This is a genomic window from Castellaniella sp. MT123 (genome assembly GCF_039614765.1).
In the GTDB taxonomy this organism is placed as follows: domain Bacteria; phylum Pseudomonadota; class Gammaproteobacteria; order Burkholderiales; family Burkholderiaceae_B; genus Castellaniella.
The window spans coordinates 114599-226596 of the sequence record NZ_CP154879.1; the positions used below are offsets into that span (position 1 = coordinate 114599).

109 protein-coding genes and 1 other RNA gene (2 of these 110 running past the window's edge) are annotated in these 111998 nt (G+C 64.2%); 64 read left to right on the forward strand and 46 right to left on the reverse strand.

Going from position 1 to position 111998, the window contains the following annotated elements; all coding sequences use genetic code 11:
* Together modB and ABCV34_RS00530 are read left to right on the forward strand one after the other, a co-directional pair.
* Nucleotides 1-478: the 3' portion of a molybdate ABC transporter permease subunit gene (gene modB / locus ABCV34_RS00525; protein WP_345797298.1), read on the forward strand. It extends 209 nt beyond the left edge of the window; the window shows 478 of its 687 coding nt (coding positions 210-687); the start codon falls outside the window, past its left edge; its stop codon occupies nt 476-478.
* Nucleotides 475-1248 (forward strand): ATP-binding cassette domain-containing protein, encoded by a 774-nt coding sequence (locus ABCV34_RS00530; RefSeq protein WP_345797299.1) that lies wholly within the window; start codon nt 475-477, stop codon nt 1246-1248. The genes modB and ABCV34_RS00530 overlap by 4 nt, the downstream gene beginning before the upstream one ends.
* Nucleotides 1249-1252: 4 nt before the next feature.
* Here ABCV34_RS00530 and ABCV34_RS00535 read toward each other — a convergent pair whose 3' ends face one another.
* Entirely contained in the window at nt 1253-2122 is an 870-nt protein-coding gene (locus ABCV34_RS00535) for a TOBE domain-containing protein (protein WP_345797300.1), read from the reverse strand.
* A gap of 14 nt (nt 2123-2136) precedes the next feature.
* Nucleotides 2137-3024 carry a hypothetical protein gene (locus ABCV34_RS00540; RefSeq protein WP_345797301.1) on the reverse strand — a complete coding sequence of 296 codons (888 nt, stop codon included), beginning with the start codon at nt 3022-3024 and terminating at the stop codon, nt 2137-2139.
* Between the two features lie 44 nt (nt 3025-3068).
* On the opposite strand from ABCV34_RS00540, the gene mog reads away from it, so the two are divergent.
* The 6 genes from mog to ABCV34_RS00570 all read left to right on the forward strand — a co-directional run bounded on the left by mog (nt 3069) and on the right by ABCV34_RS00570 (nt 8610).
* The gene (gene mog / locus ABCV34_RS00545) at nt 3069-3695 is read left to right on the forward strand and encodes a molybdopterin adenylyltransferase (protein WP_345797302.1); all 627 of its coding nucleotides are present in this window, start codon (nt 3069-3071) and stop codon (nt 3693-3695) included.
* A 134-nt stretch (nt 3696-3829) separates the two neighbouring features.
* A complete protein-coding gene (fba, locus tag ABCV34_RS00550; RefSeq protein ID WP_345797303.1) occupies nt 3830-4894 on the forward strand; it encodes a class II fructose-bisphosphate aldolase in 1065 nt (354 codons plus the stop codon).
* Nucleotides 4895-4897: 3 nt separating this feature from the next.
* Nucleotides 4898-5788, forward strand: coding sequence for a phosphoribosylaminoimidazolesuccinocarboxamide synthase (locus ABCV34_RS00555; RefSeq protein ID WP_345798652.1), 891 nt, complete (start codon nt 4898-4900; stop codon nt 5786-5788).
* Nucleotides 5789-5883: 95 nt separating this feature from the next.
* On the forward strand, nt 5884-6354 hold the full coding sequence (gene purE, locus ABCV34_RS00560; RefSeq protein WP_345798653.1) for a 5-(carboxyamino)imidazole ribonucleotide mutase: 471 nt from the start codon (nt 5884-5886) through the stop codon (nt 6352-6354).
* Nucleotides 6351-7505 (forward strand): 5-(carboxyamino)imidazole ribonucleotide synthase, encoded by a 1155-nt coding sequence (locus ABCV34_RS00565; RefSeq protein ID WP_345797304.1) that lies wholly within the window; start codon nt 6351-6353, stop codon nt 7503-7505. Before purE ends, ABCV34_RS00565 begins: the two co-directional genes overlap by 4 nt.
* The gene (locus ABCV34_RS00570) at nt 7498-8610 is read left to right on the forward strand and encodes an L-threonylcarbamoyladenylate synthase (RefSeq protein WP_345797305.1); all 1113 of its coding nucleotides are present in this window, start codon (nt 7498-7500) and stop codon (nt 8608-8610) included. Before ABCV34_RS00565 ends, ABCV34_RS00570 begins: the two co-directional genes overlap by 8 nt.
* A gap of 22 nt (nt 8611-8632) precedes the next feature.
* Here the strand turns inward: ABCV34_RS00570 and ABCV34_RS00575 are convergent, their stop codons facing one another.
* The 9 genes from ABCV34_RS00575 to ABCV34_RS00615 form a co-directional block, all read right to left on the reverse strand.
* Complete coding sequence (locus tag ABCV34_RS00575; protein ID WP_345797306.1) at nt 8633-9343, reverse strand: ABC transporter ATP-binding protein; 711 nt, start codon at nt 9341-9343, stop codon at nt 8633-8635.
* Nucleotides 9340-10095, reverse strand: a complete 756-nt coding sequence (locus tag ABCV34_RS00580) for an ABC transporter ATP-binding protein (RefSeq protein ID WP_345797307.1) — start codon at nt 10093-10095, stop codon at nt 9340-9342. Before ABCV34_RS00580 ends, ABCV34_RS00575 begins: the two co-directional genes overlap by 4 nt.
* Entirely contained in the window at nt 10092-11000 is a 909-nt protein-coding gene (locus ABCV34_RS00585; RefSeq protein WP_345798654.1) for a branched-chain amino acid ABC transporter permease, read from the reverse strand. Before ABCV34_RS00585 ends, ABCV34_RS00580 begins: the two co-directional genes overlap by 4 nt.
* 108 nt (nt 11001-11108) lie before the next feature.
* Complete coding sequence (locus ABCV34_RS00590; protein ID WP_345797308.1) at nt 11109-11990, reverse strand: branched-chain amino acid ABC transporter permease; 882 nt, start codon at nt 11988-11990, stop codon at nt 11109-11111.
* Nucleotides 11991-12005: 15 nt separating this feature from the next.
* Complete coding sequence (locus ABCV34_RS00595; RefSeq protein ID WP_345797309.1) at nt 12006-13163, reverse strand: ABC transporter substrate-binding protein; 1158 nt, start codon at nt 13161-13163, stop codon at nt 12006-12008.
* Between the two features lie 62 nt (nt 13164-13225).
* A complete protein-coding gene (locus ABCV34_RS00600) occupies nt 13226-14062 on the reverse strand; it encodes an alpha/beta hydrolase (protein ID WP_345797310.1) in 837 nt (278 codons plus the stop codon).
* Nucleotides 14063-14073: 11 nt separating this feature from the next.
* Nucleotides 14074-15636, reverse strand: a complete 1563-nt coding sequence (locus ABCV34_RS00605) for a benzoate-CoA ligase family protein (RefSeq protein ID WP_345797311.1) — start codon at nt 15634-15636, stop codon at nt 14074-14076.
* A gap of 63 nt (nt 15637-15699) precedes the next feature.
* Nucleotides 15700-17247, reverse strand: coding sequence for a 3,4-dehydroadipyl-CoA semialdehyde dehydrogenase (locus ABCV34_RS00610; RefSeq protein ID WP_345797312.1), 1548 nt, complete (start codon nt 17245-17247; stop codon nt 15700-15702).
* A 67-nt stretch (nt 17248-17314) separates the two neighbouring features.
* Nucleotides 17315-17776 (reverse strand): DUF4863 family protein, encoded by a 462-nt coding sequence (locus tag ABCV34_RS00615; RefSeq protein ID WP_345797313.1) that lies wholly within the window; start codon nt 17774-17776, stop codon nt 17315-17317.
* A 327-nt stretch (nt 17777-18103) separates the two neighbouring features.
* On the opposite strand from ABCV34_RS00615, the gene boxC reads away from it, so the two are divergent.
* The 3 genes from boxC to boxA are packed head-to-tail and all read left to right on the forward strand — an operon-like array spanning nt 18104 to nt 22595.
* Nucleotides 18104-19765, forward strand: coding sequence for a 2,3-epoxybenzoyl-CoA dihydrolase (gene boxC, locus ABCV34_RS00620; protein ID WP_345797314.1), 1662 nt, complete (start codon nt 18104-18106; stop codon nt 19763-19765).
* Between the two features lie 42 nt (nt 19766-19807).
* Nucleotides 19808-21235, forward strand: coding sequence for a benzoyl-CoA 2,3-epoxidase subunit BoxB (gene boxB / locus ABCV34_RS00625; RefSeq protein WP_345797315.1), 1428 nt, complete (start codon nt 19808-19810; stop codon nt 21233-21235).
* 55 nt (nt 21236-21290) lie between these two features.
* Entirely contained in the window at nt 21291-22595 is a 1305-nt protein-coding gene (gene boxA / locus ABCV34_RS00630; RefSeq protein ID WP_345797316.1) for a benzoyl-CoA 2,3-epoxidase subunit BoxA, read from the forward strand.
* A 6-nt stretch (nt 22596-22601) separates the two neighbouring features.
* On the opposite strand, the gene ABCV34_RS00635 is transcribed toward boxA, so the two are convergent.
* Nucleotides 22602-23537, reverse strand: coding sequence for a helix-turn-helix transcriptional regulator (locus ABCV34_RS00635; protein ID WP_345797317.1), 936 nt, complete (start codon nt 23535-23537; stop codon nt 22602-22604).
* Between the two features lie 146 nt (nt 23538-23683).
* On the opposite strand from ABCV34_RS00635, the gene ABCV34_RS00640 reads away from it, so the two are divergent.
* Nucleotides 23684-24133: a MaoC family dehydratase gene (locus tag ABCV34_RS00640; RefSeq protein ID WP_345797318.1), complete on the forward strand. Its 450-nt coding sequence runs from the start codon at nt 23684-23686 to the stop codon at nt 24131-24133.
* A 42-nt stretch (nt 24134-24175) separates the two neighbouring features.
* Here the strand turns inward: ABCV34_RS00640 and purU are convergent, their stop codons facing one another.
* Genes purU through ABCV34_RS00660 form a run of 4 tightly spaced genes read right to left on the reverse strand, consistent with a single transcriptional unit; the run spans nt 24176 to nt 26798 of the window.
* Entirely contained in the window at nt 24176-25024 is an 849-nt protein-coding gene (purU, locus tag ABCV34_RS00645) for a formyltetrahydrofolate deformylase (RefSeq protein WP_345797319.1), read from the reverse strand.
* Nucleotides 25025-25053: 29 nt separating this feature from the next.
* Nucleotides 25054-25584, reverse strand: coding sequence for a flavin reductase family protein (locus ABCV34_RS00650; RefSeq protein WP_345797320.1), 531 nt, complete (start codon nt 25582-25584; stop codon nt 25054-25056).
* An 8-nt stretch (nt 25585-25592) separates the two neighbouring features.
* Nucleotides 25593-26225: a pyridoxamine 5'-phosphate oxidase gene (pdxH, locus tag ABCV34_RS00655; protein ID WP_345797321.1), complete on the reverse strand. Its 633-nt coding sequence runs from the start codon at nt 26223-26225 to the stop codon at nt 25593-25595.
* Between the two features lie 9 nt (nt 26226-26234).
* The gene (locus tag ABCV34_RS00660) at nt 26235-26798 is read right to left on the reverse strand and encodes a gamma-glutamylcyclotransferase (RefSeq protein WP_345798655.1); all 564 of its coding nucleotides are present in this window, start codon (nt 26796-26798) and stop codon (nt 26235-26237) included.
* 218 nt (nt 26799-27016) lie between these two features.
* Here ABCV34_RS00660 and ABCV34_RS00665 point away from each other — a divergent pair, with 218 nt between their 5' ends.
* From ABCV34_RS00665 to acs, 4 genes are all read left to right on the forward strand, one after another.
* Entirely contained in the window at nt 27017-27934 is a 918-nt protein-coding gene (locus ABCV34_RS00665; RefSeq protein WP_345797322.1) for a tRNA threonylcarbamoyladenosine dehydratase, read from the forward strand.
* A 117-nt stretch (nt 27935-28051) separates the two neighbouring features.
* Nucleotides 28052-29938, forward strand: a complete 1887-nt coding sequence (locus ABCV34_RS00670) for a propionate--CoA ligase (RefSeq protein WP_345797323.1) — start codon at nt 28052-28054, stop codon at nt 29936-29938.
* Nucleotides 29939-29985: 47 nt separating this feature from the next.
* Nucleotides 29986-31242 (forward strand): MFS transporter, encoded by a 1257-nt coding sequence (locus ABCV34_RS00675; RefSeq protein ID WP_345798656.1) that lies wholly within the window; start codon nt 29986-29988, stop codon nt 31240-31242.
* A gap of 75 nt (nt 31243-31317) precedes the next feature.
* On the forward strand, nt 31318-33297 hold the full coding sequence (gene acs / locus ABCV34_RS00680) for an acetate--CoA ligase (RefSeq protein WP_345797324.1): 1980 nt from the start codon (nt 31318-31320) through the stop codon (nt 33295-33297).
* 75 nt (nt 33298-33372) lie between these two features.
* Here acs and ABCV34_RS00685 read toward each other — a convergent pair whose 3' ends face one another.
* From ABCV34_RS00685 to ABCV34_RS00695, 3 genes are all read right to left on the reverse strand, one after another.
* On the reverse strand, nt 33373-34023 hold the full coding sequence (locus tag ABCV34_RS00685) for a MarC family protein (protein ID WP_345797325.1): 651 nt from the start codon (nt 34021-34023) through the stop codon (nt 33373-33375).
* Between the two features lie 76 nt (nt 34024-34099).
* Nucleotides 34100-35746: an electron transfer flavoprotein-ubiquinone oxidoreductase gene (locus ABCV34_RS00690; RefSeq protein ID WP_345797326.1), complete on the reverse strand. Its 1647-nt coding sequence runs from the start codon at nt 35744-35746 to the stop codon at nt 34100-34102.
* Nucleotides 35747-35909: 163 nt separating this feature from the next.
* The gene (locus tag ABCV34_RS00695) at nt 35910-36554 is read right to left on the reverse strand and encodes a helix-turn-helix domain-containing protein (RefSeq protein WP_345797327.1); all 645 of its coding nucleotides are present in this window, start codon (nt 36552-36554) and stop codon (nt 35910-35912) included.
* Nucleotides 36555-36929: 375 nt separating this feature from the next.
* Between ABCV34_RS00695 and ABCV34_RS00700 the strand changes: the two genes are divergently transcribed.
* The 13 genes from ABCV34_RS00700 (at nt 36930) to ABCV34_RS00760 (ending at nt 49669) form a co-directional block, all read left to right on the forward strand.
* A complete protein-coding gene (locus ABCV34_RS00700; protein WP_345797328.1) occupies nt 36930-37874 on the forward strand; it encodes an SDR family NAD(P)-dependent oxidoreductase in 945 nt (314 codons plus the stop codon).
* A gap of 19 nt (nt 37875-37893) precedes the next feature.
* The gene (locus tag ABCV34_RS00705; RefSeq protein ID WP_345797329.1) at nt 37894-39594 is read left to right on the forward strand and encodes a class I adenylate-forming enzyme family protein; all 1701 of its coding nucleotides are present in this window, start codon (nt 37894-37896) and stop codon (nt 39592-39594) included.
* A gap of 39 nt (nt 39595-39633) precedes the next feature.
* Nucleotides 39634-40080, forward strand: coding sequence for a VOC family protein (locus ABCV34_RS00710; protein WP_345797330.1), 447 nt, complete (start codon nt 39634-39636; stop codon nt 40078-40080).
* A gap of 43 nt (nt 40081-40123) precedes the next feature.
* A complete protein-coding gene (locus ABCV34_RS00715) occupies nt 40124-40924 on the forward strand; it encodes a MaoC/PaaZ C-terminal domain-containing protein (protein WP_345797331.1) in 801 nt (266 codons plus the stop codon).
* Nucleotides 40925-40937: 13 nt separating this feature from the next.
* Nucleotides 40938-41723, forward strand: coding sequence for an alpha/beta hydrolase (locus ABCV34_RS00720; RefSeq protein WP_345797332.1), 786 nt, complete (start codon nt 40938-40940; stop codon nt 41721-41723).
* 101 nt (nt 41724-41824) lie between these two features.
* Nucleotides 41825-42583 carry an SDR family NAD(P)-dependent oxidoreductase gene (locus ABCV34_RS00725; RefSeq protein ID WP_345797333.1) on the forward strand — a complete coding sequence of 253 codons (759 nt, stop codon included), beginning with the start codon at nt 41825-41827 and terminating at the stop codon, nt 42581-42583.
* Nucleotides 42576-43943 carry an amidase gene (locus tag ABCV34_RS00730; RefSeq protein WP_345797334.1) on the forward strand — a complete coding sequence of 456 codons (1368 nt, stop codon included), beginning with the start codon at nt 42576-42578 and terminating at the stop codon, nt 43941-43943. The genes ABCV34_RS00725 and ABCV34_RS00730 overlap by 8 nt, the downstream gene beginning before the upstream one ends.
* A 16-nt stretch (nt 43944-43959) precedes the next feature.
* On the forward strand, nt 43960-44724 hold the full coding sequence (locus tag ABCV34_RS00735; protein WP_345797335.1) for an enoyl-CoA hydratase/isomerase family protein: 765 nt from the start codon (nt 43960-43962) through the stop codon (nt 44722-44724).
* Between the two features lie 75 nt (nt 44725-44799).
* Nucleotides 44800-45798 carry a zinc-binding dehydrogenase gene (locus tag ABCV34_RS00740; RefSeq protein ID WP_345797336.1) on the forward strand — a complete coding sequence of 333 codons (999 nt, stop codon included), beginning with the start codon at nt 44800-44802 and terminating at the stop codon, nt 45796-45798.
* A gap of 76 nt (nt 45799-45874) precedes the next feature.
* Nucleotides 45875-46852: an ABC transporter substrate-binding protein gene (locus tag ABCV34_RS00745; RefSeq protein WP_345798657.1), complete on the forward strand. Its 978-nt coding sequence runs from the start codon at nt 45875-45877 to the stop codon at nt 46850-46852.
* 91 nt (nt 46853-46943) lie between these two features.
* On the forward strand, nt 46944-47792 hold the full coding sequence (locus tag ABCV34_RS00750) for an ABC transporter permease (protein ID WP_345798658.1): 849 nt from the start codon (nt 46944-46946) through the stop codon (nt 47790-47792).
* Between the two features lie 3 nt (nt 47793-47795).
* Nucleotides 47796-48596, forward strand: a complete 801-nt coding sequence (locus ABCV34_RS00755; protein WP_345797337.1) for an ABC transporter permease — start codon at nt 47796-47798, stop codon at nt 48594-48596.
* Nucleotides 48593-49669 carry an ABC transporter ATP-binding protein gene (locus ABCV34_RS00760; protein ID WP_345797338.1) on the forward strand — a complete coding sequence of 359 codons (1077 nt, stop codon included), beginning with the start codon at nt 48593-48595 and terminating at the stop codon, nt 49667-49669. Before ABCV34_RS00755 ends, ABCV34_RS00760 begins: the two co-directional genes overlap by 4 nt.
* 16 nt (nt 49670-49685) lie before the next feature.
* Here ABCV34_RS00760 and ABCV34_RS00765 read toward each other — a convergent pair whose 3' ends face one another.
* Nucleotides 49686-49820 (reverse strand): hypothetical protein, encoded by a 135-nt coding sequence (locus tag ABCV34_RS00765; protein WP_345797340.1) that lies wholly within the window; start codon nt 49818-49820, stop codon nt 49686-49688.
* A gap of 30 nt (nt 49821-49850) precedes the next feature.
* On the opposite strand from ABCV34_RS00765, the gene ABCV34_RS00770 reads away from it, so the two are divergent.
* The 6 genes from ABCV34_RS00770 (at nt 49851) to kdsA (ending at nt 58212) form a co-directional block, all read left to right on the forward strand.
* Nucleotides 49851-50546, forward strand: coding sequence for a CoA transferase subunit A (locus ABCV34_RS00770; RefSeq protein WP_345797341.1), 696 nt, complete (start codon nt 49851-49853; stop codon nt 50544-50546).
* Nucleotides 50547-50557: 11 nt separating this feature from the next.
* The gene (locus ABCV34_RS00775) at nt 50558-51211 is read left to right on the forward strand and encodes a 3-oxoacid CoA-transferase subunit B (protein ID WP_345797342.1); all 654 of its coding nucleotides are present in this window, start codon (nt 50558-50560) and stop codon (nt 51209-51211) included.
* Between the two features lie 49 nt (nt 51212-51260).
* Entirely contained in the window at nt 51261-53030 is a 1770-nt protein-coding gene (locus ABCV34_RS00780; protein ID WP_345798659.1) for an aminopeptidase P family protein, read from the forward strand.
* Between the two features lie 6 nt (nt 53031-53036).
* On the forward strand, nt 53037-55619 hold the full coding sequence (locus ABCV34_RS00785) for a cation-translocating P-type ATPase (RefSeq protein ID WP_345797343.1): 2583 nt from the start codon (nt 53037-53039) through the stop codon (nt 55617-55619).
* A gap of 80 nt (nt 55620-55699) precedes the next feature.
* The gene (locus ABCV34_RS00790; protein ID WP_345798660.1) at nt 55700-57352 is read left to right on the forward strand and encodes a CTP synthase; all 1653 of its coding nucleotides are present in this window, start codon (nt 55700-55702) and stop codon (nt 57350-57352) included.
* An 8-nt stretch (nt 57353-57360) separates the two neighbouring features.
* Complete coding sequence (gene kdsA, locus ABCV34_RS00795) at nt 57361-58212, forward strand: 3-deoxy-8-phosphooctulonate synthase (RefSeq protein ID WP_345797344.1); 852 nt, start codon at nt 57361-57363, stop codon at nt 58210-58212.
* Here the strand turns inward: kdsA and ABCV34_RS00800 are convergent.
* A complete protein-coding gene (locus ABCV34_RS00800) occupies nt 58178-59062 on the reverse strand; it encodes a M90 family metallopeptidase (RefSeq protein ID WP_345797345.1) in 885 nt (294 codons plus the stop codon). The two genes, kdsA and ABCV34_RS00800, sit on opposite strands and share 35 nt — an antisense overlap.
* A 209-nt stretch (nt 59063-59271) precedes the next feature.
* Here ABCV34_RS00800 and eno point away from each other — a divergent pair, with 209 nt between their 5' ends.
* Nucleotides 59272-60558: a phosphopyruvate hydratase gene (eno, locus tag ABCV34_RS00805; protein ID WP_345797346.1), complete on the forward strand. Its 1287-nt coding sequence runs from the start codon at nt 59272-59274 to the stop codon at nt 60556-60558.
* A 9-nt stretch (nt 60559-60567) separates the two neighbouring features.
* The gene (gene ftsB / locus ABCV34_RS00810; RefSeq protein ID WP_345797347.1) at nt 60568-60855 is read left to right on the forward strand and encodes a cell division protein FtsB; all 288 of its coding nucleotides are present in this window, start codon (nt 60568-60570) and stop codon (nt 60853-60855) included.
* Between the two features lie 10 nt (nt 60856-60865).
* On the opposite strand, the gene ABCV34_RS00815 is transcribed toward ftsB, so the two are convergent.
* The 12 genes from ABCV34_RS00815 to rpmB all read right to left on the reverse strand — a co-directional run bounded on the left by ABCV34_RS00815 (nt 60866) and on the right by rpmB (nt 72223).
* Nucleotides 60866-61864: a TadE/TadG family type IV pilus assembly protein gene (locus ABCV34_RS00815; protein ID WP_345797348.1), complete on the reverse strand. Its 999-nt coding sequence runs from the start codon at nt 61862-61864 to the stop codon at nt 60866-60868.
* Between the two features lie 175 nt (nt 61865-62039).
* Nucleotides 62040-62975 carry an Hsp33 family molecular chaperone HslO gene (locus ABCV34_RS00820; RefSeq protein ID WP_345797349.1) on the reverse strand — a complete coding sequence of 312 codons (936 nt, stop codon included), beginning with the start codon at nt 62973-62975 and terminating at the stop codon, nt 62040-62042.
* Nucleotides 62972-63505, reverse strand: a complete 534-nt coding sequence (locus ABCV34_RS00825; protein ID WP_345797350.1) for an RDD family protein — start codon at nt 63503-63505, stop codon at nt 62972-62974. The genes ABCV34_RS00820 and ABCV34_RS00825 overlap by 4 nt, the downstream gene beginning before the upstream one ends.
* 180 nt (nt 63506-63685) lie before the next feature.
* The gene (locus tag ABCV34_RS00830) at nt 63686-63874 is read right to left on the reverse strand and encodes a hypothetical protein (protein WP_345797351.1); all 189 of its coding nucleotides are present in this window, start codon (nt 63872-63874) and stop codon (nt 63686-63688) included.
* A 128-nt stretch (nt 63875-64002) separates the two neighbouring features.
* Nucleotides 64003-65505 (reverse strand): THUMP domain-containing protein, encoded by a 1503-nt coding sequence (locus ABCV34_RS00835; RefSeq protein WP_345797352.1) that lies wholly within the window; start codon nt 65503-65505, stop codon nt 64003-64005.
* A gap of 5 nt (nt 65506-65510) precedes the next feature.
* The gene (locus ABCV34_RS00840) at nt 65511-65927 is read right to left on the reverse strand and encodes a CopD family protein (RefSeq protein WP_345797353.1); all 417 of its coding nucleotides are present in this window, start codon (nt 65925-65927) and stop codon (nt 65511-65513) included.
* Nucleotides 65928-65929: 2 nt separating this feature from the next.
* Nucleotides 65930-67195, reverse strand: a complete 1266-nt coding sequence (locus tag ABCV34_RS00845; protein ID WP_345797354.1) for a glutamate-5-semialdehyde dehydrogenase — start codon at nt 67193-67195, stop codon at nt 65930-65932.
* A gap of 27 nt (nt 67196-67222) precedes the next feature.
* Nucleotides 67223-68275, reverse strand: a complete 1053-nt coding sequence (gene holA / locus ABCV34_RS00850; RefSeq protein ID WP_345797356.1) for a DNA polymerase III subunit delta — start codon at nt 68273-68275, stop codon at nt 67223-67225.
* Nucleotides 68275-68907, reverse strand: a complete 633-nt coding sequence (lptE, locus tag ABCV34_RS00855) for an LPS assembly lipoprotein LptE (RefSeq protein ID WP_345797358.1) — start codon at nt 68905-68907, stop codon at nt 68275-68277. The genes holA and lptE overlap by 1 nt, the downstream gene beginning before the upstream one ends.
* 5 nt (nt 68908-68912) lie before the next feature.
* Nucleotides 68913-71564 (reverse strand): leucine--tRNA ligase, encoded by a 2652-nt coding sequence (leuS, locus tag ABCV34_RS00860; protein WP_345797359.1) that lies wholly within the window; start codon nt 71562-71564, stop codon nt 68913-68915.
* A 235-nt stretch (nt 71565-71799) separates the two neighbouring features.
* The gene (gene rpmG / locus ABCV34_RS00865) at nt 71800-71967 is read right to left on the reverse strand and encodes a 50S ribosomal protein L33 (protein ID WP_345797360.1); all 168 of its coding nucleotides are present in this window, start codon (nt 71965-71967) and stop codon (nt 71800-71802) included.
* A 19-nt stretch (nt 71968-71986) separates the two neighbouring features.
* Nucleotides 71987-72223, reverse strand: a complete 237-nt coding sequence (gene rpmB, locus ABCV34_RS00870) for a 50S ribosomal protein L28 (RefSeq protein WP_345797362.1) — start codon at nt 72221-72223, stop codon at nt 71987-71989.
* 294 nt (nt 72224-72517) lie between these two features.
* On the opposite strand from rpmB, the gene ABCV34_RS00875 reads away from it, so the two are divergent.
* The 4 genes from ABCV34_RS00875 (at nt 72518) to ABCV34_RS00890 (ending at nt 77252) form a co-directional block, all read left to right on the forward strand.
* Nucleotides 72518-73777, forward strand: a complete 1260-nt coding sequence (locus tag ABCV34_RS00875) for a class I SAM-dependent methyltransferase (RefSeq protein WP_345797365.1) — start codon at nt 72518-72520, stop codon at nt 73775-73777.
* 315 nt (nt 73778-74092) lie between these two features.
* Nucleotides 74093-75148, forward strand: a complete 1056-nt coding sequence (locus ABCV34_RS00880; RefSeq protein ID WP_345797367.1) for an ABC transporter substrate-binding protein — start codon at nt 74093-74095, stop codon at nt 75146-75148.
* 9 nt (nt 75149-75157) lie between these two features.
* On the forward strand, nt 75158-76009 hold the full coding sequence (locus ABCV34_RS00885; RefSeq protein WP_345797368.1) for a proline/glycine betaine ABC transporter permease: 852 nt from the start codon (nt 75158-75160) through the stop codon (nt 76007-76009).
* Nucleotide 76010: 1 nt separating this feature from the next.
* Nucleotides 76011-77252, forward strand: a complete 1242-nt coding sequence (locus ABCV34_RS00890; protein WP_345797369.1) for a glycine betaine/L-proline ABC transporter ATP-binding protein — start codon at nt 76011-76013, stop codon at nt 77250-77252.
* Nucleotides 77253-77281: 29 nt separating this feature from the next.
* Here the strand turns inward: ABCV34_RS00890 and ABCV34_RS00895 are convergent, their stop codons facing one another.
* From ABCV34_RS00895 to radC, 4 genes are all read right to left on the reverse strand, one after another.
* A complete protein-coding gene (locus ABCV34_RS00895) occupies nt 77282-78688 on the reverse strand; it encodes an MATE family efflux transporter (RefSeq protein ID WP_345797370.1) in 1407 nt (468 codons plus the stop codon).
* Entirely contained in the window at nt 78685-80436 is a 1752-nt protein-coding gene (locus tag ABCV34_RS00900; RefSeq protein WP_345797371.1) for a glycosyltransferase, read from the reverse strand. The genes ABCV34_RS00895 and ABCV34_RS00900 overlap by 4 nt, the downstream gene beginning before the upstream one ends.
* 121 nt (nt 80437-80557) lie before the next feature.
* A complete protein-coding gene (locus ABCV34_RS00905; RefSeq protein ID WP_345797372.1) occupies nt 80558-80818 on the reverse strand; it encodes a type B 50S ribosomal protein L31 in 261 nt (86 codons plus the stop codon).
* A 180-nt stretch (nt 80819-80998) separates the two neighbouring features.
* Nucleotides 80999-81676: a DNA repair protein RadC gene (radC, locus tag ABCV34_RS00910; protein WP_345797373.1), complete on the reverse strand. Its 678-nt coding sequence runs from the start codon at nt 81674-81676 to the stop codon at nt 80999-81001.
* Between the two features lie 51 nt (nt 81677-81727).
* On the opposite strand from radC, the gene ABCV34_RS00915 reads away from it, so the two are divergent.
* From ABCV34_RS00915 to ABCV34_RS00960, 10 genes are all read left to right on the forward strand, one after another.
* Nucleotides 81728-82198, forward strand: coding sequence for an FKBP-type peptidyl-prolyl cis-trans isomerase (locus ABCV34_RS00915; RefSeq protein ID WP_345797374.1), 471 nt, complete (start codon nt 81728-81730; stop codon nt 82196-82198).
* Nucleotides 82198-83193 carry a 4-hydroxy-3-methylbut-2-enyl diphosphate reductase gene (gene ispH / locus ABCV34_RS00920; RefSeq protein WP_345797375.1) on the forward strand — a complete coding sequence of 332 codons (996 nt, stop codon included), beginning with the start codon at nt 82198-82200 and terminating at the stop codon, nt 83191-83193. The genes ABCV34_RS00915 and ispH overlap by 1 nt, the downstream gene beginning before the upstream one ends.
* Nucleotides 83194-83248: 55 nt before the next feature.
* The gene (locus ABCV34_RS00925; RefSeq protein ID WP_345797376.1) at nt 83249-84124 is read left to right on the forward strand and encodes an NAD(P)-dependent oxidoreductase; all 876 of its coding nucleotides are present in this window, start codon (nt 83249-83251) and stop codon (nt 84122-84124) included.
* Entirely contained in the window at nt 84121-85554 is a 1434-nt protein-coding gene (locus tag ABCV34_RS00930; RefSeq protein ID WP_345797377.1) for a YdgA family protein, read from the forward strand. Before ABCV34_RS00925 ends, ABCV34_RS00930 begins: the two co-directional genes overlap by 4 nt.
* Nucleotides 85555-85990: 436 nt before the next feature.
* Nucleotides 85991-87352, forward strand: a complete 1362-nt coding sequence (locus tag ABCV34_RS00935; RefSeq protein ID WP_345797378.1) for a substrate-binding protein — start codon at nt 85991-85993, stop codon at nt 87350-87352.
* Nucleotides 87353-87430: 78 nt separating this feature from the next.
* The gene (locus tag ABCV34_RS00940; RefSeq protein WP_345797379.1) at nt 87431-88306 is read left to right on the forward strand and encodes a branched-chain amino acid ABC transporter permease; all 876 of its coding nucleotides are present in this window, start codon (nt 87431-87433) and stop codon (nt 88304-88306) included.
* On the forward strand, nt 88303-90195 hold the full coding sequence (locus tag ABCV34_RS00945; protein ID WP_345797380.1) for a branched-chain amino acid ABC transporter ATP-binding protein/permease: 1893 nt from the start codon (nt 88303-88305) through the stop codon (nt 90193-90195). The genes ABCV34_RS00940 and ABCV34_RS00945 overlap by 4 nt, the downstream gene beginning before the upstream one ends.
* Nucleotides 90182-90886 (forward strand): ABC transporter ATP-binding protein, encoded by a 705-nt coding sequence (locus ABCV34_RS00950; RefSeq protein ID WP_345797381.1) that lies wholly within the window; start codon nt 90182-90184, stop codon nt 90884-90886. The genes ABCV34_RS00945 and ABCV34_RS00950 overlap by 14 nt, the downstream gene beginning before the upstream one ends.
* Before the next feature lie 132 nt (nt 90887-91018).
* Nucleotides 91019-91666, forward strand: coding sequence for a GTP cyclohydrolase II (ribA, locus tag ABCV34_RS00955; protein WP_345797383.1), 648 nt, complete (start codon nt 91019-91021; stop codon nt 91664-91666).
* A gap of 139 nt (nt 91667-91805) precedes the next feature.
* The gene (locus ABCV34_RS00960; protein WP_345797385.1) at nt 91806-93983 is read left to right on the forward strand and encodes an EAL domain-containing protein; all 2178 of its coding nucleotides are present in this window, start codon (nt 91806-91808) and stop codon (nt 93981-93983) included.
* 12 nt (nt 93984-93995) lie between these two features.
* On the opposite strand, the gene ABCV34_RS00965 is transcribed toward ABCV34_RS00960, so the two are convergent.
* Nucleotides 93996-95576 (reverse strand): glycosyltransferase family 39 protein, encoded by a 1581-nt coding sequence (locus ABCV34_RS00965; RefSeq protein ID WP_345797386.1) that lies wholly within the window; start codon nt 95574-95576, stop codon nt 93996-93998.
* 129 nt (nt 95577-95705) lie between these two features.
* Between ABCV34_RS00965 and lipA the strand changes: the two genes are divergently transcribed.
* Nucleotides 95706-96692, forward strand: a complete 987-nt coding sequence (lipA, locus tag ABCV34_RS00970) for a lipoyl synthase (RefSeq protein WP_345797387.1) — start codon at nt 95706-95708, stop codon at nt 96690-96692.
* A 2-nt stretch (nt 96693-96694) separates the two neighbouring features.
* On the opposite strand, the gene ABCV34_RS00975 is transcribed toward lipA, so the two are convergent.
* Complete coding sequence (locus ABCV34_RS00975) at nt 96695-97654, reverse strand: LysR family transcriptional regulator (RefSeq protein ID WP_345797388.1); 960 nt, start codon at nt 97652-97654, stop codon at nt 96695-96697.
* 92 nt (nt 97655-97746) lie between these two features.
* Between ABCV34_RS00975 and ABCV34_RS00980 the strand changes: the two genes are divergently transcribed.
* Nucleotides 97747-98616, forward strand: coding sequence for a pirin family protein (locus ABCV34_RS00980; protein ID WP_345797389.1), 870 nt, complete (start codon nt 97747-97749; stop codon nt 98614-98616).
* Between the two features lie 107 nt (nt 98617-98723).
* Nucleotides 98724-99299, forward strand: a complete 576-nt coding sequence (locus ABCV34_RS00985; protein ID WP_345797391.1) for an NAD(P)H-dependent oxidoreductase — start codon at nt 98724-98726, stop codon at nt 99297-99299.
* A 69-nt stretch (nt 99300-99368) separates the two neighbouring features.
* Here the strand turns inward: ABCV34_RS00985 and ABCV34_RS00990 are convergent, their stop codons facing one another.
* On the reverse strand, nt 99369-99692 hold the full coding sequence (locus ABCV34_RS00990; RefSeq protein ID WP_345797392.1) for a virulence factor: 324 nt from the start codon (nt 99690-99692) through the stop codon (nt 99369-99371).
* Between the two features lie 230 nt (nt 99693-99922).
* Nucleotides 99923-100591 (reverse strand): dienelactone hydrolase family protein, encoded by a 669-nt coding sequence (locus ABCV34_RS00995; protein ID WP_345797393.1) that lies wholly within the window; start codon nt 100589-100591, stop codon nt 99923-99925.
* Nucleotides 100592-100732: 141 nt separating this feature from the next.
* On the opposite strand from ABCV34_RS00995, the gene ssrA reads away from it, so the two are divergent.
* The 4 genes from ssrA to ABCV34_RS01015 all read left to right on the forward strand — a co-directional run bounded on the left by ssrA (nt 100733) and on the right by ABCV34_RS01015 (nt 102373).
* Nucleotides 100733-101097: a transfer-messenger RNA gene (gene ssrA, locus ABCV34_RS01000) on the forward strand.
* A gap of 94 nt (nt 101098-101191) precedes the next feature.
* A complete protein-coding gene (locus ABCV34_RS01005) occupies nt 101192-101458 on the forward strand; it encodes a hypothetical protein (protein WP_345797394.1) in 267 nt (88 codons plus the stop codon).
* 3 nt (nt 101459-101461) lie between these two features.
* Complete coding sequence (locus tag ABCV34_RS01010; RefSeq protein ID WP_345797395.1) at nt 101462-101956, forward strand: YaiI/YqxD family protein; 495 nt, start codon at nt 101462-101464, stop codon at nt 101954-101956.
* A gap of 99 nt (nt 101957-102055) precedes the next feature.
* Nucleotides 102056-102373, forward strand: a complete 318-nt coding sequence (locus tag ABCV34_RS01015) for a YnfA family protein (protein WP_345797396.1) — start codon at nt 102056-102058, stop codon at nt 102371-102373.
* Nucleotides 102374-102416: 43 nt separating this feature from the next.
* Here the strand turns inward: ABCV34_RS01015 and ABCV34_RS01020 are convergent, their stop codons facing one another.
* Entirely contained in the window at nt 102417-102794 is a 378-nt protein-coding gene (locus ABCV34_RS01020; protein WP_345797397.1) for a YkvA family protein, read from the reverse strand.
* A 201-nt stretch (nt 102795-102995) separates the two neighbouring features.
* The gene (locus tag ABCV34_RS01025) at nt 102996-103946 is read right to left on the reverse strand and encodes an IS481 family transposase (RefSeq protein WP_345797398.1); all 951 of its coding nucleotides are present in this window, start codon (nt 103944-103946) and stop codon (nt 102996-102998) included.
* Between the two features lie 110 nt (nt 103947-104056).
* Here ABCV34_RS01025 and ABCV34_RS01030 point away from each other — a divergent pair, with 110 nt between their 5' ends.
* The 3 genes from ABCV34_RS01030 (at nt 104057) to ABCV34_RS01040 (ending at nt 107733) form a co-directional block, all read left to right on the forward strand.
* Entirely contained in the window at nt 104057-105520 is a 1464-nt protein-coding gene (locus ABCV34_RS01030; RefSeq protein WP_345797399.1) for an MFS transporter, read from the forward strand.
* Nucleotides 105521-105628: 108 nt separating this feature from the next.
* Nucleotides 105629-106900: a M20 family metallopeptidase gene (locus ABCV34_RS01035; protein ID WP_345797400.1), complete on the forward strand. Its 1272-nt coding sequence runs from the start codon at nt 105629-105631 to the stop codon at nt 106898-106900.
* 71 nt (nt 106901-106971) lie between these two features.
* Nucleotides 106972-107733: an SDR family oxidoreductase gene (locus ABCV34_RS01040; protein WP_345797401.1), complete on the forward strand. Its 762-nt coding sequence runs from the start codon at nt 106972-106974 to the stop codon at nt 107731-107733.
* Nucleotides 107734-107753: 20 nt separating this feature from the next.
* Here the strand turns inward: ABCV34_RS01040 and ABCV34_RS01045 are convergent, their stop codons facing one another.
* Complete coding sequence (locus ABCV34_RS01045) at nt 107754-109310, reverse strand: phospholipase D family protein (protein WP_345797402.1); 1557 nt, start codon at nt 109308-109310, stop codon at nt 107754-107756.
* A 110-nt stretch (nt 109311-109420) separates the two neighbouring features.
* Nucleotides 109421-109627, reverse strand: a complete 207-nt coding sequence (locus tag ABCV34_RS01050; protein ID WP_345797403.1) for a hypothetical protein — start codon at nt 109625-109627, stop codon at nt 109421-109423.
* A gap of 263 nt (nt 109628-109890) precedes the next feature.
* On the opposite strand from ABCV34_RS01050, the gene ABCV34_RS01055 reads away from it, so the two are divergent.
* The 3 genes from ABCV34_RS01055 (at nt 109891) to ABCV34_RS01065 (ending at nt 111981) form a co-directional block, all read left to right on the forward strand.
* Complete coding sequence (locus ABCV34_RS01055; protein WP_345797404.1) at nt 109891-110280, forward strand: VOC family protein; 390 nt, start codon at nt 109891-109893, stop codon at nt 110278-110280.
* A gap of 161 nt (nt 110281-110441) precedes the next feature.
* Nucleotides 110442-111347: a bifunctional DNA-binding transcriptional regulator/O6-methylguanine-DNA methyltransferase Ada gene (ada, locus tag ABCV34_RS01060; protein WP_345798661.1), complete on the forward strand. Its 906-nt coding sequence runs from the start codon at nt 110442-110444 to the stop codon at nt 111345-111347.
* 64 nt (nt 111348-111411) lie between these two features.
* Complete coding sequence (locus ABCV34_RS01065) at nt 111412-111981, forward strand: peroxiredoxin (RefSeq protein ID WP_345797405.1); 570 nt, start codon at nt 111412-111414, stop codon at nt 111979-111981.
* On the opposite strand, the gene ABCV34_RS01070 is transcribed toward ABCV34_RS01065, so the two are convergent.
* Nucleotides 111912-111998, reverse strand: partial view of a GAF domain-containing protein gene (locus ABCV34_RS01070; RefSeq protein ID WP_345797406.1) — the end only. The gene runs 1980 nt beyond the window's last position; 87 of the gene's 2067 nt are visible here — the last part of the coding sequence; the start codon falls outside the window, past its right edge; the stop codon is at nt 111912-111914. The two genes, ABCV34_RS01065 and ABCV34_RS01070, sit on opposite strands and share 70 nt — an antisense overlap.

Below are 111998 nucleotides of genomic sequence, written 5' to 3' on the forward strand. Positions count from 1 at the left end.
CGGCTGGCTGGGGGCCTGGCTGCAGTCGCACGGCATCGAGCTGGTCTTCACCTGGCAGGGCGCCGTCGTGGCGGCGGCGATCGTGGCGCTGCCCATGGTGCTGAAGGCAGCCCGGGCGGCTTTCCTGGACGTGGACCATCGGCTGGAGCAGGCGGCCGCCGTGCTGGGGCTGTCCCCGGCGGCGGTGTTCTTTCGCGTCAGTCTGCCTCTGGCCGGGCGCGGCATCCTGGCCGGGGTGCTGCTGGCTTTCGCACGGGCCCTGGGGGAATTCGGCGCGACACTGATGGTGGCCGGCAATATCCCCGGGAAGACACAGACCCTGTCGATCGCCATCTACGAGGCGGTCCAGGCGGGTGATGACGGCACGGCCAATATCCTGGTGCTGGTGACCTCGGCGACGTGCGTCGTCGTGTTGTGTCTGGCGGCCTGGCTGATGCCGGGGGGGCGTGCCGCGCGCCGCGCCCGGAGCGCGACATGAGCCTCGACGTCGATATCCGGTGCCAGGTCGGTGGGCAGGACGGCTTCCTGCTGCGGCCGCGCTGGCGAACCGATGCCCGACGTGTGGCCCTGTTCGGGCCGTCCGGGGCTGGCAAGACGCTGACGATGCAGGCGATTGCCGGCCTGCTGCGGCCCACGCAGGGGCGGATCGTGGTGGACGGACGGGTGTTGTTCGACCATGCCGCAGGCATCGACGTCCCGCCGCGCGAGCGGTGTCTGGCCTATCTGTTCCAGGACTATGCCCTGTTCCCGTATCTTACCGTCCGCCAGAACATTGGCTTTGGTCTGCAGCGAGGCTGGCTGAACTGGCATGGCTGGACGTTTCCGGGGCACCGCGCCGACAGCGGTGACGTTCGCTGGTGGTTCGGCCGGCGCAGCCTGCCGGCGGCGGCGCAGCGCTGGGTGCGAGCCTTCCACCTGGGTGGGCTGCTGGGGCGTTACCCGGCCGAACTATCCGGTGGCCAGCGTCAGCGGGTGGCGCTGGCGCGGGCCTTGTCCACCGACCCGGGGCTGCTGCTGCTGGACGAACCGTTGTCGGCGCTGGATGCGGATCTGCGTGCCCGGATGCGGGCGGAACTGGCCCAGCTGCAGCGGGATATCGATATCCCGACCGTCCTGATCACGCATGACCCGGCCGACGTCGAGGCGCTGGCCGATCAGGTTTTCCATATTGCCCAGGGCGAGATCCGCGGACAGGAATCCGTGGCCGGGTCGCAGCGATTTCCGCAGGCTGCCACAGGCGGGCGCTGATGGGTCAGTCCAGTGTGCCGATCAGGACATCCCGGCTCTGAAAGCAGGCCTGGGCCGTCGAGCCCATATCCAGCCCGGGGTCGGCGAAGTCCCGGGCCGCCGTCAGGCCGGTGATCCGGATGTGCGGCGTGATGTCCAGGCTGATTTCCCCCAGGCCATCTCCATCGGTCCGATGGCTGACGCGCCCGCTCCAGCAGGCCATGTCAGCCGGCAATTCCCCGGCCGATGAATTTTCCGTGCCGTCTGGATGGTCGGCCGCCCCGATGGGCCGGATGTGGATGGCCTGCGCCTTGATGAAAGCCAGAGCCCGACGCCCCGGCGCCAGAGCCAGGCGCTCGGTGCTGGCGTGCGTCAGCGTCGCCGTCAGGGTGACCTGCTCATCCAGCTGAAGGTGCAGGCGGTCGTTGACCCGGCCGGATTCGATCCGGCGGATGATGCCTTCGAAGCGGTTGCGTGCCGAGGTCTGCAGGGCCATGCTGTGCAGCAGGTCCAGGTTGCGCGCGCCATCCGGGCCGAAGCGTGACAGGACATCCATGAATCGTCGGTGTTCAGCCTGCACGGCCTGATACCAGGCGACCAGTTCGCGGGCCCGCGTCGTCAATAACGCGCCGCCGCCGCGTTTGCCGCCGGTGATGCGCTCGACGAGCAGGCCGCCGGCCAGACTGTTCATCATGTCCACGGCATCCCAGGCCGCCTTGTAGCTGAGGCCGACCTTGCGCGCCGCCGCGCTGATCGAGCCTTCGGTGTCGATTGCCGCCAGCAGGGCCATGCGCCGTTCCGAGCCCCAGCGTTGCTCGCCGCTGCTCAGGCTGAGTGTGGTCGTGAGTTCGATGCCGGTGTGATCGGGCGCGGAGGGGAGCGAGGCGTCTGACATGGTCGGGGGGCTCGTTACTGGTTCAGGACGGCAGGTGTGGCCGTATCCGCCATCAGGGCGGCGTATCCGTCCCGCGCGTCGGGCCAGACGGGGTGCCAGCCGCTCGCCCGCAACCGGGCATTGGACAGGCGCTTGCCGTCGGCGGGGCGCGGCAGGGTGGCTGGCGGGGGGCCGCCGGCCAGCTGTGCCAGCGCGGCATAGAGCTGCGCCGTCGGCCAGGGATGGTCGTCCGTGCCGATGTAGCTGGAATGAGGGCTGGGAAGTGTCAGCAGGTGGGCGCAGGCCCGGGCGGCGTCGTCCACATGGATCCGGTTGGCCCAGTGACCGGGGCCGCCCGGAGCGGTGATCCGGCCGGCCCGCAGGCCGTCGATCAGACGCAGGCGCCCCGGGCCGTACAGGCCGGACAGACACAGGGTCACTCCGCGCCCGGGCAGTTGCTGCCGCAGCAGGGCTTCGGCGGCCAGCATCGGCGCCCCCCGGAAATCGCCCGGGTTGGGCGGCGTGTCCTCGGTGATCCAGGCCCCGTCGGCGCCCGGCCCCCAGATGGCCGAAGAGGCCACCATCACGCAGCGCTTTACCGCGTGCAGGTCCGGCAGCGCCGACAGCAGAGCCTCCAGCCCTCGAGGATAGGCCTGAGCATAGGCGTCGGGGGTCCGGGCGCCGGGGGCGGGGGCATACAGCAGATGCGTCGGGGCTGGACAGGCCGCCACGTCACGGCCCGCCGGCCCCCACAGCGCCAGGCTGTCGGGCCTGCCGAGGTCTGCCTGAATCCAGCGCATCAGCGAGCCCGGCGTGGCGGGCATGGCCCGGCGGCGCAGGCCGGTGCAGGCCCATTCGACGGGGTCCAGCAGGGCGGCGGTCCGCAGGCACAGATCGCCTCCGACCAGCAACAGGGTATTCATCTCATAGAATGGTGGGTATTTCCGAATGCGTACCAGTCTATCCTATGTCCGCTACCTTTCCCTTGCAGCGCAGCCACCCCGACCAGCTCATTGTGGGCCTGGTGTCCGTATCCGACAGGGCCTCGTCCGGCGCCTACCAGGATCAGGGCATTCCCGCCCTGTCCGACTGGCTGGGGCAGGCCCTGACACAGGCCCCGCTAATCGTGTCGCGGTTGATTCCCGACGAGCGCGAGGGCATCGCGGCCACCTTGCGCGAACTGGTCGATGAGGCGCGTTGCGATCTGGTGCTGACGACCGGCGGCACCGGCCCGTCCCGTCGGGACGTGACGCCGGAGGCCACTCTGGACGTGGCCACGCGCGAGATGCCTGGATTTGGCGAGCAGATGCGCCAGGTCAGCCTGAAGTTCGTGCCCACCGCGATCCTGTCGCGGCAGGTGGCCGTCCTGCGGGAACTGCCCGACCACGCCGCGCTGATCATCAATCTTCCCGGTCAGCCGAAGGCCATCCGTGAAACCCTGGAAGGTCTGCGAGGCGACGACGGCGTCGTTCAGGTGCCGGGTATCTTCGCCGCAGTGCCCTACTGCCTGGACCTGATCGGCGGCCCTTACGTGGAAACGCACGAGACCGTGGTCCGGGCCTTCCGGCCCAAGTCGGCCCGGCGCGGAGCCTGATCGGTCCCGGGCACTGGCGCATACCCGTCGTCGCGGTGAACGGCGTACCCGGGCACCGCAGCAGCGATTCCCATTCCGCCTTAAAATCCCGGAATCCGGTTTTTTCACTATTTCATCCTTCTGGAGGTCCAGCCATGGCCCTGGTTTCCATGCGTCAGCTCCTCGATCACGCCGCCGAACACGGCTACGGGATCCCCGCCTTCAACGTCAACAATCTGGAGCAGGTCCAGGCCATCATGGAGGCCGCCGCCCAGACCGACAGCCCCGTCATCATGCAGGCCTCGGCCGGCGCCCGAAAATATGCCGGCGAAGGCTTCCTGAAATACCTGATCCAGGCCGCCGTCGAGTCCTATCCGCACATCCCGGTCGTCATGCACCAGGACCACGGCCAGTCGCCCGACGTCTGCCGGGGCGCCATCGATCTGGGTTTTTCCAGTGTCATGATGGATGGCTCGCTGATGGCCGACGGCAAGACAATCTCTTCCTACGAATACAACCTGGACGTCACCCGACGGGTGGTGGGCATGGCGCATCCGCTGGGCATCACCGTCGAAGGCGAACTGGGCTGCCTGGGCTCGCTGGAAACCATGAAGGGCGACAAGGAAGACGGTCATGGCGCCGAGGGCACCATGACGCGTGAACAGCTGCTGACCGATCCGGAACAGGCCGCCGATTTCGTCAAGCAGACCCAGCTCGACGCCCTGGCGATCGCGGTCGGCACCAGCCACGGCGCCTATAAATTCACCCGCAAGCCCACTGGCGACATCCTGTCCGTGCAGCGGATCAAGGAAATCCACGCCCGTCTGCCGAACACCCATCTGGTGATGCACGGCAGCTCCAGCGTGCCCCAGGAACTGCTGGCCGAGATCCGCCAGTTCGGTGGCGACATGAAGGAAACCTACGGCGTGCCGGTGGAAGAGCTTCAGGAAGCCATCAAATTCGGCGTCCGGAAGGTCAATATCGACACCGACATCCGCCTGGCCATGACCGGCGCGATCCGTCGCTTCCTGGCGGAAAACCCCGGCAAGTTCGATCCGCGCGAATACCTGAAACCCGCGCGCGAAGCGGCAAAGAAAGTCTGCCTGGCCCGCTACGAGCAGTTCGGCACGGCGGGCCAAGCCTCGAAGATCAAGGCGATCCCCTTGTCCGACATGGCGGCGCGCTACGCGGCGGGCGAACTCAAGCAACTGGTGAAATAAATCCTGATGAAGGCCTTGCTCCAATCCACCATCCAGTCGCTGCCCTTGCTGGGGCGCGGCAAGGTCCGCGACATGTACGCCGTGGGCGAAGACAAACTGCTCATCGTCGCCACCGACCGGATCTCGGCCTTCGACGTGATTCTGGACGATCCGATTCCCGGCAAGGGCAAGGTCCTGACGGCCCTGACCGAATTCTGGCTGAAACGCCTGGGCCATCTGATTCCCACACACGCCACGGGGATCGCCCCGGAAGACGTGGTCGCGCCTGAAGAACGCGACCAGGTCGCCGGCCGGGCCATGGTCGTCAAGCGCCTGGAACCCATCCTGGTCGAGGCCGTCGCGCGCGGCTATCTGATCGGCTCGGGCTGGAAGGACTACCAGGCGACGGGCTCTGTGTGCGGGATCGCCCTGCCGCCCGGCCTGCGTCAGGCGGAAAAATTGCCTGAACCCATCTTCACCCCGGCGGCCAAGGCCGAATTCGGTCAGCACGACGAGAACGTCGACTTTGCTTACGTCGTGGCCCAGGTGGGTTCGGATCTGGCGAACGAACTGCGCCGTGTGACCTTGGCGCTCTATGCCGAGGCGGCCGATTTCGCGCGCGGCCAGGGCATCCTGATCGCCGACACGAAATTCGAATTCGGCCTGGATGTGCGCGGCACCCTGCACCTGATGGACGAGGTCCTGACGCCGGATTCCTCGCGTTTCTGGCCGGCCGACGGCTATGCAGTGGGCATCAGCCCGCCGTCCTTCGACAAGCAGTTCGTGCGCGACTGGCTGGAAACCCAGTCCTGGGACAAGACGCCGCCCGCACCGCGCCTGCCGGCCGACGTCATGGATCGCACCGCCGCCAAATACCAGGAAGCGCTCGATCGCCTGACGCGGGGGGCGGCATGACGGCGGCTCCCGCGTCGGAACGGCCGGGCGGTCTGGCGTCGCGGGGGACCGGCGGTACGGGATCCGCATCCGCCGCGCCGATCGTAGGCCTGGTCATGGGCTCTTCCAGCGATTGGGATGTGATGCGCCACGCGGCCGCCGTGTTCGACGAATTCGGTATCGCCTACGAGGCCCGGGTCGTGTCGGCCCACCGCATGCCGCTGGATATGGTCGAATACGGCGCCCAGGCGGTCGCGCGCGGTCTGCGCGCCATCGTGGCCGGGGCGGGCGGGGCAGCCCATCTGCCGGGCATGATGGCGGCGCTCACGCCGGTGCCCGTGTTCGGGGTGCCGGTCCCGTCGCGCTACCTGCGCGGCGAGGATTCCCTGTTGTCCATCGTGCAGATGCCGCGCGGTGTGCCGGTCGGCACGTTCGCCATCGGCGAATCGGGCGCGGCCAATGCGGCCCTGCATGTCGTGGCCAATCTGGCCATGACGGACGCCGACCTGCTGCAACGCCTGCAGGACTACCGCGCACGCCAGACCGAGGCGGCCCGCGCCATGCGGGTACCCCCGGAGGCATCATGACGCCGGCCGCTTCCGGCTCCTGGTTGGGAGTGCTGGGCGGTGGCCAGCTGGGACGCATGTTTTGTCAGTCGGCTCAGGCGCTGGGCTATCACGTCGTGGTGCTCGATCCGGCGCAATCCAGTCCCGCCGGCGGGGTGGCCGATCGGCACCTGCGCGCCGCGTATGACGATCCACGGGCCCTCGACGAGATCGGGCGGCTGTGCGTGGCCGTCACCACCGAATTCGAAAACGTGCCCGCCGACAGCCTGCGGCATCTGGCGCGACACTGCCTGACCACACCGTCGGGCGACGCCGTGGCGGTGGCGCAGGATCGTTTGGCGGAAAAGGCCTACCTGAGGGCATCGGGTGTGCCGGTGGCGGATCATGCCGCCGTGCATCAGGCGTCCGACCTGGATGCCTGCGCGCAGACGCTGTTTCCAGGCATCCTGAAGACGGCCCGCTTCGGTTATGACGGCAAAGGGCAGGCCAGGGTGGCCGACCGGGCTCAGGCGCTGCAGGCCTTCGAGGCCATGCGTGGTGTTCCCTGCATCCTCGAAGCCCTGCAGCCGCTGGATACCGAGATTTCCGTGGTCGTGGCTCGCGGTCTGGATGGACGGGCGGTCTCCTATCCACCGGCGCGCAACACCCACCGGGACGGTATCCTCGCGCTGTCCGTGGTGGACGGCACGATTCCCGCGCCGATTGCCGATCAGGCGCGTGACCATGCCCTGCGGATTGCCGACCACCTGGATTACCACGGAGTGCTGTGCGTGGAATTCTTCGTGCTGCGCGACGGGCGGGTGATCGCCAACGAGATGGCGCCGCGCCCGCACAACAGCGGCCATCATACGCAGGACAGCTGCCTGGTCAGCCAGTTCGAGCAGCAGGCCCGCGTCATGGCGCGTCTGCCGCTGGGGTCGGCCGACATGCTCTGTCCGGCGGCCATGCTCAATCTGCTGGGCGATCTGTGGTTCGATGCCCGGGGGGCGCACCGCGAGCCGGATTGGGCGGGTGTGCTGGCGGTGCCGGGCACGCGGCTGCATCTGTATGCCAAATCCGAGGCGCGCCGGGGCCGCAAGATGGGCCACGTGAATATCCTGGGACGCGACGCGGCGGAACTGCATGCGCGCATCGCCCGGGTGGCCGCTGTGCTGGGGTTGCCCGATGCCTAAGGTCGATCAGACCCGGATCATCGAGGCCGCCCACCGCCTGGCTCAGGGGCGCCTGGTCGCCTTTCCGACCGAAACGGTGTATGGCCTGGGGGCCGATGCGGAAAATCCCCAGGCGGTGGCCCTGATCTATGCCGCCAAAAAACGCCCGGCCAATCATCCGATCATCGTTCATCTGGCGCCGGATACGGATCCTGGCTACTGGGCGGCCTCGGTGCCGCCCCAGGCGCGTCAGCTGATGGCGGCGTTCTGGCCGGGTCCGCTGACGCTGATCCTGCCGCGCGCCGCGCGTATTCCGGATGCCGTCAGCGGCGGTCAGGCCAGCATCGGCTTGCGCTGCCCTTCGCACCCCATTGCGCAGACCCTGTTGCATGTCTTTGCCAGCCTCAAGCCGCACGGCTGCGGCGGGGTGGCGGCGCCATCGGCCAATCAGTTCGGCCAGGTGTCGCCCACCCACCCGGATCATGTCCGCCACGAATTTCCCGAACTCGATGCGCAGGCCCTGATGATTCTGGAAGGCGGGGAATCCCAGGTCGGTATCGAGTCGACCATTCTGGATCTGTCGCGCCTGGATCAGGGCGTGGGCCCCACGCTGCTGCGCCCCGGGCACATCAACATCCTGCAGCTGGCCGAAGTGCTGGGCGATCTGCCGGCGCAGCCCGACGCTGCTGCGCCCCGCGTTTCGGGGTCGCTCAAGGCGCACTATGCGCCGCATACCCCGGTGGCGCTGGTGGACTCGGCCGACCTGGCCGCCTGGCTGCGGTCGCCCGATCCGGCTGCCGCATTCGCCTCGGGCGTCGCGCGGGTCGAGACAATCGCGGCTGCCGGGCCGTCGGGCCTCGTCGTCCCATCCGGGCTTTGGCAGCCTCGCACGGCGGTCGTCATCCTGGAAGCACCCCCGGGTCCCGCACCCCGGGGGGTGGACTGGGTGGTGGTGCCCGCCGATCCGGTCGTCTATGCCCGTCGGCTGTACGCCTTGCTGCGGGAACTGGATGCCGCCGGCTATGACCGCATCCTGCTGCAGCGCCCGCCCCAAGACCCGGCCTGGCAGGGCGTCAATGACCGGATCGGGCGCGCCGCGGCGGCGTTTGGCGTGAGCAGGCCCTAAGCCTCCCCCGATACGGCAAGCATCAGACGCCCAGATAGCGGCTCAGCACGTCTTCCCGCGAGCCGAGCGCCGGGCTGCTGTCCTCGATTGCCACCACCCCCTTCTGAAGGATGATGCATCGGTCGGTGTGGGCCAGGATCTTGCGGTAGTTCCGGTCCACGATCAGGGTGGCGACGCCGGCTTCCCGGATGCTGTGAATGACGCGCCAGATTTCCTCGACGACCAGGGGAGCGAGGCCTTCGGTTGCCTCGTCCAGGATCAGCATGTCCGGATTGGTGAGCAGGGCCCGGCCGATGGCCAGCATCTGCTGTTCTCCGCCTGACAGTTGGTGCCCGCCGTGCCGCATCCGCTCGGTCAGTCGCGGGAATACCGTCAGGATCCTGTCCAGGGTCCAGGTGTTCTTCCCGGTATGGCCCGGCCCCGCAGCGACCAGCAGATTTTCCCGTACGCTCAGGTTGGGGAAGATGCCGCGCCCTTCCGGGACGTAGGCGATGCCAAGCCGCGCGACCTCGTGCGGTGGGCGCGGGCCTGGTGTCCGTTCGTGAAACCGGATCGTGCCCCTGGCCGGCCGGAGATGGCCCACCAGTGCGCGGATCAGGGTGGTTTTGCCCATGCCGTTGCGCCCCAGCAAGCCGACCGCCTCGCCTGCCTGGATCCGCAGGCTGACTCCCCGCAGGATATGGCTTTCGCCATAGAAGGTGTGCAGGTCCTGGGCTTCGACGATGGCCGTCATGATGCTTCCGTTCCCAGGTAGGCTGCCTGAACGTCCGTATTGCCGCGGATCGATTCCGGACTGCCATGCGCGATGACCGAGCCATTGACCATGACGGTGATGGTATCCGCAATCCGGAAGACGGCATCCATATCGTGCTCGATCAGCAAAATGGCATGTTCGTCCCGCAGCGACTCGAGCAGTTGCAGCATGCGCTCGGTTTCCTCCGGGCCCATGCCGGCCAGCGGCTCGTCGAGCAGCAGCACCTGCGGTTCGGTGGTCAGGCTCATGGCGATCTCCAGCTGACGCTTCTTGCCGTGAGACAGGGATCCGGCCGGCTGATGCCGCAGGGACTGCAGTCCGGTTTGTTCCAGGACGCGTTCGGCGGCCTCGTTGGACCGCCGACAGGCGGTGGCGGGTTGCAGCCAGCGCCAGAATCGCTGATAGCCGGCCTGAGCGGCCAGGCGGCAGTTTTCGTGCAGCGACAGGCTGGGAAATATGGTCGTTCGCTGGTAGCTGCGGCCGACACCGGCCCGGGCGCGCCGTGGCTGCACCCAGCGGGTGATGTCCCGGCCCTGCATCCGGATCTCGCCGCTGTCGGCTGACAGCTCGCCCGAGAGCACGTTGACCAGCGTGGACTTGCCGGCGCCGTTGGTGCCGATCACCGCGTGGATGTTGCCGAGCGGCAAGTCGATGCAGACTTTGTCCAGGGCTTGCAGGCCGCCGAAGCGGCGCGAGACATTGCGGGCCGAGAAAACAATGGAATCGTTCATGGCTGTGGCGTGTAGGATGAGGTGGGCTCGGGTAGAGCCGGGGTTTTCCGGCGTTTCCGGGGGCGATGCGACAGGCCTGCGAGCCCCTGGGGCAGCAGCGCGACCAGCACGATGATGGTCAGGCCGAATGTCAGGTGCCAGTGCCCTGCCAAGGCGCCGAAAAGGGCTTCGGATTGAAAGAGCTCTTCCAGCAGGATCAGGCACAGCGCGCCCAGCAATGCGCCCCATAGACGCCCGCTGCCGCCCATGATCACCATGAGCAATACCAGCCCGGATTGTTCCCAGTTGAGCAGTTCCGGATTGATGAAGCCGTCCTTGGTGGCATGGAGCATGCCGGCAATGCCGGCCAGTCCGGCGGCCAGAAGGTACGCCACGAATTTGTAGGCGAAAGTCGAGTACCCGGCGGCGCGCATGCGCTGCTCGTTGATGCGGATGCCGTTGAGTGCCGCGCCAAAGCGCGAGCCCCCCAGCACGGTCAGAAAGATCCAGACCAGGCCCAGGGTGGACAGCACGAACAGGTAAAAGGCGCGCGGCTCGTCGATATTCAGCAGTGTCCAGTCTCCCAGGCGCCATTCGGGGCGGAAATACAGATAGATCCCGTCGCTGCCGCCGCCGAATTGCGTATCGTGGAACACGTAGTAGGCCATTTGCGCGAAGGCCAGCGTGATCATGATGAAATAGATGCCGCGGGTGCGCAGGGACAGCGCTCCCGTGATCGCGGCATAGGCCATGGCGGCCGCCAGCACGCTGGGCACCAGGAAGAAGAAATTCCCCGCGCCGGATTCGGGCGCGAGCAGGGCGGTGGCATAGGCCCCCGCGCCAAAGAAAGCGGCGTGTCCCAGACTGATCAGGCCGGCGCCCCCCACAAGCAGTTGCAGGCTCATGGCGAACAGGCCATAGATCATGATCTTGACGGCCAGGCCCGCGTAGTATTCGTTGACTACCCACGGCAGGATGGCAAGAATGCCGAGCGTGATCAGGATCGGGGCGGCGGTTTTTGTGATGCGCATGATTCAGCCTCGAGTGAAAAGTCCTTGTGGCTTGAAGAGCAGAATCAAGGCCATCAGCAGGTAGGCCAGCATGCCGGCGATGCCAGGGAAGAACACCTGGCCGAAGGTATCGACGAAACCCACCAGCATGGCTGCCAGAAACGCGCCCCGGATCGACCCGATGCCGCCGATCACCACGATCACGAAGCTGATGATCAGGACCGAATGACCCATGCCGGGGTACACCGAGGTGACCGGCGCGGCGATGGCGCCGGCAAGCGCCGCCAGGGATACGCCGATGGCGAACACGATCCGGTACAGGCGCTGGATGTTGATGCCCAGCGAGCTGATCATTTCCCGGTTGCTGGCGCCGGCGCGGATCTTCATCCCCAGGCGGGTCCGGGTCAGCACCAGGTACATGGAGAGTGCGACCGCCATGCAGACGACCGAGATGAACAGCCGGTAGACCGGGTAAGTCATCACGCCGCCCAGCGTGATCGAGCCATCCAGCCATTCGGGGAGTGTCAGCCCGTGCACGTCGTTGCCGATCAGGATGCTGCGCAGTTCCTCGAAGACCAGGATCAGACCGTAGGTCATCAGGACCTGCTGCAGGTGATCCCGGGTATAGAGAAAGCTGAAGAAGGCCCATTCCAGCACGTAGCCCAACGCGGTGGCCAGCAGGACGCAGACCACCACGGTGGCGACGAATCCACCCCCCAGAAACTGCTGGACGACCGGCTGCAGCGCGAAGGCCATGTAGGCCCCGATCATGTAGAAGCTGCCGTGCGCCAGGTTGATGATGCCCATGATGCCGAAAATCAGCGTCAAGCCGCTGGCGATCAGGAACAGCAACAGTCCGTATTGCACGGCATTGAGGCACTGGATCAGGAATATGATCGGGTCCATGGAGGGCGCTCCGGCTTACAGCTTGCAGCCGCGGGCGGGATCGGCGAGCGCTTTTGACGCAATCCCGATGACCTGGTTGGCGGTCCCCCGGACTTCCCGCAGGTAGATATCCTGAATGGGGTTGCCCGCCTTGGACAGCTTGAATGTGCCGCGCGGGCTGTCGATCGTTGCGCCTTGCATGGCCTGGCGCATGGCACCCTTCTGGCTGGCATCGCCCTTGACGGCGTTCAGGCCGGTTGCCAGCAGTTGGGCTGCGTCATAGCCCTGGACCGCGTAGACATCGGGCGCGATGGCCGGGTAGGCCTTGGTGTAGCTGGCCCGGAAGACCTTGTCCTTCGGGTTGTCCAGCCCGTCGGCGTAATGCAGGGTCGTCAGCAACCCCTGGGCCGCGTCGCCTTGCGCTTCCAGGGTGCCGTCCGTCAGGAACCCGCTGGCCAGCAGCGGAACGCGCGTGCGCAGACCGGCATCCGCGTAGTCCTTGACAAACTTGACCGCCCCGCCACCGGCGAAGAACGTGAACACCGCATCCGGTTTTTCAGCGGCGATCTCGGTCAGCAGCGGCTGGAACTCGACCTTGGGAAATGGCAGCATCAAGCGTTTGGTGACCTTGCCGCCAGCCTTCTCGAAACCTTCCTTGAAGCCGTCGGTCGCCTCTTTGCCGGCGGCGTAGTTCCAGGTGATCGTGATGGCCGTCTTATAGCCTTTTTCGCGTGCGACCTGGCCCATGGCGTAACCTGGTTGCCAGTTGGTGAAGGATGTGCGGAAGACTTCCTTCGAGCATAGCGGACCCGTGATGGCGTCGGCACCCGCGTTCGGGATGATGAGCGTGGTGTCGGCCGCCTTCGCCGCCTTGGCCAGGGCCAGGGCCACGCCGGAGTGCACCGTGCCCACCAGAATGTCCACCTGGTCGCGCTTGATGAGACGGTTGGCGTTCTCCGTCGCCTTCGACGGGTCGGATTCGTCGTCCACCTTGAAGTATTGGATATCCTGGCCGGCCAGCTTGCCGCCTTGTTCGGCGACATAGAGTTTGAAGCCGTTCTCGATGGCCTCGCCGAGCTTCGCGTAGGTGCCGCTGTAAGGCAGCATGAAGCCCACCTTGACGGTCGCGCCGGCTTGGGTGCAAGCCAGGCTGACAGTGGCAGCCAGCAAGGCGCGGGTGATGGTTTTCTGCATGGTTCTCCTCCGGGGTGAACCGCGTTACCCGTTATGGGGCCGGGCTTGCGGTTTGGGTTGGCTTATTGACTGTGGATTGCTTGTTGGGGGACGGTCAGGTTTTCCATGAACCGGACCACCGCCTCGATGGTGGCCTGGGGTTGGTCGACATGGGGCGAGTGACGGCAGCCGCTCAGCACGCAGAGTTGCGTCTGAGGCGCCTGCCGCTGGATGCGCAGGATCTGTTCCAGGGATCCGTACTGGTCGTCCTCGCCCTGGATGGCCAGGATGGGGCAGCGGATCGACGGCAGGAAAGATTCGATGTTCCAGGCGCGGAATGCGGGATCCAGCCAGATGTCGTTCCAGCCCCAGAAGGCCGAGTCCGCATCGCGGTGGTAGCGGCTCAGCTTGTACTTGAGATCCGTTTTGAGATACGTCTCGCGCGCCTGTTCGATACTGGCGATGGTCTGGTCTTCCACGAAGACGTGCGGAGCCGCTACGGCAATGGCCTTGACGCGTTCAGGATACATGGCTGCGTAGAGCAGGGCGATCGAGCCGCCGTCGCTGTGGCCGAACAGAATGGGTCGCTCGCGATCCAGACCCAGGGCTTTGAAGAGGACCGGCAAGGCTTCGCGCGCCTGGTCATGCATGAAGTGCGTGGGCCAGCGCATCGCCTCCGGCCTTGGGGTGCTGGCCCCGTAGCCATCGCGCGAAAACACCAGTCCCCGGCAGCCGGTGGCCGCGCACAGCTCATCCGGCCAGCTTTTCCAGAGCGCCACGGATCCCAGGCCCTCGTGCAGGAAGACCAGCAGATCGGCATCGCGCCGTTCCGGGGCGATGAGGCGGTACTCGATCTCCAGCGCCCGGTCCTGAAGCCGGATGGGGACGGTGGTCGGGCTGCTGGCGGATGATGTCGGCATGTTCATGGTCTTTACGCGGGGACGCTCTCGTGTTGCTGCCGCAGGCGGAAGCGCTGGATCTTGCCGGTGGCGGTCTTGGGCAGATCGTCCAGGAAGATGATGATGCGCGGATACTTGTGCGGCGCCAGGTTGGATTTGACGAAGGTCTTGAGTTCGAGCTCGATGGCTTCGCTATGGGTCGTGCCGGGGCGCAGGACGACATACGCGATCGTCTTGATCAGACCTTCGTGGTCGGGCGCGCCGATGACGGCGGCCTCGAGCACGAGGGGGTGGCGGATCAGCGTGCCTTCCACCTCCGCGGGAGAGACATACTGCCCGCTGACCTTGATCATGTCGTCGCTGCGACCGGCGTAGGTATAGTAGCCTTGGGCATCCACGGTGTACTTGTCGCCGCTCTTGAGCCACTCGCCCAGAAAGGTATCGTGCGACTTCTTGCGGTTGTGCCAGTACATGAGTGCCGCGCTGGGTCCTTTGATGTACAGATCGCCGATCTGGCCGACCGGGGTCGGGTTTCCGGCCTCGTCGCGCAGCTCGACCTCGTAGCCCGGGACGGGTTTGCCGGTCGTGCCGTAATGAATGTCGCCAGGCTGGTTGGTCAGGAAGATATGCAGCATCTCGGTCGATCCGATGCCGTCCAGGATGTAGCAGCCGAAATGTTCCGTGAAGCGGTCGCCCAGGTCCTTGGGCAGCGCTTCTCCGGCCGATGCGCAAACTCGCAGGGTCAGCTGTTCCTTCGATGGCAGCTGTGGCGAGGACAGCATGCTGGCGTACAGGGTGGGGACGCCGCAGAATATGGTCGGGCGGTGGCGGGTCAGATGTTCGAACACGGCGTCCGCCGTGGGGCGGCCCGACAGCAGAAGGACAGTCGCCCCCACCGACAGCGGAAACGTCAGCGCGTTGCCTAGCCCATAGGCGAAAAACATCTTGGCGGCGGAAAACACGGTATCGCTCTCGCGCACGCCCAGGATCGGCTTGCCATAGAGCTCCGCCGTATACCACAGGTTGCCATGCGTATGCACCACGGCCTTGGGCAGTCCGGTGGATCCCGAGGAGTACAGCCAGAACGCCGTCTCGTCGGTCTGCGTGTCCACGGGAGTCGGTGCGGGGGCCTGCGCCAGCGCGGCCTCGAAGTCGATCATCCCTTCAGACAGCGGCAGCTCTGGCTGAGCCACCACGATATGGGCGACTTCGTGGCTGACCTTGAGCATGGCCCGTTGCAGCACGGGCAGCAACGCCTGGGAGACGAAAGCAGCCTGGCAGCGGCTGTTTTGCAGGATGTAGGCGTAGTCGTCCGCGGTCAGCAGGGTATTGGCCGCGATGGGGACCACACCGGCCAGCAGCGATCCCAGGAAGCAGACCGGCCAATCCACGGTGTCGTGCATGAGCAGCAGGATGCGCTCTTCCCGGTGCAGGCCCAGTTGCTTGAGCAGGCCGGCGAATCGGATGCTGCGCTGCTCCAGTTCGCCGTAGCTGAGCGATCGCTGGCCATCCAGGTAGGCTGTTTTTGTTGCACGGCCTGCATTGAGGTCGAACAGGTGCCGTGCAAAGTTCAGTTGCTCCGGGCAAGGTGCCATGGTTGTCTCCGAATCATCGAGTTTGAATGGGTTGTCGGGTCGCGAGAGTCTCTTTCGCGATGCTCAAGCGGGTGTGATCTGGCCGAGGACGCCGGCGGCCCCTTGGATGGCGGCCTGGCGATGATAGAAATTCAGTGCGCGCAGGCCGCCGAGTTCCTGGCCGCCGCCCGCGCGGCCAGGGCCGCCGTGATTGGATTGCGGCATGGCGTTGCCGTGTCCGGTCTGGGTTTTGGCCGTATCGGGGCTGATCAGGTGGACGCGTCCGTGGCTTTCCGCCAGGTGTGCCGCCGCGTGCGCCAGTGTGGATGGGTCTTCGCCATAGACCGAGGCCACCAATGAGCCCATTCCACGCCGCGCCAGGTCCAATGCGTGTGCCATGTCGCGGTAGGGCATGAGGGTGGCAACCGGGCCGAACACCTCGGTCTGGTGGACCAGCGGATGCCGATCCGGATCCTGGGTGCCAAAGAGCGTCGGGGGCACGCAGGCGCTGTCTTCCGGGGCCTGGACGGTGATGCGGTTGCGGCCGTCGAAGAGCCTGTCGCAGGAGCCCGAGAGCGTGTCGATGCCGGTGTCCACCGCGGCGCGTTGGCTGCGGCTGACGAGGCTGCCCATGCGGATGCCCGGCGTGCGCGGGTCACCGACGGTGACTTTGGCAAGACGGGCCTCCAGTGCCTGAGCGACGTCGTCATAGCGCTTTGCGGGCACCATGATGCGGCGGATGGCGGTGCACTTCTGCCCCGATTTGCTCGTCAGTTCGCGCTCCACTTCGCGCACCAGTTGCTCTTCGGCCTGAAGGCTGCCGTCAGGGCCGAGGATGGCGCTGTTGATGCTGTCGGTTTCCGCGTTGAAACGCACGCCGTCGCGCAGGATGCGGGGGTGCCCGCGCAGTTCGGCCGCTGTGTCCGCCGACCCGGTGAAGGACACCATGTCCAGCGGGTCGAGCGCATCGAGCAGCCCGGCGGGACGGCCACAGACGATGCTCAGGGCGCCGTCCGGCAGGATGCCGGCCTCGAGCACGTCACGAACCATTTCCCAGGTCAGCCATGCCGTCGCCGTCGCCGGTTTGACCACGATCGGCACGCCGGACAGCAGGGCAGGCGCGGCTTTCTCCCAGAGGCCCCAGGCCGGGAAGTTGAATGCGTTGATCAGCAGCGCCACACCGTGGGATGGCACCAGGATGTGCTGGCTGGCGAAGGACCCGTCGCGGCACAGCGAAGCACGGTCGCCGTCGATCAGGCGGTGGGCGTCCGGCAGTGCACGGCCCAGCTTCGCATAGTAGGACAGCGTATACAGCGCACCGTCCACGTCGATCGAACTGTCGCGTTCGACGGTGCCGGAGTTTCGCAATGAAATATCCAGGTAGTGGTCCCGGCGGGACTGCAGTGTCTGATGGATCTGATCGAGCAGATCGGCTCGTTGGGGGTAGGTCATGGACCGTAGCGCGCCGCCGCCGTGGGTGCGTGCCCAGCGGTAGCAGCCCGCCATGTCGATCTGATCCGCGCCGGCCCAGGCAAGCGTCGTGCCCAGCACCGGATCCAGAAGTGCCTGACGCGTGCCCGCCGACGTGGGATGCCAGGTGGATTCTGTGTGGTTCAGTAATTCGATGGTCATGATGGGTATCGGTTCGCGCGGGATTCGGAAAGGGACTGCGGGGATCGCATCCAATGGAAGTCGACGTTCAGTGGAAGTCGATTTCCCCGTTGGGCAGCAGATAGAGAACGTAGGACTCGCCCGACGAGACGGTCGGCCGGTGTGTGGTCTGGGGGCCGTAGACCAGCCAGCCTGCCGGGTGATCGTCGAAGCGGGCGTTGCCGTCGATCGGCAGATTCAGGTCGATTTCGCCGGATGGATGTGTGTGGCGGGGGCCGACCAGATTCTTCATGAGCACGATGTCGCACGAGAAACCGTCGAGTTGCGCATCGGGCGGTATGACGCGGCCATAACGGATGCCGCCGTGTTCTTTGGCACAGACCCAGCCATCGCGTGTGCCGTCGAGGCAGATCGTCAGGATCTGGTGGTACAGCGCGCCGCCGGCGGGGAATTTCCGGTTGAGATCCTCGCCCAGTGCGGCGTCGAGGGGTCGTCCACCGATGAACCGGGTAACGGGCTGCAGCAGGTGAAGAAGCGTGTCATGGGTCATGGTGTAAGCGCTTTCGCCGTGTTCCGTATGGGGGCGGAAGTCCTGGCGATGGGGCGGCGGAAGTTTGTCGCGGTGTGCTTACAGTAAGTTCCGACTTGATGTGTGTCAAGCAATATAGTGCATATTTAATGAGATTCTAGGGTTTCCGATAAGCTGACGTTGGTATCGATCCCTCCTTTCAGGAGGAGAATTCGCTGGAGAAGATGAATTGGATTTCATAAACTATGAAGAAAAAATTTGACTCACGTCAATCAGTGCATTATTATGCATAAAAATTCAGGTCGCATTGAAGAAATGCACAATAATTCATTTTCATGGAGAGATGACATGAGCCAAAATGTCCAGCGAATCGATTACCGCACCGACCCCAGCCAGTATCGGCACTGGTCGCTTTCTTTCGACGGCGCAGTCGCAACCCTGGCCATGGACGTGGCCGAGGATGGCGGCCTCAAGTCCGGCTATCGCCTCAAGCTGAATTCCTATGATCTGGGCGTGGACATCGAGCTCCACGATGCGTTGCAGCGCATCCGCTTCGAGCACCCGGAGGTCCGCACCGTGGTGGTGACCAGCCTGAAGGACCGCATCTTCTGTTCGGGCGCCAACATTTTCATGCTGGGCCTTTCCACCCACGCCTGGAAAGTCAATTTCTGCAAGTTCACCAACGAGACGCGCAATGGCATGGAGGATTCCAGCCGCCATAGCGGCTTGAAGTTCATTGCCGCCGTCAATGGCGCCTGCGCGGGCGGTGGTTACGAACTGGCGCTGTCCTGCGATCAGATCCTGTTGATCGATGACAATTCCTCGGCGGTGTCGTTGCCCGAAGTGCCGTTGCTCGGTGTGCTGCCCGGGACGGGCGGGCTGACACGCGTCACCGACAAGCGCAAGGTGCGCCACGATCGGGCGGATATTTTCTGCACGCTGACCGAAGGGGTGCGCGGACAGCGTGCCAAGAGCTGGCGCCTGGTGGACGATCTGATCAAGCCCGCCCATTTCCAGCAGGAAGTGATGGCCCGGGCGGCGGAGCTGGCCTTGCAGAGCGATCGTCCCGCGGATGCGCAGGGTGTGGCACTGACCCGGATTGAACGGGAAGACGGGGTGGATCGTCTGGTCTATCGCCACGTCGAAGTCACGATCGACCGCGAGAACCGTGTGGCCAACTGGTTGTTGCGCGGGCCGGATGGCGATGTGGCCATGGACCCAGCGGCGATCGTCGCGCAGGGTGCGGCCTGGTGGCCTCTGCAGTTTGCCCGCGAACTCGATGATGCCATCCTGCAGATGCGCACCAACGAGCCGGAGATCGGCACCTGGGTGTTGCGCAGCCAGGGGGATGCCAATCGCATGCTGGAAGTCGACGGCGTACTCGCGCGGCTGGGGGACAGCCACTGGTTCGTGCGCGAAACCGTCGGCATGTTGCGCCGCACGCTGGCGCGCCTGGAAGTCACGTCCCGCTCGCTGTTTGCCCTGGTGGAGCCAGGTTCGTGCTTCGTCGGTACGCTCCTCGAAATCGCGCTGGCCTGCGACCGTAGCTACATGCTGGATGAAACCTCCGTCGAGCGGCCCGCGGTGGTTGCCCTGAGCGCCATGAACTTCGGCAGCTATCCCCGGGTCGATGGCCAGTCGCGCCTGCGTGCACGGTTTCACAGCGAGGAAGCGGCTCTCGAGCCTTTGCGCGCACGCGCCGAGACGCTGTTGTCCGCGCGTGAGGCCGAGGACCTCGGACTGGTGACCTTCACGCTCGACGAACTGGACTGGGACGAGGAGATCCGGCTGCTGCTCGAAGAGCGCGCCGCGCTTTCCCCGGATGCGCTGACGGGGCTGGAGGCCAATCTCCGGTTTGGTGGTCAGGAGACCATGGAAACGCGTGTGTTCGGCCGGCTCACCGCCTGGCAGAACTGGATTTTCTATCGCCCCAATGCGGCGGGCGAGAAGGGCGCACTGAAGGTGTATGGCAAGGGCGAAAAAGCCAACTTTGACTGGGTCCGCGTCTGATTTGATGCGAACAGGTCAGCAATTCCACTAGGAGACAGCACCATGACTGGTATCGATTATTCCCAGAAGATCCCCAACAACGTGAACCTGTCCGAGGACCGCGCCTTGCAGCGCGCCCTGGAGCACTGGCAGCCCAATTACCTGAACTGGTGGCAGAGCATGGGGCCGGACGGTTCGCATGGCTTCGATGTCTACCTGCGCACGGCAACCAGCGTCAATCCCGATGGCTGGGCCCATTTCGACCACGTGAAGATGCCGGATTATCGCTGGGGTATCTTCCTGACGCCGCAGGACGGTCAGCGCAAGATGCATTTTGGCGAGAACAAGGGCAAGGACGTCTGGCAGGACGCCCCCGGCGAGTACCGCGCGAATCTGCGGCGCATCATCGTCACCCAGGGCGACACGGAACCCGCCTCGGTCGAGCAGCAGCGCCACCTTGGGCTGACGGCGCCGTCTCTGTACGATCTGCGCAACCTGTTCCAGGTCAATGTCGAGGAAGGCCGCCATTTGTGGGCCATGGCCTATCTGCTGCACCGCTATTTCGGCCGCGATGGCCGCGAGGAAGCCGATGCGCTGCTGCAGCGCAATTCGGGCAGCGAGGACAGCCCGCGCATCCTGGGCGCATTCAACGAGAAGACCCCGGACTGGCTGGCCTTCTACATGTTCACGTATTTCACCGACCGCGACGGCAAATTCCAGCTCAGCGCGCTCACCGAGTCCTGCTTCGATCCCCTGGCGCGCACGACCCGCTTCATGCTGACCGAGGAAGCGCATCACATGTTCGTCGGCGAGTCGGGGGTATCCCGCGTCGTGCAGCGAACCGCCGAAATGATGAACGAACTCAAGACGGACGATCCCGCCGTGTTGCGTAAAGCGGGCGTGATCGATCTGCCGACCATCCAGCGTTACCTGAACTTCCACTTCAGCGTCACGATCGACCTGTTCGGCGCCGACGAGTCTTCGAACGCGGCCACGTATTACAGCGCGGGGCTGAAGGGCCGCTATGAAGAAAGCAAGCGTACGGACGATCATCAGCTGAAAAATGACACCTATCGCGTCCTCAAAGTCATCGACGGCCAGTTGCGCGAGGTCGAGGTGCCGATGCTCAATGCCCTCAATGAAGTGCTGCGCGACGACTTCATCAAGGATTCGGTGGGCGGTGTGAGCCGCTGGAACCGGGTGCTGGAAAAGCACGGCATCGATTTTCGCCTGATCACGCCGCACAAGGCTTTCAATCGCAAGATCGGCTCGCTGTCCGAGATCCGGGTGTCGCCGGATGGACATCTGCTGACCGAGGAACAATGGCGCGTGCATCAGGACGAGTGGCTGCCGACCGCGGAAGACCGTGCCTTCGTGGCGTCGTTGATGGGGCGTGTGGCCGAGCCCGGCAAATTCGCCAACTGGATCGCGCCGCCGGTCATCGGCATCAACCGCCAGCCGGTGGATTTCGAGTACGTTCGTTTCAACTGAGCGCCGGGCCGTGCGCCGGTACGGCGCGCGGCCATGGCCGGCATGGAGAGCCGTGATGTCAGAGAGCACGCAAATCGAGGTCATGAAGCAGCACCTCATCGATCCGGAGATCTGCATCCGGTGCAATTCCTGCGAAGAAGCCTGCCCCATCGATGCCATCACGCATGACGCCAACAACTATGTCGTCAAGCCCGATGTCTGCATGGCCTGTCAGGCCTGTCTCCCGGTTTGCCCGACCGGGGCGATCGACAACTGGATCCGTGTGCTGGCCCAGGAACCCTATCCGATCGACGAACAGTTCGAATGGATGTCTCTGCCGGTGGAAAAAACCTTGCCCGAGAATGCCGTGGAAATCCCGACGGGTGGGCGTCGGGAGGGGGAACAAGAGGCCTTGGCGGCCGCCAGTACGCCGGATGGCGGCGTGGTCGGCGAGCTGAAGCCGGGAGATGAGCTGATCGAGGGTCAGCCGGCAACCACCGCGGGTTCCAGCGTTCCACCCTGGAGCGCCGCGCATCCCTACGTCAATCTGTACACGCACAAGAACGTCGCCGAGGCGACCGTGGCGGGCAACTATCGCATCAGCGCCGACAATGCCGAAAGCGATATCCATCACATCGTCCTGGATTTCGAGTCGCTGCCGTTTCCCGTGCTGGAAGGGCAGTCCATCGCTGTTTTCCCGCCGGGGCTGGATGCCCGCGGCCGTCCCTACTACGCACGGCAGTATTCGATCGCCAGCCCCAGGGATGGAGAGCGCCCCGGTTACAACAATCTGTCGCTGACGGTCAAGCGCGTGACCAGCGACTATGACGGCAATCCAGTGGCGGGGGTGTGCTCCAGTTATCTGTGCGATCTGCGCCGGGGCGACAAGGTCCGGGTCATCGGGCCGCTGGGCGCCACATTCCTGATGCCCAATCTGGATCGGGCCAATCTGCTGATGATCTGCACCGGAACGGGGGCGGCTCCCATGCGCGCCATGACGGAGCGCTGCCGCCGCCTGACCAAGCGCAGCGAGTTTCAGGGCCGGCTCATGCTGTTCTTCGGTGCGCGCACCCAGCACGAGCTACCGTACTTCGGGCCGCTCATGGGGCTGCCCAAGGGGTTCATCGACATCAATCTGGCCCTCTCGCGTGAGCCGGATCACCCCAAGCGCCATGTCCAGGACCTGATCGTCGAGCGGGCATCCGATGTGCTGACCCTGCTGCAGGACCCGAATACCCATATCTACGTGTGCGGCCTCAAGGGCATGGAGCACGGCACGCTCGCGGCGATGAAGAATATCGTCGAGGCCAGCGGCCAGAGCTGGCAGGAGCTGAGTGCAGGCTTAAGGGAACAGGGGCGCATGCATTTCGAGACTTATTGAAGGGCGTTATTCCACGCTGGCTGGAACTCTGGGATTGACGACCGCGCGGACGGTGCGGCGCAGGATCTGGAAGGTCTGGTCCAGCGGCTGTCCGCTGGTATTGACGTGGAATTCCGCTTTGGAATAGAACGCTTGCCGGCCCGCGAGAATATCCTTGAGGTCCTGCATGGCTTCCGGGTTGGCGGACATCGGTCTGAGATCGCCTTGGGCGATGACCCGTTTCATGTGGTCTTCCGGACTGGCCTGGAGCCAGACGGTCGTGCAGTAGGACAGCAGCAGGTTGAAGGTCGAGGGCTCGGAAACCAGTCCGCCCGGCGTGGCGAACACGCCTTCGGAGTAGATCTGGAGGGTTTCCTCCAGCGCTCTGCGCTCGTAGCGGCGATAGGCGTTCATGCCATAGAGGGACTGGATCTCGGCGACCGAACAGCCGGCGAATTTTTCGATCTCCCGGCTCAGTTCGATGAAGGGAAATCCCAGGTCGTTGGCCAGCAGTCTGCCCAGCGTCGATTTGCCGGCGCCACGCAGCCCGATCAGGGCGATGCGGGAGCTGCGTTGCGGGCTCTGCCCGCCGGTGCCCAGCATCTCACCGATGGCCAGACGGACCTTGCGCAAGGTGGCCTCGTCCTTGGTTTCCAGCAGTTCGCGGATGAGCAGCCATTCCGGTGACGATGTGGTGACGTCGCCGATGAGCTCGGCGAGCGTGCATTGCAGCGCCTGCGTGACCTGCAGCAGCACCAGAATGGACGCATTGCCGACGCCGCTTTCGAGGTTGGCCAGATGACGCTCGGACACGCCGGACGCGAGCGCGGTGGCCTTACGTGTCAGGCCACGCCTCGCACGCAGCGCACGGACGTGTTCGCCCAGGGTGATCAGGAAGGGATTGCGCCCGGTGTCCAGGTCCGATCGGTCGCGCACCACCAGTGGTTCGGTCTCATCAATCATCGTATTGACATTTTAATGCATGATAAGAATTTTAGTGCATTAAATCAGAGCTGGCTATCCAATAACGGTCATATCGGGCAAGTGAGTGAGAACCAGTTAAACTGACCGATTGTGTTCTGTATCTAGGATTTTCCTGGATAACCGCTATGAAATTCAAGGAATTCGAACCGGGCATGGTCATTCACCATGGGCCCGTGACTGTGACCGAAGCGGAAATGCTGGCCTTTGCCCGCAGTTATGATCCGCAATGGTTCCACGTCGATGAGAAGCGCGCCCGCGACAGCCGCTGGGGCGGTCTGATCGCCAGCGGCTGGATGACCTGCGGCCTGGCCATGCGCATGGCGTTCGAATCCGCGCTGCACGATTCCGAGTCCTTCGGTTCACCCGGCCTGGAACGGCTGCGCTGGATCCTGCCGGTGCGCCCGGGCGACCAGCTGCGGCTGGAGGCGACGGTGGATTCCAGGCGGATATCCTCCAGCCGAGAGGATCTGGGCATCATGCGCTGGACCTGGCGCCTGTTCAACCAGGCCGACGAACAGGTGCTGGAAGTCGAAGTCACCAGCCTGTTTGAACTGGAACTGCCCGACCGCGCGTGATCGCCGGGGCGGGCCTGCCCGCCCATTTCCGCAGGGCAGCCGTCACCGGAACACCACTGTGCGCTTGCCGTTGAGCAGGATCCGGTGTTCCACATGCCAGCGCACGGCGCGCGACAGCACCACGGATTCGATGTCGCTGCCGATGCGCGTCAGTTCCTGCGGGCCCATGGCGTGGTCCACGCGCTCTATGTCCTGTTCGATGATGGGGCCTTCGTCCAGGTCCCGGGTCACGTAGTGGGCGGTCGCGCCGATGATCTTCACCCCGCGCGCATGGGCCTGGTAATAGGGCCGGGCACCCTTGAAACTGGGCAGGAAACTGTGGTGGATGTTGATGGCCCGGCCTTCCAGCGCGCCACAAAGATCCGATGACAGGATTTGCATGTAGCGCGCCAGCACGACCAGGTCGACCCGCTCGCGTTCAACCAGATCCAGGATCCGCCGTTCCTGTCCGGCGCGGTTGTCCACCGAGACGGGCAGGTGGTGGAAGGGCAGGCCGTGCGCCTGGGCCAGGGGCTGGAAATCGGGATGGTTGGAGACCACGCCGGCCACTTCCGCCGGCATCTGCCCGCTTTGTACCCGGAACAGCAGATCGTTCAGGCAGTGCCCCTGGCGGCTGACCAGGATCAGCAGCCGCGCCTTGCGACGCGCGTCGTGAATCTGGAATTGCATGCCAAAGCGTTCCGCTACGCTGGCGAAATCGTCCTGCAGCGCGTCGATCGTTTCCTCGGCGGGCAGCGCGAAGTGCACGCGCAGAAAGAATTGCTGGCTGTCGGGGTCACCGAACTGCTGGGCGTGAATGATGTTGCCGTGGTGATTCAGCAGCCAGCCGGTGACGGTGTGGACGATGCCCATCCGGTCCGGGCAGGAAAGTGTCAGGATGTAGTCGTGCATGAAAAATCCGGGGGATGCGGGGGTCTGGGTCAGTTGCGTGACAGCGGTTCGCTGGCCGGGGTCAGTTCGAAGTCCCCCGCGTGGTAGATCAGGGGCGACAGCAGCTGGCGGTGGCAATGCTCGACCTGGCCGACGAAAATCGTGTGATCGCCGGCGCGATGGCGTTGTGTGTTGTGGCATTCGAACCAGGCTGCGCAGCGCGTGTCCCCCAGCATCAGGGTGCCGTTGGGGGCTCGATCCAGCGGCAAGTCGGTGAAACGGTCGGCCTGGGGGCCTTTGGCGAAGCGCCGCGCCAGGTCGATCTGGCTGGCCGACAGAACGTGGATGACGTAGCGATCCAACGACAGGAATGCCGCCAGGGACGAGGCGGTGTGTGTCAGCGCCCACAAGACCATGGGGGGGTCCAGGGACACCGAACTGAAGGAACTGATTGTCAGCCCCAGCGGGACGCCGGTGTCCGGATGTTCGGCCGTCACGATCGTGACCCCGGTGGGAAACCGGCCCAGCGCCGACCGGAAATACAGGGACGGGAAGTCGGCGGGAGTCGGGGAAGCTGTCATCGCGCTCATCAGGGGGCCAGGCGCGCCAGGTTCCAGGCCCCTGCGGCGCTCAGGGTGTAGACCAGGCGATCGTGTAGCCGCGACGGCCGGCCCTGCCAGAATTCGATCTGTTCGGCCCGCAGGCGATAACCGCCCCAGTGCGACGGGCGGGCGGGGTGCTCGCCCAGTTCCTGCGTCAGGTTCAGGACCCGGGCTGCCAGCGTCTCGTGGCTGATCGGCTGGCTCTGGGGCGAGGCCCAGGCGCCAATGCGCGACCCCAGCGGCCGGCTGGCGTAGTAGACATCGGATTCCGCCGCGTCCACCTGAGTGACCGCGCCCTCGATGCGTACCTGGCGTTCCAGTTCCGGCCAGAAGAACAGCAGGCTGGCCTGGGGATTGGCGGCCAGGTCATGACCTTTGCGCGACTGATAGTTGGTGTAGAACACGAAACCCTGGACGTCGAAACCTTTGAGCAGCACGATCCGGGCCGAGGGCCGGCCGGCCGCGTCGGCGGTGGCGAGCGTCATCGCTGTCGGTTCGCGGACTTCGCTATGCAGGGCCTGCTGGAACCACTGCTCGAACTGCGTATACGGATCGGCAGCCGCGGCGGATTCGAGCAGTTCGTATTTCTGGTAAGTCTGGCGGATATCGGCGATGGACATGATGCCTGTTCAGGAAGGGGAGTGTTCAGTGTCCCGTAGCGCGCCGGCGATGGCGCGCAGCCGGCGGTCCGCGATGCCTGCGGCATCCAGGGCCTGTGCCGTCTGCAGGACGTAGTCGGTGCAGGCGCCGTAGCGCCCGTGCCCTTGGCGGATGACGGCGACTGTCTGTTCGAACGACAAGGCCGGCGCGTAGCCGGCATCCTGGCGGTCCATGGTGAAGACCAGCCCCGCCACGGGGCCGGCATCGGTATGGCAGTCGAGCCAGCGCGGAATGTAGGCGGCGCTGGGCATTTCCCGTTGCCACAGGGCGTGCATGATCTCTGGTACCCGGGCTGCGGCGATCCGGTAGGCCCGGCCGGTGCAGGAGCCACCCAGACCCAGGCCGAAAACCAGCCCCGGACATTCGGGCGTCCCGCGATTGATGCGCGACCACAGGCACAGGGACCGGTGGTAGCCATGGATACGTGCCCGTCGGGCTTCCAGGAAGGCGAATTCCGGGCGCCAGATCAGGGATCCATATCCGAAGACCCACAGATCGGATTGACCATCCCAGTGGTGGAGGGCCTGCCGGATGGATGCCTCGTGCCAAGCGGCGTCCCGTACCCGGAATGCCTCGGGCGGCGGGGGCTGGCGGGATGGGCGGGGCGCGTGGGCGTTCACTGGATGGAAGGGCGGGGATCGGGAGAATGCTTCCTATTGTAGAGGACTTGGGGCTGGATATCCGGCGCGGTGTGGATGCAAGGGCATGGCAAAATGGAGCGTCTCTTTCTTGCGGATTTTTCGCTCCTTCGATGATGCCCGATTCCGATTCCCTTACGCCCCTCGGTCCTGCCTGCGACGCCGACCTGGAACGCCGTTTCGGTGGCCTGGACCGTCTGTATGGTGTGGGGGCCTGGCGGACGCTGGACGGGTTGCACGCGGTGGTGGCCGGGATCGGCGGGGTTGGCGCCTGGTGTGCCGAGGCGCTGGCCCGCTCGGGGGTCGGTGCGTTGACCCTGATCGACATGGACCATATCGCCGAGTCCAACGTCAACCGCCAGGTGCATGCCTTGGGCAGCACGCTGGGGCAGGCGAAGGTCCAGGCCATGGCGGCACGGGTGCGGGATATCAATCCGGCGTGCCGGGTGACCTGCGTCGATGACTTCGTCGATGCCGGCAACGTGGGCGACATCCTGTCGGCAAGGCCGCGCGGCGTGCTGCTGGATTGCACCGATCAGGTTCCCGCCAAGATCGCCATGATTCTGTGCGCTCGCGAACAAGGTTGGCCGCTGTTGGTGTGCGGCGGGGCCGGCGGAAAGACCGATCCGCTGGCATTGCGCGCCGGCGACCTGTCGCTCGTGACGCACGACGCCCTGCTGGGCCGCATTCGCCAGGAACTGCGTCAGCGCCACGGTTACCCCAAGGGCGGCGCGGCCGGAGGCAAGCCCCGGCGCCGGGTGCCGCGCATGGCCGTTCATTGTCTGTGGTTCGACCAGCCGGTGGTGCTGCCTTCGGCGTGGGTTGTGACGGATCCCGATCTGGCTGCCGCCGCGTGCGAGGCCCCTGCGGACGGCGATCGGCCCGCCGCCGGGCCTCGCGGCGCCCCTCAGGGCCTTTCCTGCGCCGGGTACGGTTCCGTGGTGACCGTCACGGCTTCCATGGGATTGGCGGCCGCGGACTGGGCGGTGCGCCAGGCGCTCAGGCAGAATGTCAGTCCCGCGTCAGCGTGACCGGGTACGGTCGGTGCTGACGATAAAAAGATTCGGAACGCAAGATTCAGAACACATCCGTGGTTCGGGTTCCCGACGGGGACACATGGGCCGAGGGATGACACAGGAGACAAAACCATGCAGAAGATCCGCGAGTTCCATCGCCAGTCGGTGAAGGACAAGGAAGCGTTCTGGGCGCGTGAAGCTCAGCGCATCCATTGGGAAACCCCCTTTGGACAGGTGCTGGACTATTCCCGTCCGCCCTTTGCGCGCTGGTTCGTCGGCGGGCGCACCAACCTGTGCTACAACGCAGTGGACCGCTGGCTGGACACACAGGCCGATCAGCCGGCCCTGATCTGGGTGTCCACCGAGGTCGACCAGGAAATTGTCTACACCCGGGCCGAACTGGCGCGCGAGGTCAATGCGGCCGCCGCCATCCTGCAGCATCTCGGGGTGACGCAGGGCGACCGTGTACTGATCTACCTGCCCATGATTCCCCAGGCGGCCTTCTTCATGTTGGCCTGCGCGCGCATCGGCGCGATTCATTCCGTGGTGTTCGGCGGGTTTGCCGCGCACAACCTGGCGCAGCGCATCGACGATGCCCAACCCAAGGTCATCATCTCCACCGACGCCGGTTCGCGCGGGGGGCGTCCGATCGCCTACAAGCCCCTGCTGGATCAGGCAATCGGCCAGGCCGCGCATGCGCCGGAACATGTGGTGCTGGTCAATCGCGGATTGGCGCCGATGGCGCTGACGGCGGGCCGCGACCTGGATTACGCCACTTTGCGCGCGCGCCATCTGGACGTGCAGGTGCCGGTCGTCTGGCTCGAATCCAATGAACCCAGCTACATCCTGTATACGTCCGGGACGACCGGCAACCCCAAAGGGGTGCAGCGCGATGTCGGCGGTTATGCGGTGGCCCTGTGCGCGTCCATGGAATATATCTACGGCGGCAAACCGGGCGACGTGTTTTTTTCCAGCAGCGACGTCGGCTGGGTGGTGGGGCATTCCTATGTGGTGTACGGGCCGTTGCTCAACGGACAGGCCACGATCCTGTACGAAGGAACCCCCGTACGCCCGGACGCGGCGATCCTCTGGCGCATCGTCGAAACCCACCGGGTCAATGCCCTGTTTTCGGCACCGACGGCGATCCGGGTCCTGAAAAAACACGATCCGGCGCTGTTGCATCGCCATGACCTCTCCAGCCTGGACCGTGTCTATCTGGCGGGCGAACCCTTGGATGAACTGACCGGCAGATGGCTGTCCGATGCCATCGGAAAACCGGTCATCGACAACTACTGGCAGACGGAAACCGGCTGGCCGATCCTGTCCGCCCAGCCGGGGGTCGAGGAAATCCCCACGCGATTCGGCAGCCCCACCGTACCGGTGTACGGCTACGACGTGCGGGTGGTCGACGAATCCACCGGCCAGGACAGCGGGCCGAACCAGAAAGGCGTCGTGGCGATCGAGCCGCCGCTGCCCCCGGGGGCCATGAGCACCATCTGGGGCAATGACGAACGTTTCGTGCAGACCTATTTCCGGTCCTTCCCCGGGCGACTGACCTATTCCACGTCGGACTGGGGGCTGGTTGACGACGACGGCTACTGGTATATCCTGGGGCGTACCGACGACGTCATCAACGTCGCCGGCCATCGGCTGGGCACCCGCGAAATCGAGGAATCCGTCAACACCCATCCGGCGGTGGCCGAATCGGCGGTGGTGGGCGTGGCGGATTCGCTCAAGGGCCAGGAAGCCATGGCATTCGCCGTGTTGCGCAACCCGGATCTGCTCAACGAGGCGGGCGGCCGGGAACGGCTGGAATCCGAGATCAAGCGGGTCATCGAACAGCGCAACGGGGCGGTGGCCCGTCCGGCGCGCATCCTGTTCGTCAACACCCTGCCCAAGACGCGGTCGGGCAAGGTCCTGCGCCGCGCCATCGTGGCCTTGTGCGAAGGCCGCGACCCGGGCGATCTGACCACCATCGAGGACCCCGGCGCCCTCGATCAGATCCGCGCGGCGTTGTGAGTTCCCTGCGCCCTGGCGTGCGGTATCGCGAGGTCTGGTCCTGGGCCATGTACGACTTCGCCAATTCCAGCTACACCACGGTGGTGCTCACGACGGTGTTCAACGCCTATTTCGTGGGCGTGGTGGCTGCCGGCCGCAGCTGGGGGACGCTGGCACTGACGGGGGCGCTGTCCCTGTCCTATCTGTCGGTGATGCTGGCGATGCCCGGCCTGGGCGCGCGCGCGGATGCCCGGGCCGGGCATCGCCGGCTGCTGTTCACCAGCACGGTGGGCTGCGTCTGCGCCACCGCGCTCCTGTCCACCGTGGGGCCGGGAAATATCGCCTGGGGCCTGCTGTGGCTGGCCGTGTCGAACATGTTCTACTGCGTCGGCGAGTCCGTGGTGGCGTCCTTCCTGCCCGGCCTGGCCCGTACCGAGGCCATGGGGCGCGTGTCCGGCTGGGGCTGGGGCTTTGGCTACTGCGGCGGCATGCTGGCCCTGGGCCTGTCCCTGTGGGTGGCGAGCGCGGCCGAATCCCATGGCCTGACCGCGCCGGTCTATGTGCCGTGGATCATGGGCCTGACCGCCGCCTACTTTGCCATCGCCGTCCTGCCGTCGGCCATCTGGCTGCGTGAGCCTCGGGGTACCACGATGACGACCGCGCCCATGGCAATGCTGGCGCAGCTGCGCTACGCTTGGCATGAAACCCGGCGGGATTTTCCGGATTTTCGTCGCCTGTTGATGTGCATCGCCAGCTACCAGGCCGGCATCACGGTCGTCATCACGCTGTCGGCGGTTTACGCCACGGAGGTCATGGGCTTTGGCATGCGCCAGACGATGCTGCTGGTGTTTCTCGTCAACATCGCGGCGGCGGCCGGTGCCTTCAGCTTCGGCTATCTGCAGGACCGGATCGGGCACAAAAAAGCGTTGGCACTGACCCTGGTTGGCTGGATCGCCATGGTGCTGCTGGCGGCTTCGGCCCATTCCGTGGGCGTGTTCTGGGCGGCCGCCACGCTGGCGGGGCTGTGCATGGGAACCAGCCAGAGCGCCGGGCGGGCCATGGTCGGGGTCCTGGCGCCTTCCCATCGTCCCGCTGAATTCTTCGCCCTGTGGACATTTGCCGTGCAGCTGGCGGCGGTGGTGGGGCCGCTGACCTATGGTGGCCTGGTCTGGGCGACCCACGGAGATCACCGGGCGGCGCTGCTGGTCACCGGCCTGTTCTTTGTGGCGGGCCTGTGGCTGCTGGGCCGCCTGGATTTCGAACGCGGCAAGCGGGACCGGGATGCCGGCGAGGCCGCTGTGGCGTCAATTGTCAGGGTCGAGTAAGACTTGTGCGTTACGGTTGCACGCGAAAGAATTCAAACATGATGTGGTCCACATCAACCTAAAGGAGCGAGCCAAATGCCTACGGAGATTGAATCGATTCTGGTGGAAAACCGGGTGTTTCCGCCCCCTGCCGATCTGGTCAGGCAGGCCAACGTGTCGGGAATGGAAGCCTACCAGGCCCTGTGCGATGAAGCCAACCGCGATCCGGATGCGTTCTGGGCGCGCCTGGCCAATGAGAACCTGGTGTGGGACAAGCCCTTCACCCAGGTGCTGGACGAATCAAACAAGCCGTTCTACAAGTTCTATCCCGATGGCCAGATGAACGTCTCGGCCAACTGCCTGGACAAGCACCTGGGCACGCCGGCGGAAAACCGCGTCGCCCTGATCTTCGAGGCGGACGGCGGCCAGGTGACGAAAGTCACCTACAAGGAACTGCATGCCCGCGTGTCGCAGTTCGCCAATGCCATCAAGGCGCTGGGTTTCAAGACCGGCGAGCGCGCCATCATCTACCTGCCGATGTCCATCGAGGCGGTGGTGGCCATGCAGGCCTGCGCGCGCCTGGGCATCATCCATTCCGTGGTGTTCGGCGGCTTCTCGGCCAAGAGCATCCACGAACGCACCGTGGACGTGGGCGCCACGCTGGTGATCACGGCCGATGCGCAGCTCCGCGGCGGCAAGACGATCCCGCTGAAGGATGCCGTGGACGAGGCACTGGCCATGGGCGGCTGCGAGGCCGTGCGCAAGGTCATCACCTACAAGCGCGCCGGTTCCAGCGTGCAGTGGCATGCCGATCGCGACCTGTGGTGGCACGACGTCATCCAGGGCCAGTCCACCGACTGTCCGCCGGTTCCGGTCGATGCGGATCACCCGCTGTTCATCCTGTATACGTCGGGTTCCACCGGCAAGCCCAAAGGCGTGCAGCATTCCAGCGCCGGGTTCCTGCTGTGGTCGCTGATGACCATGAAATGGACCTTCGATGCCAAGCCGACCGACGTGTTCTGGTGCACGGCCGACGTGGGCTGGGTCACGGGGCACTCGTACGTGACCTATGGGCCGCTGGCCGCCGGCGTGACCCAGGTCGTATTCGAGGGCGTGCCCACCTATCCGGATGCGGGCCGCTTCTGGAAAATGATCCAGGAACACAAGGTCACGGTGTTCTATACCGCGCCGACCGCCATCCGGTCCCTGACCAAGCTGTCCGAGGCCGATCCCAAGGTCCACCCGAAATCCTATGACCTCAGCTCGCTGCGTATCATCGGCTCGGTGGGCGAGCCCATCAACCCGGAAGCCTGGGTCTGGTACTACAACAACGTCGGCGGTGAGCGCTGCCCGGTGATCGACACCTGGTGGCAGACGGAAACCGGCGCCCACATGATCACTCCGCTGCCGGGCGCCACGCCACTGAAACCCGGTTCCTGCACGCTGCCGCTGCCCGGTATCGATGCCGCGATCGTCGACGAGACCGGCGAAGAAGTCGAACGCGGCAAGGGGGGCTTCCTGGTCATCCGCCGCCCCTGGCCTTCGATGATCCGCACGATCTGGGGCGACCCGGAACGGTTCAAGAAAACCTATTTCCCGTCGGAACTCAAGGGCTACTATCTGGCGGGCGACGGCGCCCAGCGCGACAAGGACGGCTACTTTTGGATCATGGGGCGTATCGATGACGTGCTGAACGTCTCCGGCCACCGCCTGGGCACGATGGAAGTCGAATCCGCCCTGGTGGCGCACGAACTCGTGGCGGAAGCCGCCGTAGTGGGCCGCCCGGACGACACGACGGGTGAAGCCGTGGTCGCCTTCGTGGTGCTCAATGGTCCGCTGCCGCAGGGCGACGAGGCCGCTGCGATGGCCAAGCTGTTGCGCGACTGGGTGGCCAAGGAAATCGGTCCCATCGCCAAACCGCGCGAGATCCGCTTCGGTGAAAATCTGCCCAAGACGCGCTCGGGCAAGATCATGCGCCGCCTGCTGCGTGTAGTCGCCAAGGGCGAACCCATCACCCAGGACGTATCCACGCTGGAAAATCCCGGCATTCTGGAACAACTGGCCGAGGTGCGGTAACGAGTGTTGAAAGGCGTCCTGTGATCCAGGGCGCCGGACACAGCCAAAGGGGCGGGATACATTCCCGCCCCTTTTTTAATGCGCCAGCCCCGGCAGCATCGCCTTGATCCCACCGACCACCATCTCCACCGCGATCGCCGCCAGGATGATCCCCATCACGCGGGCCATGATCACCCGCATCTTTGTCGAGAGCAGCTTGCCGATCGATGCGGCGAAATACAGCACGATGAACAGCGATGCCAGCACCGCCACCAGCACGATGCTAAACGCCACGTACTGGGATGACTGGCGCACCTGTGCCCCGTAGATGATCAGGGTAGTGATGGTGCCTGGGCCCACGATCAGCGGAAAAGTCAGCGGATAGAAGCCCGGATTGTCGTCCATCCCCGCCGCAGCCGCCGTGTTGGCGCTTTTTTCCTGGGTGGCGCGTTCGTGGGAGGTGATCGGCTGGCCGTTGAGCATCGACAGCGCGATGCCGATCAGCACGATGCCCCCCGCGACCCGGAAGGCGTCCAGCGTCACGCCGAAAAAGCTGATGATGTGGCTGCCGGCCACCGAGATGACGACGCACATGACCGTCGTGTAGAGCAGGATCGCCGTCGCGAGATTGCGCTGTTCGGCAAGGGTCCGGTTGGCCGTCACCGCCAGGAACACCGGCAGGGTGAGAAACGGATTCATGATGGCGAACAGGGCGCCCAGGAATTTGGTGGCGAAAGCGATATCCATCGGTGATGGGCTCCCGCCCGGTATGCTTGAACGGTTTGACTCGGGCGCAGCTGGGATGGCGGCGCCCAGTGGCATTTTACATGCCGTTGTAGACCGGCCCCTCGCCGCCCTGAGGGGTCACCCAGACGATGTTCTGCGTCGGGTCCTTGATGTCGCAGGTCTTGCAGTGGACGCAGTTTTGCGCGTTGATCTGTAACCGGTCTTCGCCGGTCTCAGTCTTCACGAATTCATAGACCCCGGCCGGACAGAACCGCGCCTCGGGCCCGCCGAACTTCGCCAGATTCACCTTGACCGGCACCGATGCGTCCTTCAGCGTCAGGTGCACCGGTTCGTTTTCGTCGTGGTTGGTGTTCGAGATGAACACCGAGCTGAGGCGGTCGAAGGTCAGCTTGCCATCGGGTTTCGGGTAGTCGATGCGGGCGCATTCCGCCGCAGGCTGCAGACAGGCGTGGTCGGGCTTGGTGTGATGGATCGTCCAGGGCATTTTGCCCTTGAACAGCCACTGTTCGATGCCGGTCATCAGCGTACCGACCGTGCGGCCTTTTTTGAACCACTGCTTGAAATTGCGGGACTTGTTCAGTTCGGCGTGCAGCCAGGACCGTTCGAACGCGGCCGGGTACGCGGTCAGTTCGTCGTGGCTGCGGCCGGCCGCCAGGGCGTCGAAGGCCGCCTCGGCGGCCAGTGCGCCGGTCTTGATGGCCGAATGGCTGCCCTTGATGCGCGAGGCGTTCAGCACGCCGGCCTCGCAGCCGACCAGGACGCCACCGGGGAAGCATATTTTGGGCAGCGACAGCAGCCCGCCGGCCGTGAGCGACCGGGCACCGTAGGAGATGCGCTTGCCGCTCTCGAATGTCTTGCGGATGGCGGGGTGGGTCTTGTAGCGCTGGAATTCCTCGAATGGCGACAGCCAGGGATTGGCGTAATCCAGTCCGACCACCAGTCCGACCGCCACCAGGTTGTCGTTCAGGTGATACAGGAAGGAGCCGCCGTAGGTGTCCGAATCCAGGGGCCAGCCCGACGTGTGCATGACCGTTCCGGGACGCGACTGCGAGGGATCGACCTCCCAGAGTTCCTTGATGCCGATGGCGTAGCTTTGCGGATCGCGGCCGGCGTCCAGGCGGTATTTCTCGATCAGCTGGCGGCCCAGGTGGCCGCGCGACCCTTCGGCGAAGACCGTATAGCGGGCCAGCAGTTCCATGCCGGGCTGGTAGGCGTCGGTGTGGCTGCCATCGCGCGCCACGCCCATGTCGCCTGTCAGCACGCCCCGCACGGCGCCCGATTCGCTATACAGGATCTGCGCTGCGGCAAAGCCGGGGAAGACGTCCACTCCCAGGGATTCCGCCTGTTCGCCCAGCCAGCGCGTGACATGGCCCAGACGCACGATGTAATTGCCGTGATTCTTGAAGCAATCGGGCAGCAGCCAGCCTGGGGTGCCGCGCGCACCCGATTCGGTCAGGAACAGGAAGCGGTCATCCGTGACGGCGACGTCCAGCGGTGCGCCCTTTTCCTTCCAGTCGGGGATCAGTTCGTTCAGGGCCTGCGGGTCCATGACTGCGCCCGACAGGATGTGCGCCCCGATCTCGGCGGCCTTTTCCAGAACGCAGACGCTGACGTCCTGGCCCCGTTCGGCGGCCAGTTGCTTCAGCCGGATGGCTGCCGACAGACCGGCCGGCCCCCCCCCGACGATAACGACGTCGTACTCCATCGATTCACGTTCAGTCATGATTGAATGGCTCCCGTTTCTTCATGATCGGTGCGCAGGGCCCGTGCCCGGCTGATTGCCGGCCATTGTATTGCAGAACTCGGCCTTGACTATCGCGTTCCGGAGAACGGATCGGCGGGTTCAGATGTGCGGGCGTCGCGGATCTGTCTCGTGTCGCACGTGGTCAGGTCATCTTCGAGAACAGCGTGCAATACCAGATCTCACTGACGATGCACGCCGCGTCGGCCACCGGCAGCATGTCGGCCGCCGCGTCCGGGTGCGCATACCAGACATAGGCCGACTGTTCGGTCATCGAGGCCAGTGCTTCCAGGGAGATCCGTGCCGGCATCCGGTTGACTTCGGTAATCCCGTGATCCCGTTCGAGCGCGGTGGCGACCCGGATGATGTGGCGTTCGCGCATGTACCACCACATGTCGTTGTAACGCGGGTCCACCATCGTCGCTTCGATGAAGGCCCGCATGACCTTGCGATGGTTGCGGTAATGGGTCAGATAGCCGCGGTTGGATTCCAGGATCGCCTTGCGCGGGTGGTCGCGGAAGATGTGAGGCTCGCCGGGCCGGCTGGCCGCGTACAGCTCGTTGTGGATGTCGTGGATGATCGCCAGAAAGACATCGTCTTTGTTGTCGAAGTAGCGGTAGAGCGCGCCCATCGACAATCCGGCTCTTTCGGCCAGATCGCTCATGCGCATCGAGACGTAGCCCGCCTGTCCGAAGGTTTCTCGCCCGCTTGCCAGAATGCGCGCCAGGGTGGCTCGCCCCTTGGGGGTCGTGGGCTGCGGGAGGATGGGTTCGGGTGCTTTTTTGAGCATGGTCTGAACTTAAAAAAAAGTGATATCACTATTGCTTTTTAACGTAGCCTCACTTACAGTGCAAGTACAGAAGAACATAAAAAGACTCGAAAGTCCGGTCGATCGGTTTGCAGAGGGTGGTGACATGGTGCATCAGTCGGTTCCGAAGATTGTGGAGACAACCAACGATAGAGCGCGGATGCCGTTGGGCGCCGCCGGGGTCGTTTTTCGCCCCATCGAGGATAACGCACTGTCCACAATCCAGTCATGCACCCGTCCGGGGCGGCACGAGCATATTTCATCGAATTCCTTCAGCGCGGCAACCTGGCCTTGCGCGGGGATATCTACGGATTCTGATTTTGGATCGGAGCGTGACTGGATCATGGAGAAGCAAATATGAGCGGCATATCGGATGCGGATTTTCGCTATGAAGGGCAGGTGGCGATCGTCACCGGGGCGGGCAGCGGGTTGGGCCGTGCTTACGCGAAATTGCTGGCTGCCCGGGGCGCCCGGGTGGTCGTGAACGATATCGGCGTTCGACAGCAAGTCGATGGGTCATCCGTCAGTTCCGCCGAACTCACCGCGCAAGAGATCCGGGACGAGGGAGGCGAAGCCGTTGCGAACACATCGTCGGTCGCTACCCGTGAAGGCGGCCAGGCCATCGCTGACCTGGCCATGTCGAAATACGGGCGTATCGACATCCTCGTCAATAATGCGGGAAATATCTCGCTGACGTCCTTCAACAAGCTTGATCCCGCCGCCGCCGCGCCAATTTTCGATGTGCATGTCTGGGGGGCGTTCTATGTCACGCAGCCTTGCTATCAGCAGATGGTCAAACAGCAATACGGCCGGATCATATTCACGACCTCAGGGGTCGCGTTGTTCGGCAACGGCGGCATTGCACCTTACGCGGCAGCCAAAGGCGGCGTATTCGGGCTGCTGCAGGTCCTCAAGCTCGAGGGCGCCAGGCATGGCATCAAGGTGAACGCGGTGGCCCCCATGGCGTCCACGCAACTGACCGACGATGTCGAGATGCCCCAATATCACCAGGTCAGCGAGGACATGGTGGTTCCCGAACTTGTGGCCCCCGTCGTGGGTTATTTCGCGGCCCGCGAGTGCGCCTATACAGGCGAGACCTGGTCCGCGGGGTCCGGCTCGGTCGCCAGGCTTTTCGTCGCGCGGTCCCCGGGTTTCTTCAAACATCCCGTCCGCCAGGGCCGGCTGACGGTCGAGGATGTCGCGGGAAATATCGGGCGTATCCGCAGTGAAGAAAATTACACGACGCCGGAAAGCTGGCCGGCGGAATGGGCGCTGCTGGTCGATCAGCTGACGGGTCGTTGAGTGATTGCCGGAGTCAAAAATGGGCAGTGCTGAAATCCATGAATATCTGAGGAATCTCGATTTCGAAGCAGCGGGCAAGCTGACTTTGCCGGATCTTCTCGAAAAACGTACCCGGGCGACGCCGGATGCCATTGCCGTCAGATCGCCGGCGGGTCACATGAGCTTTCGCGAATGGCTGGATGGGGCGAAGGCCATTTCGGCGCGTCTGCGGCAAGCCGCCACCTACCGGCCCGATACCCCGGTTCTGGTGTGGGTGGATACGGCCGATTGCCGCAAAGTGGTCTGCGCGCAGCACGGCGTCGCGGACAGCGCCTGCATCATGGCCCCGCTGGATGACCGCCTCAGCCTCACGGAGGTCAAGCGGTTCGCCAAGGATGTGGCGGCAACCGCAGTCATCGTCAGCAGGGGGTTGTTGCTGGCTCACAAGGACGAAGATCTGCGGGAGTTCTCCCTCGATGGCATGTCCACCCAGGGCAGTCCCCTGGATCTGCTGATCTTTTCCGTCGATGGTGGCGCTTTCCATCTGGTCGCCTCGGTAGAGGACGGGAAGGGCGCGCCGGCGGACACCGGGCGGTCGGATCGGGTTCGCCCGAAACCGGAGGATTGCGCGTTGCTTGCCTTTACCTCGGGCACGACCGGGCGGCCGAAGGCGGCGATGATCACGCATGGCGGTTGTGTTCAGCTGGCCGAAAGAATGGTCAATGGCGTCTTCGCCGCGCCGCGCGGGGGGCGCGCGATCGGTCCGGAAGATGTGATTCAGTCGCCGGTACCCGCCTATTTGCCCACCAGCATCGTCAATACCTTGTATGCGGCCGTGTTGGCCGGATGTCCCGTGAGCTACCGGGGGCGTAGATTCGATCCGCTGGCTGAGGAAAAAGAAATGGTGCTGGCCGGCACGACTGTCTATGCGGGGGCTCCGGCCCACTACGCGATGATGTGCCAAGGGCCAGTCAGCGATGACTCCAGGGCGTCCAAGGTACAGGTCATGACCACGAGCGGCGCGCCCATGACGTCCGCCCTGTACCAGTCGATGAAAGAACGCTGGCCGCGGGCGTCCATCGCCAACTGGTATGCCCTGAATGAAACCATGGTCGGGCAGACGCTCAATTTTGGCCCGGATATGGATCTTGATCCGACGGCCATCGGTAAGCCGATCTGGCCGACGGACCTTGCGGTTGTCGATGAAGCGGGGAATCCGTGCGCACCCGGCGATTCCGGCGAGGTCCTTCTCAGGGCGCCGGGGCAAATGGTGGGGTATTACCTGAACGAGGCGGAGACCAAAAAGCGCATCGACGGGGATGGCTGGATCCACACGGAAGATACCGGCTTCGTCGGCAAAGAAGACGGCCTGCTGCGGATTACCGGACGCAAAAGCGATCGCATCAATCGGGGCGGATTCAAGTTCTATCCCGCCGAAGTCGAGGAGGTTCTGCTGGGCCATGAGGGTCTGGCCGACGCGGCGGTCCTGGCCATTCCGGACCCGATTCTGGGACAGGATCTCGTGGCGGTCGTGGTCCGGGCTGCGGATGGCCGGCATGGGACGCCCGGTGAAACGGACGTCCAGGAATTCTGCCGGGAAAGACTGTCGCGCAACAAGGTGCCCAGCCGGATCTATTTCGTGGAACAGTTGCCAAGAAGCGGTTTTGGCAAGGTGGTCAAGAAGGAATTGATTGCGCTCTGGGAAAAAATGAAATCCCCGGAAGCCAATGGATTGCCGTGATTTATTTTGATTCCAACCCGAGAAAATAGGGAGACAGTGATGGAACCGTTGTTCTACAGCATGCAGGAAGTCGTCATCGCCGTGAAGGACCTGGACAAGGCCACCGATCGGCTCAGTGAAATCTTCGCGGCGCCCGCGGATGGTCTGGCCTCGGAACCTCTGGAAGGCATCGAGCTCATTCAGCGGGGTGTATGGATCGGCAATGAAAGAATTGCCATCGTCGCCGATTCGACCGGGACCGGCCCCTTGTCCCAAGCGATCGAAAAGCGCGGCGAGGGCGTCCACGAAATCTGCGTGCGGACGCGGAATCTGAACGAGGCGATTGCACATTTCAAGGCAAAAGGCGTCCGGCTGACGCGCGACGAACCTTATGTCTTGAAGAACTACGAATATCGCGGCGAAGTCTTCTCCGAGGTGCGGATCGTCTTCATCCATCCCGCGAGCTGCTACGGCGTGCTCGTCGAAGTCCAGGAATGGGTCAAGTAGCGGCCGGGTCGGTGCGATCGTTGGCAAGGATATGGGAATCATCATGAGCAACCAGCTTTCTCAGTTGTCCGGAACCGATCTCGGCGTCCATGTGTCCACGCATGAAGCCAACAGGGCAATCCTGTATGCGCTGGCCGTGGGTGCGGCGGCATCGGATCTGGATCTGGTCTATGAACGCGATTTGCGGGTACTGCCGACATTCGGCTGCGCCCTGGGTCTGTGGGCTGTCGAGTCGGCGGGCAGGCTGGGGGCCTACGATCCCAAGGCGTCGCTGCATGTCGCGCAGAAAATTCAGATCCATCGGCCGTTGCCGGCCTCGGGACGTATCGAAATGCGTGGCCGGATATCTCATGTCTACGACAAGGGGAAGGCCACCTTGGTCGAGGTCGAAGTCGCTTCCGAATACTTCACGGCGACCTACACGGTTTTCTTGCCGGGGGTGGGCGGCTGGGGCGGCGATCGTGGTCCGTCGGCCTCCGCGACCGCGGATGTGGTCTATACCGAGACCACCGACACGGCGACCCGGCCCGAGCTGGCCGCTCTGTATCGTCTGACGGGCGATCTGCATCCGGTCCACATCGATCCAGAGGTCGCCCGCGCCAATGGATTCCCCCGTCCGATCCTGCATGGCCTCTGCACGCTGGGGATTTCCGCACGGATCATTGCCGGTCAGCATGGTGTCCATCCCGCGGATCTCAGCAGTCTGGAAGCCCGCCTGACGTCACCCGTGCTTCCCGGCGATTCGCTGACCGTGGTGTCAGGGAAAAAAGACGGCCGGATTTATTTCCAGACGCTTTCGCAGGGCGCAGTGGTGTTGGGAAACGGCCAGGCCGTATTTGGCTGACGAGAGAGATTCCATGAACCAAGTGACTATTAACGATATCGATGTGGCCTATACCGAGCATGGGGCCGGAGATCCGCTTGTGTTCGTCCACGGTCTGGCCGAAGACCGCCATACCTGGCGCGTGCAACAGCACGCGCTGGGCCGGTTCCACAGTTTCGCCTATGACCTGCGCGGCCATGGACAGACGGGCAACGGCCAGTCCGACGGAACTTTGGCGCAACTGGGAAACGATTTGCTGGCTTTCATCGAGAAGGTCACTGGTCCCGCCACCGTCGTCGGGTTTTCGCTGGGGGGTACCGTCGCACTCTGGGCTGCCGCCGAACGTCCGGACCTGGTCCGGAAATCGGTTGTGCTGGGGACATCGTCTGTCGTCGGACGTTCAGCCGTGCCGTTCTATGAAGACCGGATCGAAAAGGCCGCCGATACCCGTGCGGATGCATTCAAGGACGCCATGCGCGCCGACACCGACGCCGGGATCTTCAGGGCGCACGAGGCGCTCGATCGGGTCGTCACCGCGCGGCTCGCCGCGGTCGGGGACGGCAAAGGCTACATCAATGCCGCCAGGGCCATGATGCGCCTGAATGCCGATCCGCTGACGCCATGCCTGTCGCGAATCAGGACGCCGGTGGTGGTGATCGGGGCCGAACACGACCAGTTCTGTCCGCAGAAGGCGGCATCGATCCTTCTGGATGCCTTGCCGGGTGCCGAATTCCTGTCCATTCCCGAAGCTGGGCACCTGATGAACGTAGACAACCCCGAGGCGGTGACGGAAGCCTTGTCGAAGGCGCTGGGTCATTGAATCGGCGCTCTTCCTTTTCCCGTGCAGGCGGGCGTGCCGGAACCCCGGCCGCTCTCGCCGGCTTCAGACGACAAATGGTTTGATTCCAAGGAGATGATGAAATGAACGAACGCAAAGTGGCACTGATCACCGCCGCATCCGGAGCCGGAATCGGCAGCGCGATCGCCCGTCAGCTGGCGGAAGATGGCTACGACGTGGTGATCACGGATGCGCATGAGCGTCGCTGTCGCGAGTTCGCGGAACAATTGTCCAAGGAGCACGGGCGTCCCTTCATGGCGGTTCCCCTCGATGTGAGCAACGCGCAGGCCGTCGAGCAATGCGTCGCAAAGGTCGTCGCCGAGAAGGGCCGGATCGATGCCCTGGTCAACAACGCTGGCTGGTCCACCATTGCCTCGGTTGTCGACCTGGCCCTGAAGGACTGGCAGCGTTGCCTCGACATCGACCTGACGGGCACCTTCCTGACGATGCACCACATTTTGCCGTCGATGATCGCCCAAGGCGGCGGCTCGATTGTGAACATCAGTTCGATCGCAGCCTACGAAACATCGGCCGAGCACGGAGCCGCCTATTCCGCCGCCAAGGCCGGTGTGCTGGCCCTGACCCGGGTGGCGGCGGCTGAAAACGGGAAGCACGGCATCCGCGTCAATGCCATCACGCCAGGCCTGATTTACAACGATTTCCTGCGCAAGATCTATCCGGACGAGTTTTTCAGCGGCTATGCTGAAAACCGGTCCCTCGTGGGCCGGGTCGGGCGTCCCGAGGACGTCGCCGCGCTGGTGTCGTTCCTGCTGTCCGACAAGGCCGGGTACATCACGGGCGAAGTCTATGGCGTCAGCGGAGGAGTCCATCCTCATGGCTAACGATGTCAGTTCCCTTTCTGTCGCGCAGCTCCTCGGTGCTTACCAAGCGCGTACGCTCAGCCCGGTCGAAGTTGCGCAGGCATACTTCGCACGGATCGAAAGGCACGACTCCAAGTTGCATGCCTATGTTCAGCTGACCCGCGACCTGGCGCTTTCCCAGGCCAGGCAGGCCGAACGCGCCTATGCGGCGGGCAGCGCGGGTGCTGCCTTGGAAGGTGTTCCCATCTCGATCAAGGATGCCTTTCATGTCGCAGGCATCCAGACGACGCTGGGTTCCGAAGTCTATCGGGGCCAGATCTCCAAGAGCGATTCCGGACTGGTGCGCCGGTTGCGTGCTTCGGGGGCCGTCTTCCTGGGCAAGACCAATACGGCCGAGTTCGGCCAGTCCGCGACGACCGATAATCTGCTGGGCCCGGATACGGCCAACCCCTGGGACGTGACGCGCACGCCGGGGGGCTCCAGCGGCGGGGCCGCCGCGTCGATTGCCGCGCGGCTTGCCCCTCTTGCCGTGGGGTCCGACGGAGGCGGATCGATTCGGATCCCGGCGGCATTCGCAGGGGTTTTCGGCCTCAAGCCGTCTGCGGGAGTGTGCAAGGACGAGGACGGTTTCCGTGCAATGTCCGAATTTGTCTCGGCCGGACCGATGGCCAAGTCCGTGGCCGATGCGCGGATTCTCCTGGGGGTGCTGGCCGGTTCGCGGTTCGATCGCCGGTCGACCAGAAAGCCCTTGCGGGTCTGCTATTGCCCGGCGCCGGAGAATCGTCCGGTGGATCGGGATCTGGCGCTGGTGGTGGAACGCGCGGCGAGGGTGTTCGAAGATCTGGGGCATCGCCTCGAGGCGGATCATCCTCCCATCCAGGGTTGGGATGATATCTTCGGTCCGCTGGTGCTCGAAGAAGAGCACCGCGAACGGGGGCACCTGTTGAAGCTTTGCCCCGAAAAACTCACGCGCTACGAGCGGTCCACCCTCAAGGCGGCCTTGGTCCTGGACCCCGTCGATGTCGAGCGGGCCCGGGGCCTTCTGCCCGGCTTCCGCCGGCGCCTGGGCGAGTTTTTCGATCGCTATGACGTTCTGATTTCCCCGGCGACAGCCGTTCCGGCGTTTCCCCTGGACCAAAGGCCGAAGTTCATCGGTGACGTTGCCGTGGATTGGCTGTGGGGTGCGTTTCCGTTCACCGCGCCCTTCAATGTGGGGGGGGTTGCCGCTTCCGCGGTTCCCTGCGGCTTGGTGGGTGGCCTTCCCGTGAGCCTGCAGCTCGTCGTCAGGGCCGGAGCCGAACAGCTGCTACTGGATCTTTCTCAGGATGTCGAGGAAGCGGTGGCCTTGGATCGTCGTGGATTGGATTCGATCTGGACTTGAGACCTACAGGTGGCTCATGAGTGAAAACCTCGTAGAAGCATCGATTCAGGGGACGGTCCTGGTCCTGGAGATGAAAGATCCGGCCGCCAGGAATGCCTTGTCCCGCCGGATGCTGTCCGGTCTGGCGGATGCCGTCGAAGGTGCCGGTGCGGATATTCTCGGCATCGTGATCACGGGTGCGGCCGGCTGTTTCAGCGCGGGAGCGGATTTTCGGGAGTTGAAAGGCACTCGCCAGGATCTCGAGTATGACGAGGCGGTGGCCGGACTGGTCGCCTCGCTCCTGGCTTCGGACAGGATTGTCGTTGCAGCGATCGAGGGGCCGTGCATGGGCGCCGCGGCGGACATCGCCCTGGCCTGCGACTACAGGATTGCGGGCGAGGGAAGTTTCATGCAGATCCCCGCTGTGCGCCTTGGGCTTCTCTATAACCCGGAGGCGATCGATCGCCTCCGGCGACGCCATCGGGCGGATACCGTGGCGCGCCTGCTGCTGGCGGGCGAACGGTTCGATACGCGGGCCGCGCACGACGCGGGATTGTTCTCCCGGGTCGTGCCCCAGGGGGATGCCGTGCGCATCGCGCTGGAGGATCTGCGGAAACTCGAAGGTCGGCATTCGCAGGCCGTTCGGGCAACGAAACGGCTCCTGGCGGACCTGGAAGCGGGGCAAGCCGATATGGATCGCTGGCAGGCATGCCGGGTGGAATTGCTCGATTCGGAGCCGAGGCGGCTTGCCATCCAGCAGGCGCATGAACGTTTCGTCAATAAACCGGGCACGCATCGATGAATGACGGGGGGCGTGTCGCGGACACGTTCTCCGGCTTCGAGTGGTTGGCCGAACATAAGGAAAAAGGTGAGTCGGATGACAAAGAAAATGATGGCAGCCGTCATGCGTCAGCATGGCGGTCCTGAAGTGCTTTCAGTGGAAGAAGTCGCCCGGCCGGTGCCGCGCGTGGGAGAGGTCCTGGTCAAAGTCGCGGCATGTTCGCTCAGCCGGCTCGATATCTTCATTCGCGACGGGATGCCGGGCCGCCACATTGCCATGCCGCATGTGGGCGGGTGCGACGTGGCGGGCTGGATCGAGGACATCGGCCCGGAAGTGACCGGACTGGACGTCGGGGCCGCGGTCCTGATCGACCCGTTCTGGAATGGCGAAATGCTGGGAGAGGCCTACTGGGGCGGCTTTTCCGATTATGTGGTGGTATCGGCGAAAGGCATCCTGAGACTTCCGGAAAACAAGCGATTCGTCGAATATTCCTGTCTGCCCACGGCCTATGGCACGGCGTACCGCATGCTCCATAGCCGTGGACAGCTGAAGTCCGGCGAGTCCCTGGTGGTCGTGGGTGCCAGCGGCGGCGTCGGGGTGGCCTGTGTCCAGCTGGGCGTCAGGGCCGGCGCCCACGTCATCGCCTGCACCAGCAGCGATGCCAAAGCCGAGCGGCTGAAGTCGATCGGCGCTCATGAATGCGTCGTAGCCCCCGACGGGCAATTCGGCAAGCAGGTCTGGAATCTGACCGGCAAGCAGGGTGCGGACGCCGTGGTTGATTTCACGGGGACGGCCACCTGGCTCCAGTCCCTGAGATCCGTGAAGCACGGGGGCAGACTGCTGTGTTGTGGCGCAACGACCGGGTTCGAAGCGAATACCGATTTGCGCTATTTGTGGACGCGGGAAATGGACATCCGGGGGTCGGACGGATGGAGGAACGAAGACCTGCGGCAGTTGCTGGCGATCATGGCCGGCAACGAGTTCGACCCGGTGGTCCACGCCGTGTTTCCGCTGAGCAGGATCCAGGATGCCATGCGTGAACTGGAAGGGCGTTCATGCTTTGGCAAGATCGTCGTCGTACCGGATGGTGTATAGGCGGGTTTTGATCATACCAACAGGAATTGACAGGAGACAGACCATGAAAACCAAATCGCTTTTCTTTGCCATTGCAATGGCATTTGCCGCCAACAGCTACGCTGCTGATCAAACCCTCGTGTTCACCTCCTGGGGCGGCACCACGCAGGACGCCCAGATGAGCATCTGGGCCAATGGTTTTTCCAAGGAAACCAAGATCAAGGTCCTGCCGGACGGACCCACCGACTACGGCAAGATCAAGGCCATGGTCGAATCGGGCGATGTGTCGTGGGATGTCGTGGATGCCGAGGGCGACTATGCAGTCAAGGCCGGCGCGGATGGCATGCTGGAGAAGCTGGACTTCTCCGTGATCGACAAGAGCCGCCTGGATCCCCGGTTCGTGACCGACTACGCGGTGGGAAGTTTCTACTATTCGTTCGTCATCGGGTGCAACAAGGATGCCGTCAAGGCCTGCCCGAAGACTTGGGCCGATCTGTTCGATCTGAAGAAATTTCCCGGCAAACGCACGTTCTACAAATGGTCCGCTCCCGGGGTCATCGAGGCCGCTCTGCTGGCTGATGGGGTGCCTGCCGACAAACTGTATCCGCTCGATCTGGATCGAGCCTTCAAAAAGCTGGATACCATCAAATCCAGCATTGTCTGGTGGAGCAGCGGGGCGCAATCCCAGCAGCTGCTTGCCTCGGCTGAAACGCCTTACGGGTTTTTCTGGAATGGCCGGCTCACCGCACTGGTGAAAACAGGTGTCCATGTCGAGACGTCCTGGGACCAGAACATCACGGCAGCCGACATGCTGATCGTTCCCAAAGGCGCAAAGCACAAGGCAGCGGCGATGAAATACATCGCCTATGCGACGAGTGCGGCCTCGCAGGCCAAGTTCGCGGAAATGACCGGCTATGCGCCTATCAATCTGGACTCGCCCGCGTTGATGCCGAAGGACATTCGTGCCACCTTGCCGGACAAGCAGGCTGCCACGCAAGTCAATGCGGATCTGACATATTGGGCAAAGCATCGCGACGAAATCGGGACACGCTGGTACGCGTGGCAAGCCAAGTAAGTTTTAGATAGCATCGACCGGGAAGCGGCAGTATTGCCGCTTCCGCCAACCAAGGTAGATCGATATGGCCATCCAGACCAGCAAGGCCACATTGCCAGGGACACGCCCAAGGGCCGTGAATCGGCGGCCGCGCGGAGCCGTCCCCTACATCGTGCCCGCTTTCATCCTGATCGTGCTATTTTTCATCGTGCCCGTGGCCATGTTGCTGCTGCGCAGTGTGCTCGAGCCTGCGCCGGGCCTGGAAAACTATGCCGTGTTCTTCGGCTCGACGACCTACCTGCGGGTGTTCACCAATACGTTTCTCGTGGCGGGTATCGTCACGCTGGTTGCGGTCGTGATCGGCTTTCCCGTGGCTTGGCTGTTGGCCATCATGCCGCGCGGTTGGTCCGCCGTTTTCCTGGCAGTCATCATCCTGTCCATGTGGACCAACCTGCTGGCACGCACCTATGCCTGGATGGTGCTGCTGCAGCGTACGGGCGTGATCAACAAGATGCTCATGGCGCTGGGATTGATCGACCAGCCCTTGTCGCTGGTCAACAACATGACCGGCGTCACCATCGGCATGGTCTACATCATGTTGCCGTTCATCATTTTGCCGCTGATCGGTATCCTCAGGGCCATCGACCCCTCGACCCTGAGAGCGGCCGCACTCTGCGGGGCGAACAAGTGGCAATGCTTCAGTCGTGTGCTGCTGCCGCTGTCGATGCCGGGGATCGCCGCGGGTGCGCTCATGGTGTTCGTGATGTCGCTGGGCTACTTTGTGACTCCCTCCCTGCTGGGCGGGGCCTCGAGCATGATGCTCGCCGAGCTTATCGCGCAACTGGTGCAGTCGCTGCTCAATTGGGGGTTGGGAGGGGCCGCCGCCTTTGTCCTGCTGGTTGTCACGCTGGGGCTGTACTTCGTGCAACTAAGGTTTTTCAACCCCTATTCCAAGAGGTGACCTATGCTGCTCGACTTCAATCGCCTGGGCGCGCTGCGCTACGTTCTGATTGGTATTGCGGTCCTGGTGCTGATGTTCCTGGTGCTGCCGATCGTCTTCATTGCGGCTTTGTCGTTCGGATCGTCGCAATGGCTGATCTTTCCGCCCCCGTCCTGGACGCTGCAATGGTATGTCGAACTTTTCGCCGATCCGCGCTGGCTCTATTCCGCGTTGACCAGCCTGAAGATCGCCGTCATCGTCACCATTCTGTCGGTGGGGCTGGGTTTTCTGACATCACTCGGGCTGAATCGCGGCAACTTTGCCGGAAAGGAACTGCTCAGGGCGCTCTTTCTGACACCCATGATCCTGCCGGTCATCGTGCTGGCTGTCGCACTGTATGCCTTGTTTCTGAGACTGGGGCTGGCCGGTACGACGGTCGGATTCGTCATCGCCCACCTGCTGATCGCGCTGCCGTTTTCGATCATCTCGATCAGCAGCGCGCTTGACGGGTTTGATCGCTCGATAGAAGACGCAGCCATCCTGTGCGGGGCCAGCCCCTGGGAAGCACGCCTTCGCGTCACGGTCCCGGCCATCAGCCACGGATTGTTTGCCGCGGCGATTTTTTCTTTTCTGGCCTCATGGGACGAAGTCGTGCTGGCGATCTTCATGTCCAGCCCGACATTGCAGACGCTGCCCGTCAAAATCTGGACGACGCTGCGTCAGGACCTGACGCCTGTCGTGGCGGCCGTGTCCACCATCCTGATGGTTTTCACGCTCGTCCTCATGATTTCCCCAGTGATTTTCCGTAAGGTGCGTCAAAAATGACCCAAGCTTTTCTCAGCATCGAGGGTATCCGCAAGGACTACGGCTCTGTCACCGCCATCGAAAATGTCACGCTCGACGTTGCCGAGGGTGAATTCATGACATTCCTGGGGCCATCGGGGTCCGGGAAATCCACGACGCTTTATATTCTGGCCGGTTTTCAGGAGCCCACGGAAGGCGACATCCTGCTCAATGGCAAAAGCTTGCTGTCCGTCCCCTCGCATCAGCGCAATATCGGCATGGTCTTTCAGCGGTATACGCTCTTTCCCCATCTGACCGTGGGAGAAAACGTGGCCTTTCCGCTGCGGGTCCGCCGTTGCGCCAAATCGGAAATCGAAGACCGGGTCCAGGCGGCGCTCAAGCTGGTACGGCTGGAGGGTTTCTCGGACCGCATGCCTGCATTCATGTCGGGCGGCCAGCAGCAGCGGGTTGCGCTTGCGCGCGCGCTGGTCTACAACCCGCCGCTGCTGCTCATGGATGAACCCTTGTCGGCTCTGGATAAAAAGCTGCGTGAAGAAATTCAACTGGAGATTCGCCGCATTCACCAAGAGACAGGCGTCACCATTCTGTATGTGACCCATGATCAGGAAGAAGCTCTGCGCCTTTCCGACCGGATTTCCGTATTCAACCAAGGGCAGATCGAGCAAATCGGAACAGGGCAAGAACTCTACGCGGAACCGGCCACGCGCTTTGTCGCGGGTTTCGTGGGGGATAGCAACTTCCTGGACGCCAAAGTCCTTTCGGTGGAAGCTCACCGGGCCAAGCTGTCGGTATGCGAGGGCATCGTCATCGACGACGTACCCGTACAAGGCCAGGCTGGGGGCAGCGGAACGGCCGCCCTGCTGCTACGGCCGGAGCGCCTGTCGCTGTCTCTCGATCGCAGGGATTGCAGCCTGCCGGTCGTCATCCGGGACCTGACGTTCCTGGGCAATACCGTCGAGGTCAGCACCGAGACAGACCAGGGCCAAGGCTTGTTCGTGCGGTTGCCGTTCGGTCATTCGGTCATCCCAGAACTTGCCCGGGGCAACCGGGTCTGGGCGCACTTCGACTCGAAGGCAGCACACGCATTCCTCTGAGGCGCCGCGGCGCGCCTCATGTGATTTTCTCAAACCGCTGTTGTATCCTGCCGGTATCGTGGTGGGCATAAAGCCGTTGCGCATCAGGCGCGACCGCTTCGGTGCCGATCGACCGGCAGGCGCTCGCGCGCTGCTTCTCAGCCTGATTCATGGTTCTTTTCAGTCTCGAAGGAAACGTCGTATGGATAAAGTCTATGAAAGCGCTACCGCCGCATTGCGCGACATCGTTGCCGACAATCAGATGATTGCCGTCGGCGGTTTCGGGCTGTGCGGGATTCCCGAGGCCCTGATCGCCGCGCTGCGCGATTCGGGGGTGCATGGCCTGACCTGCATCAGCAATAACGCGGGTGTCGATGGTTTCGGTCTGGGTCAGCTGCTGACCACGCGCCAGATCAAAAAGATGATCGCCTCGTATGTGGGGGAAAACAAGGAATTCGAACGCCAGTACCTGGCCAAGGAACTGGAACTGGAATTCACCCCGCAGGGCACGCTGGCCGAAAAACTGCGCGCGGGCGGTGCCGGCATTCCGGCTTTCTTTACGCCGACCGGGGTGGGTACGGTGGTGGCCGACGGCAAGGAAACCCGGGAATTCAATGGCCGCACCTACCTGATGGAACGGTCCCTGACACCTGATATTTCGCTGGTCAAGGCCTGGAAGGCCGACCGCAGCGGCAATCTGGTGTTCCGGCGCACAGCGCGCAACTTCAATCCCAACGTCGCGATGGCGGGCAAGATCACCGTCGTCGAAGTCGAAGAAATCGTGCCCACGGGCACCTTCGATCCGGACCAGGTGCATCTGCCGGGTATCTATGTGCACCGGATCGTGCTCAACGCACATCCGGAAAAGCGCATCGAACAACGCACCACCCGTCACTAAGGAGGCAGATCATGGCTTGGGATCGCGAACAGATGGCCGCGCGCGCGGCAAAAGAACTGAAGGACGGTTTTTACGTCAATCTGGGCATCGGTCTGCCCACGATGGTTGCCAACTACGTGCCCGACGGCATGGAAGTCTGGCTGCAGTCGGAAAACGGCCTGCTTGGCATCGGCCCGTTTCCCACGGATGACGAGGTCGACGCCGATCTGATCAATGCCGGCAAGCAGACGGTGACGACGCTGCCGGGTTCCTCGATCTTCGCCTCGGCCGATTCCTTTGGCATGATCCGGGGCGGCAAGATCAATCTGGCCATCCTGGGCGCCATGCAGGTCTCCGAAAAAGGCGATCTGGCAAACTGGATGATTCCCGGCAAGATGATCAAGGGCATGGGCGGTGCCATGGACCTGGTCGCTGGCGTGGGCAAGGTCGTGGTCCTGATGGAACACGTCGCCAAGTCCAAGGACGGCACCGAGTCCCTGAAACTGCTGCCCGAATGCACCTTGCCGCTGACGGGCGTGGGGGTGGTCAATCTGATCATCACGGATCTGGGCGTGATGGAAGTCGCCGGCGACGGGCTGCGCCTGCTCGAACTGGCGCCGGGCGTCGGCATCGATGAAATCCGCGCGAAGACCACCGCCAAACTCGATACGTCCGCCGTCGCCTGAAGGAACCATCGTGACCCTGTCGCATTCCCCGGCCAGCCCCGCTGACCGCATTGCCGCCTTGCGCGGGCAGCTGGCCTTGGCAGGCCTGCAGGCCTGCCTGGTGCCCACGGCGGACCCGCATCTGTCGGAATACCTGCCGCAACACTGGAATGCGCGGGCCTGGCTCTCGGGCTTCAGTGGTTCGGCGGGTAGTTTGCTGGTCACGGCGGATTTCGCCGGCCTGTGGACCGACAGCCGCTATTGGGTACAGGCTGAATCCCAGCTGCGGGGGTCCGGCATCACCCTGATGCGGGCGGGGGCGCCGGATGTCCCCGATATGCTGGACTGGGTCAGGGACCATCTCGGTCGCGGGGATCGGCTGGGCGTCGATGGCCGGGTGATGGACCGGGCGGCCACCTTGCGCTGGCAGTCCGGCCTGGATAAGGTCGGTGTCGGCCTGGTGCTGAATCTGGATCCGGTCGATGCGGTCTGGGCGGATCGCCCGGGTTTGCCGACCGCCCCGGTCTACGAACACCTGCCGCCGCACGCCTGCCGTACGCGCGCCGACAATCTGACAGCCGTGCGTGCCGCCATGCAGGCGCTGGGCGCGGATCTGCATCTGTTGTCCACGCTCGACGATATCGCCTGGCTGCTGAATCTGCGCGGCGCGGATGTGGATTACAACCCGGTCTTCCTGGCGCATGCGTTGATCGACGGGCAGCAGGTCCGGCTGTATGTGGCGCCCGGCAAGATTCCCGTGGATCTGGCGGATCGCCTGGCGGCCGATGGCGTCGTGCTGCGTGACTATACGGCGGTGGCGGCCGATCTGGCCGCGCTGGATGCCGGCGTCCGGCTGTTGATCGATCCGGCCCGGGTCACGGCGGGGACGTTGTCGCACGCTCCCCAGGCGCGGCTGATTGAATCCATCAATCCGTCCCAGTTGCTCAAGTCCATCAAAAACGCCGCCGAGGCCGCCAATATTCGCGACACTATGGCGCAGGACGGGGCTGCTCTGTGCGAGTTCTTCGCCTGGTTCGAGGCCGCGCAGGCAGCGGGCGAACCCGTCACCGAAATCGATGTGGACACGCATCTGTCGGCAGCGCGCGCCCGGCGCCCCGGCTTCGTCAGCCTCAGCTTTGCCACGATCGCCGGCTTCAACGCCAACGGCGCCATGCCGCATTACCGGGCCACCGAGACGCATCACGCCCTGGTCCGGGGTGACGGGCTGCTGCTGATCGATTCAGGCGGGCAATACCTGGGCGGAACCACCGACATCACGCGCGTGGTGCCTGTCGGCACGCCCTCGACCGCGCAGCGGGCGGACTACACCGCCGTCCTGCAGGCCCACATCGCTCTCGCACGGGTGCAGTTTCCCGTGGATACGCCGTCTTCCGTCCTGGACGCGGTGGCGCGCACGCCCTTGTGGCGCCGTGGGCTCGACTACGGTCACGGCACCGGGCATGGGGTGGGATACTTCCTGAACGTCCATGAAGGCCCGCAATCGATCTCGGTGCGCAGCCATGCGCGGCCTCATCAGGACATGAAGGCCGGCATGCTGACCTCCAACGAACCTGGGCTGTACCGCGATGGGCACTGGGGCATCCGCATCGAGAACCTGGTCCTGGCAGTGCCGGTGGCGCAGACGGCGTTCGGATCTTTTCTGGGTTTCGAGACCGTCACCCTGTGCCCGATCGACACACGCTGTGTGGTGCGCGAGCTGTTGTCGTCCGACGAACTCGACTGGCTCAACGGCTACCACGAGCAGGTGCGCGAGCGCCTGCTGCCTCTGGTGGACGGCCCAGCACGGGATTGGCTGCTGACGCGCACCGAGCCAGTCTGACGGCACATGAGAGCAGCCGACGACATTCAGGATCGTGGCCTGACCACCGACATGGCGACCACGCGGTTACGCCTGGAAGGTCCTAACGAGTTACCCCGAGCCGGCAGCCGCTCGGTCTTTCGCATCGTGCTGGAAGTCTTGCGCGAACCGATGCTTGTGCTGCTATTGGCCGGCGGATTCGTCTATCTGCTCCTTGGCGACCGTACCGAAGCGCTCATTCTTCTCATCTTTGCCACTTTCTCGATCGCCATCACGGCCGTTCAGGAAACCCGTTCCGAACGTGCCCTGGAAGCATTGCGCGATCTATCCTCGCCCCGCGCCCTCGTGATTCGCGATGGCGCGCGGGTGCGCATTGCCGGCCGGGAGGTCGTGCGAGACGACCTGCTGGTGCTGGAAGAGGGCGACCGGGTTGCCGCCGATGCGATCCTTGTCGACGCAACCGACTTGCAAGTCGACGAATCGTTGCTGACCGGAGAGTCGTTGCCCGTGGGCAAGGCGGTCGGCGTGTCGCAGGCCGAAGCACCCGAGCCGTCCGATGCGCGATCACCTGGCGGCGAAGATCAGCCCTATGTCTATTCCGGCTCGCTTGTCATCCGTGGCAGCGGGGTCGCCCGCGTCCTGGCGACCGGCACGCACACCGAAATCGGCAAAATCGGCCAGTCGTTGGCGGGATTGGACATCGAAGCGCCTCGTTTGCGGAGCGAAATCACCCGGATCGTGACCTGGTGCGCGGTCGGCGGTACTTTGGTGGCATGCCTGGTCGTGGTGCTTTACGGGCTGTTGCTCGGTGGGTGGCTCGAGGCCATGCTGGCCGGGATCGCCGTCGGCATGTCGCTGCTCCCTGAAGAATTCCCGGTCGTGCTGGCCGTGTTCATGGCAATGGGCGCCTGGCGGATAGGAAAAGTCGGTGTGCTGACCCGGCGCGCGGCAGCCATCGAGACGCTGGGCTCGGCAACTGTGCTTTGCGCCGACAAGACAGGCACGCTCACGGAAAACCGGATGGCGCTTGCGCAGGTCTGGCTCCCATCGGGCGAGGCTGTCATCCTTGAAGCTGGAAAGCCCGTCTCGGATAACTGCCGCAAGCTTATCGAAACAGCGGCACTGGCCAGCGCTCCTCATCCATCCGACCCGATGGAAGTCGCGCTTCACAATGCCCGCGATACTTTCGCCCCTGCCGAATCTTCCGGCACGACGCCAATCCACAGCTACGGTCTGCGACCGGAGCTGCTGGCAATGTCGAATATATGGGATGACGGCCAGGCGCTGACGATCAGCGCCAAGGGTGCGCCGGAATCGATCATCCGCTTGTGCCGCCTGTCGGCCGATGCAACACAGCAAGTCCTGAAAGCCGTCGAGGATATGGCCACGCGCGGGATCCGCGTGCTGGCGGTGGCGACGTCAACCGCGCCCGACCGCCAGTGGGCGGATTCACAATTGGGCTATCACTACACGCTGGCCGGTTTGGTCGGGTTGGCCGACCCGCTACGCGCCAGTGTGCCCGGTGCTATCGCCGAATGCCGCAGGGCCGGGATCCGCGTCGTGATGATCACGGGCGATTATGCCGCCACAGCTCGATCGATCGCCTCGCAAGCCGGCATCCAGGATGGGGAAGTCCTGGTGGGAAGCGATCTGGAGGCTCTCGATGACGAACAGCTCGCGGAACGATTGAAGAGGGTCACCGTATTCGCGCGGATCATGCCCCAGCAGAAACTGCGCATCGTCCAGGCATTCAAGGCACGCGGTGAAGTCGTTGCGATGACCGGCGATGGCGTCAACGACACGCCATCGCTCAAAGCAGCGCATATCGGTATTGCCATGGGAGGGCGGGGGACGGATGTTGCGCGTGAGGCCTCCGCATTGGTGCTGCTGAACGATGATTTTGCGGCGATCGTTCAGTCCGCCCGGCTGGGCCGCAGAATTTACGACAACATCCGCAAGGCCATGGCGTTTATTTTCGCCGTTCATATCCCCATTGCCGGGCTGGCGCTTCTACCGCTGTTCTTTGGCCTGCCCATCCTGTTGGGGCCGATTCATATCGCCTTGCTTGAAATGGTGATCGATCCGGTCTGTGCGCTCGTGTTCGAAGCCGAACATGCGGAAGACGATGTCATGGAGCGCGCGCCACGCGATCCGGCCGAGCGCATGTTTTCGGCCCCCATGCTGGCCTGGAGCATCATGCAGGGCGGCATTGCTTTCGCGATGCTGGGCGGCGTTTTTCTGGCAAAAACCTGGGCGGGGACACCGGAAGTCGAGGTCCGGGCACTGATCTTTTTCGGCTTGGTGGCCCAGATCGTGGCGCTCATCCTGGTGAATCGCTCTTTTCGGGCATCGTTGCGCGTTGCTTTTCTTCGCAAGAACGCAGCCCTGGGGTATGTCGTGGTGGCAGTGGTCTGCGTGGCCGGGCTCGTCCTGTTGCTGCCGCAGGCCCAGGCGCTTCTGATGTTCGGCTCGATTACCTGGGGCGACATGCTTCTGGCCTTGGGCCTGGGTATTGGGCTGCTTCTGTTGCTTGAAGTGTGCAAGCCCCTGGTGGCACGAGCCATGTCATCAAGGGCTTCTTCCACGTATCGCAAAATCGGGAGTGCATGATCAGGGCGGTCTGGCGGCCGGATCATAGCGGTTATAATCTCGATTTCCCGCTGCGCCCGTCCACACCGGGCATCTATGAAATGACCAAATACGTATTCGTCACAGGGGGGGTTGTTTCCTCCCTGGGCAAGGGCATTGCCGCGGCCTCCCTGGCTGCCATCCTGGAATCCCGCGGGCTGCGGGTGACAATGCTCAAACTGGACCCCTATATCAATGTGGACCCGGGCACCATGAGCCCGTTCCAGCACGGCGAGGTCTTCGTCACCGAAGACGGCGCCGAAACCGATCTGGATCTGGGCCACTACGAACGCTTCGTGTCCACCCGGATGCACAAGGTCAACAACTTCACCACCGGCCAGATCTACGAATCGGTGCTGCGCAAGGAACGTCGGGGCGACTATCTGGGCAAGACCGTTCAGGTCATCCCGCACATCACCAACGAGATCCAGGACTTCATCGCGCGCGGCGCGGAGGCCGCCTGGAACGGCCAGGCCGACGTCGCAATCGTGGAAATCGGCGGCACGGTGGGCGACATCGAGTCGCTGCCCTTCCTGGAAGCCGTGCGCCAGATGAGCCTGCGTTTGGGGCGCAACCAGTGCGCCTTCATGCATCTGACGCTGGTGCCGTTCATTGCCTCCGCCGGCGAACTGAAAACCAAACCCACCCAGCACTCTGTGCAGAAGCTGCGTGAGATCGGCATCTATCCGAATGCCTTGCTGTGCCGCGCCGACCGTCCGGTGCCGGACGAAGAGCGGGCGAAGATCTCGCTGTTCTCGAACGTGCCGCTGGACGCGGTGATCTCCGTCTGGGATGCCGACTCCATCTACAAGATCCCGTCCATGCTGCATCAGCAGGGTCTGGACAGCCTGGTGTGCGATGCGCTCGCCATCACGCCACCGCCGGCCGACCTGACCGTCTGGGACCGCCTGGTACACGATCTGGAAAACCCGCGCGATTCCGTCACCATCGGCATGGTGGGCAAATACGTCGATCTGACCGAATCGTACAAATCCCTGTCCGAGGCGCTGATCCACGCCGGTATCCATACCCACTCGCGGGTGGATATCGTGTACCTGGATTCCGAAGAGATCGAAACCCAGGGCACGGGCTGCCTGGCCGGGCTGGACGCGGTCCTGGTCCCCGGGGGCTTCGGCAAGCGCGGCACGGAAGGCAAGATCAAAGCCATCCAGTATGCGCGTGAAAACGGCATTCCCTACCTGGGCATCTGTCTGGGCATGCAGCTGGCGGTGGTCGAATTTGCCCGCCATGTGGCAGGGCTGGGTGGCGCCAACAGCACCGAATTCGATCCTTCGGCCGCGCACCCGGTGGTGGCACTGATCACCGAATGGCAAGACCGCGAGGGCAAGATCGAACGCCGCGACAGTTCCTCGGACCTGGGGGGCACCATGCGCAAGGGCGCCCAGCGCTGCCCGGTGAAACCCGGCACGCTGGCCTTCGAAATTTACGGCCCCGAGGTCAACGAACGCCACCGCCATCGCTACGAGGTCAATAACGTCTACGTGAACCGCCTCGAAGAAGCCGGCCTGGTCATCAGCGCCCGCACGCCGACGGAAAATCTCCCGGAAATCATGGAGATCCCCAGCCATCCCTGGTTCATGGGGGTGCAATTCCATCCGGAATTCACGTCCACGCCGCGCGACGGCCACCCGCTCTTTACCAGCTACGTCCAGGCGGCGCTGGCTTACCAGCAACGTCAGGTCAAGAAGGCCTAGGAGACGCCATGCAACTGTGTCATTTCCAGGCGGGACTCGAGCATCCGCTGTTCCTGATCGCGGGGCCCTGCGTCATCGAATCGCGGGAACTCGCGTTCGAAACCGCCGGCATCCTGCAGGAAATGACGCGGACGCTGGGCATCCCCTTCATCTATAAAAGCTCCTTCGACAAGGCCAACCGCAGCTCCGGCGCCTCGTTTCGCGGGCCGGGCATGGACGAGGGGCTGAAGATCCTGGATGACGTGCGCAGGCAGCTGGGCGTGCCGGTGCTGACCGACGTCCACGAAACCGGCCAGGCCCGCGAGGTCGCTTCGGTCGTGGACGTGCTGCAGACGCCGGCTTTCCTGTGCCGGCAGACGGATTTCATCCAGGCCTGCGCGGCGACCCTGAAACCGGTCAACATCAAAAAGGGCCAGTTTCTGGCACCGGAAGACATGAAGCAGGTCGTGACCAAGGCCCGCGCCGCCGCCATCGAGGCGGGCGGCGATGGCCGGAACATCCTGGTCTGCGAACGGGGGGCGTCATTCGGCTATCACAATCTGGTGTCCGACATGCGGTCGCTGGCGATCATGCGCGACACGCATTGCCCGGTGGTGTTCGATGCCACCCATTCGGTGCAGCTGCCGGGCGGGCAGGGCACCCATTCCGGCGGCCAGCGGGAATTCGTACCGGTGCTGGCACGGGCCGCCGTGGCGGTGGGCATCGCCGGGGTCTTCATGGAGACCCATCCGAATCCTGAAAAAGCCCTGTCCGACGGACCCAACGCGGTTCCGCTGGGCAAAATGCGGGAACTGCTGGAAACGCTGGTCGCGCTGGACCGCTGCGTCAAGCAGGGCGGTGCGGCGGCGCTGTCCCTATAGCGGTTTCCATCGCGCTTGCGGCAGCCAGGCGCCGCCGCGGATCCTGCCGGTAATAGCGTGCCAGCAGGTCGTACCAGTCGGGCCAGGCCCGGGCCAGCGGCTCCGGGTCCGTGAAAAACCCTTCCGAACTGACGGCGAAGAACTCGGCCAGGTCCGAGGCCGCATAGGGATCGAGCGGCAGACCCGCATACCAGGGTTCGGCGGCGTCGGATTCCGGATCCACGTGCGGCGGAATGGCCGTTTCGACCGCGTCCAGGCGGGCGTTGAAGTCCTTGAATGCATGCTCCAGCACGTGGTGCCAGTGTTGCGGATCCAGACCGTGGTGCGCGCGCAGTTCGGGCATGCCGTCCGCGCCGCCGGCGCGCTGGTCCAGCTTGTGTGCGAATTCGTGGATGACGACGTTGGCGCCGTCCTCGCGATGGATGTCTTCCCAGGACAGAATCACCGGGCCGCCTTCCCAGGACTCCCCCGAAGTCTCCATCGTGTATTCATGCACCACGCCGGCGTCGTCGACTTCGATGCGCGGCACCAGAAAGCCGCCCGGGTAGATGACGATCTGTGTCCAGCCTTGGTAGAGCGACGTATCCAGGCCCAGGATCGGCAGGGCGGCCTGGGCCGCGATCGCATGGCGCATCGCTGGCGTGACCGTCAGGCCGTGGGTGCCATGAAACGACTTACTGGCCAGGATCCACGCCGTGCGCTGGCGTAAGGCCTGGCTTTCGGCTTCCGACAACCCGCGCAGGAATTCGTATGCCCCCAGGATGTCCCGCCAGACGTCCGGGGTGAGCGCCTGCGCCTCGCGCAGGACGGCCGTGTGGCGCGCGCCGCGTGAAGTCAGCCAGCGCAGCATGATTGCGCCGTTCCGGGGCAGCCGGGCGGCATGGGCGTGTCTAAGCCCGGTGTCGTGTGCTCGGAGATCCTCATGAAGTACCATTGTAGTTGGATTCGATACCGGAGCTCCTTTCATTCGATACCGGAACCCGGCGGCCAGGATGGATATTCCCCCGCTACAATAGCGGGGTTTCATTGAACCCACCACACAGGCAGGACGGTCAGACCATGAGTGCAATCGTAGACATCATTGGGCGCGAGATTCTGGACTCGCGCGGCAACCCCACTGTGGAATGCGACGTCTTGCTTGAATCCGGTGCCATGGGCCGCGCCGCGGTGCCGTCGGGGGCATCGACCGGTTCGCGCGAGGCGATCGAACTGCGCGACGGCGACAAGTCCCGCTATCTGGGCAAGGGCGTGCTGCGTGCCGTCGAACACGTGAACACGGAAATTTCCGAGGCCCTGATGGGGCTGGACGCCCAGGAGCAGACCTTCATCGACCGCACACTGATCGATCTGGACGGCACCGACGACAAGAGTCGCCTGGGCGCCAACGCGATTCTGGCGGCCAGCATGGCGGTGGCCCGCGCGGCGGCCGATGATGCCGGCCTGTCCCTGTACCGCTATTTCGGCGGCAGCGGCCCGATGCAGATGCCTGTGCCGATGATGAACGTCATCAATGGCGGCGCGCATGCCAACAACACCCTGGACCTGCAGGAATTCATGATCCTGCCGGTGGGGGCGACCAGCTTTCGCGAGGCCCTGCGCATGGGCGCGGAAGTCTTCCACGCCCTGAAAAAGATCATCGGCGGCCAGGGCATGTCCACCGCGGTCGGCGACGAGGGCGGCTTCGCCCCGAACGTGGCCAACCACGAGGCCGCGATCGAACTGATCCTGAAGGCCATCGGCGAGGCTGGCTACGAGGCTGGCTCCCAGATCCTGCTGGGGCTGGATTGCGCCAGCTCCGAATTCTACCGGGACGGCAAATATCACCTGGCCGGCGAAGGCGGCATTGCGCTGAACTCGCAGGATTTCGCCAATCTGCTGGCCTCCTGGTGCGACAAATACCCGATCGTCTCGATCGAGGACGGCATGGCCGAGGACGACTGGGACGGCTGGCGCATCCTGACCGAACAGCTGGGCCGCAAGGTGCAACTGGTGGGCGACGACCTGTTCGTCACCAACACCAACATCCTGAAAAAGGGGATCGAGCAGGGCATCGCCAACTCCATCCTCATCAAGATCAATCAGATCGGCACCCTGACCGAAACCTTCGCCGCCATCGAGATGGCCAAGCGGGCCGGGTACACGGCCGTGATCTCACACCGTTCCGGCGAAACCGAAGACTCCACGATCGCCGACATCGCCGTGGCCACCAATGCCATGCAGATCAAGACCGGTTCCCTGTCGCGTTCCGATCGCATGGCGAAATACAACCAGTTGCTGCGCATCGAGGAAGAGCTGGCCGAAGTCGCCGCCTACCCGGGCGTTTCCGCCTTCTACAATCTGCGCTGACCGGGCACCATGCGCTTGCTCAGCCTGGTCCTGCTGGCGCTGACGCTGGCCACCCAGTACCCCTTGTGGTGGGGCAAGGGCGGGTGGCTGCGTCTGCGGGACTTGCAAACCCAGGTGCAGGCCGAAACCGACAACAACCAGGCGCTGACCGCCCGCAACAATGCCCTGCAGGCCGAGGTCCAGGATCTCAAGACCGGGATTTCGGCCGTCGAGGAACGCGCGCGTGGCGAACTGAATATGATCCGGCAGGGCGAATACTTCGTCCAGATTCTGCCCCGGCCGGCGGATTCGCATTAAGCAAAATGGGTCATGGCCCTGGCTGACAGACGTCCGGGCCGCCGTCGGGCGTGCCCGGCGCCGATGACCCTGCGGAAGTCCCGGGTGACCCGGCGGCGCCGGATCCATCCGGCAGCGGCCAAGATGGCAATGCGTCCGCGCCCGAGGGCGGCTGATTTGTGCCGCCAGGTATCCCTGCGTCGGGGGTGGCGATCGGCGGGGGCTTCGGCGGCCGGGGATCGGTCGGCCCAGGCGCGCCGTCATCCACATAGAGGATCCGCCCGTCGGCCAGCGCTGGCCAGAGTGCCGGATGGGACTGCATGGCGATATTGATCTGTCGTCGGAAGGGCAGGTAGCCCGCTGTCATCATCCGGCGGTTCAGCGCATCACTGCTTAACGGTGCCAATGCCCGGACGATGACTGTCATGCCGGGCAGCAGGGGGCGCTGCGGCCACCCGAGTTCCATCACCAGCGTGTTCGCCTCGTGGATGGTCACGCCTGATCGAGGGCCACGGCCCTGGGGCCAGCCCTGGGCCTGATGGCGCGCCTGTTGCAGCGCCTGATAGTCGTTACGGATCAGCGGCTGTCCGCGAAATGCGCGAGGCCCCTTCACGTCAGGGTCGGCATGGTCCGCGAAGGCGGCAGGCGAGGGTTGCACGATGTGGATCCGCCAGGGGAATCCCAGCGCCCGGCGCTGCTCCGTCAGTGCGCGTGCCAGCGCCCGCGAGTCCGGGTGGGTCATCCGCAGGCCATGCTCGAACGCGCTGGCGATCGCCTGGGGGTTTGCCTGGCGTGTCGCGCCCACGCGGGCCGCTTCCACCAGCACCAGGCTGAGCGTCTGGCGCAGCGTCATCCAGTGCGCCAGTTCGACTCCCCCCAGGCCCAGCAGCAGGACGGGGATCAAAACAATCAGGAATTCCGCCATGCCGGCGCCGCGCTGATCCAGCCGGCCTCGTGCGGCCGCGATGCGCTGGGCAACGGTATCGGACCGGGGAATGGTTTCTGGAGAGGAAAAGATGGAATCTCGCATGTGGGGCCCTGCTGGAAGGGACAGGGCCAGTATGCGGGTGGTGGACGTGGGCGGACAGTGCCAGAACTACGCTAGGCTGAAATGAGCACGAGGCTATCGGGTGTCCCGCGCGTTGAGTGATATCGGTAAGGTCACCGTAGCGGCGGCCGGTGTCGCGGTACAGCTGCCGCCGGTTTCAGTGGAGGGAATCCGATCCCGGCGCCTGCAGCCGTTCGCTGGCATCCAGAAACAGGGCGGCGCAGTCCACCGCGTCGAAGTCATAGGGTTTTCCGCAGAAATTGCAATCGATATGGACATGGCCCTGCTCGGTCAGAATGTCTTCGATTTCGGCTTGGCCCAATGAACGCAGCATCGCGGCCACCCGGTCGCGATTGCAGGGGCAGTACCAGTGCACGTCCTGTTCAGGAAAAGCCAGCAGGTCGTCTTCCCAGAACAGCTTGTGGATCAGCGTGTCCGGGGTTTCCGCCAGCAGTTCTTCGGGTTTGATGGTTTCCGCCAGTGTCTGGCAGTGGACCCAGGTGGCCTCGGTGGATTGCGGGTCGATCGGTGCCGCGCCCGGGGCGCTTCCTGTGGGCAGACGCTGCAGCAGCAGCCCCGCGCAGTGGTGCGCGTCGGAAGCCAGCCACAGCCGTGTCTCCAGCTGTTCGGAATGCTGCATGTAGTGTTCCAGGGCGGCGGCGACGGTGTGGCCTTCCAGGGACACGATACCCTGGTAGGGACTGGCACCCGCCTGGCGTCCGGCCGGATCCAGAAGCACCGAGAAGCGGCCCTGGCCGTCCGCGTTCAGAAGTTGCTGCAGAGTGATGTCATCCGGGATCGTCGATCCAGGATCCCGCAGGTGCGCGGTGGCGCGCAGCTGCAGCTGGGACGTGCATTCGACCATGATCAGGCGCACAGGCCCGTTGCCCTGCAACTGCAGCACGACGGATCCGTCGAACTTGATGTTGCCGGCCAGCAGGACGCTGGCCGCGGCCAGCTCGCCCAGCAGCCGCGCCACGACGGGCGGAAGATCCTGGTGGGCAAGTCCGGTCTGCCAGGCCCGGCCAAGATGCAGCACCTGAATACGGGTGCTGTGGTCGGTCGTGAGAAATTTCTTCAGGATGTCGGTCATGATTTTCCGGCGCGTGGCCCCAGGTCGTGCAGTTCCGTGCCCAGCAGGCGGTCATGCAGGAATTGCCCCTGAGGGTCGAACCAGGTCCAGAGAAAGATGGAAAAGGGCGCGGCGACGATCAGCAGGTCGAGCGAAGGCAATCCGGTTGCCTGGGACAGACCCGCGATCAGCAAGGCTGCCAGCAGCGGCAGCGGCCAGAGCAGCACGTAGCGCAGGACCATGCGCGAGCCGCGCAGCGGCTGTCCGCCACGGTCCGTCAGGCGGATGTTCCAGGTCTTCATCGGCAGAGTCTGACCGCCCCGGCGCCAGCAGGCCAGAAAGTAGACGCCAATTGCCAGAAACAGGAAGGCCTGACGGGCATGGCGCAACATGAGGCCGCTGCGGCTTTGCGTCAGGGTGTCGAACAGGTAGCCTGCCAGAAATACGACGCCAAACAGCAGGACACCCTCGTACATCATGCAGGCAAAGCGTCGCAGGCGCGCCGGGGCGGGGGGCACCGTGCCCGGTCGGGCGGCGAAAGAGTCGGCCATCGTGGGAGAATCAGCTTGAAAACACAACATTATCCCACGCGTCGGCGTGTACCTCTGCGTTTCGGTTTGTCCGGCGGGTCGGGCGAAACCGGATTCGCCCGATTGTCAGGGGAACGGAATAAGTCAAAGGCCGCTCCCGAAGGAGCGGCCTTTGCGCAGAACCCGAAGTGATCCGGAGGATCAGTGGGCAGTGCGAACCGTGTGGTGCGCGCGGGATTCCGGGGCCTTGAAGAAGCCGATAGCTGTCTGGAACAGATGCTTCAGGGCGCGATCCAGCGCGTATTCCTGCTGCGCCTCGATGGCTTCGGCCAACAGTTGGCGTTCCATTGCGTCGGTCAGGCGGATATCGGAATTTTGCAGCGCTTTCATGGCAAGCCTCTTTGCTTGAAAAGAGCGTTTCGCTCGGGTTAACCCTATTATAGGGTTTACCCTAGTTCAAAAGCAAGCCGTATCCTCCGGTCAATTTTCATGCTGCGCTGCAGTGTCGTAAAAACCCCTCATGTGGGCTTACGGTAGCTGGATGTCACCAGGTCGAACTGGAACAATCGGCAGTCCAGGGCGCCATTGTGCAGCGGGTGGCGGCGCCGGGCCTTCAGGCGCAACTGTCCGGGCAGATCCAGGTCGCTGGTGATGATGTTGAGTTGCCAGCCGCCAAAATGCTGCTTGAGCTGCGTCGCCCATTCCGACCATAGGGTCGCTTCGCTGTCGTTCAGACGTTCGCCATACGGAGGATTGGTGACGATCCAGCCCGACTCGGCCGGCGGCATCATGTGGCGGACATCGCAGACCTCGAAGCGGATGGTGTCCGGGCTCAGGTGGGCCCGATCGACGTTGGCGCGGGCCGCCTCGATGGCCGCCGGCTGGATGTCGCTGCCCACCAGGGGTTGCTCCAACCGCGGAGCGATGTGGGTGCGGGCGTCATCCTTCAGGTCGCGCCAGAGTCTGGCGTCGTGGGACCGCAAGCGCTCGAAGCCGAAGGGGCGCCAGATGCCGGGGGGCACGCCCAGGGCGATCCAGGCCGCTTCGATCAGAATGGTGCCACTGCCGCAGAACGGATCCAGCAGAGGGGTGTCGGGCATCCAGCCCGACAGCGCCAGCAGGCCGGCGGCGAGATTCTCGCGCAGCGGCGCCTCTCCTTTGTCCAGGCGCCAGCCGCGCTTGAACAGCGACTCGCCGGAGACGTCCAGATAGAGCGTGGCCTGCCGGGCATCCAGAAATAGATGGACGCGGGCGTCCGGCCGGACCGTATCGATGTCGGGGCGGGCGCCTTCGCGCTCGCGCAGGCGGTCGCAGATGCCGTCCTTGGCGCGCAGATTGCAGTACTGCAGGCTGCGCATCGGGCTGCCGATGGCTGAGGTGTCTACCCGCAGCGATTGTTCAGGGCCGAACCAGCGTTCCCATTCGGTCTGCCGGGCCAGTTCGAGGATGTCGTCCTCGGTGTGGATGTCGGCCTGGGCGACTTGTACCAGGACGCGGGTCGCCAGGCGTGAGTACAGATTGGCCCGCAGCACGCCCTGCCAGTCGGCCTGGAAGTGGCAGCCTGCGCGTCCTGACCGGACGCCCCCGTAGCCCAGTGCCTGGAGTTCCAGCGCCAGAGCTTCCTCGAGGCCGTGCGGGCAGGGGGCGAAGACGTGAAAGGTTTCCGCGCTGCGTGGGGTCCGCGCTGCGCGTGGCTGGCGCTGGATGCGCGGGCGAGTGTCGGCCGGGGCGTCGGCCGACCCCGCGCGCGCCGGTCCGGATGCGCGCGGCGCGCGGGCGGGCTTGTCCCGGCGATCCGGGCGATCAAAGCGATCGGGGCCGGCTGCCTTGTCCGGGCGGGCAGGCCTGCCGGGAGCAGGGGCCTGGTCCCTTTCGCCGGGCCGGGCCTGCTGGGCGCGTTCCTGCAAGGCTGCCTGGCGGGCGCGGGCGCCCGAGCGTGCGCGGCGCTCGCCTTCCGCCGGTGCGGCGGTTCCAGTTTTCTTTGTCAGACTCAGCGTCTTGCGGGGGGGGGAATCGGTCATGGAATTCAGAATGGTTTGACGACCACCAGGATCAGGATGAGCAGCAGCAGCAGGACCGGGATTTCATTGAACCAGCGGAAATATCGGTGGCCGTGCCGGCAGGATCCGGTGGTGAGGGCCCGCAGATGGTGGCGGCAGGCAAGATGAAAGACGATCAGGGCCAGAACGGCCAGCAGCTTCGCATGCATCCAGCCCTGGCCCTGGCCGATGCCATAGCCAAGCCATAGCGCGAGGCCCAGGATCAGCGCCAGGATGGCCAGTGGCGTCATGAAACGGTAGAGGCGCCCGGCCATGCCCAGCAGCACGGCGCGGGTGCCGGGGTCGCCGGTCTGTGCCAGGTTGACGTAGATGCGCGGCAGATAGAACAGGCCCGCGAACCAGGACACGACGAACAGGATGTGGAAGGTCTTGACCCACAGCATCGTCAACCCCGCAACTGGCCTTCGCCGGTCAGTACCCATTTCTGGATTGTCAGCCCTTCGAGCCCGACGGGGCCGCGGGCGTGCAGGCGGTTGGTGGAAATTCCGATCTCGGCCCCCAGGCCGTACTCGAAGCCGTCCGCAAAACAAGTGGGCAGGTTCACATAGACCGAGCTGGAATCGACTTCGCGCTGGAAGCGTTGGGCGGCGGCGATGTCCTCCGTCACGATCGATTCCGTGTGTTCGGAGCTGTAGCGGGCGATGTGGTCCATGGCTTCGTCCAGGGAATCGACCACCCGGACCGCTAGGATCGGGGCCAGGAATTCGGTCGCCCAGTCTTCCTCGGTGGCAGGGATCGACCCCGGCAGCAGGGCAGCGGCGCGCGGGCAGGCACGCAGTTCCACGCCCAATTCCGCGAACCGGGCCTCGGCCCGAGGCAGCCATTGGCTTGCGACGTCCGCGTGCACCAGCAGCGTTTCCATCGCGCCGCAGATGCCGCAGCGATAGGTCTTGGCGTTGACCGCGATCTCCAGGGCACGGTCCAGGTTGGCCGCGCGATCCACGTAAACGTGGCAGTTGCCGTCCAGGTGCTTGATGAGCGGCACGCGGGATTCGGCCGACAGGCGGGCGATCAGGCCCTTGCCGCCGCGCGGGATGATGACGTCGATGGTGTCGGTCATGGTGATCATCTCGCCGACCGCCGAGCGGTCCGGGGTGTCCACGACCTGGACGGCCTGGGGCGGCAGACCAGCGGCCCGCAGGCCGGCCTGAATGACCGCGCCCAGTGCCTGGTTCGAGTGGAAGGCTTCGCTGCCGCCGCGCAGGATCGTGGCATTGCCTGATTTCAGGCACAGGGCCGCGGCATCGATGGTGACGTTGGGGCGGGATTCGTAGATGATGCCGATCACCCCCAGGGGCACCCGCATGCGCGCCACGCGCATGCCGTTGGGGCGGATGATGGTTTCGCTGAGGCTGCCGACGGGATCGGGCATGGCGGCGATCTGCGCCAGACCCGTTGCCATGGTGTCGATCGCCTTGTCGGACAGACGCAGGCGGTCCATCAGGGGCGCCTCCAGCCCACGCTCGGCGGCGGCCTGCAGGTCGCGCGCGTTTTCGGCTTGCAGCCAGGCCCGGCGGCTTTGCAATTGATCGGCCATGGCCAGCAAGGCTGCCGATTTGGCGGCGCCCGATGCGGTGCGCATCTGGCGTGCGGCCTCGCGGGCCTGTCGGCCCAGGGTCTGTAAGGAGGAAACCGTGGAGGTATCGTTCATGACGGCTCGGTCAAAAAAATTCAGGAATCAGGCGCGGCGCGTGCCCACGACGGCCACCCGCAGCACGAGTCGGGCCAGCTCGTCCCAGGGATCCCGCAGGCGTCCATCGACCGGGATGCCCTTGATGAGGCAATCGATCTCGTGGGCATGCCGCACGGCCGCAGGCCACGCGGATGCCGGTACCCGGTGCAGGGCCTGCCGGATCAGCCGCTCGCGCGTGCCGAAGATGCGCTGCGCGCGCAAGGCCGCGTCCAGGCCATGGTCGGTGCCGGCGCTCAGGCGTGCCAGGATACGGATCTCCTCGCCCACGGCCCAGAGCACAAGCAGTAATGCCTCGCCTTCGCCCCGCAGGCCCGAGAGCACCGTCAGCGCACGGTCTGCCTGACCCGCCAGCATGGCATCGCGTAGATCATACAGATTGTACCGGGCCACGTTCAGAACGGCAGCCTGCACCTGGCCCAGGCTGAGCGGGCCCGCCGGGTACAGCAGGGCCAGCTTCTGGATCTCTTGGTGGGCCGCCAGCAGGTTGCCTTCAACTTTGTCGGTCAGCCAAGCCAACGTCTCGGCATCCGCGGTGTGTTGCTGGCGCCCCAGGCGGCCGGCAATCCAGCCGGGCAGCGCCGCCCGTTGTACAGTCGGCACGTCCAGCCAGGTGGCGTTGTTTCTGAGGGCGAGCACCCACTTTCCCTGCTGCGTGGCCTTGTCCAGCAGCGGCAGCCGGATCAGGATCCGGACGTCGGGCAGGGATCCGTCGCCCGCCATGGATGCAAGCGCCTGCAGGGCATCGGAGCCGGACTTGCCGGGCTTGCCGGTCGGCAGGCTGATTTCCAGCATGCGCAGGTCGCCGAACAGGGATGTGTTGCGTGCCGTCGCCAGCGCCGTGCTCCAGTCGCTGCGGGCATCCATCACCAGGTGGGTGCGTTCGCCGCAGCCCTGGCGGATCGCGGCTGCGCGATAGGCGTCCGCCACTTCGGTGACCAGCAGAATCTCGTCGCCCGACAGGACCGTGCAGGGGGATAGCGCATGCCCGGACGCAAGCTGCGCAATGAGCTGATCGGCGTCGGGCGCGCGCGTGGCCATCAGTAGGTCAGGCCGCCCGGACTGGCCGGACTGGCCGGGGATCTCCTCTGGCCGGAGCGTTGGATCGTGTCGCCGGGCAGCGGCACGACCGGCCGGTCGGCGGCATTGCGGTAGGCTGCCTGGACGTCGGGTGCGCTCATGCGACGCAGGATCTGGTCGATCAGGCCGTTGCGCATGTCCTTGAAGGTGCGCGTGATTTCGCTTTCCTTGGCCTGGACGATGCGATCGTTGTAGGGCAGTTCGCGCACGCTGCGCAGGGTCGTGGGCGCCAGCAGCACGTGTCCGGTCCGGTCCAGCAGCTCGAAGCTGAAGTTCAGATCCAGTTCGTATTCCTCGACACGGCCCTCCGCGTCGATGGACAGTTGTCGCAGATTCTGCGTTTCGGTGATCTGATGCAGATAGACGTCCGCATCGGTGCGGCGGTCGGTGAATCGCGTGTCCGGCGAATTGGCCAGCACCGTGCGCTTCAGGCGCGCGCCGAATTCCGCATCCAGATCGATGTTGGTATAGATGCTGTGAAAGGGCAGCGGAGTGGCCCCCTTCAGGTGGAAACCGCAGGCGCCCAGCGCCAGCAGGCACGCCAGGCCCAGCATCAGGCGCAGGCGGCGGGCATGGGCGATGAGGAAGGTCATGGATCTCATCCGACGACGTTGACCAGGCGGCCAGGGACAACCACGATGCGCTTGGGAGCGCGACCTTCGAGGAACCGGCTGACGGCTTCGTGCGCCTGGGCCAGGGCCTCGATCGCCGGCTTGTCGGCATCCTGGGGGACGCTGATATGGCCGCGGACCTTGCCGTTGATCTGCAGGACCAGTTCGATCGTGTCGGCCCGCAGCGCGGCGTCGTCGACAACGGGCCAGGGGGCGTCAAGCAGATCGCCGTGGATATCGGCGTATCCCAGATCGCGCCACAGCTGCCAGGTGATGTGGGGAACCACCGGGTACAGCACCCGCAGCAGGATGGAGGTCGCCTCGGACAGCGCGGCGCCGCCAACGCCCGCCTGAGCGGCGGCTTCCAGTGTGTTGAGCATCTTCATGGTGGTCGATACCACCGTGTTGTACTGGATGCGTTGATAATCGTAGTCGGCCTGCTTCAGCAGACCATGGATGTTGCGGCGCAGCGTTGCGGCGGCTTCGTCCAACGCATCCCAATTGGTGGATGGCGTCAGGTGGCTGCGCAGGGTGTCTTGCTGTGTCTGGCAGAAGGTCCACAGGCGGCGCAGGAAGCGGTGCGCGCCCTCGACCCCGGAGTCCGACCATTCCAGGGTTTGTTCCGGGGGGCTGGCGAACATGACGAACAGGCGGGCCGTGTCCGCGCCTAGGCCGTCGATCAGCGATTGGGGGTCGACGCCGTTGTTTTTCGATTTCGACATCGTGCCGATGCCGCCGTAGTCGATGGTCGAGCCATCCGATTTCAGGCGCGCGCCGACGATGGCACCCTTGTCGTCGGTGAGGTTTTCGACCTGTTCTGGCCAGAAGTATTCGATCCCGCCGCGCTCGTTTTTACGTGAATAGATGTGGTTGAGCACCATGCCCTGGCACAGCAGCTTCGTGAAGGGCTCGGAGAACTTCAGCATGCCCAGGTCGCGCATGACGCGGGTCCAGAAGCGCGCATACAGCAGGTGCAGCACGGCGTGCTCGATGCCGCCGATGTACTGGTCCATCGGCATCCAGTAATCGTTGCGGGCATCCACCATCGCCTGGTCGTTGCCGGGCGAGGTGTAGCGCATGAAATACCAGGACGAATCGACGAAGGTATCCATGGTGTCGGTTTCGCGCCGTGCCGGCTTGCCGCAGGACGGGCAGTGGCAGGACAGGAAACCGGCATGTTTGGCCAGAGGGTTGCCGCTGCCGTCGGGCACCAGGTCTTCCGGCAGTACCACGGGCAGGTCTTTTTCGGGTACGGGTACCGGCCCGCAATCCGCGCAGTGGATGATGGGGATGGGGGTGCCCCAATAGCGCTGGCGGGAGATCCCCCAGTCGCGCAGGCGCCAGGTGGTGCGCAGTTCGCCCAGCCCCATGGCCGCCAGGTCGGCTGCCACGGCCTGGACGGCCTCGGCTGTCGTCAGGCCATCGTATTTGCCGGAATTGATGGTGCGCCCGATCTGTTTGTCGCCATACCAGTCTTGCCAGGCGTCGTCGGACCAGGTCTGTCCCTGGGCCGTGATCACCTGGCGGATGGGCAGGCCGTATTTGCGGGCAAAGGCGAAATCGCGTTCATCGTGGGCCGGCACGCCCATGACGGCGCCGTCGCCGTAGCTCATGAGGACGTAATTGCCGACCCAGACCTCGACGGGCTGGCCGGTCAGCGGATGGGTGACGAACAGCCCCGTGGGTACGCCTTCTTTTTCGCGGGTGGCCAGTTCGGCTTCTGTGGTGCCGCCCTGGCGGCAGGCCTCGATGAAGGCGGCGATCGCGGGGTTGTCCAGCGCTGCCCGCGTGGCCAGGGGATGTTCAGGCGCGACCGCGCAGAAGGTCACCCCCATGATGGTGTCGGCGCGCGTCGTGAAGACGTGCAGCAAACCGTCCTGGATCAATGTTCCGTCGGCATCGCGAATGTCGTGGCGGAAGGCGAAGCGCACGCCCTCGCTTTTGCCGATCCAGTTTTCCTGCATCAGGCGTACGCGTTCCGGCCAGCCGGGCAGGCCGTCTTCGAGGGTGTCGAACAGTTCACCGGCGTAATCGGTGATGCGCAGGTAGTAGCCGGGGATCTCGCGCTTTTCGACGAGGGCGCCGGAGCGCCAGCCGCGACCGTCGATCACCTGTTCGTTGGCGAGTACGGTCTGGTCGACCGGGTCCCAGTTGACGACCTGGGTCTTGCGGTAGGCGATGCCCTTTTCCAGCATCTTCAGGAACAGCCACTGGTTCCATTTGTAGTAGGACGGGTCGCAGGCGCACATCTCGCGCGACCAGTCGATGGCCAGACCCATCGACTGCATCTGCTTTTTCATGTAAGCGATGTTGTCGTAGGTCCATTTCGCGGGGGGCACGCCGGATTTCATGGCGGCGTTTTCTGCGGGCATGCCGAAGGCATCCCAACCCATGGGCATCAGGACGTTGTACCCGCGCATGCGCAGCTGGCGGGTCATCATGTCGTTGATGGTGTAGTTGCGCACGTGACCCATATGCAGCTTTCCGCTGGGGTAGGGCAGCATCGAGCAGGCGTAGAACTTGGGCTTGGGCGAGCCGTCTTTGCCGATGGCGTGTTCGGTGACGCGGTAGACGTCGCCTGCGCGCCAATGGGCCTGGGCTTCGGATTCGACCTGGTTCGGTGTGTAGCGTTCCTGCATGGATCTGTCTGGGTGCGATGGGTTGAAAGGGGCCAAGCCGGACATTATAGGACGCAATGGTATCTTTCCAGTGATTGGCCGGTTCTTTACGGGGCCACGTCATGTGGCGCCTGGGCGTGCGGCTCGCCCGGTTCCGGCGGAGCCGGAATTTCCTGCGCAAATGACAAAAAAATCCCCGCTCGATGGCGGGGATTTCAGGGGAACCGGTGAGACGGTCCGGGAGAGGCATCCCGGATTATTTCAGCTTGGTTTCCTTGTAGTCGACGTGCTTGCGCGCGACCGGATCAAATTTCTTGATCAGCATCTTTTCCGGCATGTTGCGCTTGTTTTTCGTCGTCGTGTAGAAGTGGCCCGTGCCGGCGGTGGACTCGAGCTTGATCTTCTCGCGGGTACCTTTTGCCATGATGTGCTCCTAAGGCCGATCAGGCCAGTTCGCCACGGGCACGCAGGTCGGCCAGGACGACGTCGATGCCGTTCTTGTCGATGGTGCGCAGGGCCTTGGTGGATACGCGAAGGCGCACCCAGCGGTTTTCGGATTCGACCCAAAACCGGCGCGATTGCAGGTTGGGCAGGAAACGACGCTTGGTTTTGTTGTTCGCGTGCGAGACGTTGTTGCCCACCATCGGGCCTTTGCCGGTTACTTGGCATACGCGTGCCATGGTCTCACCTCTATGTCTGTATCAGGAAAGCCTGCAATTCTATACTGAAAAGACCAGATAAATCAAACTGGTCCTGTTGTTTTGGCGGTACGGACACCTGTCATGCGGCTGGGAAGCCACGGCAGAGTGGCCGCTGCCGGGAAGAAGAGCAGGAAAGTATATATGGAAAAGCTATGCTTGCTGAAAGGTTGATTGGCGCTACTATAACCGGGATCCTTTGAATAAGTCCTGGCGTCGCGGTCATCCGCGGATTCAGAGGATCCCTATGATTTTTGTGAACTCAGGGAGGCTCTGTTGACTGCCATCGCATCCATCATCGAGAACAAACTTGAATCACTGTCCATTCCGGTTTCCATGGAACTGCCGGATGGCGAAAAGGTCGGACCCACCGACCCCCGACTCAGGTTCCGCATCCGCGATGCCTCGGTCCTGAATCACTTCGCGTCGGGCGAGGTTGGCGCCTTGGGCGAGGACTATGTCGACGGCAAATTCGAATTCGACGGTTCCATGCGTGATCTGATGCGGCTGGCGGCCGGTATTCTGCCGGGGTCTCCGGTGGATCTGGCGCAGCAGGGCTGGCTGACCGAGCTGGCGCGGCGTCTGGTGTCGGTCTGGCGCCACTCGGTGGACCGGGATGCGCGCCAGATCGAATTCCACTACGACCTGTCCGATGAATTCTATGCCCTGTGGCTGGACCCTCGCCGCGTGTATTCCTGCGCCTATTATCGCGAGCCCGATTACACCATCGCCCAGGCCCAGGAAGCCAAACTCGACCACATCTGCCGCAAACTCGCCCTGCAACCGGGTGAGCGTTTTCTGGACGTGGGGGGGGGCTGGGGCGGCTTGATGCTATGGGCCGCCGAACATTACGACGTGGACGTGACCGGTGTCACGCTGTCCCGTCATCAGCACGCCTACGTGAACCAACTGATCCAGGACAAGGGCCTGACCGGACGGGTGCGCATGGACCTGCTGGACTATCGCAAGCTGGACGAATCCCGCCCGTACGACAAGATCGCGTCGGTCGGCATGTTCGAGCACGTCGGTCGGGCGCAGCTCGTGGGTTATTTCAGCAAACTGCGCCGCCTGATCCGCCCGGGCGGCCTGATCATGAACCACGGCATCACGGCGGGCGGGATCAGCAACACAGAGCTGGGCGCCGGCATGGGGGATTTCATCGAGAAATTCATCTTCCCGGGAGGCGAACTCTCTCATGTCCACTATGTGTTGCAGGCCATGGCCCAGGCCGGCCTGGAAGACCTGGATGTGGAGAACCTTCGCCCGCATTATGCCCGCACCTTGTGGGCCTGGAGCGATGCGCTCGAATCCCGGCTGGACGAGGCCCGGGCCATCCTGAACACCCCGCAGGGGGAACGGTCCCTGAGGGCCTATCGCGTCTATCTGGCCGGTTGCGCCATGGGTTTCGAACATGGTTGGACCTCTCTGCATCAGATTCTCGTGCAGGCCCAGCCGGCGGGGCGTTCCGACGAGCTGGATTACCCGTCCGATCAGGCTTATCCCTGGCGGCGGGACTACATCTACGCCGGGCGCTGAATCATCTTTCAAGACCAGCGTTTTGCCCCCTCCCGGGACTCTGTTCCCGGGAGGGAAAATCCCTGATTTTCGACAAAGGGTTTTATTTTCTTGCATCTTGCATGTAAAATAGCGGTTCTGCTGTAGTTTTTTTATGTCCAATCTGATCGCGGTCATGCCTGTTTCGGGCGTGCCATCACGATCTGTCTCTGGTGCTTCGCGCCAGCAGTGCTGGTATGTATTGGCGGTCCTCACCGTCTTCCGCACACCCTCCCCTAAGCTATGGCGCCGATGCGTGTTGGCATCCGGCGTCTCCGTAACCCAAAGGAGGCTTCAATGTCTATTTCCCTTTCCGCGTCGCGCAATGCGACTTCTTCCGTCCGCTGGTCGAAATCCGTCCTGGGCCTGGCCCTGACGGCAACGCTGGCGGGATTGTCCCTGATCCCCGCCGCCGCACAGGCCGCCGCGGCCCCGCAATGCGAACTCGACCGGCCCATGCGCTTTGGCGGCATGAACTGGGAATCCAACCTGGTGCTGGTCGAAGTCGAGCGCTTCATCGTCAAACACGGCTACGGCTGCGATTCCGAAGTCCTGCCGACCGAAACCCTGCCGGCGCTGGCGGCTCTGCAGCGCGGCGATCTGGATATCAACAGCGAGATCTGGCTGAACAGCACGCTGGAGCCCTGGCAGAAGGCCGAGGCCACCGGCCGCGTTAAGCGCATCGGCGATATTTACATGGGCGGCGAAGCCTGGTTCATCCCGAAATACACGGCGGAACGCCTGCCAGGCCTGAAGAAGGCATCCGATCTGCCGAAATACTGGAAGGACTTCAAGGACCCGGAGGAGCCCTCGAAGGGCCGTTTCTATGGTTGCCCGGCGGGCTGGGGGTGCGAGGTCGTCAGCACGAACCTGTTCAAGGCTCTGGACCTCGGCAAGACCTTTACCCTGTTTTCGCCAGGTACCGGCGCCACACAGAAGGCAGCCCTGACGGCCGCCTACCAGCGCAAGGAAAACGTGGCCTTCTACTACTGGTATCCCACGCCGCTGGTCGGGTCCATGGATCTGGTCAAGCTGGAACTCCCGCCCTATGACGCCGCCAGGCAGAAATGCCTGACCGATCCCAATTGCGAGAATCCCCAGCCTTCGGACTATCCCGAGAACCCAGTCTTCACAGCGGTGACGACCCGGTTCACGCAGGACGCGCCGCACCTGACGGCCTTCCTGTCCAAGGTCAAAGTGCCGCTGGATGTCATGAACCAGACCATGGCCTACATGGAAAAGAACGAGGCCGAACCCCAGCCGACCGCCATGTGGTTCCTGAAGGGCCATCAGGACATCTGGACCCAGTGGTTGCCGGCTGAAGTCAGCGATCGGGTCAAGGCTGCCCTGTAAGGAGGCCGAATGTTCCCTGAACTGATCTCAGCCCGGGATCTGCAACGGCCCATCGACGCCTTCGTCAATGGGCTGGTCACGCAGTATTCCGATGTGCTGCGGGCTGTCACGCAGCCCTTGCTCGATCTGCTGATCTGGGCCGATCACCTGCTGCGCCACTCGCCCTGGTGGGCGATCGTGGCGGTGGTCATGGGCATCGCCTGGCTGGGCAGCCGCCAATGGCGCTTCAGCCTGGCCATGGGCGGGCTGCTGTTCCTGCTGGGGGCCATCGGCCTCTGGGAGGCTTCCATGCAGACCTTGTCCCTGATGCTGGTGGCGGTGGTTTTTTCCGTGGTCATCGGCATCCCGGTGGGTATTGCCATGGCCAGTTTCCGTTGGGTGCGCACCGTCATGCTGCCGATCCTGGACGTGATGCAGACCATGCCCAGCTTCGTGTACCTGATTCCGGTGGTGATGCTGTTCAACCTGGGCAAGCTGGCCGCGCTTTTTGCGACCGTGATCTACGCGGTTCCGCCCGTGATCCGTCTGACGGATCTGGGTATCCGCCTGGTCGATGCGGAGGTTCTCGAGGCTTCGCGGGCCTTCGGCGCCAGCCGCACGCGGCAGTTGTTCGGCGTGCAGTTGCCCTTGGCGATGCCCAACATCATGGCCGGCGTGAATCAGACCACGATGATGGCGCTGGCCATGGTGGTGATCGCCTCGATGATCGGCGTGCGCGGCCTGGGCTACGAAGTCCTGCAGGGCATCAACCGGCTGCAGGTCGGCCGCGGGCTGCTGGCCGGTCTGGGGATTGTTGTGCTGGCGATTATCTTCGACCGGATCACACAGCAGTTCGGCCGTCGTCAGCACAGGAGGGCCTGACATGAGCAAGATCGAAGTGCGCAACATCTACAAGATCTTCGGCCCCCATCCGGATCGCTGGCTGCCGGCGGTGCGCGACGGCCTGTCCAAGGAAACCTTGCTGGAGCGCAGCGGCCATACCCTGGGCCTGCGGGACATCAGCCTGTCCATCGAGGAAGGCCACATTCACGTCATCATGGGGCTCTCGGGCTCCGGCAAATCCACTCTGATCCGGCATTTCAACCGCCTGATCGAGCCCAGCGCCGGCCAGATCCTGGTGGACGGGGTGGACGTGATGGCGCTCAAGCCCAGGGAGCTGGAGCATTTCCGTCAGCGAAAGATGAGCATGGTGTTCCAACGTTTCGGCCTGCTGCCGCATCGGTCGGTGCTGGACAATGCTGCCTACGGCCTGGCTGTGCAGGGCGTGCGCCGCGCCCAACGCAACGAGCGGGCCAGCCACTGGCTCGAGCAGGTCGGCCTGTCCGGTTTCGAGGCGCAGTATCCGCATCAGCTGTCGGGCGGCATGCAGCAGCGTGTGGGTCTGGCGCGGGCCTTGGCGACGGATGCCGAAATCCTGTTGATGGACGAAGCCTTCTCCGCGCTGGATCCGCTGATCCGCCATGAAATGCAGGATCAGCTGCTGGCCCTGCAGGCCAAGCTCAACAAGACCATCGTTTTCATCACGCACGATCTGGACGAGGCCCTGCGGCTGGGCAACCGGATCGCGATTCTGAAGGACGGCGAATTGATCCAGGAAGGCACGCCCGAGGACATTCTGCTGGCGCCAGCCAACGATTACATCGAATCGTTCCTGCAGGATGTCAACCGGGGCAAAGTCCTGAATGCTTCGCATGCCTGCAACGAACGGCCGCTGACCCTGACCATGCGCAGCAAGCCCGCCCATGCGCTGGATCGCCTGATCGCGCGGGACTACGATTATGCGGCGGTGCTGGACGGCAAGCGGCTGGCGGGCGTGCTGATGCGCTGCGACGCCGAGCGTGCCGTGCGGGACAATGCTCGCGATATTGCCCGATATCTCAGCGACATGGCCTCGGTGCCGGCATCCGCCGGCCTGGACGAAGTCCTGGCGCGTTTGCTGCGCACCCCCGAACCGGTGGCTGTCACGGGGGACCAGGGTGAGTTCATCGGCGTGCTCTCGCGCAGCAAGGTCGTCGAACTGGTCACGCCAGGCACGACGCCGGAGCCTGGCGAGACGGTGGTTCCCGCCGGACAGCCTGCCGCCCCGGTCGTCCATGCGGCGTAGCGTGCGGTCCGGTGGATCCGCGGGGCGGCTCAGGCCGGATCGCCTGCCCACCGTTGGCGACGCAGGACGTGGCCGTACCAGCCAAACAGCAGCAGGGACGTGAGCGCCAGCCCCGCCATGGCCATGATCCACATCGTGGCCGCGCCCACTGGGGCGCCGGGCATGAACCAGCGGGCAACGGGTGCGATCGCGCCGGCCGCCGGACCGTAACCCAGCCACCAGCCGCCGATCAGGCCAACCCCGGTCAGGGCCAGGATCTGCAGGATCAGCGGCACCAGGGCGATCTTGTAGGCGCGCAGGATGTAGGCGCTGATGCAGTGCATGGCGTCCCAGAAATGGAACCAGGGGGCGATCTGCAGCAGGGTCAGTGCGATCACGGCGACACGGGCCTCGTCTGTATAAGCGGACACGATGGGCCGCTGCGCACCGATCAGGATCAGGTTCGTCAGCACGGCACCGGCCATTACCAGTGCGATCCCGTGCAGCCCGGTGCGCCGGGCCGTTGCCAACTGGTGCGCACCCACCGCCTGCGCGGTCAGCGACGCCGTGGACAGGCTCAGCGACATGGGCAGCATGTAGCATAAGGCGATCAGGTTGGCCAGGATCTGCTGCGCACCGCTGGCATAGAGCCCGTCGCGGGCGATCAGCAGGGCCATGAAACTGAAGGCGCAGACCTCGATCAGATAGGACCCACCCATGGGCAGCCCCAGGCGCAGCAGTTCCTTCTGATCGCGCCAGCGGGGCCAGCCGATGCGGGGCCGCAGCGTCTGAAAGGCCGGATGGCGGCGAAGCATCCACAGGCCGGCCGCCAGCATCATCCAGTCCACCACCAGGGTGGCCACGCCGGCCCCGACGGCGCCCATGGGTGCCAGCCCCAAGCCGCCAAAAATGAACCAGGTGTTGAACAGCAGCTTGAAGACAATGCTGCCCAGGTTGATCGCCATCACCCCGCGCGTCTGTGAAATGGCGGTGGCCATGGCGTAGATCGTCCGAAACAGCAGGGCCGAGGGCAAGGCCAGCGCGAGCGCGACCAGGTAGCCCGCGACACGGGTCCGGACTTCGGGTTCGATGCTGCCCGACAGGGACAACCACACATCGGGAAACAGCAGGCATGCCCCGCCCAGCACCGACAGACCCAGCGCCAGCCAGACGCCCTGGCCCCAGGCGTGGCCGGCCGCGCTCAGGCGCCGGGCGCCGAAATGCTGAGCGATGATCGGGATCAGTGCGTGCACGACCCCCATCAGCCCCACGAAGACCGTGATGTAGATCGATGCGCCGAGCGCCATGGCCTGCAGGTCGATGGCGTCGGTATGTCCCACCATGGCCGTGTCCAGCACGGCAAAGACGATGCCCGCCCAGGCGCCGACCAGGATCGGCCAGGCTTGTTGCAGGATCGTGCGCCAGGGGGTGGATGCGACCCGGGGGACGGCGGTCATGGGGATGGCGTCACGCGCACGAGGCGGAAGTATTCCTGCCGATCCGGCCCCCGGCGGCCTTCCCAGAGGGTCTGATACCCGGGGCGAAGCGACGCGCCGGCGTCGTCGTGCGTGCTGAGTTGCTGCAGCAGCAGCGGGCACTGACTGTCGAAATTGAACTCGATCTGGTTGAAGACCAGGAAGGAGGCGCGCTGACCGCTACCCAGGCCCTGGGTGCGGACGCATTCCCCCGGCTGGCGGTCATTCGCCAGGACGCGAGCCAGCGAGGCGGACACGTCGCGGTAGCTGCGGATGTAGTCGAATGCAGGCATCCAGAGGGTCGCCAGCAGCAGCCAGCTGATCAGCAGACCGCCCGCCGACAGCGCCGTGCCGCGCCACAGCCCGGCGGGGTGGTTGCGCAGGCGCCAGCGCACCAGGGCGATCCAGGCAATGGAACCCAGAATCGCGATCGATGTCGCGGGCCAGGCGATGTGGGCGTCGAAGCCCCGGGTCTGGCGGGCGATGTTGGCGGCGATCTGGGTAGGCCAGCCGGTCTGCAGGGCGATCCAGCCCAGCCAGACGGTTGCGGCGGTCAGCGAGAAGCACATGACGGCGAACCAGTCCAGCGTATTGACCACACCGCGCCGCAGGGTGGGTAGCGCGAAGGTCGCCAACACGGCGCAGGGGACGGCCAACGTGCTGTATTCGGGTTCGAAGGGATCCGCGCTGGCCAGCAGGATGATGAGCGCGCCGAGGGCGAACCCCAGCGGGATGCGCATGTGCGGCGCCCGGAACCAGCCGCGCCAGCGCCACAGCGCCAGCAGGGCCAGCGGCCAGGTCGGCCACAGGAACCAGGGCAGGTCGCGGAAGATGCTCAGCCAGGCGCGTGCGCTGGGCCAGCTGAAGGCGTGCCGTGTCCAGAGCAGCCAGCTTTCGGTCCAGTAGGGGCCGAACGTGCGGGCGGGTATCCACCAGAGCAGCATCAGGGTGGCGGCAATCAGCGCGCTGACGGCCAGCCATTTGCGCTCGCTGGCAAGCGTGCCGTTTTGCCCGAAGATGATCAGGATCCCCAGCATCAGGGGCAGGCAGCCGAGCCAGCCGCGCGCCAGGAACGCCGCGCCGACCGCCACGCCCAGGGTGATGGCGCCCGAGACCGGGTGATCCAGCATCCGAGCGACCGCGTAGAACGCCAGTGCCTGGCAGGCGATGACGGCGGGGACTTCGGAGGTTTCGTGCATGCGCCAGATGATGCCGACCGTGGCGACGATCAGCAGCAGGGCGGCGTCGGCCAGCATGCGGCCGTAATCGCGTTCGCTGGGCTCGCCGCCAAAGGGCAGGGCCAGGGGCTGGGCTTCGTCGCGTCGGCCCAGCAGATAGGTGCCGTACCAGATCGAACTGGTCAGGATCGCGAACCACAGGATGTTGGGGATGCGCGACGCGATGATGGCCGCGTTCAACGGGGTGAAGAAGACCTCCAGCAGGGGGCGCAGCGCCCAGATCGAGATGGCCCCCACCCAGGTGACCAGGGGGCCGTCCTGGGACTGCGCCAGATGCCCGACCTGTGGCAGCAGCCAGGCATGGGCCTCGCCCGACAGGGCGGTCAGCATGGTGGCCAGGCCGGTGACGTCGTCGGTTTTCCAGGGGTCCCGATAGAACAGGCCGGACAGGATGTAGACCAGCCCGACCGTCAGCAGGAACAGGCGGGGCAGTTTCGCAGCCGCCGTGGCCGTCAGCCGGGCAGGCGTGGATTGCGGATCGTCGGAGTGCACGGAGCAGGCAGCGGGAAATGGGGATGGACCCCATGTTAAATGAAAAAGGCAGCCGCACGGCTGCCTTTGGACTGGGTGTGTATCGGGCCCGGGGCCCGGATGCCACCCAATGTCGCGGCGATTATTTCTTGACGGTGCCGGCCGTGCGGGCGAAGCGGGCGCGGAATTTTTCCACGCGGCCGGTCTCGACGATGCGGGTCTGGGCGCCGGTGTAGAACGGATGCGATTCCGAGGTCACGTCGCACTTGAAGAGCGGGTAGCTCTTGCCGTCGATCTCGGTGGTTTCACGCGCGGACAAAGACGAGCGCGAAATGAATTTGTTGCCGGTCTGCAGGTCCAGGAACACGACCTCGCGGTATTCGGGGTGGATGCCTTCTTTCATGGTGAAGTCCGTAAATATAGTAATGGGGTCGCCAGCCGGATGGATGTCTTTTGACATCAAGATCCTGGCAACGTATCCAGGGTTAGCCAGGAATTCTACCATGTCGCTAGCGTGTGTGGCAAAGACGATCCTGGGTGGCTGGCCGGGCGTACGGATATTGTCCCGGGCAGCGCATGGGGTTCAGATCTGGCCGCGCTCGGCCAGGGACGTGACCTCGGTGGCGCCCACCACCAGATGATCCAGCAGCCGCACGTCTACCAGAGACAGGGCCTGCTTCAGCTGGCGGGTCAGGGCGATGTCGGCCGGGCTGGGTTCGGAGAGCCCGGAAGGGTGATTGTGCGCCAGGATCAGCGCGGCCGCGTGGTGACCCAGGGCAGCCCGGACGACTTCGCGCGGGTAGATCGACGCGTGCGACAGGGTGCCGCGCGCGATCTCCGCGCAGTCGATCAGCTGCAGCTGGGTATCCAGGAACAGGGCGATGCAGTGTTCCACGCGCAGGTGCGCCAGGCGCATGGCGCAGAACTGCTTGACCCGGTCGGGCTGGCTGAGCGCCCGGCCGTTGCGCAGGGGTTCCTCCAGGGCGCGGCGCCCCAATTCCTGGACGGCCAGCAGTTCGCAGGTCTTGGCCGTGCCCAGGCCGGGAAAGGCCAGCAGGGATTCGGCTTCCGCCGACAACAGGCGGCGCAAGCCGCCGAAGTGTTCGACCAGGTCGCGGCCCATATCCACCGCGTTGCGCCCGCGGGTGCCGGTGCGCAGCAGCACGGCCAGCAGTTCGGCGGTGGTCAGCGCATGCACGCCGTGCCGCAGCAGACGTTCGCGAGGACGTTCGCCGCAGGGGGATTGGCTGTCTTGTGGCATGATAGGCCCTAAAATAAGCGGGTTTGACTGATTTTTGAGTGGTGAACCATTTTGACCTCTTCCCATGCCGCAGCGCACGTCCGTCCGGACTCTTATGTCACGCTGCACTACCGCATCGAGCCGCTGACGGGGCCGGCCGCCGGCACCGCATTCGTCGATACGTTTCTGGATCGGCCCGCCACCTTGCAGATGGGGATCGGGCAATGGGCGCCCGGCCTGGAAGCCCTGTTGCTGGACCGTTCCGAAGACGAGCACTTCACGGTGGACCTGCCCGCCGCGCAGGCGTACGGTGACCGCAACCCCGAACTGCTGCGCTGGATCTCGCACGACGAAATGGTGCGCAATGCCCCCCCGGACACGGTGTTCGAAGCGGGTGACATGATCGAATTCGTCGCACCCCAGGGTGGACGCTATTCGGGCGTGCTCAAGACCTTGCAGGGCGATTCCGCATTGTTCGACTTCAACCACCCGCTGGCCGGCATCGATCTGCAGGTCGAAATCCGGATTCTGGGGGTTTTGTGATGACATCCGGCCCTGTCGATTCCGTGTCCACTGATGCGCCGGACGACGCCGCGCCCGAGGTCGTCCTGGCCCAGCCGCGCGGCTTCTGCGCGGGGGTGGATCGCGCCATCGAGATCGTCGAGCGGGCGCTCGAAATCCATGGCGCACCGATCTACGTGCGCCACGAGATCGTCCATAACCGGTACGTGGTCGAGGATTTGCGGGCCAAGGGCGCGGTGTTCATCGACGAACTCGAGGACGCGCCGTCGGGGGCCATTGTGATCTTCTCGGCGCACGGGGTATCGCGGGCCGTGCGGTCAGAGGCCGAACAGCGCGGCCAGCGCATTTTCGATGCGACGTGCCCCCTGGTGACCAAGGTCCACGTCGAAGTCGCCCGCATGCGCCAGGAAGGCCGTGAGGTCATCATGATCGGCCACCGGGGCCACCCCGAGGTCGAAGGCACCCTGGGCCAGGCCGACGACGGCATGTATCTGGTGGAAACCGTCCAGGACGTGCAGGTTCTGCAGGTTCGCGACCCGGGCAACCTGGCGTTCGTGACGCAGACCACACTGTCGATCGACGACGCCGCCCAGGTGGCGGACGCCTTGCGTGCCCGTTTTCCGGGCATTGCGGAACCGAAAAAAAGCGACATCTGCTATGCGACCCAGAATCGCCAGGACGCGGTGCGCGTCATGGCGCCGCAGTGCGATCTGGTGCTGGTGGTGGGCAGCCCCAACAGTTCCAATTCGAACCGCCTGCGCGAAGTGGCCGAACGCAAGGGGGTGACCGCGTATCTGCTGGATCACCCCGATATGATCCGCCCCGAATGGCTGGAAACCGCGCGCCGTGTCGGTGTGACGGCGGGGGCCTCGGCGCCCGAAGCCCTGGTCCAGCAGGTGCTCGACCGCTTGCGGGAACTCGGCGTGCGGTCGGTGCGGCCCCTCGACGGCGTGCGCGAACAGGTGTCCTTCCCATTGCCGCGAGAATTGTCTCGCAAGCTCCACGACGAATCCTGATTTCCCCTCCCAACATCAGTCGCCCATGAACGGATCATGGGCCGGAGACTCATCCATGAAGATCGGCTTTTGCGGATTGGGGCGCATGGGCGTGCCGATGGTCAGGCGCCTGTTGCAGGCGGGCCATCAGGTCCATGTCTGGAATCGTTCCCCGGCGCCCGTGCGTCAGCTGGCGGCCGAAGGCGCGCAGGCACACGCCACACCGCGCGAACTGGCGGATGCCTGCGCCTGGGTGGCCTTGTGCTTGTTCGATGCGGCGGCGGTGGAATCCGTGGTCTTCGGGGCGGACGGCCTGGCAGGGTCCGGTTCGCTGCGGGTTCTGGTCGATCATTCTTCGATTCCGCCGACAGACACCCGGATATTCGCCGACCGCCTGGCGCAGGCCAACGGCGCGATCTGGCTGGATGCGCCGGTGTCCGGCGGGACGGGCGGCGCAGCCGCAGGCACGCTGGCCATCATGGCGGGTGGCCCGGCTGACGTGTGTGATCAGGTCGCACCAGTGCTGCGGGCCTACGCGCAGCGGGTCACCCATCTGGGCCCCGTAGGCGCGGGGCAGGTTGCCAAACTCTGCAATCAGACGATCGTCGCCACCACGATCGCCGCCATCGCCGAAGCCGTGGCCCTGGCGCAGGATGCGGGCGTGGATGCCGTCCGGTTGACCGAGGCGCTGGCGGGTGGCTGGGCCGATTCGACGCTGCTGCGGATCTTTGTGCCTCGGATGACCCAGGCGCCAGCCGAGGCGCAGGCCAGCCTGGACACGATGCTGAAGGACCTGGACACTGTCGCCGCTTTGGCGCGCAGCCAGGGGACCGCCGTCCCCGTGGCGACGGCGGCGGGCCAGAATTACCGGCTGGCCAGCCGCCACGGGCTGGGGGCCGCCGATGTATCCCAATTGATCCGTTTATTCGACCGGGCTGGAGACCGCGCATGAGTCGTCGTTCCCTGAAAGTCATCACCGGCCTGGTGGCCGTCATCGTCGTCGCATATGGCGGCGCCTCGTGGTATGCGGGGCGGCTCGCCCAGCAATCCATCGAATCCTGGGTGGCTCAGGCAAACCAGGAAATCCAGGCCGAATGGACCTCCAACGATCCCCGGCCGGTCCTGCGGATCGACGATTACCGGCGGGGGCTGTTTGCCTCGCAGGTGCGCTATGTCTTTGAATTTCGGGATGACGGCGGGTCCACGCAGACCCTGTCGCTGGAAGATGATTTGCGGCATGGTCCCTGGCCTCTGGCGGCGGTGAAGGCTGGTTTCTGGCGGCCCCTGGCGGCATTCAGCCAGGTGCGCCCCCTGCCAGGCGGCCCCTGGCAGCCCTGGTTCGACGCGCTGCCTGGCGGGACTGCGCCCTGGGAGGCGGATTCCCGGGTGGGGTTCGACGGCCACATCGCGTCGGTCTGGCGCTTCGTCCCGGTGCACGCCGCGGACAAGAGCCTGGATTTCAGCGGCGGGACGCTGACGGTGGACCATGATTCCCGGGACCGGCGGACCGTGCTGTCCGGGCATATGGACTCGCTGGATGTCCTGGCGCCGGATTCGGGTGCCAGGGTTCAGCTGCAGGGGCTGGAATTCGACAGTCAGACCACGCGTAGCGGGGATGCCGATCTGCAGTCCCGTCAGCGGATCCGCCTGAACCAGGCCCGCTTCCTCAGCCCCGAATCCGGCGAGGTGCTCTTTCGTCAGCCGTCGTTCGGCATGGAGGCCGCGCGCACCGGCAGTCTGCTCGACAGCCGCGTCCAGTACGATCTGGGGCAGGTGCGGGTCGGTTCGCAGGACATGGGCACGATGCAGCTCAAGGCGTCCGTCGAACAGCTGGATATCGTCGCCCTGCGGCCGCTGATCCTGGCGCTGGAACAGATCCAGGCCAACCGGGGCGATGATTCGGCCCCGTTGTCGGCCCAGGACGAGCAGCGCTTGCGGATCCTGATGATGCCTGTCCTGGCGTCCTCGCCGCGCGTGTCCCTCGATACGCTGAACTGGACCACTCCCCAGGGCAGGACCGAGATCCGGGCCCAGGCGCAGTTCCGGCCGGCTGGCGACGATGCGCCACAGGACCTGGGCGGCCTGATCGAACAAGGCATCGGTCAGGTGTCGGCGCATCTGCTGTTGTCCAAACCCATGCTGCTGCAGGTGCTGCGCCAGAGCCAGACAGGCGGCAATCCGGACGTGGCTATCGCCCTGTTCAGCATGATGTTCGATCAGTATGCGGGCCGTCTCGAGCGCCAGGGGCTGGTGAGCCAGAAAGATGGCCAGGTGCTGGCCGATGTCCGTTATGCCGATGGCCGGATGACGGTCAATGGGACAGAGATGACGCCCGCCGCCTTTGCCGGCCGCGTCGATTCGGCCCTGGGGATGGGAAACTGAAATCCGATAGTTTTTGCTTGAATCAACGGGGTCCTGGCGGACCCCGTTCTTATTTTGCAGTGCAATATGACAGAACAATCCAACCTGCGGATTTCCCTTACGCATAAACCCTGATTTTATTGCATTGCATCAATTTTCAGATTATCTGAATATCACTCAATATCAACGGCTTGGACGTTTTTTAAATCGATATTGTCGTATCCGGTTCAATGGGGGTTGGCCGTCTCTCTGCGGTGTTCAAAATTCACGTAAGTTCTGCGTAAGTTTCAAATTTCCTAATAACGTCACGCAGAAATCCGACTGTCTGTTTCTCTGCACGATAAAAACAAAGCTGCTTCGAGCATAAAAACAAAGCGCGGGTGATTGACTGAAACACAGTTCCTCAGCCGGGTGCCATCGGTGTCCGGGACCACTCAAAAAATCAGGAGACGAAACAATGAAAGACAACAATTCGTTGGGTCAAGCCATGCAGGCGCAGGTCAAGCGCCGTTCCGTGCTCAAGGCCGGCGCGGCCGGGGTGGCAGGCGGCATGCTGCTGCCCGCCACGGCCCGGGTTGCGATGGCGGAAGACAAGAAGCCCCTGGGCGCCTGGCCGGCGGGCGCCAATGGCGACTCCGTGTTCGTGGGCCTGACGGTTGACCTGACCGGTCCGTATTCCGCCCAGGGTGCCGAACAGAAGAACGGCTACGAGCTGGCCGCCGAACAGATCAACGCGGGAGCCCCGCAGGTCCAGAAGCTCTCTCCCCTGATCAAGAAAGGCATCCTGGGCAAGAAACTGGTGCTGGGCTCGGCCGACGCCGAAACCAAGCCCAATACCGGCGTGCAGGCCGCCACGCGCTTCATTCATGACAACAAGGCGCTGATGGTCGCCGGCAGCACCAGCAGCGCGGTGGCCATCGCCCTGCAGAAAGTCTGCAACCGCGAACACACGCCTTATTTCACGGCCATTTCGGGTTCCAACGAAACCACCGGCGTGGACTGCCAGCGTTACGGCTTTCGTCTGTGCTATTTCGCCTATATGGCCTGCAAGGCCATCGCGCCGGTCGTCGCGAAGGAACTCGGCAAGAATCGCAAGGCCGCGTACCTGACGCCGGATTACACCTACGGCCACACGACCACCCAGTCGATGAAGGAATTCACCGAGAAGGAAGGCTGGAAGACCGTCACCAATCAGGTCCACCCGCTGGGCGCGAAGGATTACAGCTCGTACCTGATCAACATCGCCAACACGGATGCCGATGTGTTGGTCGTCGTGGCCTATGGGGCCGACGCCGCCAACGCCATCAAGCAGGCCAAGCAGTTCGGTCTGCTCGACAAGATGAAGATCGTGATCCCCTACATGTCCGCCTACCTCGAAAAAGAAGTCGGTGCCGACATCATGCAAGGCGTCTACGCCGCGCAGGGTTTCTGGTGGACGATGCAGGACAACAATCCGGTCGCCAAGGACTTCGTCGAGGCCTACGAGAAGAAGTTCGGCGGCAAGCCCCGGGATTCGGCCATGTATGCCTACCTGGCCCTGGTGTTGTGGGCCGATGCGGTGGAACGGGCCAAGAGCTTCTATCCGGTGGATGTCGTCAAGGCCCTGGAAGCCGGCGAGGTGCGTGACAGCCCGGTGGGCAAGGTCACTTTCCGCGCCGAGGACCACCAGGGGATCGTCGACTTCCCGATCCTGCGCGGCAAGAAACCGGCCGACATGAAGAATCCGGAAGACTTCTTCGAGATCGTCCAGGTCGTCAACGGCAAGGACGTCCTGCCGACAGTGGGCCTGCTGGGTTGCAAGATGGGTGGCTACGCCTAAGCGCCGGAGCCCGGCCGCGCCCCGATCCCGAGGCGCGGCCGGGCGCGGTTTTCCGGAACTTTCACAGGAGGCAACTCGATGCCGAGCATGTCCTTGTTTCTGTCTCAGCTGTTCAACGGGCTGGCCACCGGCTTGTTGCTGGCGCTCATCAGTACCGGCTTGACCATCATCTACGGCACGCTCGGTGTCATCAATTTTGCCCACGGCGCTCTGTTCGTCGTGGGGGGCTATGCGGGCTATACCGTGTATGGCCTGACAGGTTCATTTGTCCTGGCTGTCGCTGGCGGGGCCGCCGTCGCGCTGGCGTGCGGGCTTGTCATGGAACGGGGCCTGATGCGCAAATACTACAGCCGTCCGCCGGAGGACCAGATCCTGGTCACGTTCGGCATCAGCATCATTCTGGTCGAGATCGTGCGCGGCCTGTACGGCGGGGTCAGCCTGTCAGTCACTCCGCCTGACTGGGGCACGGGCATCGCCCGCATCGGGTCGCTGATCTACCCGCTGTATCGGCTGGAGACCCTGGGCATTGCCGCTGTCACCTTGCTGCTGCTGTACTTCGTGCTGTATCGCACCAGCCTGGGCCTGATCGTGCGCGCCGGGATCGAGGATGCGCAGATGGTCAACGCGCTGGGCATCAACGTCAAACGCACCTTCCTGCTGGTGTTCGGCATCGGGGCGATGGCAGCGGGCTTCGCCGGCGTCATCAATTCCCCGATCGTGGCGCTGACGCCCGACATGGGATTCCGCTATCTGGTCGAATCCTTTGTGGTGGTGGTGATCGGCGGGGTCGGGTCCTTCCCGGGCGCCGTGGTGGGCGGCATCATTGCCGGTGAAATTCTCAGCCTGACGGCCATGATCAATCCCCAGTATTCGGACGTGATGCTCTTTGTCGCCATGGCGCTGGTTCTGATCTTTCGTCCGCAAGGTCTCATGGGGCAGGAGGGACGGGAATGAATTCGATTCAAACAAGTACGGCGGACGGGGCCGGTGTGACCGCGAAGCCGACCCGCGCGACCCGCTCGCGAGGCGGCGTGACGCGCGGCCGGCTTCCGGAAATGCTGGTGGGTCTTGGCCTGATCTTGGCGCCCTTCGTCCTGCCGGCCGTGGGCATGAGCCCGGATCTGCTCACGCGGATCCTGATCTGGGGCCTGTTTGGCCTGGGCTTCGATCTGCTGTTCGGCTATACGGGCCTGTTGTCCTTCGGCCAGGCGGCCTTCTATGGCACGGGCGGTTTCGTCACGGCGTATCTGCTGACCGATGGCGTCGTGTCCAACATGTTGCTGGCGTTGCTGATCGGCACCGTGGTAGCGGCGATCGCCGGCCTGGTGATCGGCTACCTGACCCTGCGCCGCACCGGGATCTATTTCGCCATGAGCACCCTGGCCTTCGGCGAAATGTTCTATTTCCTGGAGAACTCGTCCTTCAAGGACTACACCGGGGGCGAAAACGGCATTGCGGGTGTGCCGCCACCCGAACTGTCGCTGGGGTTCATCAACATCCACATTTCCAGCGGTTGGCCGATGTACTGGTTCGTGGCGGTGATCTTCTTCCTGGGCTATCTGGTTGCCCGCCGCATCGTGCGATCGCCGTTCGGCGCGGTGCTCAAGGCGATTCAGGGCAACCCGAAGCGTGCGACCGCCCTGGGGCATTCCATCCAGACCTACAAGCTGATGGTGTTCGTGGTCGCGGCCGCCTATGGCGGGTTGGCGGGTGGCTTGCTGGGGTTGTTCCAGTCCTACATGCCGCCGGATGCCTTCTCCCTGGATACGTCCGCCCAGCTGGTCATCCAGACTGTGATGGGCGGGGCGGGGACCCTGCTGGGCCCGCTGCTGGGGGCCACCATCTGGCTGTATCTGTACGAAGGCCTGCAACAGGTCGGCAATCTGGGGCCGTACTGGAAACTGATTCTGGGCGTGGTGTTCGTCGTTCTGGTGACGGTGTTCCGTCATGGAGTGGCGGGTGGCATCCTGGAATTCGTGCATCGCCGCCAGCGGCAACTGCCAGCCGATCTGGACCAGTCCGTCAGTCAGCATGTCGCGTCCTCCCTGGATATCGTGCCACCGTTGAAGTCCACCCGGCCCGGCGCGCCAGTGCTGGAAGCCCGGGGCGTCAGCAAGCATTATGGCGGCCTGAAGGCCAATACCGACATTGACTTCACGCTGCGTGAAGGCGAACTGCACGGCGTGATCGGGCCCAACGGGGCGGGTAAATCCACGTTCTTCGCGATGCTGGCGGGCGAACTGCCCACCACCACCGGCAAGGTCTTCTTCCGGGGGCAGGAGATCACCGGTATCGGCGTCACCTCGGTCTGCCAGCTGGGCATGAGCAAGAGCTATCAGATCAACCAGCTCTTCGAACACCTGACCGTGCGTCAGAACGTCATGATTCCGGTTCTGGCGCGGATGCGCGGGCGTTATCGCAACGATCTGCTCAGCAGCCTGCATTCCGAGCACCTGGATTCCCAGGTCAACGCGGCCATTGCCATGGTGGACCTCGGTCTCCATGCGGATACGCGGGTCTCGGACATGTCCTACGGCGAAAAGCGCCGCCTGGAAATCGGTTTGGCGCTGGCCACCGGCGCCAATGTCCTGCTGTTCGACGAACCGCTCGCCGGTCTGGGACCCGAGGAACGCGTGCTGGTCGTCTCGCTGCTGAAGTCCATCCGGGCGGGCCGCAGCATGGTGATCGTCGAACACGATATGGATGCCATGTTCGAACTGGCCGAACGCATTACCGTGCTCTATGAAGGCCGCAAGCTGGCCGAGGGCACGCCCGACGAAATCCGTCAGGACCCGGCGGTCCAGGCGGCCTACCTGGGAGGGATGGACGATGAGTCTGCTTGAAGTCGACAAGATCAACAGCTATTACGGGGATTCGCACATCCTGTTCGATGTCACGATGCGCATCGAGGAACACGAGGTCGTCGCCCTGCTGGGGCGCAATGGGGCCGGCAAGAGCACGACGCTGAAATCCCTGATGGGCATGGTCGAGGTCAAATCCGGCACGATCCGGCACCGGGGGGTGGAGATCCAGCATCTGCAGCCCTATGGCCGCGCCGCGCTGGGCATCCAGCTCGTGCCCGAGGAACGCCGGGTGTTCGGTTCGATCTCCGTGCAGGAAAACCTGCAGCTGGCGGCCATGACAGCCGAAAAACCGCGCACGCTCGACGAAATCTACACGACCTTTCCGCGCCTGGCCGAGCGCAAGCGCAACCGGGGCAAGCAGCTCTCGGGGGGCGAGCAGCAGATGCTGGCGATCGCCCGGGCGATGATCCGCAATGCGGACATCATCCTGCTCGACGAGCCGTTCGAGGGCCTGGCACCGATCATCGTGCGGGATCTGATGGCCGTCTGCCGCCAGCTGGCCGATGCGGGACAGACGATCGTCATCGTCGAACAGAACGTGCGGGCGGCCCTGGCTCTGGCCGACCGCAGCTATATCGTCAACAATGGTCATGTGGTGTACGAGGGCACGCCCAAGGACCTGCACGAAAACGGCGAGATCATCGAGCGTTATCTCGGGGTCAAGGCCTGATTCGCGCCGGCCCGGACGGGCGATTTTCGGACCTCGCTTGTGCGGGGTCCTTTTTTCATCCGCCGGCCCGAAGTATGGCGCCGGTGCACGGTGTTAACCTATAGTCTGTTTCATTTTCATCGTTCGTTCCACATGCCCACCTCTCCTGGTGCCGCCCCCGCTGCGGACAGCGACCTGTTGCAGTATGTCGCCTCCAGCCAATTGCCCACGCCCTGGGCCATCTTCCGGATCCACGCCTTCGTCGAACCCGCAACGGGCAAGGAACACGTGGCCCTGACACTGGGCAACCCGGGCGCGGATGCCCCCGTGCTGGCTCGCATCCATTCCGAATGCCTGACGGGCGATGCGCTGTTCAGTCAGCGCTGCGACTGCGGCGCCCAGCTGGAAGCCGCCATACAGCGCATCGCGGAAGAAGGCTGCGGCATCATCATGTATCTGCGCCAGGAAGGCCGGGGCATTGGCCTGCTGAACAAGATCCGGGCCTATCAGCTGCAGGACGAGGGGGCCGATACGGTCGAGGCCAATGAACGGTTGGGTTTTCCCGCCGACCTGCGCCGCTACGATCTGTGCCGTCCGATGTTGGCGCATTTCGGTATCCGCAGCGTGCGCCTGATGACCAATAATCCACGCAAGGAACGCGTGCTGGCGGACATGGGCATCACCATCGCCGAACACATTCCGCTGCAGGTCAATCGCAACCCCTATAACGAGCAATACCTGCGCACCAAGGCCCGCAAGCTCGGCCATCAGTTCAAGGAATACTTCGGCGAGGCGCCTTGAAGCCACCTCGGGCCCGGCACGGTCGCTCACGATATTACTGATGGTGACGGGACTGACAATGTGTTAAAAGACTGGGTGTCGCAGGGTCCTTTGGCGGTCTCATGATGGTCCACTCCTCGCATCCACCCGGTTCCGTGTGATGTTTCCCCCATCCGCACCCATACGTCCGTTCCATAACCAGGATTCCGGCCCCGCCAGCGTGATGCCGCCCGTCGAATCTTCCGATCGCTCCCATATCCTGGCCTTGCTGCGTCTGGGTGATTTTTCCCAGGATGCGTTTTTCGCGACCGACACGCAGGGTGCCATCCTCTACATGAACCGCAGCGCCGAACGCCTGTTCGGCTATCGGCGCGGAGACGCGGTCGGCTTGCGCGTGGATGCGTTGTTGCCCGACGTGGCCGAGGTCAATGCGCGGCTCGACCAGGAAGGCGCGCGCAACGCCCTGCTGTGGCGGGGCCGCGGACAGCACCGGCAGCACATGGCCCTCAATCTGGCCGGGGCGGCCACGCAGATTTGCTCGCAGACGGGGCACAGTCACCTGTACATCATGCGCCAGCATCGTGGTGGCCTAAGCGACACCGACCGCCAGGCGGAACTCGCCTCGCTGGTCTATCGCAGCACCAGCGAGGGCATGCTGGTGCTCGATCCCAGGGGCGTCATCCTGGATGTCAACCCGGCTTTCGTCAGCCTGCGCGGGCGTGCCGAATCCGACGTGGTGGGCCGCCATGTGCGCTGCCTGAATTCGCCGTGCCATGACCGTGAGTTCTATCGGGTCATGTGGCGCACCGTGATGGAAACAGGCAGCTGGCAAGGCGAACATTGGGGCCAGCACGTCAACGGCGAACTCTACCCCGAATGGCTCAGCATCAACACCTCGTTCAACGACCAGGGGGAAGTCCACCGCCGGGTGATGATCTTCTCCAATATCGCCGAGATCAAGCAGGCCGAAGCCATCATCTGGAAGCAGGCCAATTTCGACCGGCTCACCGATCTGCCCAACCGGCAGATGTTTCATGACCGGCTCGAACAGAGCATCCTCAAGGCGCGCCGCACGGGTGGGCGCATTGGCCTGCTATTCCTGGACCTGGATCGCTTCAAGGAAATCAACGACACGCTGGGCCATGCCATGGGCGACGAGCTTCTGAAGGAAGCCTCCCGCCGCCTGAGCGCCTGCGTGCGGCAAAGCGACACGGTCGCCCGCCTGGGGGGCGACGAGTTCACGGTCCTGCTGGACGGCGTGCACGAACCCCGCGATGTCGAACGCCTGACCCGGGCGATCCTGCGATCGCTGGCCGAGCCCTTCCGGCTGGGTGTTGAAACCGTCTTCATTTCCACCAGCATTGGCATTACCTTCTATCCCGACGACGCCACCGATGCCGAGACCTTGCTGAACAACGCCGACCAGGCCATGTATTCGGCGAAGGCCGAAGGCCGCAACCGCAGCTGCTACTTCACCCTGTCCATGCAGGAACGGGCCCAGAAACGGATGCGTCTGGTCAACGATCTGCACCTGGCGCTCGACCAGAATCAGTTCTCGCTGGATTTCCAGCCGATCGTGGATCTGCGCAGCGGGCGCGTGGTCAAGGCCGAAACCCTGCTGCGTTGGCATCATCCGGTGCGCGGCCTGGTTTCACCCGCCGAATTCATTCCCCTGGCCGAGGAAACCGGCATCATCCGGCCCTTGGGCGACTGGGTTTTCTGCGAAGCCACGCGGCAGATTTCGGAATGGCGCAACCGGTTCGACCGGGACATCCAGGTCAGCGTCAATATCTCGCCGGCGCAGTTGCGCCACGAAGGCCTGGATCTGGCCTTCTGGAGCACGCACCTGAACACGCTGGGCCTGGCCTCCCGCCATGTCATCATCGAAATCACCGAGGGCCTGCTGATCGATTCGGGGGACGACCGCATCCGCCTCCAGCTCGAAGCCTTCCGCACGGCGGGCATGCAGGTGGCGCTCGATGATTTCGGGACGGGCTATTCGTCCCTGTCCTATCTGCGTAAATTCGACATCGACTTCCTGAAGATCGATCAGTCCTTCGTCGCCAACCTCAGTCGCGGCAGTGCCGATCATGCCTTGTGCGAAGCCATCATCCTGCTGGCGCACAAACTGGGTCTGAGCGTGGTGGCCGAGGGCATCGAGACACCCCGGCAATACGATCTGCTGGCGGCGGCCGGCTGCGATTTCGGCCAAGGCTACCTGTTCGCCCGCCCCATGGCGGCGCATATGTTCGAAGGGCTGCTGGCCGTTGGCGCCGACGTGCGGCCGGCGCATGCCCGGCAGGGCGGGGCGGCGGAACATACCGCGTCGGACCGCTGACCCGTCAGGCGATCAGCGCGGATTCTTCAGGCAATCGGGTGTGGCCGGCAGGACGGCCCAGTGCAGATCGATGCGCGGGCCCTTCGGGGCGGACCACGGCACTTCATCCACACCCTTCCAGCGGGCCGCGTCATACAGAGCCTGTACTGCGGCGGACGGTGCCGCCCGGCCAACGTCGCTGAAAGCGACGACGGCGCCACATGACAGGGCGGTCCCGGGGGCGAACCAGGGCGACTGTTCGTCGCTGGCGTCGATGTAGACCTGGGTTTTCGGGCTGACGTGAACGGCGATGTTGCCGCCCATCCAGGTATTGGACACGATCACCCGCAAAGGCCGTCCCGGCTGATATTGCTGCCAGTGCCGCACGGCCAGCTCCGCGAGCGCGGATCCGGGGTAGGTCGAACGGGCGGCTCTGCCGGCCGCCTCGGCCAGCGGCCCGCGGGCAATGGCGTAACCCAGGGCCATCACGAGGTGCAGTCCGGCGACCAGGATCAGGATACGCCGCAGCTGGACACCATCCTGCCCACGCAGCCACCACAGGCCATAGAAGCCGAACAGCACAAAGAAGGTGCTGGCCCACGATGCTTCCAGCCGGGACCCCAGCAAGGCGGAGACCAGAACCGTCGCGACGAAGGGCGTCAGGCCCACCCAAAGCAGGAACCGGCGGTCGTGGGCGGAAAAATCGTGCAGGTACCGGGGCATCCGGCGGCCGGGATCGAAGGATTCGTCATTGGCGGCATACCCCGGGGCGCGGTCCCCCGCGCGCCGGCGCCAAAAGGCCCAGGCCACCAGCGCCAGCACCATCGGGGCGACGCGCCCGATCTGATCCAGAACGAACGAGAGCAGCTCGCCCAGGGCGACCAGGCGGCCACCCGCCTGCAGCGAGGCGTCGGCGTAGAACAGGGGTTCGAAACGGTGCTGGGCCAGCCACCACAGGTGGGGGCTCAGGATCAGCAGAAAGGCGCCGGTGGCCCATAGCACGCCCCGCCAGGTACGGCCGCTGCGCAGGGCTCCGGTGCGCAGCAGATACAGGAAGAACGCGGCGAACTGGATCAGCGCGCTGTACTTGGTCATCATCGCCAGGCCGCAGACGGCGCCCAGCAGCACCCAATCGCGGGCCCGCTGGCTGCGCGTGGCCCGGTAAAAGAGCCAGATCGACGCGGTGATGGACCACAGTTGCGCCGTGTTGTGGTTGTAGATGGTGCCGCGCAGGGAAAAGTAGGCCGTCACCGATACCAGCAGGGTGGCGATCAGGGCGCGGTGCGGGGTCGTCAGCTCGCATCCCAGCTTCCAGACGAACCACAGCCCCAGCGCGGAAAAAATCTGGCCCATCAGAAACGGCAGCCAGACCGGACGGCCGAACAGGTCGATGGCGAAATGCATGAACCAGGACGGCAGGGGCGGGTGCTTGGTGTAGCCCAGTTCCAGGCTGGCGCCCCAGACCAGTTCCTCCATGCCGTCCAGATCGGGCGCCGAATGGCTGATTGCGCAGAGCACCGTCCACAGCGCCACCATGCCCAGCAGACAGAACAGCACCAGCGCAGTGCCAGGGGGGCGCGCCAACAGAGGAATCTTGGGGGGGGAGGCCAGCATGGCCGCCAGTATACAGAGCCCGATGCGGGTAGGGGAATCGGCAGGGTGCCCGGGCACCCCATGGTACTATCGCCTCCAGGCGAGCGCCGGGGCTGACGCACGCCCGTTTCCATTTTGCACAGGTTTCCCATGACGACCGAAGTCCCTATCATCCGCGCCCGTTCGGGATCGAAATTCACCAGCCCGCAGGGCACCCGCGCCGTCAAGGACGGCATGCGGCCCAGCGAGCTGTCCGAAATCCCCGACTCCGCCCCCAAGCCCTCCTGGCTGCGGGTGCGCATCCCGTCGGGCGAGCGCTACCAGGAAGTCCGCGAGATCGTCGAGACGCACAAGCTCAATACCGTCTGCGCGGAATCCAAATGCCCGAACATCGCCGAATGCTGGGGGCGGGGGACCGCCACCCTGATGCTGATGGGATCGGTCTGTACGCGGGCCTGTAAATTCTGCGCGGTCAGCACGGGCAACCCGCATGGCTGGCTGGATCACAATGAGCCGGCCAGCGTGGCCGACGCCGTGGCCCTGATGCAGCTGAAGTACGTGGTGCTGACCTCGGTGGACCGCGACGATCTGATCGATGGCGGGGCGGGCCATTACGCGGCCTGCATCCGCGCCATCCACGAGCGGTCGCCGCACACCGCCGTCGAGGCGCTGACGCCGGATTTCCAGGGCAACCATGGCTGCGTGGAAACCATCCTGGATGCCGGCTTGACGACGTTCGCCCAGAATCTGGAAACAGTCGAACGGCTGACCCACGTCGTGCGCGATGTGCGCGCCGGTTATCAGCAGACGCTGGACGTCCTGGCGCACGCCAAGTCCTACGCACCCCACACACTGACCAAGACCAGCATGATGCTCGGGCTGGGCGAAACCGACGACGAAATCGAGCAGGCCATGGACGACATCCGGGCGGCCAACGTCGATATCCTGACCTTTGGCCAGTACATGCGGCCCACCGCCAATCACCTGCCGGTGCGCCGCTTTGTCACGCCTGAACAGTTCCGCGCGTTTCGCGACCTGGGACTGTCCAAGGGCTTCCGCGAGGTCGTCTCCGGCGCCCTGGTCCGTTCCAGCTATCGGGCCGAACAGGTACTGCAAAAGGAAAACGTGGGTCTTTGACCTCAGGTTGCGGGCTTGCCACGCGCGGATTCGTCCGGTCGTGGATCTTCGGGCGGCGTATCGCCCTCGATCGACAGCCCCGACTTCCTGACCTGGCGTTCCAGTTCGTCGGCCAGGTCGCGGCACGCCGGGCCGGGGAATTCGGGCCGGGCAAACACCCGGTACAGCATGGCGTAGCGGTGCCGCCCCTCGATCAGCGGCAGGGGCAGCAGCCGGCCGTCCGCCAGTTCATCCCGGATGCTCAGTTCCGGGTACCAGGCAAAGCCCAGTCCCGAGCAGGCGGCGCGGATCGAGCTGGATGGATGGCTGAAGGTCCAGCGCTGTTCGGCATCCAGCCAGCCGGCGCTTTGGCGCTGTGATCCCGAGTCCCGGATCACCAGTTGCCGGTGCTGCCGCAGATCCGCCCATTCCAGCGGGCGCCCCAGGGCGTGCAGCGCATGGGAAGGCGCGGCCGCAGCCACGAAGCGGATCTGCAGCAACGGTTCGCCACTGAACCCCTGGGGAATTCGGGGTGTGATCACCAGATCGGCCTCGCGGCGCAGCAGAGCCTCGTCCGTGCCACTGAGCACGGTTTCCAGGATCTCGATGCGGGTGGTGGCGCAGTCCGGACTGAAGGCCTCCAGCGCCTGCAACAGCAGCCATTCCGGGAACAATGCGTCCACCGCCAGCCGCAACAGGGGTTCGCGGCCGATCGCCAGCTGGCGGGCGGCGGACTCCAGGCCCCGGGCATGTTCCACCAGCAGGCGCGCGCGCTGCAGCAGGATCTGGCCGGCCGATGTCGGGACGGCGCGCCGGCCTTCCTGGCGAAACACGCGCAGCCCCAGCTGGTCTTCCAGGCGCTGGACGGCGTAGCTGACCGACGACTGGCTTTTCCCCAGGGCCTCGGCAGCCTGGGCATAGCCGCCGTGATCGACGACCGCGAGGAGCGCCTGCCAGTGGGCGATAGGGATAATATCGTTCATATCTAAATATTCGATAAAAAAGCGCTTGTTTTTTCAGTTGTTTATCGAATTATATGATTCATAATGGATGTCATCTGAATACGGAGCTGACCATGTCGACTCGACCAATCACACGCATACTGCCGGCCCAGGCCACCCAGGACGGGGCCGGTGTGCGTCTGCTGCGCGCCCTGGGATACCAGCCGCAGGTTAGGATGGATCCCTTCCTGATGCTGGATGCTTTTTCCTCGGACGATCCGGATGACTACATCGCCGGATTCCCGGCGCATCCGCATCGGGGCTTCGAAACCATCACCTACATCGTCGACGGCCACATGCGCCATCGCGATCATCTGGGCAACGAAGGCGACCTGAAGGCCGGCGGGGTGCAGTGGATGACGGCCGGACACGGCATCATCCACGAGGAAATGCCGCAACAGGAAAACGGCTTGCTGCGCGGGTTCCAGATCTGGCTGAACCTGCCCGCCACCGAAAAGATGCAGCCTGCCCATTACCGGGACATTCCCGCAGATGCCATCACGACGGCGGAATTGCCCGAGGGCGGCTTCATCAAGCTGATCGCCGGCACCATTCCCTGGGCGACCTGTCCGCTGAAGGGGCCGGGCCAGGGGGTCGTGGCGTCGGTCACGCAGCCGCTGATCGCGGACATCCGCGTCATGGCGGGGCAGTCGGTGGACATTCCCGTGCCGGCCACTCATCAGGCCCTGTCGTATGTCTTCGAAGGGCGGCTGGAAGCCGGGGATCAGGTCGTCCCATCGGGCCATACCGTCTGGTACGGCCAGGACGGCGACGTGATCCATATCGCTGCCGCGCCCGACGAGGCCGATGGCGTGCGGGTGCTGCTGCTGGCCGGCAAGCCGCTGAATGAACCCATCGCTCAGTACGGACCCTTCGTCATGAATACGCCCGCCGAGATCGAACAGGCGTTGCGTGATTATCGGGACGGCGTGCTGGCCCAGTAACCTTCGCCAAAGTCCGGGTGGTGTGCGTCCCCACGCACCGCCCGGACTGGTGTTTCCATTTTTCCGTGCCCGAAGCACGGATTTTTTGATATTTTTCAGGAGTCAATATGTCCATTCGTGTCCTAGCCATTGGCGGCAGCCTGCGCAAGGGGTCCTACAACCATCTGTTGCTGGAACAGGCCCGGCGCCAGGCCCCCGAGGGCATGTCCATCGAGATCGCCAATCTGTCGGACGTGCCGCTGTACAACAGCGACATGCAGGCGCAGGGTTTTCCGGCATCCGTGCAGCGGATCGCCGAACAGGCGGCCCAGGCCGATGCGTTTCTGGTCGCCACGCCCGAATACAACTACTCGATTCCCGGTGTGCTGAAGAACACGATCGACTGGCTGTCGCGGGTGCCCAGCATGCCCTTCCAGGGCAAGCCGGTGGCGATCGCCAGTGCGTCGATGGGCGGTCTGGGCGGCGCGCGCGCGCAGTATCACCTGCGCCAGGTCCTGATCTATCTGGATGTGCACCCGCTGAACAAGCCGGAACTGTTCATCCCTGTGGCGCACGAGAAGTTTTCCGCCGACGGCGTGCTGACGGACGCGATGTCCCGCGATGGGCTGGATGCCTTGTTGACGGCCTTGGCGGCGAAGACTCGTCAGCTGCAGGTGCGTGAACCGGCAGCGCAAGCCGCCTGAGGGTAATGCCCCGCGCGCCGGGCCCGTGTGTTCGTGAATGAATGCGGGGCCCGTCGCGGTGGATGTCGATCAATCGTCCCAGCCGCGGCCGCGATGGCCGCGATCATGATCCCAGTGCTTCTTCCAGTGCCTGCGCTGGTAGCGGTCATAGTGGCCGCGATCGACCCAGCCCTGGCGATAATAGCCGGGCCCCGGCACGTAGACCGGCTCGGGCACTACGACCACGGGCGGGCGGCGGTAGTAGCGCGGAGGTGGCGGATAGTAGGCAGGGCCTCCCCAGACGACGCCGGGGATGCCGATCGAAATCCCGACGTCCACATCGCCCGCCTGGGCGGCCGGCCCGGCAGCCAGTGCGCCGGCCAGCAGAACCGCTGCGATGATGCTTTTTTTCATGGTTTCCTCGCAAGGGAGCCTGCGACTTCCTCCGCAGGCCAGGATTGACGGGTTCATTCCGTATAGTCACTGGTCCGGATTGTGGCTGAAGGAAGGCCGCCAAAGGTGAATTTCCGGTGCGGAGTCGCTTCAAAAGGCTACCTGTGCGGCCGTTGCACCGACGTCGGGAACAAGTCCTCACATTTGTTGCTTTCGATGGCGAATCCTGGCCTGTCGATGGCGGGCGCCGATCAGATGTGGCGTGCGAAGAACGCCAGGGTGCGATCCCAGGCCGATGCCGCCGATTCTGCGTGATACGCTGGTGTGGCATCCCGTCCGAAGGAATGCCCGGCGCCAGGGTACACATGGATTTCGACCTGGGGCTGGGCCGCGCGGATTTCTTCCACATCCGACAGGGGGATTGAGCTGTCCTGCCCTCCGAAGTGCATCTGCACCGGAATGCGGGCCGTATCATGGCAGTGCCGGGCGATCCCGCCCCCATGCCAGCAGGATGCCGCGGAGAAGGTATCGCTCAGGCAGGCCATGCGCCAGGACAGGTAACCCCCCCAGCAATAGCCTGTCAGCAGCCGCACGGACTGCCCTTCGAGCGCGGCGGCGGCCGCCTCGATGTCCAGACGGGCGGTCTCGTCGGCGATGCCTTTTTTGTAGCCTAGGCCGCGCTGGACTTCCTCCGGGGTGTAGCCCAGCTGCAGGCCCTGTTCGGGGGCCGTCATCCGGTCGAACAGTGAAGGGCAGATCGCCCGATAGCCCTGCGCCGCGTAGCGGTCCACTGTTTTGCGGATGTAGCCGTTGATGCCGAAAATTTCCGGCAGGACCACGATCCCGGCACGGGCGTTTTCGGGCCCGTTGATGTATGCGGCAAACGTGTGGCCATCGCTGGCCTTCAGGGTGATTTCCATGATCGAGTTTCCAAAAACGGCAAGGGCCCTAGCCCGCTGGTGATGGCGACCTGGACCAGAACCTGGGTGTTGTCCATAGTACTCATACGGGGCTCATTGTAATTTCATTATCTGAAAAAGACCGGTACAATAGAGGTTCCTGGGGCCGATTTGGCTTCGACGTGGGTCGCGAAACAGGATAGTGCATACCGAGCCCCAGTACGCTCGTAAATCCACTGGAAAACTACAAACGCCAACGACGAGCGTTTCGCTCTGGCCGCTTAAGCGGTGAGCCGCTGCACCGATCTGTCCCTGGGTCGGGTGGGGTCAAACCCACAGCAGCGTCATCTACAGGGAATCGGATTCGATCAGGTCACTGGGCCGGATCTTAAATCAGTGTGAATCGCCGCGGAAGGGCCTGTCGTCCGGCATGCACCAAGGCTAAAACTTAAAATAGGCCGACTAAGTATGTAGAGCTACTTGCAGAGGGCTTGCGGACGGGGGTTCAATTCCCCCCGGCTCCACCAGTCATCAGAATCCCAACCTTTATTGGTTGGGATTTTTTTTGGTGCGCCCGGCAGGGCGCACCCCCTAGAGACAGACCTCAACACCGAGCCCTTCATGAAAAAAACCGATCTGGAAAAGCAAAAAGCCCTGAAACTCATGGGTAAGCTCAATGCCGCCATCCCGCCGGGTCGCTACGCTGGCGCCGCGCCTGCCCTGGATCGCCGTGAGCAGCGGCGCCTGGACCAGGCCGCTGGTCTGGTGTCCTTCCCCGTCAAGCTGCACCAGCCGCTGATTTCGGCCCTGAACGCCAAGGCACAGGCCGATCACATCAGCGTCAACGAATTGGTGAACACACTGCTGGCCGAAGCGCTGAAGGGCTAGCTCGTGAATATATGGGTCGATGCCGACGCCTGTCCGGCCGTCATCAAGGACATCCTGTATCGGGCGGCGCAACGATTGCAGCGGCCGCTGACGCTAGTGGCCAATCAAATGCTGCGCACGCCGCCATCGTCTTTGATCCGGGCTGTCCAGGTGCCGCAAGGATTCGATGTGGCGGACAACTACATCGTTGAACATGCGTCCACCGGTGATCTGGTCATTACCGCGGATATCCCTCTGGCAAGCGAGGCTCTGGGCAAAGGGGCGTTGGTGCTCAGCCCTCGCGGCGAGTGCTACACCGCCGACAGCATCAGCGAACGGCTGACGATGCGGGACATGATGGAGGAATTGCGCAGCGCTGGCGTCGATACGGGCGGCCCAGCCGCTTTCAGCCAAGCGGACAGGCGTGCATTTGCCAATGCGCTGGACCAACTGTTGCAGAAGGCGCTACGGATGCCGTATGCGCCACTTGCGGGTCACACTGGGGCTGGGACTGAGTGACAACGTGACGGACGTGATCGCCTTTCGCATCTGATACCATTCGACGATCGAAGTCCTCCACTGCCCTGATGGACACCCCCCAACGTTCGGGGCAGCGACATGAAAACCCTCGCGCTTTACCTCATCACCGCGTTGGCGGAAATCATCGGCTGCTACCTGCCCTGGCTCTGGCTCAAGCAGAACGGATCGGCCTGGTTGCTGTTGCCCGCAGCTGCGAGCCTCGCCGCGTTTGCCTGGCTGCTGACGCTGCACGCAGCGGCATCCGGCCGCGTGTATGCGGCCTACGGCGGGGTCTACATTTGCGTGGCCATCTTCTGGCTGTGGGCCGTGGATGGAATTCGTCCTTCGACATGGGACGTGGCGGGAGTCTTGGTCGCGCTGGCGGGCATGGGGCTGATCGCTTTCCAGCCACATTAAAAGGATCCGGCGGCTCTTGATGGTGGAAGCAACGGCTCGGGATTCAGTCGATGACCACCCTGTAAGTAGCCCAGGCGGCCATGCACCAGAGTGCGAGAATGATGGCAAAACCGGCGATGCTCCGCGGCTTTCCCTTTTGTTCCTGAAACCATTGTTCAGATTGTGCCCGGCTGTCGACGAGTACCTGTTCGGGGACGATCCGCAGCAGCAGCCAAACGCCTGCGGGAACGATGATCAAGTCGTCCAGGTACCCGAGAGCCGGGATGAAGTCAGGGATCAGATCGATGGGGCTGAGCGCGTAGGCCGTGATGACGGCCGCCAAGGCCTGTGCGTACCATGGCGTTTCAGGGTGCTTCAGCGCGAACCACAGCGTCATCACGTCGCGCTTCAAGGCCCGCGCCCATGTTTTGATGCGTTGCATCAGGTGGTTTCCCTTGCGTTTCCGATATCCGCATTTTCTCATGCCCCCGGTGTCTGTGAGCGCATCCTCGCAGTCGGTTAAGCCATGAGTCAGACGGTAGGTGTAAACTCGGCATGGTGGCACCGGGACGACGGACGGTCGTCGTCGGCCGATAGCGTTTTTTGAGCGCGTCTACCTCTATTACGGGGTGGTGCGGGCGCTCTAGGTGTGGATTGTCAATAGGTTGTATTCATCCAGCTTGAGTCTGGAGATGGGTACAGCCCGTCCAATGCCCTGATGAGGGCGATGCCAGTTGTAATGGTGTAACCAGGACTTCATGGCATCAGCTCGATGCTGAGAGTTCTGGTAGGTCTGGGCGTAGGCCCACTCGCGCAAGGCGGATTGGATAAAACGCTCCGCTTTGCCGTTGGTCTGGGGCCGATAGGGCCGGGTGAAGGAATGCTTGATGCCCAGTTCGCGACATGCTGCAGCGAAGTCCCGGCTACGGAAGGCTGAGCCGTTATCGGTGAGCAGGCGTTGGACGGTGACGCCCAAGCGAGCATAGTAGGCCACCGCGTTGCGCAGGAATTGCACGGCGCTGCCGGTACGCTCATCGGGATGGATGTCAGTGAAGGCGACGCGAGCATGGTCGTCGATAGCCACAAAGACAAAGTCCCAGCCGGCTCCCTCCACGCTGTCGCGCCGGTTGCCGGTGACGCGGTGGCTGGGCCGCACGATACGGCCCAGCTTCTTGATGTCGATATGCAGCAGATCGCCGGGCGTGGCATGCTCGTAGCGCACCACCGGTTCGAGGGGCCGCAGGTCAGTCAAGCGGGAGATCCCGGCACGCGCCAACACACGGCTGACGGTGCTGATCGATACGCCCAGGGCTTGGGCAATACGGGCCTGGGTCAATCGTTTGCGGCGTAGCTCGACGATGGCCAGTGCCTGGGCGGGGGCAATGGCGCGCGGGGACAGGATGGGACGCGATGAGGCATCGGCCAGCCCTCCCTGGCCTTGGGCCAGGAAGCGGCCCAGCCACTTGCGTACGGTCGCGGGCGTGACGCCGTAGGTCTGCGCGGCCTCTCCTGTGCGGCACTGCTGGGTAACAAGCTGCTGGACCATTTCCAGTCGACGGCTAAAGGTCAATCGGGCATGCTTATGAATGTTCATCCGGCCGGTCTCCTGAGAATACTGGGTGTTGTGGTGACTTCCAGTTTCTCAAATCCGGTTCGGATGAACCATGCATACAACCTATTGAAACTTCACATCTAGGGAGCGGTATGGGTACCAATCCTCAAGCCGGGCAGGCATACAAAGGCAATGACCGGCTGCTTTTCGGCATCATCCTGGGCGTCGTGGCATTCTGGCTTTTCGCTCAGACCACGCTCAACATAGCGCCCGATATGGGCCGCACCCTAGGGGTGGATGCGAGCGTCATGAACGTCGCAGTCGCCATCACCTCGCTGTTCTCGGGTATTTTCATCGTGGTCGTGGGCGGCTTGGCCGACCGCGTGGGTCGGCTGAAGATCACTCGTATTGGTTTTTATCTGAGTATCGTCGGTTCGTTGCTCGTGGCAATCACGCCGCAGGGCTATCTGGCGGCGCCTGTCATTCTGTTGGGTCGCGCGCTGCAAGGGCTTTCGGCCGCTTGCATCATGCCTGCCAGTCTGGCATTGGTGAAGGCCTTTTGGGACGAGGGCCCGGATCGTCAGCGCGCCATCAGCATGTGGTCGATCGGCTCCTGGGGCGGCTCGGGCCTGTGTTCGCTCGTCGGCGGGCTGATGTCGCAGAATTTCGGCTGGCGCTCGATCTTCTGGGTGGACATCGTGATATGTCTGCTTGGCCTCTGGATGATGCGGGGCGCGCCCGAGAGCAAGGTCGAGACGAAGGGCGAATACAAGTTCGATCTGTCTGGCGTACTGACGTTCATGGTCACCATGGTGGCGCTGCAGGTTCTGGTGACGCAGGGCAACAAGCTGGGGTGGACGAGCCCCATCGGGCTTGTATTGTGGGTCGTGTTGATCGTGTTCGGCTGGATGTTCCTGCGGATTGAAAGCAAGAAGTCGACCGCATTCTTCGACTTCAAGCTGTTCAAGAACGCAACTTACACAGGGGCGACCATCTCCAATTTTTTGATCAATGGCACCGCTGGCACACTGATCGTGTCGCTGCAGCTGGTGCAGATCGGTGGCGGTATGAACGCGGAACAGGCGGGTTTCCTGACGCTGGGCTACGCCGTTGCCATCATTGCGTTCATCCGTGTAGGTGAAAAGCTTCTGCAGCGTTTTGGACCGCGCAAGCCGATGATCTGGGGCTGCCTGATCACGGGCCTGGCGATCATCCTGGTGTCGCCCGCCAATCTGATGCTGTCGGACTATAAGGTGTTCGCAAGCGTCGGCTATGCGCTCTTCGGAGTCGGTCTGGCGTTTTATGCAACGCCTTCGACGGATGCCGCGTTGTCCAATCTGCCGGCGGCCCAGACGGGGTCCGGATCCGGTATTTACAAGATGGCCTCGTCGCTGGGCGCCGCTTTTGGTGTGGCGATCTCCGCCGCCATCTTCACCGCGCTGAACGGCAATGGCGCGGATTGGCTTGCGGGTACGATTACCTTTGTCGGGCGCCAGGATAATCTGGCGGTTCGGGAAGCCGCCATGATCGCGTTGGGATTCAACGTGTTGATGGTTGCGGTGGCCATCCTGTCAATCATGCTCACGATTCCGAAGGGGACGAAGACGCGGGCCTGAATTGAATTGAAACGTATCCGAGACGTGCTCGGGTGGGTGGTATTGGCCGGCGTATGGTTGAATCGGCGCCGTGGTGACCGATGATCTTGCAACTTGAGGTTGATTGCGATGAGTAAGACTCAAAAACCTGGAAATGATGCCCTGCTGGGGCCGTTGAACGGATTGCTCCCCGATCTTGAAAAGGTCTATACCGACATCCATGCTCATCCTGAACTTTCCATGCAGGAAACGCGCACCGCCGGCCTGGTCGCCGACCGTCTGCGTCAGGCGGGGTTTGAAGTCACTCCAGGCGTGGGCAAAACCGGTGTTGTCGGCCTGCTGAAAAATGGCGACGGTCCGGTCGTGATGTTGCGTGCCGATATGGATGCGCTGCCCATCCAGGAAGCGACGGGGGTGCCGTATGCCAGCAAGGTGACCGCAACGGGCCCCGATGGTCATGTCGTCCCGGTCATGCACGCCTGCGGCCACGACATGCACGTCACGTGGCTGCTGGGCGCTGCCGCGGTGCTGGCGGAAACGCGCGCGGCCTGGAAAGGAACGGTCATGGCTGTTTTCCAGCCCGCCGAAGAGACGGCGGCCGGGGCGCGGGCGATGATAGGCGATGGCCTTTTCAAGCGCTTTCCCAAGCCCCAGGTGGTGCTGGGCCAGCACGTGATGGTGGGGCCCGCGGGCGCCCTGGGTGGGCGCGTGGGCACGATCACGTCGGCGGCCGACAGCTTTCAGATCCGGCTCTTTGGGCGGGGGGCGCATGGATCCATGCCACAGGCGAGCATCGATCCGGTCGTCATGGCGGCCTCGGTGGTGCTGCGACTCCAGACCATCGTCGCACGCGAGCTGGCTCCGTCCGAGGCTGCTGTCGTGACGGTGGGTGCCCTGCAGGCGGGTACCAAAGAAAACGTCATCCCGGACGAAGCCATCATCAAGCTCAACGTGCGTACCTTCGACGAAGGGGTTCGCGCGCGGGTGCTGGCCGCCATCACCCGCATCGTCAACGCAGAGGCTGCAGCCTCGGGCGCGCCCAAGCCGCCTGAGATCACGCCGCTCGATCGCTACCCCCTGGCAAGCAACGATCAAGAGGCCACCGAGCGGGTGGCGGCCGTCTTCCGCGACCACTTCTCCGTGGATCGCGTGCGCGAAGTGGGGCCCGCTTCGGCGAGCGAAGACTTCGGTTCGTTCGGCACACAGTGGGGCGTTCCCTCGGTCTTCTGGTTCGTGGGCGGCACGGATCCAGACCTCTACGCGAAGGCGAAGGCGGAGAACCGCGTCAACGAGATCCCGAGCAATCACAGTCCCCACTTCCTGCCGGTCCTGCATCCAACGCTGGAAACCGGCGTGGAGGCGATGGTGGTGGCCGCACGCGCGTGGCTGGCGGCGCGCTGACGCGTCCACGGGCCGCGCTGTGATGCTGGTCAGACGGCTCACTGAGGTTTATCGACAACAGAGATATTGTGATGGCACAACGTGTTCTGATCACAGCCGGCGCAGCCGGCATCGGCAAGGAAATCGCACGGGCGTTCACCGCAGGCGGTGCCAAAGTCTGTGTGTGCGACATCAATGAGCAGGCGCTGGAGACAGCCGCCAAGGACATTCCAGGTCTGAAGACCATCGTGTGCGACATTTCCCGGCGACAAGACATCGAGCGGATGGTGGCCGCCGCCGCCGACGCGCTGGGCGGTCTCGATGTGTTGGTGAACAACGCCGGCATCGCGGGGCCCACGGCGCCGGTCGAGACGGCCGACCCTGATCAATGGGAAGCCGTCATGACGGTGGATGTCATCGGCACCTTCCACGTCACGCGCTTGGCAATCCCTTACCTGAAAAAATCGGCGGCGGGAAGCATCATCGTGATGTCCTCGGTGGGCGGGCGCTTTGGCTATCCGAATCGCAGCGCGTACTGCACGGCAAAGATGGGCTTGATTGGCTTTGCGAAAACCTTGTCCCGTGAGCTAGGCCCGTACAACATCCGCTGCAATGCGATTGCGCCGGGTGCCGTTGGCGGAGATCGCATCGAGCGTGTTCTTCAGGGCAGGGCCGATGCGGAGCACAAGACGCTGGATGAAGTGCGGCAGGCTGCAATGAGTATCCAGTCGCTCAAGCGCTTTGTCGATCCGAAGGACATCGCTGCCCTGGCCGTATTCCTGGCGTCGGAGGCGGGGAAATCGATTTCCGGGCAGGTCATTCCCATCGACAACGATGCACAGACTTCGTCTTGAGCTTAAGACGAAGCAGTAGCCTACAAGAGCCAGTCAATCGGCAGCAGGGCCGCGACCGCGACACCGGCCCGGCGCCAGAAGGTGGCGCCGGGTTCGTGATGGCGCACGACTGTTGCGGAATCGACCTGTTCGACCCATTCCAGTTTTCCGTTACCGCCGATCCGCACCTCATAGGCATGGGATGCAAGAAGCCTGTCCAGGTTGTCGGCGATCTGGCCCGCCAGATCCGGGCTTTCGATGACGAACCCCATTTCAGTGTTCAGCTTCCGGGAACGCGGATCGAAGTTGAAAGAGCCGATGAAGACACGCTGGCGGTCGATGGAAAATACCTTGGCGTGCAGGCTGGAACCCGACCCCCCCGTCAGCCCTCTGTCGCGAATCTTCGGAATGGACGCCATCCGTTTCAGTTCAAACAGGGTGGCGCCCGCCGCGAGCAGCGGCCTGCGCCGCTTGGCGTAGCCGGCATGGACTGCGACCACATCGGTGGCCTCCAGCGAGTTGGTCAGCAATGTGACCTTCACGCCTTTTTTAACGAGCGCCGCAAACGCGTCGACCCCCGCCCCCGCGGGCACGAGATAGGGCGAGACCAATTCCAGCTCTGTGGTGGGGCCGCCCAGGATCGTCTGCAGCCTGGGCCAGAGCAAGGTGTGGCGCGGCGCTTTGTCCAGGCCCTTGTCCGGGTTGTCGCTCACGAGCGACACGTTGGCCCATTCGAAGCGCAGTCGGCCAGTCAGCAGATCGTGCACGAACGCTTCCTGGAAGATCGCCTCGGTATAGGCACTGGCATAAGGCTTGCCGGCCTCCTGGTCGCCGATCGACGAGAACGCGGCGATTGCCTCGGCGTGCGGCTTGCGGACGATCTGCTCCGCAGGTCGGGATGAGTCGCTTGTCCAATAGCGTTCGAAGTCTTCTGCGACGTCGCCCACCACCGGGCCGATTGCCAGGATGTCGAGATCGATGAAAAGGGCATTGTTCCCGGCTTCGAAATACTCGTCACCGATGTTGCGTCCCCCCACGATGGCGACCTGGCGGTCCGCTGTGAACGATTTGTTGTGCATGCGCCGGTTCAGGCGTGAGAAATCGGTCAGGTAGCCCAGCGCCCGCCAGCGGCGCACGGTAAAGACGTTGAACAGCCTTACCTCGATATTCGGGTGGGCATTCAGCCCGGCGATGATCGTGTCCAGGCCCGCCGTGTTGTTGTCGTCGAGCAGCAGCCGTACCTGCACGCCGCGCTCGGCTGCGCGACGCAGGGCGTCAAAGAGCAACAGGCCCGTCATGTCGTCATGCCAGATGTAGTACTGCACATCCAGGGAACATTCAGCCGCATCGGCCAGCGCGACGCGTGCCGCAAAGGCGGCCCGCCCATTGGAGAGCGGAACGAATCCGGATTGCGCGGCGTGCGACAGGTGCAGCGGCTTGACGGACCGCGCGAGCTGGGTTGCATCCGTCGTGTCTGGAACTGTGGTGCGGCGGGTAGGCTCTTCGGTGTTTCGGTCCACCGCGTGGTGGCGGCCATGCAGGAGCGCCTGACCCGCTGCTTTCATCATGGCCCGGAAGCGGGTCCTGGAAAGACGCATGGGCTGGGCTCCTCCTCAGGGTATGGCGGTTGTCCGGCGAGAATCAGGTTCAGTCATTCGCATCAGGATCCGGGCGCTGCGGTGGACAGCGCCTGAATTCTGCCCGAGGTTCAGGCGCGCCGCGTCGGGCGCGCCTGGCGCCGCCGCCGGAAGATCGCGTACAGGATGAGCAGCACGATGATCCCCACGACTGCCACGCCGATCCGCGCGGCCAGCAGCAGCCGCGCCCCGGCATCGGGCCCGGCGAGGGTACCGCTTCTCAAGGCCGTGACCTGTTCGACCGTGACCTTGCCGGCCGGGTTGCCATAGGCCTTCATCAACCAATCCTGATAACCCTACGACCGACTAGATCATACCGCTGAATCTTCAGGGCGTAGATTGATTTCTGTCCGGTTCACCGCCCCCTGTCCCGCACGCTCGCGTGAACGCGACGGGAGGGGGTTGATGCGCAGTGGCGGCCCGCATGGCTGAAGCGTAAGCCGGTGCCGATCATGTAAGAACCCATTGCCCTGCCGGGGGCCGGGCAGTTAAATGAAATCGGTGGACAGGAGGGCGGCCCGACATTTTCAGGGGAGGCGCGATGAAAGACCAACCCTATTCCGATCCGGTGGCTTATGGCAATGGTCCGGATGATTCCGTGACGGATGCGACGGAACGCGCCGCGGTGACGCATCATGTGCTGCGTCTGAACGGCCGGACGTTGGCCTATACGGCCCGGGCGGGCCACCTGACCGCCGTGGACGCCAGCAGTTCGCGCCCCAGCGCGAAGATCTTCTATGTAGCCTTCACCCTGGACGGCGATCCGGCGCACGAGCGGTCAGTCACGTTCTTCTATAAGGAGCACGACATGACCCGCAAGAACACGATCTGCCTCTGGTACGACGGCGCCGCCCTTGATGCGGCCCGCTTTTATGCCAGGACCTTTCAGGATAGCGCCGTGGGCGGCCAGGAAAGCGTCCGCGGCGCTTGATTGCGCACGGCAGCGACCCGACGTCCGCGGCGCATCCCGATGCGCAGAACGGCTCCGGGGAATGCGTTTGGCCGCAAGAAACGGGGTTCTTGGCGCCGGATTCTAGCCTATGCTGACATCCACCGCGAACTGGAGATGACGCCATGGACACTCGCACCACGATGATGGATGCCCGCGAAACCGCCGAGGCGCAGACCGCCGCCGACCGGCTCGGCCATCGCGCGGAGGGCCACCGGACGGCCGCCGCGATGGCGCACTCGGCGCTGGTCGCGCGGGCCTGCCGCCTGATCGAATCGTCGGAAATCCCGCCTACGCTCGATGCGCTGGCTGCCCGGGCCGGCATGAGCCCCTTTCATTTTCATCGGGTCTTCAAGGCCGAAACTGGGCTGACGCCCAAGGCCTACGCCGTGGCGTACCGTGCGCGCAGGCTGCGCGAGGCCCTGAGCGCGGGCGGCACGGTCACCGACGCGATCTACGGCGCGGGCTACAATTCCAGCAGCCGTTTCTATGAAACGTCCGGGTGTGTGTTGGGGATGCGCGCCGGGGAATACCGTGCCGGCGGCACCGGGACAGTGATCCGGTTTGCCGTCGGCCAATGTTCGCTGGGCGCGATCCTGGTCGCGCAGAGCCAGCGCGGCGTGTGCGCCATTCTGCTGGGCGACGACCCGGACCGTCTGGTGCGTGATCTGCAGGACCAGTTTCCCAGGGCCGGGCTGATCGGCGGTGACGGTGGTTTCGAACAGCTGGTCGCCCAGGTGGTGGGGTTCGTCGAGGCGCCGGCCATCGGGCTGAATCTGCCGCTGGACGTGCGCGGCACGGCGTTTCAGCAGCGGGTCTGGCAGGCGCTGCGTCGGATTCCGCCGGGCGCCACGGTGAGTTATGCTGAGATCGCCGAGCGGATCGGCGCCCCGAAGGCGGCACGCGCGGTCGCCCGGGCCTGTGCGGCTAATCATCTCGCCGTCGCCATCCCCTGCCATCGTGTCGTGCGGCAGGACGGCGGCATCTCGGGCTACCGCTGGGGCGTGGATCGCAAGCGTGAATTGCTGCGGCGCGAAGCACACGCCTGATTCGGGGCGCGGCGCTGCCGCGGGCCTGTTTCCCGATGCCGGATGACCCCCAAGGAGAATACCGATGGTTGACCCGCTGCTGTTCAAAACGTTTCCCGATGACCTGCCCCGTCCCGTGGACGATGGCGAGGCGGATCATTTGACCGGGTTGCCGATGCCCGACGTCGTATTGCCGTCCACGATGGGACAGCGCGTTGCGCTGAACCGGATCCCCGGCCGCGTGGTCATTTACGCCTACCCCATGACCGGACAGCCGGACGTGCCGTTGCCGGCCGGCTGGAACGATATTCCGGGCGCGCGCGGCTGCACGCCCGAGTCCTTGGGATTCAAGGCCGTCGACGCCCGGTTCTCCGCGCTTGGAATCGCGGTATTCGGCCTGAGCACGCAGGACACCGATTATCAGCGGGAAATGGCGCAGCGCCTCGGGCTGCCGTTTCCGGTGCTCAGCGATGCGGGGCTGGCGTTGACGCACGCACTGCGGCTGCCCACGATGGAGGTTGCCGGGATGACACTGCTCAAGCGCCTGACGCTGATCGTACGCGATGGCGTGATCGAACAGGTGTTCTATCCGGTGTTCCCGCCCGACGAAGCTGCGGCCACGGTGCTGGCCTGGCTGGAGTCGCAGGCGTCCTGAGTCTCCCAGTGTCCGGC

What these genes read in the sequence shown, in the direction of transcription:
- ABCV34_RS00530 (WP_345797299.1), top strand. Translation starts at nt 475, where the DNA reads ATGAGCCTCGACGTCGATATCCGGTGCCAGGTCGGTGGGCAGGACGGC.
- ABCV34_RS00535 (WP_345797300.1), bottom strand. Translation starts at nt 2,122, where the DNA reads ATGTCAGACGCCTCGCTCCCCTCCGCGCCCGATCACACCGGCATCGAA.
- ABCV34_RS00540 (WP_345797301.1), bottom strand. Translation starts at nt 3,024, where the DNA reads ATGAATACCCTGTTGCTGGTCGGAGGCGATCTGTGCCTGCGGACCGCC.
- mog (WP_345797302.1), top strand. Translation starts at nt 3,069, where the DNA reads ATGTCCGCTACCTTTCCCTTGCAGCGCAGCCACCCCGACCAGCTCATT.
- fba (WP_345797303.1), top strand. Translation starts at nt 3,830, where the DNA reads ATGGCCCTGGTTTCCATGCGTCAGCTCCTCGATCACGCCGCCGAACAC.
- purE (WP_345798653.1), top strand. Translation starts at nt 5,884, where the DNA reads ATGGGCTCTTCCAGCGATTGGGATGTGATGCGCCACGCGGCCGCCGTG.
- ABCV34_RS00565 (WP_345797304.1), top strand. Translation starts at nt 6,351, where the DNA reads ATGACGCCGGCCGCTTCCGGCTCCTGGTTGGGAGTGCTGGGCGGTGGC.
- ABCV34_RS00570 (WP_345797305.1), top strand. Translation starts at nt 7,498, where the DNA reads ATGCCTAAGGTCGATCAGACCCGGATCATCGAGGCCGCCCACCGCCTG.
- ABCV34_RS00575 (WP_345797306.1), bottom strand. Translation starts at nt 9,343, where the DNA reads ATGACGGCCATCGTCGAAGCCCAGGACCTGCACACCTTCTATGGCGAA.
- ABCV34_RS00580 (WP_345797307.1), bottom strand. Translation starts at nt 10,095, where the DNA reads ATGAACGATTCCATTGTTTTCTCGGCCCGCAATGTCTCGCGCCGCTTC.
- ABCV34_RS00585 (WP_345798654.1), bottom strand. Translation starts at nt 11,000, where the DNA reads ATGATCTATGGCCTGTTCGCCATGAGCCTGCAACTGCTTGTGGGGGGC.
- ABCV34_RS00590 (WP_345797308.1), bottom strand. Translation starts at nt 11,990, where the DNA reads ATGGACCCGATCATATTCCTGATCCAGTGCCTCAATGCCGTGCAATAC.
- ABCV34_RS00595 (WP_345797309.1), bottom strand. Translation starts at nt 13,163, where the DNA reads ATGCAGAAAACCATCACCCGCGCCTTGCTGGCTGCCACTGTCAGCCTG.
- ABCV34_RS00600 (WP_345797310.1), bottom strand. Translation starts at nt 14,062, where the DNA reads ATGCCGACATCATCCGCCAGCAGCCCGACCACCGTCCCCATCCGGCTT.
- ABCV34_RS00605 (WP_345797311.1), bottom strand. Translation starts at nt 15,636, where the DNA reads ATGGCACCTTGCCCGGAGCAACTGAACTTTGCACGGCACCTGTTCGAC.
- ABCV34_RS00610 (WP_345797312.1), bottom strand. Translation starts at nt 17,247, where the DNA reads ATGACCATCGAATTACTGAACCACACAGAATCCACCTGGCATCCCACG.
- ABCV34_RS00615 (WP_345797313.1), bottom strand. Translation starts at nt 17,776, where the DNA reads ATGACCCATGACACGCTTCTTCACCTGCTGCAGCCCGTTACCCGGTTC.
- boxC (WP_345797314.1), top strand. Translation starts at nt 18,104, where the DNA reads ATGAGCCAAAATGTCCAGCGAATCGATTACCGCACCGACCCCAGCCAG.
- boxB (WP_345797315.1), top strand. Translation starts at nt 19,808, where the DNA reads ATGACTGGTATCGATTATTCCCAGAAGATCCCCAACAACGTGAACCTG.
- boxA (WP_345797316.1), top strand. Translation starts at nt 21,291, where the DNA reads ATGTCAGAGAGCACGCAAATCGAGGTCATGAAGCAGCACCTCATCGAT.
- ABCV34_RS00635 (WP_345797317.1), bottom strand. Translation starts at nt 23,537, where the DNA reads ATGATTGATGAGACCGAACCACTGGTGGTGCGCGACCGATCGGACCTG.
- ABCV34_RS00640 (WP_345797318.1), top strand. Translation starts at nt 23,684, where the DNA reads ATGAAATTCAAGGAATTCGAACCGGGCATGGTCATTCACCATGGGCCC.
- purU (WP_345797319.1), bottom strand. Translation starts at nt 25,024, where the DNA reads ATGCACGACTACATCCTGACACTTTCCTGCCCGGACCGGATGGGCATC.
- ABCV34_RS00650 (WP_345797320.1), bottom strand. Translation starts at nt 25,584, where the DNA reads ATGACAGCTTCCCCGACTCCCGCCGACTTCCCGTCCCTGTATTTCCGG.
- pdxH (WP_345797321.1), bottom strand. Translation starts at nt 26,225, where the DNA reads ATGTCCATCGCCGATATCCGCCAGACTTACCAGAAATACGAACTGCTC.
- ABCV34_RS00665 (WP_345797322.1), top strand. Translation starts at nt 27,017, where the DNA reads ATGATGCCCGATTCCGATTCCCTTACGCCCCTCGGTCCTGCCTGCGAC.
- ABCV34_RS00670 (WP_345797323.1), top strand. Translation starts at nt 28,052, where the DNA reads ATGCAGAAGATCCGCGAGTTCCATCGCCAGTCGGTGAAGGACAAGGAA.
- ABCV34_RS00675 (WP_345798656.1), top strand. Translation starts at nt 29,986, where the DNA reads ATGTACGACTTCGCCAATTCCAGCTACACCACGGTGGTGCTCACGACG.
- acs (WP_345797324.1), top strand. Translation starts at nt 31,318, where the DNA reads ATGCCTACGGAGATTGAATCGATTCTGGTGGAAAACCGGGTGTTTCCG.
- ABCV34_RS00685 (WP_345797325.1), bottom strand. Translation starts at nt 34,023, where the DNA reads ATGGATATCGCTTTCGCCACCAAATTCCTGGGCGCCCTGTTCGCCATC.
- ABCV34_RS00690 (WP_345797326.1), bottom strand. Translation starts at nt 35,746, where the DNA reads ATGACTGAACGTGAATCGATGGAGTACGACGTCGTTATCGTCGGGGGG.
- ABCV34_RS00695 (WP_345797327.1), bottom strand. Translation starts at nt 36,554, where the DNA reads ATGCTCAAAAAAGCACCCGAACCCATCCTCCCGCAGCCCACGACCCCC.
- ABCV34_RS00700 (WP_345797328.1), top strand. Translation starts at nt 36,930, where the DNA reads ATGAGCGGCATATCGGATGCGGATTTTCGCTATGAAGGGCAGGTGGCG.
- ABCV34_RS00705 (WP_345797329.1), top strand. Translation starts at nt 37,894, where the DNA reads ATGGGCAGTGCTGAAATCCATGAATATCTGAGGAATCTCGATTTCGAA.
- ABCV34_RS00710 (WP_345797330.1), top strand. Translation starts at nt 39,634, where the DNA reads ATGGAACCGTTGTTCTACAGCATGCAGGAAGTCGTCATCGCCGTGAAG.
- ABCV34_RS00715 (WP_345797331.1), top strand. Translation starts at nt 40,124, where the DNA reads ATGAGCAACCAGCTTTCTCAGTTGTCCGGAACCGATCTCGGCGTCCAT.
- ABCV34_RS00720 (WP_345797332.1), top strand. Translation starts at nt 40,938, where the DNA reads ATGAACCAAGTGACTATTAACGATATCGATGTGGCCTATACCGAGCAT.
- ABCV34_RS00725 (WP_345797333.1), top strand. Translation starts at nt 41,825, where the DNA reads ATGAACGAACGCAAAGTGGCACTGATCACCGCCGCATCCGGAGCCGGA.
- ABCV34_RS00730 (WP_345797334.1), top strand. Translation starts at nt 42,576, where the DNA reads ATGGCTAACGATGTCAGTTCCCTTTCTGTCGCGCAGCTCCTCGGTGCT.
- ABCV34_RS00735 (WP_345797335.1), top strand. Translation starts at nt 43,960, where the DNA reads ATGAGTGAAAACCTCGTAGAAGCATCGATTCAGGGGACGGTCCTGGTC.
- ABCV34_RS00740 (WP_345797336.1), top strand. Translation starts at nt 44,800, where the DNA reads ATGACAAAGAAAATGATGGCAGCCGTCATGCGTCAGCATGGCGGTCCT.
- ABCV34_RS00745 (WP_345798657.1), top strand. Translation starts at nt 45,875, where the DNA reads ATGGCATTTGCCGCCAACAGCTACGCTGCTGATCAAACCCTCGTGTTC.
- ABCV34_RS00755 (WP_345797337.1), top strand. Translation starts at nt 47,796, where the DNA reads ATGCTGCTCGACTTCAATCGCCTGGGCGCGCTGCGCTACGTTCTGATT.
- ABCV34_RS00760 (WP_345797338.1), top strand. Translation starts at nt 48,593, where the DNA reads ATGACCCAAGCTTTTCTCAGCATCGAGGGTATCCGCAAGGACTACGGC.
- ABCV34_RS00765 (WP_345797340.1), bottom strand. Translation starts at nt 49,820, where the DNA reads ATGAATCAGGCTGAGAAGCAGCGCGCGAGCGCCTGCCGGTCGATCGGC.
- ABCV34_RS00770 (WP_345797341.1), top strand. Translation starts at nt 49,851, where the DNA reads ATGGATAAAGTCTATGAAAGCGCTACCGCCGCATTGCGCGACATCGTT.
- ABCV34_RS00775 (WP_345797342.1), top strand. Translation starts at nt 50,558, where the DNA reads ATGGCTTGGGATCGCGAACAGATGGCCGCGCGCGCGGCAAAAGAACTG.
- ABCV34_RS00785 (WP_345797343.1), top strand. Translation starts at nt 53,037, where the DNA reads ATGAGAGCAGCCGACGACATTCAGGATCGTGGCCTGACCACCGACATG.
- ABCV34_RS00790 (WP_345798660.1), top strand. Translation starts at nt 55,700, where the DNA reads ATGACCAAATACGTATTCGTCACAGGGGGGGTTGTTTCCTCCCTGGGC.
- kdsA (WP_345797344.1), top strand. Translation starts at nt 57,361, where the DNA reads ATGCAACTGTGTCATTTCCAGGCGGGACTCGAGCATCCGCTGTTCCTG.
- ABCV34_RS00800 (WP_345797345.1), bottom strand. Translation starts at nt 59,062, where the DNA reads ATGCTGCGCTGGCTGACTTCACGCGGCGCGCGCCACACGGCCGTCCTG.
- eno (WP_345797346.1), top strand. Translation starts at nt 59,272, where the DNA reads ATGAGTGCAATCGTAGACATCATTGGGCGCGAGATTCTGGACTCGCGC.
- ftsB (WP_345797347.1), top strand. Translation starts at nt 60,568, where the DNA reads ATGCGCTTGCTCAGCCTGGTCCTGCTGGCGCTGACGCTGGCCACCCAG.
- ABCV34_RS00815 (WP_345797348.1), bottom strand. Translation starts at nt 61,864, where the DNA reads ATGCGAGATTCCATCTTTTCCTCTCCAGAAACCATTCCCCGGTCCGAT.
- ABCV34_RS00820 (WP_345797349.1), bottom strand. Translation starts at nt 62,975, where the DNA reads ATGACCGACATCCTGAAGAAATTTCTCACGACCGACCACAGCACCCGT.
- ABCV34_RS00825 (WP_345797350.1), bottom strand. Translation starts at nt 63,505, where the DNA reads ATGGCCGACTCTTTCGCCGCCCGACCGGGCACGGTGCCCCCCGCCCCG.
- ABCV34_RS00830 (WP_345797351.1), bottom strand. Translation starts at nt 63,874, where the DNA reads ATGAAAGCGCTGCAAAATTCCGATATCCGCCTGACCGACGCAATGGAA.
- ABCV34_RS00835 (WP_345797352.1), bottom strand. Translation starts at nt 65,505, where the DNA reads ATGACCGATTCCCCCCCCCGCAAGACGCTGAGTCTGACAAAGAAAACT.
- ABCV34_RS00840 (WP_345797353.1), bottom strand. Translation starts at nt 65,927, where the DNA reads ATGCTGTGGGTCAAGACCTTCCACATCCTGTTCGTCGTGTCCTGGTTC.
- ABCV34_RS00845 (WP_345797354.1), bottom strand. Translation starts at nt 67,195, where the DNA reads ATGAACGATACCTCCACGGTTTCCTCCTTACAGACCCTGGGCCGACAG.
- holA (WP_345797356.1), bottom strand. Translation starts at nt 68,275, where the DNA reads ATGGCCACGCGCGCGCCCGACGCCGATCAGCTCATTGCGCAGCTTGCG.
- lptE (WP_345797358.1), bottom strand. Translation starts at nt 68,907, where the DNA reads ATGACCTTCCTCATCGCCCATGCCCGCCGCCTGCGCCTGATGCTGGGC.
- leuS (WP_345797359.1), bottom strand. Translation starts at nt 71,564, where the DNA reads ATGCAGGAACGCTACACACCGAACCAGGTCGAATCCGAAGCCCAGGCC.
- rpmG (WP_345797360.1), bottom strand. Translation starts at nt 71,967, where the DNA reads ATGGCAAAAGGTACCCGCGAGAAGATCAAGCTCGAGTCCACCGCCGGC.
- rpmB (WP_345797362.1), bottom strand. Translation starts at nt 72,223, where the DNA reads ATGGCACGCGTATGCCAAGTAACCGGCAAAGGCCCGATGGTGGGCAAC.
- ABCV34_RS00880 (WP_345797367.1), top strand. Translation starts at nt 74,093, where the DNA reads ATGTCTATTTCCCTTTCCGCGTCGCGCAATGCGACTTCTTCCGTCCGC.
- ABCV34_RS00885 (WP_345797368.1), top strand. Translation starts at nt 75,158, where the DNA reads ATGTTCCCTGAACTGATCTCAGCCCGGGATCTGCAACGGCCCATCGAC.
- ABCV34_RS00890 (WP_345797369.1), top strand. Translation starts at nt 76,011, where the DNA reads ATGAGCAAGATCGAAGTGCGCAACATCTACAAGATCTTCGGCCCCCAT.
- ABCV34_RS00895 (WP_345797370.1), bottom strand. Translation starts at nt 78,688, where the DNA reads ATGACCGCCGTCCCCCGGGTCGCATCCACCCCCTGGCGCACGATCCTG.
- ABCV34_RS00905 (WP_345797372.1), bottom strand. Translation starts at nt 80,818, where the DNA reads ATGAAAGAAGGCATCCACCCCGAATACCGCGAGGTCGTGTTCCTGGAC.
- radC (WP_345797373.1), bottom strand. Translation starts at nt 81,676, where the DNA reads ATGCCACAAGACAGCCAATCCCCCTGCGGCGAACGTCCTCGCGAACGT.
- ispH (WP_345797375.1), top strand. Translation starts at nt 82,198, where the DNA reads ATGACATCCGGCCCTGTCGATTCCGTGTCCACTGATGCGCCGGACGAC.
- ABCV34_RS00925 (WP_345797376.1), top strand. Translation starts at nt 83,249, where the DNA reads ATGAAGATCGGCTTTTGCGGATTGGGGCGCATGGGCGTGCCGATGGTC.
- ABCV34_RS00930 (WP_345797377.1), top strand. Translation starts at nt 84,121, where the DNA reads ATGAGTCGTCGTTCCCTGAAAGTCATCACCGGCCTGGTGGCCGTCATC.
- ABCV34_RS00935 (WP_345797378.1), top strand. Translation starts at nt 85,991, where the DNA reads ATGAAAGACAACAATTCGTTGGGTCAAGCCATGCAGGCGCAGGTCAAG.
- ABCV34_RS00940 (WP_345797379.1), top strand. Translation starts at nt 87,431, where the DNA reads ATGCCGAGCATGTCCTTGTTTCTGTCTCAGCTGTTCAACGGGCTGGCC.
- ABCV34_RS00945 (WP_345797380.1), top strand. Translation starts at nt 88,303, where the DNA reads ATGAATTCGATTCAAACAAGTACGGCGGACGGGGCCGGTGTGACCGCG.
- ABCV34_RS00950 (WP_345797381.1), top strand. Translation starts at nt 90,182, where the DNA reads ATGAGTCTGCTTGAAGTCGACAAGATCAACAGCTATTACGGGGATTCG.
- ribA (WP_345797383.1), top strand. Translation starts at nt 91,019, where the DNA reads ATGCCCACCTCTCCTGGTGCCGCCCCCGCTGCGGACAGCGACCTGTTG.
- ABCV34_RS00960 (WP_345797385.1), top strand. Translation starts at nt 91,806, where the DNA reads ATGTTTCCCCCATCCGCACCCATACGTCCGTTCCATAACCAGGATTCC.
- ABCV34_RS00965 (WP_345797386.1), bottom strand. Translation starts at nt 95,576, where the DNA reads ATGCTGGCCTCCCCCCCCAAGATTCCTCTGTTGGCGCGCCCCCCTGGC.
- lipA (WP_345797387.1), top strand. Translation starts at nt 95,706, where the DNA reads ATGACGACCGAAGTCCCTATCATCCGCGCCCGTTCGGGATCGAAATTC.
- ABCV34_RS00975 (WP_345797388.1), bottom strand. Translation starts at nt 97,654, where the DNA reads ATGAACGATATTATCCCTATCGCCCACTGGCAGGCGCTCCTCGCGGTC.
- ABCV34_RS00980 (WP_345797389.1), top strand. Translation starts at nt 97,747, where the DNA reads ATGTCGACTCGACCAATCACACGCATACTGCCGGCCCAGGCCACCCAG.
- ABCV34_RS00985 (WP_345797391.1), top strand. Translation starts at nt 98,724, where the DNA reads ATGTCCATTCGTGTCCTAGCCATTGGCGGCAGCCTGCGCAAGGGGTCC.
- ABCV34_RS00990 (WP_345797392.1), bottom strand. Translation starts at nt 99,692, where the DNA reads ATGAAAAAAAGCATCATCGCAGCGGTTCTGCTGGCCGGCGCACTGGCT.
- ABCV34_RS00995 (WP_345797393.1), bottom strand. Translation starts at nt 100,591, where the DNA reads ATGGAAATCACCCTGAAGGCCAGCGATGGCCACACGTTTGCCGCATAC.
- ABCV34_RS01005 (WP_345797394.1), top strand. Translation starts at nt 101,192, where the DNA reads ATGAAAAAAACCGATCTGGAAAAGCAAAAAGCCCTGAAACTCATGGGT.
- ABCV34_RS01015 (WP_345797396.1), top strand. Translation starts at nt 102,056, where the DNA reads ATGAAAACCCTCGCGCTTTACCTCATCACCGCGTTGGCGGAAATCATC.
- ABCV34_RS01020 (WP_345797397.1), bottom strand. Translation starts at nt 102,794, where the DNA reads ATGCAACGCATCAAAACATGGGCGCGGGCCTTGAAGCGCGACGTGATG.
- ABCV34_RS01025 (WP_345797398.1), bottom strand. Translation starts at nt 103,946, where the DNA reads ATGAACATTCATAAGCATGCCCGATTGACCTTTAGCCGTCGACTGGAA.
- ABCV34_RS01030 (WP_345797399.1), top strand. Translation starts at nt 104,057, where the DNA reads ATGGGTACCAATCCTCAAGCCGGGCAGGCATACAAAGGCAATGACCGG.
- ABCV34_RS01035 (WP_345797400.1), top strand. Translation starts at nt 105,629, where the DNA reads ATGAGTAAGACTCAAAAACCTGGAAATGATGCCCTGCTGGGGCCGTTG.
- ABCV34_RS01040 (WP_345797401.1), top strand. Translation starts at nt 106,972, where the DNA reads ATGGCACAACGTGTTCTGATCACAGCCGGCGCAGCCGGCATCGGCAAG.
- ABCV34_RS01045 (WP_345797402.1), bottom strand. Translation starts at nt 109,310, where the DNA reads ATGCGTCTTTCCAGGACCCGCTTCCGGGCCATGATGAAAGCAGCGGGT.
- ABCV34_RS01050 (WP_345797403.1), bottom strand. Translation starts at nt 109,627, where the DNA reads ATGAAGGCCTATGGCAACCCGGCCGGCAAGGTCACGGTCGAACAGGTC.
- ABCV34_RS01055 (WP_345797404.1), top strand. Translation starts at nt 109,891, where the DNA reads ATGAAAGACCAACCCTATTCCGATCCGGTGGCTTATGGCAATGGTCCG.
- ada (WP_345798661.1), top strand. Translation starts at nt 110,442, where the DNA reads ATGATGGATGCCCGCGAAACCGCCGAGGCGCAGACCGCCGCCGACCGG.
- ABCV34_RS01065 (WP_345797405.1), top strand. Translation starts at nt 111,412, where the DNA reads ATGGTTGACCCGCTGCTGTTCAAAACGTTTCCCGATGACCTGCCCCGT.